This is a genomic window from Spirosoma gilvum (assembly GCF_054776815.1).
Genome location: NZ_BAAHBH010000003.1, coordinates 1 through 115343, shown reverse-complemented (window position 1 = coordinate 115343; position 115343 = coordinate 1). Strand labels below are relative to the sequence as shown.

The 115343-nt window shown below is 48.6% G+C and carries 68 protein-coding genes and 4 tRNA genes (1 of these 72 running past the window's edge); 44 read left to right on the top strand and 28 right to left on the bottom strand.

Translation table 11 applies throughout. The annotated features are described in order from the left end of the window. The 4 genes from ACYVFD_RS08820 to ACYVFD_RS08805 form a co-directional block, all read right to left on the bottom strand. Positions 1-1085, bottom strand: the 5' portion of a protein-coding gene (locus tag ACYVFD_RS08820; RefSeq protein ID WP_461089529.1) for a lytic transglycosylase domain-containing protein. Its footprint begins 490 nt before the window's first position; the window shows 1085 of its 1575 coding nt (coding positions 1-1085); it begins with the start codon at positions 1083-1085; the stop codon falls past the left edge of the window. 108 nt (positions 1086-1193) lie between these two features. Next, positions 1194-2636: an Asp-tRNA(Asn)/Glu-tRNA(Gln) amidotransferase subunit GatA gene (gene gatA / locus ACYVFD_RS08815; protein WP_461089528.1), complete on the bottom strand. Its 1443-nt coding sequence runs from the start codon at positions 2634-2636 to the stop codon at positions 1194-1196. A gap of 126 nt (positions 2637-2762) precedes the next feature. Further along, the gene (locus ACYVFD_RS08810) at positions 2763-2966 is read right to left on the bottom strand and encodes a Sec-independent protein translocase subunit TatA/TatB (RefSeq protein ID WP_020598166.1); all 204 of its coding nucleotides are present in this window, start codon (positions 2964-2966) and stop codon (positions 2763-2765) included. 133 nt (positions 2967-3099) lie between these two features. Beyond that, positions 3100-3561 carry a YkvA family protein gene (locus ACYVFD_RS08805; protein WP_461089527.1) on the bottom strand — a complete coding sequence of 154 codons (462 nt, stop codon included), beginning with the start codon at positions 3559-3561 and terminating at the stop codon, positions 3100-3102. A 187-nt stretch (positions 3562-3748) separates the two neighbouring features. Here ACYVFD_RS08805 and mdh point away from each other — a divergent pair, with 187 nt between their 5' ends. Next, positions 3749-4690, top strand: a complete 942-nt coding sequence (gene mdh / locus ACYVFD_RS08800; RefSeq protein ID WP_461089526.1) for a malate dehydrogenase — start codon at positions 3749-3751, stop codon at positions 4688-4690. A gap of 323 nt (positions 4691-5013) precedes the next feature. Next, positions 5014-5682 carry a hypothetical protein gene (locus tag ACYVFD_RS08795; protein WP_461089525.1) on the top strand — a complete coding sequence of 223 codons (669 nt, stop codon included), beginning with the start codon at positions 5014-5016 and terminating at the stop codon, positions 5680-5682. A gap of 138 nt (positions 5683-5820) precedes the next feature. On the opposite strand, the gene ACYVFD_RS08790 is transcribed toward ACYVFD_RS08795, so the two are convergent. The 4 genes from ACYVFD_RS08790 to ACYVFD_RS08775 all read right to left on the bottom strand — a co-directional run bounded on the left by ACYVFD_RS08790 (position 5821) and on the right by ACYVFD_RS08775 (position 14251). Next, the gene (locus ACYVFD_RS08790; protein WP_461089524.1) at positions 5821-7206 is read right to left on the bottom strand and encodes a hypothetical protein; all 1386 of its coding nucleotides are present in this window, start codon (positions 7204-7206) and stop codon (positions 5821-5823) included. Between the two features lie 186 nt (positions 7207-7392). Next, positions 7393-9888: a zinc-dependent metalloprotease gene (locus ACYVFD_RS08785; protein WP_461089523.1), complete on the bottom strand. Its 2496-nt coding sequence runs from the start codon at positions 9886-9888 to the stop codon at positions 7393-7395. 196 nt (positions 9889-10084) lie between these two features. Then, positions 10085-13384: a S41 family peptidase gene (locus ACYVFD_RS08780; protein WP_461089522.1), complete on the bottom strand. Its 3300-nt coding sequence runs from the start codon at positions 13382-13384 to the stop codon at positions 10085-10087. A 393-nt stretch (positions 13385-13777) separates the two neighbouring features. Next, positions 13778-14251, bottom strand: coding sequence for a DUF4293 domain-containing protein (locus ACYVFD_RS08775; RefSeq protein ID WP_461089521.1), 474 nt, complete (start codon positions 14249-14251; stop codon positions 13778-13780). Positions 14252-14497: 246 nt separating this feature from the next. On the opposite strand from ACYVFD_RS08775, the gene mnmC2 reads away from it, so the two are divergent. From mnmC2 to rpoC, 17 genes are all read left to right on the top strand, one after another. Beyond that, positions 14498-15172, top strand: coding sequence for a tRNA (5-methylaminomethyl-2-thiouridine)(34)-methyltransferase MnmC2 (gene mnmC2 / locus ACYVFD_RS08770; protein WP_461089520.1), 675 nt, complete (start codon positions 14498-14500; stop codon positions 15170-15172). An 80-nt stretch (positions 15173-15252) separates the two neighbouring features. Continuing rightward, entirely contained in the window at positions 15253-15843 is a 591-nt protein-coding gene (locus tag ACYVFD_RS08765) for a thioredoxin family protein (RefSeq protein WP_461089519.1), read from the top strand. A gap of 124 nt (positions 15844-15967) precedes the next feature. Further along, positions 15968-17992, top strand: coding sequence for a M13 family metallopeptidase (locus ACYVFD_RS08760; RefSeq protein WP_461089518.1), 2025 nt, complete (start codon positions 15968-15970; stop codon positions 17990-17992). Between the two features lie 97 nt (positions 17993-18089). After that, positions 18090-18638 (top strand): hypothetical protein, encoded by a 549-nt coding sequence (locus ACYVFD_RS08755; protein ID WP_461089517.1) that lies wholly within the window; start codon positions 18090-18092, stop codon positions 18636-18638. A 116-nt stretch (positions 18639-18754) separates the two neighbouring features. Continuing rightward, positions 18755-18837: transfer RNA gene (locus tag ACYVFD_RS08750), tRNA-Tyr, on the top strand. Positions 18838-18921: 84 nt separating this feature from the next. Further along, positions 18922-18997 (top strand) — tRNA-Gly (locus ACYVFD_RS08745). A gap of 81 nt (positions 18998-19078) precedes the next feature. Then, positions 19079-19150, top strand: a tRNA-Thr gene (locus tag ACYVFD_RS08740). Positions 19151-19308: 158 nt separating this feature from the next. Beyond that, on the top strand, positions 19309-20496 hold the full coding sequence (tuf, locus tag ACYVFD_RS08735; protein ID WP_020598178.1) for an elongation factor Tu: 1188 nt from the start codon (positions 19309-19311) through the stop codon (positions 20494-20496). 190 nt (positions 20497-20686) lie between these two features. Continuing rightward, positions 20687-20760 (top strand) — tRNA-Trp (locus ACYVFD_RS08730). A gap of 13 nt (positions 20761-20773) precedes the next feature. Then, positions 20774-20965 carry a preprotein translocase subunit SecE gene (gene secE / locus ACYVFD_RS08725; RefSeq protein ID WP_020598179.1) on the top strand — a complete coding sequence of 64 codons (192 nt, stop codon included), beginning with the start codon at positions 20774-20776 and terminating at the stop codon, positions 20963-20965. An 89-nt stretch (positions 20966-21054) separates the two neighbouring features. Next, positions 21055-21615 (top strand): transcription termination/antitermination protein NusG, encoded by a 561-nt coding sequence (gene nusG, locus ACYVFD_RS08720; protein WP_020598180.1) that lies wholly within the window; start codon positions 21055-21057, stop codon positions 21613-21615. 167 nt (positions 21616-21782) lie between these two features. Beyond that, complete coding sequence (rplK, locus tag ACYVFD_RS08715) at positions 21783-22226, top strand: 50S ribosomal protein L11 (protein WP_020598181.1); 444 nt, start codon at positions 21783-21785, stop codon at positions 22224-22226. Between the two features lie 26 nt (positions 22227-22252). Further along, positions 22253-22951, top strand: a complete 699-nt coding sequence (gene rplA, locus ACYVFD_RS08710; protein WP_461089516.1) for a 50S ribosomal protein L1 — start codon at positions 22253-22255, stop codon at positions 22949-22951. Positions 22952-22954: 3 nt separating this feature from the next. Beyond that, positions 22955-23488 (top strand): 50S ribosomal protein L10, encoded by a 534-nt coding sequence (gene rplJ, locus ACYVFD_RS08705; RefSeq protein ID WP_461089515.1) that lies wholly within the window; start codon positions 22955-22957, stop codon positions 23486-23488. A gap of 116 nt (positions 23489-23604) precedes the next feature. Then, positions 23605-23991 (top strand): 50S ribosomal protein L7/L12, encoded by a 387-nt coding sequence (gene rplL / locus ACYVFD_RS08700; protein ID WP_020598184.1) that lies wholly within the window; start codon positions 23605-23607, stop codon positions 23989-23991. A gap of 327 nt (positions 23992-24318) precedes the next feature. Next, complete coding sequence (rpoB, locus tag ACYVFD_RS08695) at positions 24319-28188, top strand: DNA-directed RNA polymerase subunit beta (protein ID WP_461089514.1); 3870 nt, start codon at positions 24319-24321, stop codon at positions 28186-28188. A gap of 120 nt (positions 28189-28308) precedes the next feature. Beyond that, entirely contained in the window at positions 28309-32658 is a 4350-nt protein-coding gene (gene rpoC, locus ACYVFD_RS08690) for a DNA-directed RNA polymerase subunit beta' (protein WP_461089513.1), read from the top strand. A gap of 282 nt (positions 32659-32940) precedes the next feature. Here the strand turns inward: rpoC and ACYVFD_RS08685 are convergent, their stop codons facing one another. From ACYVFD_RS08685 to ACYVFD_RS08655, 7 genes are all read right to left on the bottom strand, one after another. Next, positions 32941-33243: a helix-turn-helix domain-containing protein gene (locus ACYVFD_RS08685; protein WP_461089512.1), complete on the bottom strand. Its 303-nt coding sequence runs from the start codon at positions 33241-33243 to the stop codon at positions 32941-32943. Continuing rightward, positions 33221-33571: a type II toxin-antitoxin system RelE/ParE family toxin gene (locus ACYVFD_RS08680; RefSeq protein WP_461089511.1), complete on the bottom strand. Its 351-nt coding sequence runs from the start codon at positions 33569-33571 to the stop codon at positions 33221-33223. Before ACYVFD_RS08680 ends, ACYVFD_RS08685 begins: the two co-directional genes overlap by 23 nt. A 230-nt stretch (positions 33572-33801) precedes the next feature. After that, entirely contained in the window at positions 33802-34815 is a 1014-nt protein-coding gene (locus tag ACYVFD_RS08675) for a zinc-binding alcohol dehydrogenase family protein (RefSeq protein ID WP_461089510.1), read from the bottom strand. Positions 34816-35078: 263 nt separating this feature from the next. Continuing rightward, complete coding sequence (locus tag ACYVFD_RS08670) at positions 35079-36086, bottom strand: class I SAM-dependent methyltransferase (protein WP_461089509.1); 1008 nt, start codon at positions 36084-36086, stop codon at positions 35079-35081. A gap of 137 nt (positions 36087-36223) precedes the next feature. Beyond that, positions 36224-39085 (bottom strand): carboxypeptidase-like regulatory domain-containing protein, encoded by a 2862-nt coding sequence (locus ACYVFD_RS08665; RefSeq protein ID WP_461089508.1) that lies wholly within the window; start codon positions 39083-39085, stop codon positions 36224-36226. 354 nt (positions 39086-39439) lie between these two features. Beyond that, positions 39440-42007, bottom strand: coding sequence for a TonB-dependent receptor (locus ACYVFD_RS08660; RefSeq protein WP_461089507.1), 2568 nt, complete (start codon positions 42005-42007; stop codon positions 39440-39442). 530 nt (positions 42008-42537) lie between these two features. Next, positions 42538-43218 (bottom strand): hypothetical protein, encoded by a 681-nt coding sequence (locus ACYVFD_RS08655; protein WP_461089506.1) that lies wholly within the window; start codon positions 43216-43218, stop codon positions 42538-42540. 216 nt (positions 43219-43434) lie between these two features. On the opposite strand from ACYVFD_RS08655, the gene ACYVFD_RS08650 reads away from it, so the two are divergent. The 9 genes from ACYVFD_RS08650 (at position 43435) to ACYVFD_RS08610 (ending at position 57190) form a co-directional block, all read left to right on the top strand. Next, positions 43435-45447 carry a sensor histidine kinase gene (locus ACYVFD_RS08650; RefSeq protein ID WP_461089505.1) on the top strand — a complete coding sequence of 671 codons (2013 nt, stop codon included), beginning with the start codon at positions 43435-43437 and terminating at the stop codon, positions 45445-45447. A gap of 124 nt (positions 45448-45571) precedes the next feature. Beyond that, complete coding sequence (locus tag ACYVFD_RS08645; RefSeq protein ID WP_461089504.1) at positions 45572-47794, top strand: penicillin acylase family protein; 2223 nt, start codon at positions 45572-45574, stop codon at positions 47792-47794. A gap of 386 nt (positions 47795-48180) precedes the next feature. Further along, the gene (locus ACYVFD_RS08640) at positions 48181-48945 is read left to right on the top strand and encodes a hypothetical protein (RefSeq protein WP_461089503.1); all 765 of its coding nucleotides are present in this window, start codon (positions 48181-48183) and stop codon (positions 48943-48945) included. 360 nt (positions 48946-49305) lie between these two features. Beyond that, positions 49306-50334 carry a hypothetical protein gene (locus tag ACYVFD_RS08635; RefSeq protein WP_461089501.1) on the top strand — a complete coding sequence of 343 codons (1029 nt, stop codon included), beginning with the start codon at positions 49306-49308 and terminating at the stop codon, positions 50332-50334. Next, complete coding sequence (locus ACYVFD_RS08630; RefSeq protein WP_461089500.1) at positions 50288-50851, top strand: PD-(D/E)XK nuclease family transposase; 564 nt, start codon at positions 50288-50290, stop codon at positions 50849-50851. The genes ACYVFD_RS08635 and ACYVFD_RS08630 overlap by 47 nt, the downstream gene beginning before the upstream one ends. A 250-nt stretch (positions 50852-51101) precedes the next feature. Beyond that, complete coding sequence (locus tag ACYVFD_RS08625) at positions 51102-52091, top strand: lipid A deacylase LpxR family protein (protein ID WP_461089499.1); 990 nt, start codon at positions 51102-51104, stop codon at positions 52089-52091. Between the two features lie 129 nt (positions 52092-52220). Then, on the top strand, positions 52221-53180 hold the full coding sequence (locus tag ACYVFD_RS08620; protein WP_461089498.1) for a UTP--glucose-1-phosphate uridylyltransferase: 960 nt from the start codon (positions 52221-52223) through the stop codon (positions 53178-53180). A gap of 60 nt (positions 53181-53240) precedes the next feature. Then, complete coding sequence (locus ACYVFD_RS08615) at positions 53241-56582, top strand: UTP--glucose-1-phosphate uridylyltransferase (protein ID WP_461089497.1); 3342 nt, start codon at positions 53241-53243, stop codon at positions 56580-56582. A gap of 158 nt (positions 56583-56740) precedes the next feature. After that, positions 56741-57190, top strand: a complete 450-nt coding sequence (locus ACYVFD_RS08610; protein ID WP_461089496.1) for a hypothetical protein — start codon at positions 56741-56743, stop codon at positions 57188-57190. A gap of 8 nt (positions 57191-57198) precedes the next feature. On the opposite strand, the gene ACYVFD_RS08605 is transcribed toward ACYVFD_RS08610, so the two are convergent. From ACYVFD_RS08605 to ACYVFD_RS08595, 3 genes are all read right to left on the bottom strand, one after another. After that, positions 57199-58395, bottom strand: coding sequence for a DmpA family aminopeptidase (locus ACYVFD_RS08605; RefSeq protein ID WP_461089495.1), 1197 nt, complete (start codon positions 58393-58395; stop codon positions 57199-57201). Positions 58396-58547: 152 nt separating this feature from the next. Further along, on the bottom strand, positions 58548-60386 hold the full coding sequence (glmS, locus tag ACYVFD_RS08600) for a glutamine--fructose-6-phosphate transaminase (isomerizing) (protein WP_461089494.1): 1839 nt from the start codon (positions 60384-60386) through the stop codon (positions 58548-58550). A 167-nt stretch (positions 60387-60553) separates the two neighbouring features. Next, complete coding sequence (locus ACYVFD_RS08595; RefSeq protein ID WP_461089493.1) at positions 60554-61360, bottom strand: glycogen/starch synthase; 807 nt, start codon at positions 61358-61360, stop codon at positions 60554-60556. A gap of 155 nt (positions 61361-61515) precedes the next feature. Between ACYVFD_RS08595 and panC the strand changes: the two genes are divergently transcribed. Continuing rightward, a complete protein-coding gene (panC, locus tag ACYVFD_RS08590; protein WP_461089491.1) occupies positions 61516-62355 on the top strand; it encodes a pantoate--beta-alanine ligase in 840 nt (279 codons plus the stop codon). Between the two features lie 11 nt (positions 62356-62366). Here panC and ACYVFD_RS08585 read toward each other — a convergent pair whose 3' ends face one another. Both ACYVFD_RS08585 and ACYVFD_RS08580 read right to left on the bottom strand, forming a co-directional pair. After that, on the bottom strand, positions 62367-63518 hold the full coding sequence (locus ACYVFD_RS08585) for a M28 family peptidase (protein ID WP_461089490.1): 1152 nt from the start codon (positions 63516-63518) through the stop codon (positions 62367-62369). A 65-nt stretch (positions 63519-63583) separates the two neighbouring features. Continuing rightward, on the bottom strand, positions 63584-64267 hold the full coding sequence (locus tag ACYVFD_RS08580) for a M15 family metallopeptidase (protein WP_461089489.1): 684 nt from the start codon (positions 64265-64267) through the stop codon (positions 63584-63586). A 139-nt stretch (positions 64268-64406) separates the two neighbouring features. On the opposite strand from ACYVFD_RS08580, the gene ACYVFD_RS08575 reads away from it, so the two are divergent. From ACYVFD_RS08575 to ACYVFD_RS08545, 7 genes are all read left to right on the top strand, one after another. Beyond that, positions 64407-65642: a nucleoside recognition domain-containing protein gene (locus ACYVFD_RS08575; protein ID WP_461089488.1), complete on the top strand. Its 1236-nt coding sequence runs from the start codon at positions 64407-64409 to the stop codon at positions 65640-65642. 726 nt (positions 65643-66368) lie between these two features. Continuing rightward, entirely contained in the window at positions 66369-69557 is a 3189-nt protein-coding gene (locus ACYVFD_RS08570) for a SusC/RagA family TonB-linked outer membrane protein (protein ID WP_461089487.1), read from the top strand. Positions 69558-69575: 18 nt separating this feature from the next. Beyond that, positions 69576-71054 carry a RagB/SusD family nutrient uptake outer membrane protein gene (locus ACYVFD_RS08565; protein WP_461089486.1) on the top strand — a complete coding sequence of 493 codons (1479 nt, stop codon included), beginning with the start codon at positions 69576-69578 and terminating at the stop codon, positions 71052-71054. Between the two features lie 418 nt (positions 71055-71472). Beyond that, positions 71473-74622 carry a SusC/RagA family TonB-linked outer membrane protein gene (locus ACYVFD_RS08560; protein ID WP_461089485.1) on the top strand — a complete coding sequence of 1050 codons (3150 nt, stop codon included), beginning with the start codon at positions 71473-71475 and terminating at the stop codon, positions 74620-74622. Positions 74623-74645: 23 nt separating this feature from the next. After that, a complete protein-coding gene (locus ACYVFD_RS08555; RefSeq protein ID WP_461089484.1) occupies positions 74646-76109 on the top strand; it encodes a SusD/RagB family nutrient-binding outer membrane lipoprotein in 1464 nt (487 codons plus the stop codon). Between the two features lie 18 nt (positions 76110-76127). Then, positions 76128-76643, top strand: coding sequence for a hypothetical protein (locus tag ACYVFD_RS08550; RefSeq protein WP_461089483.1), 516 nt, complete (start codon positions 76128-76130; stop codon positions 76641-76643). A 120-nt stretch (positions 76644-76763) separates the two neighbouring features. Beyond that, the gene (locus ACYVFD_RS08545) at positions 76764-78725 is read left to right on the top strand and encodes a S8 family peptidase (RefSeq protein WP_461089482.1); all 1962 of its coding nucleotides are present in this window, start codon (positions 76764-76766) and stop codon (positions 78723-78725) included. 108 nt (positions 78726-78833) lie between these two features. Here the strand turns inward: ACYVFD_RS08545 and ACYVFD_RS08540 are convergent, their stop codons facing one another. Further along, a complete protein-coding gene (locus ACYVFD_RS08540; RefSeq protein WP_461089481.1) occupies positions 78834-79547 on the bottom strand; it encodes an SDR family oxidoreductase in 714 nt (237 codons plus the stop codon). Positions 79548-79730: 183 nt separating this feature from the next. Here ACYVFD_RS08540 and ACYVFD_RS08535 point away from each other — a divergent pair, with 183 nt between their 5' ends. Next, positions 79731-80600: a porin family protein gene (locus ACYVFD_RS08535; RefSeq protein ID WP_461089480.1), complete on the top strand. Its 870-nt coding sequence runs from the start codon at positions 79731-79733 to the stop codon at positions 80598-80600. 163 nt (positions 80601-80763) lie between these two features. Here the strand turns inward: ACYVFD_RS08535 and ACYVFD_RS08530 are convergent, their stop codons facing one another. The 4 genes from ACYVFD_RS08530 to ACYVFD_RS08515 form a co-directional block, all read right to left on the bottom strand. After that, complete coding sequence (locus tag ACYVFD_RS08530; RefSeq protein WP_461089479.1) at positions 80764-80985, bottom strand: hypothetical protein; 222 nt, start codon at positions 80983-80985, stop codon at positions 80764-80766. 45 nt (positions 80986-81030) lie between these two features. After that, positions 81031-81552, bottom strand: coding sequence for a MarR family winged helix-turn-helix transcriptional regulator (locus tag ACYVFD_RS08525; RefSeq protein ID WP_461089478.1), 522 nt, complete (start codon positions 81550-81552; stop codon positions 81031-81033). A 107-nt stretch (positions 81553-81659) separates the two neighbouring features. Beyond that, positions 81660-82589 carry a citrulline utilization hydrolase CtlX gene (ctlX, locus tag ACYVFD_RS08520; protein WP_461089476.1) on the bottom strand — a complete coding sequence of 310 codons (930 nt, stop codon included), beginning with the start codon at positions 82587-82589 and terminating at the stop codon, positions 81660-81662. A 129-nt stretch (positions 82590-82718) separates the two neighbouring features. Further along, on the bottom strand, positions 82719-84188 hold the full coding sequence (locus ACYVFD_RS08515; RefSeq protein WP_461089475.1) for an arginine deiminase family protein: 1470 nt from the start codon (positions 84186-84188) through the stop codon (positions 82719-82721). 428 nt (positions 84189-84616) lie between these two features. Here ACYVFD_RS08515 and ACYVFD_RS08510 point away from each other — a divergent pair, with 428 nt between their 5' ends. The 4 genes from ACYVFD_RS08510 (at position 84617) to sufD (ending at position 107124) form a co-directional block, all read left to right on the top strand. Further along, positions 84617-93778: an SdrD B-like domain-containing protein gene (locus ACYVFD_RS08510; RefSeq protein WP_461089474.1), complete on the top strand. Its 9162-nt coding sequence runs from the start codon at positions 84617-84619 to the stop codon at positions 93776-93778. A gap of 984 nt (positions 93779-94762) precedes the next feature. Then, positions 94763-104743: an SdrD B-like domain-containing protein gene (locus ACYVFD_RS08505; protein WP_461089473.1), complete on the top strand. Its 9981-nt coding sequence runs from the start codon at positions 94763-94765 to the stop codon at positions 104741-104743. Positions 104744-104967: 224 nt separating this feature from the next. Further along, positions 104968-105717, top strand: a complete 750-nt coding sequence (gene sufC / locus ACYVFD_RS08500; protein ID WP_461089472.1) for a Fe-S cluster assembly ATPase SufC — start codon at positions 104968-104970, stop codon at positions 105715-105717. An 81-nt stretch (positions 105718-105798) separates the two neighbouring features. Further along, a complete protein-coding gene (gene sufD, locus ACYVFD_RS08495) occupies positions 105799-107124 on the top strand; it encodes a Fe-S cluster assembly protein SufD (RefSeq protein WP_461089471.1) in 1326 nt (441 codons plus the stop codon). A 178-nt stretch (positions 107125-107302) separates the two neighbouring features. On the opposite strand, the gene ACYVFD_RS08490 is transcribed toward sufD, so the two are convergent. Both ACYVFD_RS08490 and ACYVFD_RS08485 read right to left on the bottom strand, forming a co-directional pair. Further along, positions 107303-108367, bottom strand: a complete 1065-nt coding sequence (locus tag ACYVFD_RS08490) for a cobalamin-independent methionine synthase II family protein (protein WP_461089470.1) — start codon at positions 108365-108367, stop codon at positions 107303-107305. 666 nt (positions 108368-109033) lie between these two features. Continuing rightward, positions 109034-109582: a hypothetical protein gene (locus ACYVFD_RS08485; protein ID WP_461089469.1), complete on the bottom strand. Its 549-nt coding sequence runs from the start codon at positions 109580-109582 to the stop codon at positions 109034-109036. 213 nt (positions 109583-109795) lie between these two features. Here ACYVFD_RS08485 and ACYVFD_RS08480 point away from each other — a divergent pair, with 213 nt between their 5' ends. After that, positions 109796-111226: a vanadium-dependent haloperoxidase gene (locus ACYVFD_RS08480; RefSeq protein ID WP_461089468.1), complete on the top strand. Its 1431-nt coding sequence runs from the start codon at positions 109796-109798 to the stop codon at positions 111224-111226. Between the two features lie 268 nt (positions 111227-111494). Beyond that, a complete protein-coding gene (locus tag ACYVFD_RS08475; protein WP_461089467.1) occupies positions 111495-111926 on the top strand; it encodes a hypothetical protein in 432 nt (143 codons plus the stop codon). Between the two features lie 51 nt (positions 111927-111977). Here ACYVFD_RS08475 and ACYVFD_RS08470 read toward each other — a convergent pair whose 3' ends face one another. Continuing rightward, complete coding sequence (locus ACYVFD_RS08470) at positions 111978-113969, bottom strand: tetratricopeptide repeat-containing sensor histidine kinase (protein ID WP_461089465.1); 1992 nt, start codon at positions 113967-113969, stop codon at positions 111978-111980. Positions 113970-114070: 101 nt separating this feature from the next. Here ACYVFD_RS08470 and ACYVFD_RS08465 point away from each other — a divergent pair, with 101 nt between their 5' ends. Beyond that, a complete protein-coding gene (locus ACYVFD_RS08465; protein ID WP_461089464.1) occupies positions 114071-115246 on the top strand; it encodes a hypothetical protein in 1176 nt (391 codons plus the stop codon). Positions 115247-115343 lie beyond the last annotated feature (97 nt).

The following is a 115343-nucleotide window of genomic DNA, read 5'->3' as shown; positions in this document are numbered from 1 at the left end:
GCCAAAGGATTATGATTACGGGCAGCCCAGGCACCCATTGAATCAGCCCCATACCGAATATCTTCAGCACTTGCCAACAGGATATGCTCCATCCGTCCCGGTATCCGACTGGACGAATCCATGATAGCCTGCCGACGACTGGCAAAATAACCATACTGCTGGTGAGGAATACGTAGTGGATACCGCTTTGTATAATCCGGTAGAATGGTCGTGGTAATGGCTGGATTCATCTTCTGCAAATCGGTCAGCGGCATCGTGCTGTGTTTCGCAAAGGTTTCAAGATTGAAGTATCCTGTAACCTGAATGGTATCGTGCGGAATGGGGTATTCAAAATTTTCGGCAACGATCCCGTGATCATTCGCATGGTTGATCAGGTACGTAAACGCTACAAATTGAGGAACATAACCGCGCGTTTCTTTAGGCAGGGCATCGTAGATAGAGTAAAACGAATCGCCCCCTGTCCGGCGCATGGCTCGTTTTACGGCTCCGGGGCCACAGTTATAAGCGGCCATTGCCAGCTCCCAATCGCCAAAAATGTTGTACAGATCGCGGAGATATTTACAAGCAGCTTCCGTCGCTTTGACCGGGTCCATTCGTTCATCTACATATTCGTCCTGGTAAAGTCGAAGATCACGGCCCGTACCCGGCATAATCTGCCAGAGTCCACCGGCACCCGCTCGCGAAATAGCTCGTGGATTCAGAGCCGATTCAACAATCGAGAGGTATTTTAATTCGTTCGGTAACCCATATTCGGCGAGCATCCGTTCGTAGAGCGGAAAGAACATGGGAATCCGCTCCAGCATGGTTTGCGTGTAACTCGCCCGACGGAAGGTGAAATAATCAATATAAGCCTGTACGGCTTTATGATAGTTCAGCGGAATGTCTTTCTGTAACCTTGCCAGCCGTTCGCGAATCAAACTGTCGGGTACGGTCGGTACATACGCGATCGTGTCTTTCTTAACAATCGTACTGTCCAATTGAATCGTAGTCTCGGCGTGGGCTATGCTTACCGACCCAACAAAGGCCGACCCCACTACCGCACTCAACAGCCCCAGTCTTAACAGGCTACGGTTCAGGTAGTTCATATAATTATTAATGAATAATGTAGAATGTATAATTGATAATGTAGGATGTTGAATGAATAATGGTCGAGGCCTTGATAGCTTTATGCATTATTCATTGTTCATTCTACATTATCCATTTTTTATCATCATTTTTCTTGCCAACCCGATCAACGCTCCTTCTGAAAAAGGCGGAGCCATTAGTTGTATACCTATTGGCAATCCTGTTTCATCGGTACCGTTCGGAATCGATATAGCTGGATAGCCCACTACGTTGGCCTGAACTGTGAATATGTCGGTCAGGTACATTTGTAATGGATCCTCGGTTTTTTCGCCCAACCGAAAGGCTGGTGTGGGTGTGGCGGGCGACAGTAAAAAATCGTATTGTTCAAACAGTTGCTCGGTTTCCTGCCGGATCAACCGCCGAACCTGTTGTGCTTTAGTATAATAAGCGTCGTAATAGCTGGCACTCAGTGCAAACGTACCCAGCAAAATTCGTCGGCGCACCTCAGCGCCGAACCCTTCTGTCCGACTTTTTTTGTACAACGTCAAAAGGTCCATTCCTGATGTACCCGTCGATAAACTTCTGTATCCGTAGCGAACCCCATCGAAACGGGAGAGGTTCGACGATGCTTCGGCCGTGGTCAGAATGTAATAGGTAGGCAGCAGGTATTTTAATAATGAGATCTCGACAGGCTCGACCGTATGGCCAGCCGCTTTCAGTTGGTTGATAGTGCGCTGGGTGGCCTCGCGAATGCTTTGGTCGACCCCTTCACTTTCGACACCATCACGCAGATAAGCGATTCGTAATGGGCGCGATTCATCAACCGATGCATCTGTATACGCTGGAACAGGCTTACTGGATACCGTACTGTCGAATTCGTCGGGGCCTGCCATAATTTCAAGAAGCAGTGCAGCATCGTCAGGATTGTTGGCAATTGGGCCAATACAATCGAAGGAAGAGGCATAGGCGATTAAGCCCCAGCGACTCACACGGCCATAGGTGGGTTTGAGGCCTACAACACCACAAAACGCAGCAGGTTGCCGAACCGAACCGCCTGTATCGGAACCTATACTGGCTAAACAAAGTCCAGCCTGCACCGCCACAGCCGACCCACCACTCGATCCACCGGGGACCCGACTGGTATCGGCGGCATTTCGAACGGGACCAAATGCCGAATTTTCGTTCGATGAGCCCATCGCAAACTCATCGCAGTTTTGCCGACCAATGATAATGACATCTTCATCGATCAATCGCTGCACGGCCGTGGCTGTAAACTGAGCCGTAAAATTGTCGAGGATTCGACTACCAGCCCGTACACTATGATTAGCATAGCTGAGCACATCTTTGATCCCAATCACCATACCGGCCAGGCGACCAGCCGTACCGTCGGCCAGTTTTTGGTCGACACGATCGGCCTGCTGACGAGCTTCGTCGGCATAAACTTCGGTAAATACGTTAAGGTGCTGAGCCTCCTGAATGCGAGTGAGGTACTGCTCTACCAACTGGCGGCAGGTAATCTGGCCTGTTGTAAGGTCGGCCTGTACAGAAGAAAAGCTACGGTATAGCGTCACACGAAATAAGTTGTGGTTTACGGCCCGGCGTAAACCGAATACTGTAAACCGTGAACTAATAAAAACAGACAATCAGACGGCTTCTGAATGAAACCGCCTGATTGTCTGTATGGATACAATACATGCTTAGTGTTTATCCGACTCTTTCAGACCTTCTTCGATATTCTCGCGAACGTCTTTGGTAGCGTCTTTAAATTCTTTGATGCCTTTACCGAGGCCCCGTGCGAGTTCGGGAATTTTTTTAGCGCCGAACAACAGGAGCAACGCCAGGAAGATAAAAATCATTTCCTGACCGCCCAAACCCATAATTGCAAAAATGCTTGAAACCATGATTCCTGGAATTTGAATGTATGCAAAATTAATGAATTACGAAGTACGATTTACGATTTACGATATAAAAGTTACGAACTAAGATTGGACGTTTGCCAAATCGTCAATCGCAAGCCATACATCGTCAATCAACTTATCCGATCTTAATCGTTTCGGTTCGGCGAGGGGACTCGCTTCGTTGACTAACAACCGGGTTTTCCCACTGTCTGAACTTTTCTATATCATCCTTTATGCCACTGAATAACCAGAGCATCAGCGCGATATCGTCGGTCAGACCAACAACAGGCAGAAAATCAGGTAAAAAATCAAGTGGAGATACAAAATAGACCAACACGGCAATCATTCTAAGCAGGGTTTTCCAGGGCACTTCCCGGTACTCGCCCGATGCATAGGCTTTCAGCAAACGGGTAACTACACCCAGTTGATCACGGAAAGCCGCAAAGTTGCCACCCGTCAGTCCACCGCTTTTTTCAATTGCCTCCCGAATCAATTCGACCAAACTACGGCTGTTCCGGGCATACCGGGCGGCTCCAGCATTGGCACGCTTGAAGAAGATAGAGGATAAAATTCTGGATATAAGACTACTATTTTTCATTGGCATGTGCATTCCGAAGAATGTCTGATTAACAAAGCAGATGGTAGTGAATGTCTAACAACTTTTTTCGAATAATGTATTAACGTTGGAACTGAACCATAAGTTTTATTCCCATTGCTATTGGTTTGTGTAGAACCGGAGACTTACTTTTGCGGTCGCGTGTTAACCCTTTAATTCCGAATACCGTATGAAAGTTACAGTAGTAGGTGCCGGGGCCGTTGGAGCCACCTGCGCCGATAACATTGCCCGCCGGGAGCTTGCCCATGAAGTTGTGCTGTTAGACATCAAAGAAGGGCTTAGCGAAGGTAAATCCCTCGACATGCTTCAGGCGTCTACGTTGCTCGACTGCGACGTTAAACTAACCGGTTCTACCAATAATTACGAAAAATCGGCAGGTTCGGATGTCGTCGTTATCACATCAGGTATTCCACGGAAACCAGGCATGACCCGCGAAGACCTTATCGGTATCAATGCGGGCATTGTGAAAGGCGTTACCGAAAACATCCTGAAACACTCGCCCGACGCTATTTTCATCATTATCTCGAACCCAATGGATACGATGACGTATCTGGCGCTGAAAGCTTCTGGTCTGCCCAAAAATCGGGTAATTGGCCTGGGTGGCGCGTTGGATTCGGCTCGTTTCAAAACCTATTTGTCGCTGGCGCTGAACTGCTCACCCAACGATTTGCAGGCTTCAGTGATCGGTGGCCACGGTGATACAACCATGATCCCACTAACCCGTCTGGCCACAAAAGCGGGCGTTCCGGTCAGTAATTTCCTGGATGAAGAAACTCTGAAAAAAGTAGCGGCTGACACCATGGTTGGCGGTGCTACATTGACGGGTCTGATCGGTACCTCCGCCTGGTATGCACCGGGTGCTGCTGGGGCTTATATGGTCGAAAGCATCCTGCGTGACCAGAAGCGGGTTATTCCATCCTGCGTACTGCTCGAAGGCGAATATGGTCAGTCGGATATCTGTATGGGTGTACCTGTGGTACTGGGCCGTAATGGTTGGGAAGAAATTATTGATTACAAACTGAACGAGGAAGAACAGGCTGCGTTCAACAAATCGGCCGATGCCGTTCGGAATATGAACAGCGTATTGAGCACGCTGAACATCGGTATCTAATTCCAACGCTTGATTCCGAACTCGTTTAACTCTTATTTCTTGACTGAAAATGGTGTGAACTTGTCATTCCGACGATAGGAGGTATCTTAGAGGTCCTGAATAGTCAAGCTTGAGATTCCTCCTATCGTCGGAATGACAAGTTCGTCATACAATCGATCTCAGTTATAAAAAGTTTAAACAGCTTCTTTAACTATAAAAACCGGTCCCAACGACCGGTTTTTTGTTTTCTCCACTTCATCCAGCGTTAATGCCGTTTCATCCAGTCCCCCGTTTCCAGCCTTTAAAGCTTTCTATAACTATGCAGTGTTTAACATCCTCTTTTTATGAAAGCCTTATTAACTACTGGACTGATTCTTGGCACTCTGATAACCGGTTTTGCCCAGACGCGTGAGATTTACACAAACCCAAATTTCAAAACTCTGGCGAAAGATCATAAAGTACTGGCCATTCTTCCCTTTAAAACCACCTTACAGCTTCGTCCTAAAGAAGTCGAAAAAAATGGCGGTCCCGCTGGTGTAGCGGCTCTTGAAAAACGGGAAGGACTGGGCGTACAAAGTGCTGTTCATTCGTATTTTCTGAAGCGCAGGGAAAGCAATGATGTTTTTGTCGACTTTCAGGACCCAGCCCGGACCAACGCGATTTTAGAACGTAATGCTGTAACCTATGAAACGCTATCGAGCTTCACACCCGAAGAACTGGCCAAAATTCTGAAAGTAGATGGTATTGTATCAGGTACATTTGAAAGTACTCAACCCATGTCGGACGGAGCAGCGATCGCGATGACATTGGCCGTTGGATTTGGCGGTGCGACTAACACAGGGAAAACGACCATCAGCATCAATGATGGCAAAACGGGCGAACTGCTTTGGAAATACGACAAGACCCTGTCGCGCGGTTTTGGCAGCAATACCAGCAGCATTATTACGACCATCATGCGCAAAGCCTCCCGACAATTCCCCTACGACAAAGACTTTAAAGAACAGAGTCTTTAGTTTGCCACTTGCTCCTTACGGTGGTGTCAGATGCTCACATCTGACACCGCGAGGTTTCTCAAAACCGAGTGTATCATTAGGTCCTGAGAAATCTCGCTGTATCGGTTTTGAAACCGACGTCACACGATCAAACGTATTCTAAATAAACACCTGGTATTGCAACGTCACCTGCCCTCGACGACCGCCAGGAGCGTATTGATTGCCTGAGGCCTGGTAAAAAGGTCGATTTTGATAGTCAAGGGTAAACTTGCCATTATGCCCTTTGATCAGGTAGTTGATACCAACGTTGTAAACGCCCAGCGTCTGGGTCACGCGCTGGTAATTCGCAATCTGCGCCTGTACATAGGGCATGAGCGTACCGTTGCCGGGGCCAAACAGATCACGCTTCATTAGATAGCCAAACTGTGTATAAATCACATTTCCCGTACCAAACATTGGAAATGCATTGCCCTGTGTACTAGCTGGATAACCGGCTGCAATGCCACTACCAGGGTTCATGATTCCATTAAAGCGCAAGTAATTGGCACCATAGTCGGTATGAAAATACCCAAGGTAAGCATTTACGGCCGTCCCTTTCTCTTTGTTGACGGGCATATCCAGAAACGACGCAATCGACCACAGATTCAGATTGTGATACGCGGTATCGCCAGCCGCCGGAACGCTCACCGTTGCGTTTTTCTGAGTAATAAACCCGGCTTCCAGGTTGAGGATTTTCTTCGATCCGAGGTAGGTTCCGGTATTATAGCCTGGTGTCTGGTGTGATTCCTTATCGAAGAACTGCCACATAAATAGACCCTGATATTGCTTGGTATGGCCTTTCAAAGAAAAAATGGCGTTCGATCCGTAAGCGGGCAGAGCAGCGCCGTTGGTTTGGATCGGGAACGGGTCACTCATAGCAATTCGGTAATCCAGATGGCCAATTTGACCACGAGCATACAGGCTTAACTTCCGCGAAAACTCGTCCGTCTGGTCCACTGTTGCCTGGGCAAACACGGGCACATCCATACTCATGATGTTACTCACACCCGGTGCTGAAAAGCGCGACAAGCCATTCACAATAGTCAGGCCATAGCCAATTTTCAGGTAATCTTTATTCTTCCAGACAATGTATTCACCCACTGCATCATGGAAGAAAGGCTGAATCTTCCGGTTTGATGAGGATGTTGGGCTGAATCCACCATTGAGGTAATTGAAGTTGTTCAGACCAAACTGGAGATACAAAAAGACATGATCACTGATCTGACCAAACAACTGGATGCGGGTCCGACGCAGGCCAATATCGAACGTATTGTCTTTGGGCTCACTAATAACCGTTGTACCTGGATTACTTTGATTAAACCGGAGCCAGCTTTGATTTAGAAATGTAACCTTAAAAAAATGGGAGCCGGATGCGTTCAGTTTATACTTGAGCTCATTCGTTTCCGGCGTTTTTGCGGAATCTGGTTTACTAGTTAATTGAGCAAACGAAAGCTGACTGAGTAGTAGAAAGGCAATTATCCAGGCAGTTTTTAGGACTGAACGCATAGCAATGTTGAGTTTTTGATTGAAAAGAAACGGGCGTGAGCAACAAAAATGAGAACCGCCTAAAGATTAAAATCGAATTAAAATTAGATGGTTCATTCCTACCAACAAAGCAGAACTCGCAGAAGTGGTACAAAAATAAGCCGCCTGCTTTTTTAAACAGGCGGCTTATACTAGAAGATTGAACAGTTATTTCCAGTCGCAGTCTGGAGCGAGCCATTCCTGTCCCGTGTCGATTGGCATACCGTCAGGAGGAATTTGTGCATTGGTTGGTTTCAGGTCGGCAATATTTCCTTCAGCACGGCGTATCTGATCCAGTGCCAGCAGGTGATGAGCAGCCGTTTTCGGATTAGCTGCCGGGGCCGAAATCTTCGTTTTTAACTGGCTAAGTTTCAATAAAGCAATGCCCCTTGCCTGTGAGGTTGCTTCCTGACCATTTGCCAAATCGAGTAACTTCTGTAAAAATAATTTATCGGTCAGTCTCTTTACTTCGGCCTGGTAGCTATCGGCTGGGTCTGCTTTGTACCAGGTAGCAGCCAACAACTGATCAAGTATTCCTTCCAGACTCAGTTGAGCCGGGTCGATTGCCGACTGAGCTACTAGCCGACTTACCCGCTCCGAATTGAACAGCATCTGAAGCGTCATACCAGCAGCGGCTTCGGGTGCGGCCAATGGGTCGAACGAAAGACCTGTACGACGTTTGAATACTTCGCGTGGGTTCGGATCATACCGGAACGGGTGCGGTGGAATCAGGGCAATAATCGATTTGGGAAGCGCCAAAAATGCGGGATCAATCGTAGCGAGTAGGGCGTCCAAAGCCCGTTTTTGTTCGGCCACAGCGACCGTTGATACCACCGGCTGTCCATCGCCCCGAAGTGCATTGGTGTACACCTGCCCAGCTACAACCTTAGCAGCCGCTTCAACCTGGTAGCGATGGAACATATACATAGGCACCAGCACTTCTTCGAGCGTTGCCATGGGCGTTCCGGCAGGAATTTTCTTCTCTGTAAAGTTGGTCAGCGCCACCCGTCGAACATCGCTCACCCGCTTCAGTTCATCGACAGCATTGCCACCATTGTCCCACAGGTGCGTGCCGGGGTGAACCGAGCCTTCCGGTCGCGCATCTTTATCGGTCAGGAAGGTCAGACCCGACTTATGCATGTCGTTCACGATCTTATCCAGTGCCTGTTTCTCGTCCGTTCCACTCGGAAACTGTTCGTATCCATAGCGAATGCTCCATTTATCGTACGAACCAATCCCTTTAGCATAGGCGTCCGACAGATCAATACTGGCTCCTTTCACTTTCGCAACCATCGTCGGATAATCCATCACCGACGCTCGGCCAAACGGGCCTCCGCCCTGCGTACTGGCAATGTAATTGTGAGGCAGGCCAAGCGTATGGCCTACTTCATGGGCCGCCAGTTGACGAAGCCGCTCAATGGACATTTTCATCATTGGGTCCGAATCGGGCGCTGTTGCTCCGGCATAATCACCCACCAGACCCTGAGCAATCAGGTAATCCTGTCGAACCCGCAGCGAGCCCAGCGTCACTTTTCCTTTGATAATTTCACCCGTTCGTGGGTCGCTGATGCTACCGCCATAACTCCAGCCACGCGTTGAGCGGTGCACCCATTGCACGAGATTATACCGAATATCCATCGGATCGGCATCGGCAGGCAGCAGTTTTACCTGGAACGCATCTTTGTAGCCAGCCGCTTCGAACGCCTGATTCCACCAGGCTGTTCCTTCCATCAGTGCCGAACGGATGGGTTCGGGCGTACCGGGGTCGACGTAATAAATGATAGGCTTAACCGCTTCACTAACAGCCGCCGATGGGTCTTTTTTCTCCAGTCGATGCCGCGAAATATAGCGTTTCATAATTGGCTGACTAACAGGCGTCGCATAATCGAAATACTCGATTCCTCCATACCCGATGCGTGGGTCAAAAACGCGCGGCTTGTAATTATTATCGGGTAGCTGTACAAACGAATAGTGCTGGTGGATGGTCACAGCCGTTGGAGTTGGGACCACTTCACGCAAGTAAGCCCCTGGGTTCTCGCCCGTCAGCGTGAGTATGGCCTCAAACTCGGTATTTTGTGGAAACGATTTTGTGTTGGGCAGATAGATAGCACAGCGGGCCGGATCTAGCCGAAAAGTACCCTGACGCGTACGGGCGATTGCCTGAATGGCGCCGACCATATCCTGCATCATAAACGGCGTCAGATCGACCAGGACTTTACCGCCTTCTTCGGCAGCCACATCGAAACCGGCATGTACCGATTTAGCAAACGATTCTTCAACCGCTCGGCGCTCCAGTGGATCATTGCTGATGGCCCGGTACGAATAGTTCGGCTCAATCATCAACACTTTCGGGCCACTCCGCTGAAACTTGACAACGTGCTCCTGGCCTAGACGGCCCCGATCCAAGCCAATGTCATTGGAACCAACGCCCTGCGCCAGCGAGGGATAAAACAAAAGCTCCGTATCGAACTTGTCGATTTCGAGCCAGATTTTGCCTTTTTTAGCATCCCAGTAATAGGTCAGGTAACCGGGGTGCTTTTCCATGCCGTTCGTAAAACTGGCAATGGTAGCCGAACCGCCTGAACCACTGGCGGGTGCCTGGGCAGCCAATTGATAAATGGGGATAAGTACAAGTGAGAGAAAGGTACCTAAGCGTTTTTTCATCTGTAAGCAGGTTGTCTTTTTTGTTGACGATAATTTAAAATGGTCATTAGATTGTCATTATTTATTTCTGTCTTTGTGGAGTCAGATTCTTTAATCTGACTCTGTGAGGTTTCTCAAAACCGAACGACGCAATAGGTTTTGAGAAACCTCGCTGGGCAGGTTTAAGAGCCTGCCCGCACTAAGAAATGACTATACTTTATTTACCTCCACTGACTTTACTGGATTTAGCGTCATCAAGCTGCCGGATAAGTTCTTTCACGGCTACATTGAGCTGGGTATTTTGGTCGGTATAGCTTTCGCCAATGGGTCTGGATATGGGAATATCGACAGGGCGGGGATTTAGCTCCATATTTTTGCCTGTATTATCCGTAATCCGAATGAAAGGCAAGCGGATGGATGAGCCGTCAATCAGTTGAGCGGCTGAGGTATATATAATCCAGCCACCCGTTGGTTCTCCTACTACTTTGCCCAGCTTGAGTGACCGATACCCTTCCGTGAAATCTTCGGCATCAGATAGCGAGTGCTGATTGGTGACCAGAATCGTTGGTTTTTCCAGCGACCGTTGCCCCAGTTGGGTGCGGGCTGGTGACGCTGGCAATCCACGGGGAGTCATGGTCATGTAGCCTTTACGGGCAAATACGTCCAGCGCATAGGCATTGACAAAGCCTCCATTATTATTACGCACATCGATCACTACGCCTTCTTTAGCATGGTTATCCGCATCCAGGTCGATATATAATTGATTCAGCGATTCAGCCGACATATCGAACATATGCACGTACCCTAGTCGGCCACCACTGGCTTTTGCTACGTATTCGCGCTGTTGCTCAACCCATTGCTTGTACAATAAGCCTTTTTCCGTTGCCAGATTGACCGGCAATACACTCACTTCGCGGGGAGTAGCATTGGGAGCTGATACAATTGAGAGGTTGACCCGCCGATTAATTTTATTGCTCAACAATTCATCCAGATTCGTGCTGGCATCAATCAGTTTGCCATCAATGGCCTGTACGTAATCTCCAGCCTTGACGGTACCTAACAACGCCACCGGTCCCTGAGCCACCACTTCGGTGATGAGCAGTTTACCCGTATTCTCATACGTAATCCGATCAAAACGAAGGCCCAACCGGCCGGTTGTTATATCGGTGGCTCCCTGTGGCCCTGATACCCCTGAGTGCGATGCATTCAGTTCGCCAACCATCAGACTTAACAGTCGGCGCAATTCGTCGGGGGTACGGGCTCCAGCCGCCAGTGGTTCATAATTCTTACGGACAGCTTGCCAGTCGACGCCATGAAACTCAGGGTCATAGAAACCTTTGTTCTGTACATCCCACGCCTGATGAAATACCTGAAGTTTTTCGCTAGAGAAATCAACGTCCATTTCAGCCGTTACAGCCAACGGTTTAGGCTCCCGTTTTTCCAGCGAAATGGATTGAATGCGCCCTTGCTCCAGGTAAAATACCTCCTTGCCATCGGCCGTAAACTGAACATTACTTTTCTGACCGGGGGTTGTGGTTAACTGACGGGCTACACTCCGCTCTCCACCCGTTTCATCAAGTGAGTACGTGTATAGATTCTGCCGACCGGCCACACTGGCCACCAGCAGAAGTGTTTTACCGTCCTTACTAATCGACTGCGCGTCGACTTCCATACCGATGGGCAGTAAACTTAGTCGCTGCCGAATTCCCTCAAATACTATGCTGGTTGTTTCTTTACCTGCGCTTTTCGCTTTTGTGCCAGGCAACGTACTGGCAACCGAATCACGAGATGCCGTTTTATCGGGTGCCGTTGGCGCTATAGGTGCCGTAGTCGGTCGAATGGTTCGGGGTACTTCTTCATTGAACAGGTCGCGAAACTGATCTTCCCGGAACTTGGGCAATCGCGGCACCAGATCGACACGGGCAATCTGCGCCATCTCCGTTCGCTGGTTAGTTCCAAACAGAATGTATTTCCCGTCGGGGCTCCAGTTTACGTTTCCCCCAAACGTGTTAGCCAGAAAACTCACGGCATGGCTTTCGCCACCCGTTGCCGGTACAACCGAAATATTCCGAAACGTTTTGGTACCATAGGCAGCAAACGCCAGCCATTTACTATCCGGCGACCAGGCCACTGACCCTGTACTGGCAAAAGGCGGACGACCCAAATAGCCTTTATACACGATCCGATCTTTCTTATTACCCAACTCCATTACATGTAACTCCTGCCCATTTCGCAGAAAGGCGACTGACTGACCATCGGGCGAAACAGTGGGAGCAGCATCGTCCTGTTGGGAATCGGTCAGGCGGGTTTCTTCACGGGTCGAAAAATCGTACTGGTAGAGATTGGCAAGTCCATTTCGCGTGCTTATATACAATAGGATTCGGCTGTTGGGGGTCCAGGTTAATTGTGACTCCAAAGCGGGTGTACTACTCACCCGAACAGCATCGCCCCCCTCTTTAGCCGAAGCAGCAAACACGTCGCCATGTGCGGTAAACGCAACCTTTTTGCCATCGGGCGAAATAGTCAGGTCCCGAAACTGGCTCGTCAGTTTAACATGATCGACGGCTGGCCCGGCGGCAGCCCCCCGCAAGCGGATGGCTACAGGTGCTGTTTGTTTAGTGGTCAGGTCGTATTTCCAGATTTGAAAATCCCGTTCAAACACGATAGCCTTTCCATCCTGGCCCATAGATGGCCAAATGGCCCGTCCATCTTTAAAGGATGTCAGCACTACAGGCTGGCCTTTCAGGGGCTTAGCCCATAAATTCTGACCACCGCCCTTATCCGACATATAATAGACGGTCTGTCCATCCGGGCTCCACATCGGCCAGAGTTCTTTGGCTCCGCCTTCGGTCAGTCGTTCGTAGGATGGCTTATCGCCTTTTTTCGTGCCGATCTTGCAGGTCCAGATTTCGGACTGATCCAGGTGGCTACTGCCTTTCCGCCACCACTGGGCCGCAGCAACACCTCGCGCCGAAAAGGCCAGCGTGCTACCATCTGGAGAAGGCACTCCAAAAAATTCACTGGCATACCGATCGGCCGTTACAGGCATAGGTGTTCCGCCAGTAATAGCCACCCGATAGATGTCGTTCATGCCCGAAATATCCCGGCTGGTCGACTGAAAATAGACCATCTTACTATCATTCGACCAGGCAGTCAGGCTTTCGGCTCCATCGTCAAACGTTAGTCGACGCAGCGCACCTGTTTCCAGGGTCAACAGGTAAATGTCGCCATTCCCTGAGCGAGTCGAGCCAAAAGCCAGGTATTTACCATCGGGCGAATAAAGTGGTCGGGTTTCGTTGTCGGTATGGGCCACCAACAGCCGGGCTTCGCCACCTATAGCCGGTACTGTCCAGATATCTCCACCCGAAACAAACGCTATTTCGCGGCCATCGGGTGATAAAGCAGGTTCCGCAAACGCAAATTTAGGTGTTGGGCTAGCCGTTTGTGCTACACTTATTCGGCTTAGTCCAATCAGAGACGCCAGCCCGATAAGGGTTACACCAATAGACGTGTTCATAAAAAAAGAGGGGTTTGTTGATTGTAATCAGAAGTCGGCGAAGTCGGCAAAATACTAGTCGATAAGTATAGCAGATTGAGTAGGAAGCGCCTATACGCTTAGCTATGAAAAACGTATCTGTACGTTTCTATATGATTTTGCCCTGTCATAGCTCGGAGTATAGTTGTTGCATTTACAGAATCGATCCCAATTCGATTTATCATTCTGATTACGAAAAAAAGCGAAATAAGATTAATGCTTTTTTGCAGAAAAGACAACATACTTCTGCATGTTACGGGAAAAAGAATAAAAAATCTCAAAACGATGCTGATTGTTGCCAATAAAAAAGCCTGCTGGCTGATGATAAATCTATCATCAGCCAGCAGGCTTTGACTGGCTCAACTTAACGTATGCCTAACGCAGCCGATCCGAATCGCGCACTAATTTCTCATCCCGACGAATGAAACGATTAGCCAGTGCGTTAAACACAAGAGCGGCAATGATGGCATAAAAACCGGTCAAAAAGGTACCCTGATCATTCGGATTTCCGTATGCCTTACCCAGGTAAAGAGTCCGATACAGGATAATTCCCATTATGGCCGTAAGCATCAGTGCATTAACAGCACATAAGGCCGTCTGTGTCAGGCGATTGCGGTACTGGAAAACAGCATAAAGCGACACTAGTCCAACTAGCGCAATCAATAAGGCTAAATACCAGATTGTATCGGCATAGGTAGTTACACCCTGTTGCTGGGTGTATTGCAGGGCTGATAAGTGCGCCATCTCGGGCAGTTTTGCACCGGTTTTTTCCCATAGTGGGGTGGCTAACGCTGTACCCATTGCTACGGCAATAAGAAATAAGAATATGGTTTGAACGCGTTGAATCATTGGAGTTACTGAATAATAGACTACGACTGGTTCATGCCGACTAACGAACGAATATCTCCATGATGTGCGTTGACCAGCCTACAGAAACCGGGCACAAAATTAGCCCAAAAACGAACAGATTAAGAATAGATTAAGGTTATTCTATAGATTCTTTGGATTGTACTACTTGTAGAGCGCTTGCCACATTACTGAAGATGGATGTTAGGCCAGAAGCCACCCCTCATCAATCGCTTTTTCTTTTTGCTTATGAACGCCGATGTTCGCTTATTGATTACAGCCGACGGTTCACATACCGCTGTTAATCAAACTCTTGACAAAACATACCATTCCATTCACGGAGCTTACCAGGAATCCCAGCGGGTTTACATCGAATTAGGACTGCTTGAAGCCTTCAACCGATTTCCTGATCAGGAATTATATGTTTTCGAAATGGGGTTTGGTACTGGTTTGAACGCACTACTAACCGCCCAGCAGGCGCTCAACCATCAACGTCGGGTAATTTATACGACTATCGAAGCCTATCCAATGTCGCTTGACGATGCGCAACGCCTAAACTATGATGAGCTGTTGGGAACAGACTATCTGGGTAAGCTCCATGGAGCTCCTTGGAATCAATTGACTTCCATTAATCCGTATTTCAGCCTGTTGAAATTCAATAGTACACTACAGGAATGGTCAACTTCGGAGGCATTCCATCTGATGTATTATGATGCCTTTGCGCCTACAGCCCAGCCTGAATTATGGGAGCCAGAGATTTTTGCCAAACTGGCGCACTTATTGCTCCCGAATGGACTATTGACAACATATTGTTCAAAGAGTTACGTACAGCGTAACCTTCGGTCGGCAGGTCTGACGGTTGAAAAGCATCCCGGCCCTCCGCATAAACGTGACATTTTAAGGGCAGTACGCTCCCTTTCGTAAGTTACTTTTTTAGTAAAACTCACTCTATTCCGCTAATTTTATTGCTCCCCCGTACGTTATTAACCAAAACAACAACTTGTATGAACCGCCTGCTTCTTTTCTTTGCGGCCTTCGTTTTGTTAACGATCAGCGCATTTCGAACCTCGCTCCCCACCGATTCATCGACTGTCAAACCCACTGATGAGCGCAAGCATATTAAATGGCTAACGATTCAGGAAGCATATGCACTGACGCAAAAGAAACCAAAGAAATTTGTCATTGATGTATACACCGACTGGTGTGGCTGGTGTAAGGTTATGGACCGGAAAACCTTCTCTGAACCCGCTATTGTCGATTACGTGAACGAAAACTTTTACCCAGTCCGGTTCAATGCCGAGCAAACTGCCGACATAACCCTGGGCAAACAGACGTTTAAGTATATCAGTGGCGGCAGTAATGGTGTTCATGAGCTAGCAGCTGCCCTGATGCGAAACCAGATGAGCTATCCAACAACAGTATTTATGGATGAGAAATTTAATCTGATCCAACCCATTGCCGGATACCTGGAGGCCCGTACGTTCCATCAGATTATCACCTATTTCGGAAAAAACTATCATCAGAAAGAGCCATTCGACCAATTCAAAGCAGGTACCTATACCCGTGAGTTCCAGGCTTTTCTGGCGGGTAAATAAATTGCTAATTATGTAACGCGGGTGGAAACCCGCGATTGGTATAGGCTATTGATGCCTCCAATCGCAGGTTTCCACCCGCGTTGCGTATTTTTGTATTCTTTCTGTTTACAACTCACTCTATAAAATGAATAAGCAATTTGCTTTTCTTTCAGCTACAGCTGTGGCTGTTAGCCTGTTAGCAATCGTAGCACCCCGTAAATTCATCGATCCGGCCAATATGGATTTATCGGTCAAACCGGGCGATAATTTCTACCAGTATGCCAATGGCAACTGGCTACGTCAGAATACGATTCCAGCCTCAAAAACATCGTGGGGGACCTTTCAGGAACTGCGTGAAAAAAGCCTGGACGCTATGAAAACGCTGCTGGAAGACGCCACCAAAACCACCACTAAAGGACGCCTGTATCAGATGGTTGGCGATTATTATGCCAGTGGCATGGATAGTCTTACTATCGAAAAACGCGGCTTCGATCCCATCAAAACTGACCTTGCCCGCATTGATAAAATCAATAATAAAGCAGCTTTTCTGGATGAGCTGGCTTACCAGCGTACCCAGAGCAACGGTATGCTCTTTGGGTTTAGTATCACGCAGGACCGCAAGAATGTAACGAAGTATCTACCGCAGTTTAGCCAGGGCGGCACTACCCTACCCGACCGGGATTATTACCTTAAAACGGATGCGCGTAGTCTAAAAATCCGGGATGTCTATCGGGACCACCTGACCAAAATACTGGCCCTTATTGGTGAAGAACCCACCCAGGCGTCACAGGAAGCCGATGCTATTATCCGGCTGGAAACAGCACTGGCAAAAGCCCAAATGCCACGCGTCGAACTTCGCGATCCCTATAAAACTTACAACAAACTGGCGGTTGCTAAATTCAATCAATTAACGCCAAACATTACCTGGACCGATCAATTAACAAAGATTGGCGCTATCGGTCAGGACACCGTACTGGTCCAAAGTCCGGCCTTTTTTCACTCACTCGACAGCCTGATAGCCGCTACGCCCATTGAGGACTGGCGTACCTACATGCGCTGGAATATTGTAAAAGGGGCGGCACCGTACCTGAGTGATGCGTTCGTCAAACAGAACTTTGCCTTTTCCAGAATCTTAACCGGCCAAAAAGAACAAACCCCTCGTTGGCAACGGGTTAGTAGCCTGATCGACGGCTCTTTAAGCGATCTGCTTGGGCAACTCTACGTACAGAAATACTTCAAGCCCGAAGCTAAGCAGCGGATGCTGACGCTGGTCGATAATCTGGAAGCGTCGTTCAAAGAACATATCAAAACCCTCGGCTGGATGAGCGAAGATACCAAAACCAAAGCCCTGGCTAAACTGGTTGCCTTCCGTCGAAAAATCGGCTATCCCGACAAGTGGAAAAGTTACGAAGGGATAGCCATCAACCGGGCCGATTTCTACGGCAATGTCCAGGCAGCCGACAAGTGGCAGTACAATTACATGATCAATCGACTAGGCAAACCCGTCGACAAAACCGAGTGGCGCATGACGCCCCCAACGATTAATGCCTCTTACAGCCCCGTCAACAATGAAATCACGTTCCCGGCGGCCATCCTTCAGTTCCCCTTCTTCGATTTTGAAGCCGACGATGCCATTAACTATGGTGGAATTGGCGCAGTGATCGGTCACGAAATGACCCACGGCTTTGACGACTCGGGTCGACAATACGATGCCGATGGAACCCTCCGGGATTGGTGGACCAAGACCGACGCCGACAATTTCAAAAAGCGGGCTGATCAGGTAAAAGAGCAATTTTTCGGCTTTAAGGTCCTGGATTCCATTAAAGTTAATGGTCAGTTGACGTTAGGCGAAAACCTGGCCGACCTTGGTGGTTTATCGATTGCATATGATGCCTTCAAAAAAACAGCACAGGGCAAATCGAACGGTAAGAAAAATATGATCGATGGCTTCACACCCGATCAACGGTTTTTCCTGTCCTGGGCTCAAATCTGGCGAACGAATGTCCTTCCTGAAACCCAGGCGCAACTGATCATGACCGATCCACACGCGCCCGGTCTGTACCGTTGCAACGGCCCGGTTTCAAATATCGATGCCTGGTATAACGCGTTTAACATTCAGCCGGGCGACAAAATGTACAAAAAGCCCGACGCCCGGATTAAGGTTTGGTAAGTAGATCGTGGAGTTAACGTTTCAGGTTTTATCCTAAGCAGGTAGGAACCTGAAACGTTAAACTTTAAGCAGCATGTTCTAAAAAACCATTTTAGTTATGCATAGCCTTCGATGGTGTATAGGCAGCTTGGTAGTCGTCATGCTAGCCTGCCAGACTAAGCCCAAACAGGAAAAAGAAACCGCCGTAACAACCGGAGCCGTTCAAGAAGATAGTATTCTGGCATTAGCCACCCGCCCCGGCCCCGAAGCGCCAAGGTCAGCCGCTGATCGACTGGTTCGGGCACTCTATTTTGAGCACAGTACCAAAGAAAATCCGTTTCGTGAAACCAAAGACCGCACCCTGATCGATCAGTTTTTTGCCAAACCCACCGCTGATCTGATCTGGACTGATGCGCAAAAAATATCCGGTAAAGTCAATCGGTCGAAAATAAATTTACTTTTCAAAGCCCCCGATGCCGCTGTCAAAAAGACCTGGGTTGAACCGGCAGCAGTAGGTGGTTCAAAATCAGTAGTCTATGTAACATTTCTGAACAATAATAAACCAGGCGACATCCGGGTTGAACTCACTCAAATCACTGGAAATCGCTGGCGAATCACCGAAATGACCTACCCCGATAGCACCCGATTGACCCAATTATTGAAGTAAGATTCCTGCTTCCCTAAATTATTTTTAAATCATCTGTTGACAACACCGCAAAAACATGTAATTTTGCAACTCCAAACCGGAAACGGGGCGGAAAATGTTCTTTAACAGAGATTTTTGGGGAGTTTCCAGAGTGGCCAAATGGATCAGACTGTAAATCTGCTGGCGTACGCCTTCGGAGGTTCGAATCCTCCACTCCCCACTCATTAGTTTACAGTTCGCTGTTTACTGCCTTCTGTTATTTACGTTGAGGATAACTGAAAACAGACGACTGAAAACTGAGATTGCGGAAGTAGCTCAATTGGTAGAGCGATAGCCTTCCAAGCTATAGGTTGCGGGTTCGAGACCCGTCTTCCGCTCCAGTAGTGAATAATGTATAATGAACAATGTGTAATTTCCGCAATTAATTATCCATTTTACATTAACCATTATTCTTTAAGTAGGCCGTTATAGCTCAGCGGTAGAGCACTTCCTTGGTAAGGAAGAGGTCCGGGGTTCAAGTCCCCGTAACGGCTCAAGGCTTCTCTCGAGAAGTCTTTTTGATGGGACCGCCCAAGCGGTTTTAAGCCCAAATGGCGTCAGACCTCAAACGGTATGATTTCGCTGGGTTTAATTTTGTTCAGCGAATTCATTCAATAACAAACAACAGTTCACAATAGCGTTTTAAAAAGACATGGCAAAAGAGAATTTTGACCGCTCGAAACCGCACGTAAACATCGGTACGATTGGTCACGTTGACCACGGTAAAACGACGCTGACGGCTGCCATTACGAAAGTGCTGGCCGAAAAGGGTCTGGCCGCAATTCGGGACTTCTCCTCGATTGACAACGCCCCAGAAGAAAAAGAGCGGGGTATCACCATTAATACATCGCACGTTGAGTACGCAACGGCAAATCGCCACTATGCGCACGTTGACTGCCCAGGCCACGCTGACTATGTGAAAAACATGGTAACGGGTGCTGCCCAAATGGATGGCGCTATCCTGGTGGTAGCTGCTACCGATGGTCCAATGCCACAAACTCGGGAGCACATCCTGCTTGCTCGTCAGGTAGGTGTACCTCAGTTGGTTGTGTTCATGAACAAAGTGGACATGGTTGACGACCCAGAACTGCTTGAACTCGTTGAGATGGAAATCCGCGAGCTGTTAAGCTTCTACCAATTCGACGGTGATAATATCCCAGTTATTCAAGGTTCGGCTCTTGGTGGTCTGAACGGCGATGCCAAATGGGTAAAAACCATCGAAGAACTGATGGATAACGTTGACAGCTGGATCCCACTTCCTCCTCGTCAGACGGATCTGCCGTTCCTGATGCCGGTCGAAGACGTATTCTCGATCACTGGTCGTGGTACAGTAGCAACGGGTCGTATCGAGCGGGGTGTTATCAACTCGGGTGATCCAGTTGAAATCCTCGGTATGGGTGCTGAAAACCTGAAATCAGTTGTAACGGGTGTTGAAATGTTCCGGAAAATTCTGGACCGTGGTGAAGCCGGTGACAACGTAGGTCTGCTGCTCCGTGGTATTGAAAAAACCGATATCCGTCGTGGTATGGTTATTTGCAAGCCAGGTTCGGTTAAGCCTCACTCGAAATTCAAAGCTGAAGTTTACGTACTGTCGAAAGAAGAAGGTGGTCGTCACACTCCATTCTTCAACAAGTATCGTCCTCAGTTCTATTTCCGTACCACCGACGTAACGGGCGAAATTACGCTGCCTGCTAACGTTGAGATGGTAATGCCAGGCGATAACATCACGATCGATGTAACGCTGATCAACAAAATCGCTATGGAAAAAGGTCTCCGTTTCGCTATCCGCGAAGGTGGTCGTACCGTAGGAGCTGGTCAGGTAACGGAAATCCTCGACTAGGATTCGAATAAGTTAAAACAAGTGCATTTCTTCACAGGAATGCACTTGTTTTTTAAGATTATTTCGTAGTTTTGCAGTCCGATTCGGCACGAGCGGATTTTCTTGTCAAGAATCGTCAAGCTTAGTCAAGTATTGTTTACTAAAAAAACAACTTCTGACAAATCCTGACCACTTCTGACCAACAACGAATACGGGTGTAGTTCAAGGGTAGAATAGCGGTCTCCAAAACCGTTGATGGGAGTTCGAATCTCTCCACCCGTGCCAATCCTTACATAAGATGGACAAGTTTATTTCGTTTCTGAAAGCCTCCTGGGAGGAAGTTCAGCATAACGTGACTTGGCCTAAATTCAGCGATCTACAGGGCAGTTCAACACTGGTACTGGTAGCCTCGCTGATTTTTGCGCTACTAGTCGGGTTAATTGATTTAGTGTTTGAGAACGGACTGAACGCATTTTATCAGTCATTCTAATATATGATTTTGGATTGCGGATTTCAGGTCTAGTGGACAACTGAACACTAAGCCGAAATCATAAATCCGAAATCCGAAATTTTATAAAGATGAGCGGCATACAATGGTACGTCATTCGGGCGGTGTCGGGTCAGGAGAAAAAGATTAAATCTTATCTCGACAACGAAATTATCCGGCAAAAACTCGATGAAGTGATTCCGCAGGTTCTTATTCCAGCGGAAAAGGTGTACGAAATGCGTAACGGTAAGAAACGCGTTCGGGAAAAGTCCTTCTTTCCTGGCTACATCCTCATTTCAGCGGATTTAAGCAATAACCGGGCGCTCGATATGATTTTGAATATGCCGGGCGTATTAGGCTTTCTGGGGAATTCCCAAGCGGGCACCACCTCTAAAGTTCCTGTTCCCCTTCGTCAGGCTGAGGTTAACCGAATTTTGGGTAAGGTCGATGAAGAAACGCAGGAAGTTGTTGCGCCAACCGCTACCTATCTGAAAGGCGAAAATGTAAAAGTAGTTGATGGACCTTTTGGTGGTTTCATCGGCACCGTAGAAGAAGTATTTGACGACCGGAAGAAACTGAACGTCGTCGTAAAAATATTTGGCCGGAATACTCCGGTAGAACTCAGTTACGCACAAGTAGAAAAGGAAAGCTGATTGATCTAATCAGTTTCCCTTGGTTTGGCATCCTATGCTTCCCTCAGAGGATGACCAGCCAAAACAGTTGATTTGTTACGAAAGGTGTGCGGATTGGTTATGTGGCTAACCAGTTAGAACCTAAGTAGTGACGGGGCCGCTCAGGCGGTCGTAACTCAATTACCACAATGGCAAAAGAAGTAGGTGGCTACGTTAAGCTGCAAGTCAAAGGCGGGCAGGCTAACCCCTCACCTCCGATCGGTCCAGCGCTTGGTTCCAAGGGTTTAAATATCATGGAATTCTGCAAGCAGTTCAATGGACGGACGCAGGATAAAATGGGGATGGTATTGCCAGTTTTGATTACGTATTATAAGGATAAGTCCTTTGATTTCGTCATCAAAACGCCACCCGCACCGATTCTGCTGATGGAAGCAGCGAAGCTGAAAGGCGGATCTGCTCAGCCAAACCGCAAAAAAGTCGGCTCGGTAACGTGGGATCAGGTTCGGACCATCGCAGAAACAAAGATGCCCGATCTGAACTCCTTCACCGTTGAGTCGGCAATGAAGCAGGTGGCTGGTACAGCTCGCAGTATGGGTATTACGGTGACGGGTACATCGCCGTTTGAGAATTAATCAGACTTGCCGAAGCAAAAAAAGACATGGCTAAGTTAACGAAAAAACAAAAAGAGGCTCAATCGAAATACGATGCTTCGAAGGAATACTCGCTCCAGCAGGCAGCCGAGATTCTGAAGGACATTTCGTATACGAAATTTGATGCTTCTGTGGATATTGACGTTCGGTTAGGCGTTGATCCGCGTAAAGCTGACCAGATGGTTCGTGGCGTTGCAACGCTGCCCCACGGTACGGGTAAAACGGTTCGCGTTCTGGTGCTCTGCACCCCGGACAAGGAAGCCGAAGCGAAAGAAGCAGGTGCTGACTTTGTAGGCCTGGATGATTACATCCAGAAGATCGAGCAAGGCTGGACGGACGTTGACGTGATTATCACGATGCCGAACGTTATGGCCAAAGTAGGTCGTCTGGGTAAAGTTCTTGGTCCACGCGGTTTGATGCCAAACCCAAAATCGGGTACGGTAACGCCAGAAGTTGGCAAAGCGGTTCGCGAAGTGAAAGCCGGTAAAATCGACTTTAAAGTTGATAAGCAAGGGGCTATTCATACCAGCATTGGTAAAGTATCGTTTACGCCAGAAAAACTGGCCGAAAACGCGCAGGAAATCATTAGCACGTTGTTGAAACTGAAGCCTTCGTCGGCTAAAGGAACCTACGTGAAAACGATCAATCTGTCGAGCACGATGAGTCCGGGAGTAACGATTGATAAAGGCACAGTAGCTGGAGTTTAAGCCATGAAACGCGAAGAAAAAGGAGCAATTATTGAGGAACTGGCTGAAAAGTTTCAGACCGTTCCCTTCTTCTACATCACGGAAGCGAATGGCATGACGGTTGCTGAAGTCAACACGTTACGTCGGATGTGTTTTGAGCGGGGGATTGAGTACAAAGTGGTGAAGAACAGCTTCATCAAAAAAGCGCTCGAACCCCTTGAAACGGATTATACGCCGTTCAACGAAACGGTGCTGCATGGTCAGTCGGCGGTGATGTTTCACCCAGACAATGGCAAAGCACCCGCACAGCTTATCAAAGAGTTCCGTAAAACGAGCAAAAAGCTGGAATTGAAGGCTGCTTCAATTGATTATAGTCTATTTATTGGTGCTGATCAACTTGACACGCTCATCGCACTGAAGAGCAAGCAAGAGCTTATCGGCGAAATCATCGGTCTGTTACAATCCCCTGCCAAAAACGTCATTTCGGCGCTTCAAGGTGGCGGCAACAAATTGGCCGGTATCCTCAAAACGCTGTCGGAGCGCGAGGAAGCAGCTTAGCTGTAACGCGGCCGAGCTGGCATACCAGCATCGTGTCCGCATCCGATAAATTATTGCGGACAAGATGTCCGCGTTACTAACAAATTGTATCACAATCAAATTAAGAAAATACTACAATGGCAGATTTGAAAGCGTTCGCTGAGCAGCTTGTAGGCCTAACGGTTAAAGAAGTTAACGAACTGGCTGCTATCCTGAAGGATGAATACGGAATTGAGCCGGCTGCTGCCGCTCCCGTAATGGTAGCTGGTGGTGCCGCAGGTGGTGGCGATGCTGCTCCGGCAGTGGCTGAGAAAACGTCGTTCGACGTAATTCTGAAGTCGGCTGGTGCTGCTAAACTAGCTGTCGTGAAACTGGTTAAAGACCTGACCGGTCTGGGCCTGAAAGAAGCTAAAGAACTGGTAGACGGTGCTCCGAAACCAGTGAAAGAAGGTGTTGCTAAAGACGAAGCTGAAGCACTCCGGAAGCAATTGGAAGAAGCAGGTGCTGAAGTAGAAGTTAAGTAAGCTACACGCTCTTTCGCATATCACTCCAGATAGGGGAGGCCAGACCAACGTCTGGTCTTTTCCTGTTTGGAGCTATTTTTGTCTAAAAGCACTTGCAAAAGACAAACTAATTTTTATTGCCTTATGTTATCTATTGACTCCCCAAGGGTTGGGTGACAGCCTGGGGAGTACTGATTGACGACTTACTGATTACGATTTACGAGTTTTTTACTAAAAAGCCTAATTAATAAATTGTAATCCATACGTCGTGAATCAGATTTTGTGCCATGGCAGCTCTACGCCATGCACCTATTTTAGAATCGGTTACGCACTAAACGAAGCACAATCTTGGCGACAAACGCGAAAATCAGTACCCGCAAAAATTTTGCGACGATTCAGCCAGTGATTGGGTACCCAGATTTTCTGGATATCCAGGTAAAATCCTTCAAAGATTTTTTCCAGCTTGATACACCTTCGAACCAACGCTCAGAAGAGGGTTTGTTTAAGGTATTTCAGGAAAACTTCCCTATTACCGACTCCCGCGAAAACTTTAAGCTGGAGTTTATTGATTACTCGGTCGATCCACCAAAATATTCTGTTGATGAATCGATTGACCGGGGATTGACGTATTCCGTGCCTCTGAAAGCCAAACTGCGTTTGTCGAACAGCGATCCTGACAACGAGGATTTCGAAACGATTGAGCAGGAGGTGTTCTTAGGCAACATCCCCTACATGACCGAGAAAGGCTCGTTTGTCATTAACGGGGCAGAGCGGGTCATTGTTTCGCAGTTGCACCGGTCACCGGGTGTGTTCTTCTCGATGAGTAAGCATACCAACGGCACAAAACTGTATTCGGCCCGGATCATTCCGTTCAAAGGTTCCTGGATCGAGTTCTCGACCGACGTGAACAACGTCATGTACGCGTACATCGACCGGAAAAAGAAATTCCCGGTTACGACGCTGCTACGGGCCATTGGTTTTGGTTCTGATAAAGACATCCTTGATCTGTTCGGCCTGTCGGAAGAAATTGCGGCAACACCAGCAAACCTGAAGAAGGCCATTGGTCGTCGGTTAGCGGCTCGGGTTTTACGGACCTGGACGGAAGACTTCGTGGATGAAGATACCGGTGAAGTAGTGTCGATTAGCCGGAACGAGGTGCTTATGGAGCGCGATTCGGTTGTGTCGGTCGATGATATTGACCTAATTATGGATTCGGGTCAGAGTTCGGTTATCCTGCATAAGGAAGACATGAACATGGCCGATTACAACATTATTTATAATACGCTGCAGAAAGATAGCTCAAACTCTGAAAAAGAAGCGGTTGAGCAAATCTATCGGCAGTTGCGTAACGCCGATGCACCGGATGAACAAACAGCTCGCGAAATTATCCAGAGCCTGTTCTTCTCGGATAAGCGCTACGATTTAGGTGACGTTGGCCGGTACCGGATCAACAAAAAACTGCAGCTCGACATTTCGTCAGAAATGCGGGTGCTGACCACCGAAGACATCGTTTCGATTGTGAAGTACCTGATCGGACTGATCAACTCGAAAGCCGTTGTCGATGATATTGACCACCTCAGCAACCGACGCGTTCGGACGGTAGGTGAGCAATTGTACGCTCAGTTCGGTGTTGGTCTGGCTCGTATGGCCCGGACCATCAAAGAACGGATGAACGTTCGGGACAACGAGGATTTCAAACCGGTTGACCTGATCAACGCTCGTACGCTCTCGTCGGTGATCAACTCGTTCTTCGGAACGAACCAGCTGTCGCAGTTCATGGACCAAACCAACCCATTGGCCGAGGTGACGCACAAGCGTCGGATGTCGGCACTGGGACCCGGTGGTCTGTCACGCGAACGGGCCGGTTTCGAGGTTCGTGACGTACACTACACGCACTATGGTCGTTTGTGTACCATCGAAACCCCGGAAGGTCCAAACATCGGTCTGATTTCGTCGCTGTGCGTTTACGCAAAAATCAACAGCATGGGCTTCATCGAAACGCCCTACCGGATTATCGAAAACGGTAAGGTAGCGATGGATAAACCCGTGATGTATCTGACGGCTGAAGAAGAAGATACCCATTACATTGCGCAGGCAAATGCCGGTATTGATGCCAAAGGAAACTTCCAGGTTGACCGCCTGAAAGCACGTTTCGAAGGTGACTTCCCAATGGCTGAACCAGCGAACGTAACCTTTATGGATATTGCTCCGAACCAGATTGTATCGGTGGCGGCTTCCATGATTCCGTTCCTGGAGCACGACGATGCTAACCGAGCCCTGATGGGTTCGAACATGCAACGTCAGGCGGTACCACTGCTTCGTCCCGAAGCGCCGATCGTGGGTACCGGTCTGGAAGGACGTGTAGCCGTTGATTCGCGGACGCTGGTTATTGCCGAAGCCGATGGTGTGATTGAGTTTGTTGACTCGACCAAAATTGTTGTTCGCTATGATCTGGCTGATGATGAATTAGCCGTTTCGTTCGACGATGATCGGAAAACATACAACCTCATTAAGTTCCGCCGGACCAACCAGGATACCTGCATCAACCTCAAACCAACTGTACTGAAAGGGCAGAAGGTGAAGAAAGGGGATGTGCTTTGCGAAGGCTATGCCACGCAGGCTGGTGAACTGGCGCTCGGACGTAATATGAAAGTGGCTTTCATGCCATGGCAGGGATACAACTTCGAGGATGCTATCGTGATTTCGGAGCGTGTGGTTCGTGAAGACATCTTCACCTCCATCCACATTGAAGAATTTGAACTGGAAGTTCGGGATACCAAGCGCGGGGAAGAAGAGTTGACCTCTGAAATCCCGAATGTATCGGAAGAAACGGTTCGGAATCTTGACGAAAACGGTATCGTTCGCGTAGGTACGGAAGTGAAGGAAGGCGATATCCTGATTGGTAAGATTACCCCGAAAGGAGAAAGCGATCCAACACCTGAAGAAAAACTGCTCCGTGCGATCTTCGGTGATAAAGCCGGTGACGTGAAAGATGCGTCGAAGAAAGCGCCACCGTCTCTGAAAGGGGTCGTTATCGATACCAAACTGTTTGCCCGTCCAGCGAAAGAAGAACGCGGTAAGCATAAGGACGAAGTGAAGGCTCTGATGAAAAAATACAGCCGTGAGTTGACCGACTTCCGTGCTCGTATGATCGAGAAAACAGTAACCTTACTAGAGGGCAAAACCAGTTCCGGCGTCAAGCACAAATTCGGCGACGAAATTGTAAGCAAAGGCGTGAAGTTTAGCCGGAAAAATATTGTCGATAATCTGTTCCCTGACAAGAACGCGTATCGGGATGAAAGCGGTTATGCCGTACCGGAAGAAGCCAACCTACTATCTGACCTAAATCTGAACGACTGGACAGACGACGAGAAGACCAACGAGCTGATTACGGCACTGGTGAAAAACTACAACACCCGTCGTAGTGAAATCACAGGCCGGTTCAAGCGCGAACGGTTTACGCTTGAAGTAGGTGACGAACTGCCAGCCGGCATCGTGAAACTGGCCAAAGTGTATATCGCCAAGAAGCGGAAGCTGAAAGTAGGTGATAAAATGGCTGGTCGTCACGGTAACAAAGGGGTTGTGGCTCGGATTGTTCGCGATGAAGATATGCCGTTCCTCGAAGATGGAACGAAGGTCGACATCGTACTGAACCCGCTGGGCGTACCATCCCGGATGAACCTCGGTCAGATTTACGAAACCGTACTAGCCTGGGCAGGTCAGAAACTGGATCGGAAATATGCAACGCCAATTTTCGACGGAGCCACTGAGCAACAGGTAGCTGACGAATTGAATGCAGCAGGTCTGCCATCATTTGGTCGTACCTATCTATACAACGGCCTGACGGGTGAGCGTTTCGACCAACCGGTTACTGTGGGTATCATCTACATGCTGAAACTGGGTCACCTGGTTGACGATAAGATGCACGCCCGTTCGATTGGACCCTACTCGCTCATTACGCAGCAACCGCTGGGCGGTAAAGCGCAATTCGGTGGTCAGCGATTCGGCGAAATGGAAGTATGGGCGCTGGAAGCCTTCGGTGCTTCGAACATCCTGCAGGAAATCCTGACCGTTAAATCGGATGACGTCGTTGGCCGGGCGAAGGCGTATGAAGCTATCGTGAAAGGTGAAAACCTACCGAAGCCAAATATTCCGGAGTCGTTCAACGTACTGGTGCACGAGTTACGTGGTCTGGCCCTTGAAATTACATTAGAGTAATAGGAGTGAGAAGCGAGGAGTTAGGAGTGAGAAGCCTCCGGTAGCATTTTTTGCGCCAGCCATTCTCACTCCTCGCTCCTAACTTCTAACTCCTCTTTTAAAACCTATAATCTCCAACCAATGTCGTTCAAAAAGAACAAAAAACTCAATAGCGACTTCCAGAGCGTGACCATCAGCCTGGCATCGCCGGAGTCTATTTTGGAGAGTTCCTACGGCGAAGTGACACAGCCGGAGACTATCAACTACCGGACCTACAAACCCGAAATGGGTGGCTTGTTCTGCGAGCGCATCTTCGGGCCTGTGAAGGACTGGGAGTGTCACTGTGGAAAGTACAAGCGGATTCGCTATAAAGGCATTATCTGCGATCGTTGCGGAGTGGAAGTAACCGAGAAAAAGGTTCGCCGGGAACGCATGGGGCACATCGAACTGGTGGTACCCGTTGCGCACATCTGGTATTTCCGCAGCTTACCCAACAAAATTGGCTATCTGTTAGGTCTTTCGACCAAAAAGCTTGATCAGGTGATCTACTACGAACGGTACGTAGTGGTTCAGCCCGGTGTGAAAGCCGAAGATGGCATCAACCAGCTCGACTTCCTCACCGAAGACGAGTACTTAGACATCATTGACAAACTGCCCAGCAGCAACCAGCACCTCGACGATAAAGACCCGAATAAATTCATCGCCAAGATGGGGGCCGAAGCGTTAGAAATGCTGTTGTCGCGTCTGGATTTGGACGAACTCTCGTACTCGCTGCGTCACTCGGCAGCTACGGATACATCGCAGCAACGGAAAGCGGAAGCACTGAAACGACTGAAAGTAGTTGAAGCATTCCGGGAAGCCAACGGCCATATCGAAAACCGCCCTGAGTGGATGGTGATCAAAATGGTACCGGTTATTCCACCCGAACTGCGTCCGCTTGTCCCTCTCGACGGTGGCCGGTTCGCTACCTCCGATTTGAATGACCTGTATCGTCGGGTAATCATTCGGAACAACCGTTTGAAGCGGCTTATCGAAATCAAAGCGCCTGAAGTGATTCTGCGTAACGAAAAGCGGATGCTTCAGGAAGCGGTCGATTCGCTGTTCGACAACTCGCGTAAAGTGAACGCCGTTCGTTCGGAAGGTAACCGGGCACTGAAGTCGCTGTCCGATATGCTGAAAGGTAAACAAGGGCGTTTCCGCCAAAACCTGCTCGGTAAGCGTGTTGACTACTCGGGTCGTTCGGTTATTGTGGTTGGTCCTGAACTGAAACTGCACGAGTGTGGTCTGCCGAAAGACATGGCGGCTGAATTGTTCAAGCCGTTTGTTATCCGCAAACTCATCGAGCGGGGTATTGTAAAAACGGTGAAGTCGGCAAAGAAAATCGTTGACCGGAAAGACCCTGTGATCTGGGATATTCTGGAAAACGTATTGAAAGGTCACCCTGTTCTGCTGAACCGGGCTCCAACGCTGCACCGTTTAGGTATCCAGGCATTCCAGCCCAAGCTGATCGAAGGAAAAGCTATCCAGTTGCACCCACTCGTTTGTACGGCCTTCAACGCTGACTTCGACGGTGACCAGATGGCCGTTCACGTACCACTGGGCCAGGAAGCTATCCTCGAAGCCTCGTTGCTGATGCTGGCATCGCACAACATTTTGAACCCTGCCAACGGTGCGCCAATTACCGTACCATCGCAGGACATGGTGTTGGGTCTGTACTATGTAACCAAAGGTCGTAAGAGTACGCCAGAGTATCCGATTGCGGGCGAAGGTATGACCTTCTATGGTGCCGAAGAAGTAATCATTGGTATTAACGAGGGCAGGATTTCCAAACACGCCAACATTAAGTGCCGGGTTAAAGTCCGGGACGAAAATGGGGAGACCGTGTCTAAAATAATTGACACCGTCGCTGGCCGGTTGTTGTTCAACCAGGCTGTACCTGAGGAGGTTGGATATATCAACGAACTGCTCACGAAGAAGAAACTGCAACAAATCATTGCGTTGATCTTCAAAATTTCGGGTGGTGCACGGACAGCTCAATTCCTTGATGAGATCAAAGAACTTGGTTTCCAGATGGCTTTCAAAGGCGGTCTGTCAATTGGTCTGAGTGACGTGATGATTCCAGAAGCCAAACAAGGTCTGGTTGAAGAAGCCAAGGCCGAAGTACAGGGCGTTTGGGACAACTACCTGATGGGTCTGATCACGGAGAACGAGCGTTATAACCAGGTTATCGACATCTGGACGCGCGTAAACTCTCGTCTGACCGAAACGCTGATGAAGCAGCTCGAAGCCGATCAGGGTGGTTTCAACTCGATCTTCATGATGATGCACTCGGGAGCCCGTGGTTCGCGCGAGCAGATTCGTCAGTTGGGTGGTATGCGGGGTCTGATGGCCAAGCCACAGAAAAACCTGCAAGGCTCGGTTGGTGAGATCATCGAAAACCCGATTCTGTCGAACTTCAAAGAAGGTCTCGACGTGTTGGAATACTTCATCTCGACGCACGGTGCTCGGAAAGGTCTGGCCGATACGGCTCTGAAAACGGCCGATGCCGGTTACCTGACCCGCCGTCTCCACGACGTAGCGCAGGATGTGATTATCAGCGAAGACGACTGTGGAACGCTGCGCGGTCTGCAAGTTTCGGCGCTAAAAGACAACGAAGATATTGTTGAGCCACTGTCTGAACGTATCCTCGGCCGTACTACAGTTCACGACATTTACGATCCGCTGTCGAAAGATCTGATCATCGGTGCTGGTGAACTGATTACGGAAGAAGTTGCCGCTCAGATCGATGAAACCAGCATCGAAACGGTTGAAATCCGTTCGGTACTGACCTGCGAATCGCGTCAGGGTGTTTGTGCCAAGTGTTATGGCCGTAACCTGGCATCGGGCCGTATGGTCGACATCGGTGAAGCAGTGGGCGTTATCGCGTCGCAATCCATCGGTGAGCCAGGTACGCAGCTTACTCTTCGTACCTTCCACGTGGGTGGTACGGCGTCGAACATTGCGGTTGATGCGTCGATCAAAGCGAAATTCGATGGTCTGATTGAGTTTGAAGAAATGCGGACGGTTGAGTCAGAAGACGCCGAAGGTAACCCACAAACGATCGTAATGGGTCGTTCGGGTGAAGTTCGGATCGTGAATCCTGACGACCGGAACCAGGTTCTGATCAGCAACAACGTACCCTACGGTGCATTCCTGCGCGTGAAAGAAGGCGATATTGTGAAGAAGGGCGATGACATCTGTGCATGGGACCCTTACAACGCCGTTATCCTTTCTGAACTGACGGGTACGCTGACCTTCGATGCGATTGAAGATGGGATCACTTACCGTGAAGAGTTCGACGAACAGACGGGCTTCCAGGAGATGGTGATCATCGAAAGCCGCGACAAAGCGAAGAACCCAGCCATCGTTGTACAAGGAACAACCACGTTGACACTGCACTTGCCTGATAATGACGGGGGTCCATTGCAGAAGAGCTACAACCTGCCGGTTGGTTCGCGTCTGGTGGTAAAAGCCGGGCAGAAAATCAAAGCGGGTCAGCCGCTGGCGAAAATTCCACGTAACGTTGGTAAAACCCGCGACATCACGGGTGGTCTACCACGGGTAACGGAATTGTTCGAAGCCCGGAACCCATCGAACCCGGCTGTAGTGAGTGAAATCGACGGTGTGGTAACCTATGGTACCATCAAACGGGGTAACCGCGAAATCTTCATCGAGTCGAAAGATGGCACGAAGAAGAAGTACCTTGTACCGCTGTCGAAGTTCATTCTTGTACAGGACAACGACTTTGTACGGGCTGGTGCTCCGCTGTCGGATGGTGCCATTACGCCAAGCGATATTCTGGCGATCAAAGGCCCAACGGCGGTTCAGGAGTATCTGGTGAATGAAATTCAGGAAGTATACCGCCTGCAAGGGGTGAAAATCAACGATAAGCACATCGAAGCCATCGTGCGGCAGATGATGCAGAAAGTTGAGATTATCGACTCAGGTGACACCAACTTCCTCGAAGGTCAGGTAGTCGATAAGTGGTCGTTCCGTGAGGAAAACGATAAAGTTCTTGATGCCAAAGTGGTTATGGACGCTGGCGATTCGCCAAACTTCAAGCCGGGTATGATTGTAACGAGCCGCCAGCTTCGTGATGAAAACTCCACCCTGAAACGTCGTGATATGGCCCTTGTGACCGTTCGTGACGCAATGGCTGCTGTTTCGCAACCAACGTTGATGGGTATTACGCAATCGTCGCTGGGTACCGACAGCTTCATTTCGGCGGCTTCCTTCCAGGAGACCACGAAAGTACTGAGCGAAGCGTCGATCCGTGGTAAGCGGGATACGCTTGAAGGCTTGAAAGAGAACGTGATTGTGGGTCACCTGATTCCAGCGGGTACCGGTCTTCGTCGTTACCAGAACGCGATTGTCGGCTCGAAGGAAGAACTGGAGACCATCACCGAATCGCGCGATCAGTTTGCCCGCAGCAAAAAACGGGCGACGGTATAAGCGTCAATATAAAGTCATCGAATTAACAAAAAGCCCTGCCAGAAATGAGCAGGGCTTTTTGTTAATTCGATGATTGGTTTTACCTTTCTGTTGTTATGATTCACTCCTTTTTACAACCAAATACAGACGAGTTTAATGCCTTATGCCAACGGCATAATGTTATTCGATTATATTCTTTTGGCTCCGTGACTTCTGCGGATTGAAATTCTCTGCTATCTCAAGGACAATTTCTGTTAGTTTACGTTGAATCGTCTTCCACGTATTATCATTATCCATCACAACTTATAAACTTACTGATAAATTCAGATGTCCACCTAAGCCTACTTCAACAATTCGCTGTAGTGTAGAAAGCCGCACCTCTTTTACATTGTTTTCAATCTTTGAAATGTAGGCTTTATTTGTCCCACAACGCTCGGCCAGTTGTTCCTGCGTCAGCCCTTTTTTCAGGCGGGCTTCTTGTAGCAACGCTCCTAGTTTAAAAGCCTCAAAGCCTTCTTCCAGCTTATCCCGTTTGGAAGTACCGCGCTTACCATAGTGTTCCTCTTTAAACTCTTCAAGCGTTTTAATTTTGCTCTTTGTCTGCATAGTAGTCATGTTTAAGCCGTTGGGCTCGTTCAATTTCACTTTTAGGAGTTTTCTGAGTTTTCTTTTGAAAGCCGTTTAACAGTATGACTAACTTACCTTCATCAAAAAAACAAAGGATACGAAAAATGTCGGAACCTTGCTGAACCCGAATCTCGTACAGACCATCCGTATTCTCCAGTTGCTTTAGGTATGTTTCAGGGACAATATCTAACTGCTCGATGAGATCAAATGTCCAAATAATTTTATCCTTTACTTTCTGCCGCTGTTGGACGAAAAATGCATTAAAGTAGTTTTCGTAAATGATAATAGTACGTTTCTTTTCAGGCATCGGCGGGTGAATTAGTTGCCCTAAAGTACAACATTTATTTTATAAAACGGTTCAGGTTACTTTCTGAATCGTCCATGAGAATCGGCTATAAACTTGAGGCAGTTATTAAGTTAGATTTACCTCATGTCCAATTTTTATTCTGCAAATGTCAACATAAAGCCACAAGCAAAGCCCTGCCAGAAATGAGCAGGGCTTTTTGTTACTGGTACTCAACAGCGTTATTATTATTATCAAAACGATATAACCCACTTCCCTATCGTTTTACCTGATTCCAACTGCGCATGAGCCTGTTTGAAATTATCGGCTGTCAGACCGTATAGCGTATGGGTATGCGTAGTTTCCAGAACGCCCTCGTCCAGCAATTCCGCTACCCGGCCGAGAATGAAGTGTTGCTCAATCATATCATCAGTCTGATAAGTAGATCGGGTGTACATAAACTCCCAGGAGAAACTAACGCTTTTATTTTTCAGCTTGTTAAGGAGCACCGGAACACCACTACCCGTAATGGATGCAATGTGTCCCTGCGGTTTGATAAGCTCAACCATAGCATCCCAATAAAGATTGGTATCGACAAAATCAACGATATAGTCCACGTACTGAAAACCAGCCTTTCGGACTTCGTCGACGAGATTTCGGTGGTTGATAACCAGATCAGCACCCATTTTTTGGCACCAGTCAACCGTTTCAGGACGCGAAGCAGTGGCAATAACCTTAAGGTTCAGCAACTTTTTAGCAAGTTGAATGGCAATCGATCCGACTCCTCCTGCCCCACCAATGATCAATAAAGTCTTATTACGATCCCGTTCAACAGAAAGGCGCATACGGTCGAAAAGAATTTCCCAGGCTGTTAAAGCCGTTAGTGGAATGGCTGCAGCGGCTTCAGGCGATAGAGAATACGGTTTACGTCCGACAATGCGTTCATCGATCAATTGGTATTCGGCATTGCTACCGGGTTTGGTTATATCTCCAGCATAGTACACTTCATCCCCTACTCTGAACAGACTAACCTGATCGCCAACAGCTTCTACGACGCCTACAGCATCCCACCCAATAATTTTGGGCTGTTCAAGCACTATATCTTTTGCCGAATTCTGTCTGATTTTAAAATCTACCGGGTTTACAGATACAGCTTTGACTTTTATTACCAATTGACGGCCTTCTGGCGCTGGTTTTTCCGTTTCAAATTCAATAAAACTGTCTGCATCTGTGATTGGAAGCGACGTTTTAAACCCTACTGCTTTCATCTTCAATAACGTTTTGTTAACTAATTATTTACCCTGTACCAACCAAAGGTGGTAAAACTAGCTAATCAACCAGCGCTGCTGATACCTTAGCGCAAAGTTGAGTGGCATACCGAACAAGTAGCTTATACAAAAATCGGCAGTTATGATACGAATTTACAGCTAGTTTAAACGGCAACAATAGTCAGCATGAAAAAGGCAAAGCCCTGGTCAAACTGAGCAGGGCTTTGCCTTTGAATTCGTCATGGATGCTAAGTCTTAACCGTCTAATGAACCTGATTTAACTCGACTAAATAAGTTAGGCCAGTCTTATCCTTCTGGATGTGAAAGTTATTGGCAGGCCATCCAGCCCCTTTAATCAGTTCAATGATATCCTCCTGACTACGTTCAATCAATTGCCAGTTGGAGAGGTACTCCATAAATACGCGGTATGGGTTACCATCGGCAATGTTTGTAAAGAAAATCTTCCCATTTCCGGCGATATTGGCCCTTAAGGAACGGAGTATGCTACTAATCGTCTTATCGTTCAGGTAGTCGAATACACCGCCGATCAGGATTAGATCATACTGTTGCTGTAGCTGCCGGGCAATTCGATAAATATTCCCGTTTAAACACGTAAGTTGATCGCTGATTGCAGCCAATCGTCCGCTTGAACAAGCCAATGCGTCACGATCAATATCAACCAGGGTAATAGAAGCCGGTTTACGTTTCAACAAGTCGATATGCATAGCTAAATCTTCAGACGTTCCGCAACCGATTGACATAATTCGCGGATGCCTATTACTTCGAATGGTTTCACCAACTAGTTCGCTCTGCACCCTGATTTTATTAACATGCTGTTTGCAGATGTCAGAATGGATAAAAAAATCTTCAAGCAAATAGCCCAATGAGTGCTTAACCGCTTTATTTTTTCCATCGATGATATGCTTTATCGTTTCAAAATCGCCCTGGTAACCGCGAGGCCATACTTGTGCTCTGGCGATAAATGGTGACTCGCAAACAAGCGCCCGAAGTGAAGCCAGCCGTTGAATGATCTCAGCTCGTGAATAGACATGCTCAAGCGCCAGAATTTCGAGTTTCAACGCATTCAACAACTCCCACACCTCCTGGCTGTCGATCACACTGGCCTTGATAGCCATTGTCTCTAATCGCTTCGTGATCATATCCAACTTTGCCATCAAATTGGGTTTCGCAGGCATTTTAACGGGATATGATTGGGTGTGTAACCCTGTTGGTTTATGAATTGTGGACTTGGCTGGAGCAAGGGTTTCCATGTCGATGGTCTATTTCGGTTTATCTGATTTGATGAAACCAAAATAGACCATACAGAAAGGCCAGTGCCATTCACTTTGTAAATGGCAGATTTAGAAGAGTATTTGGTAAGGCAGAATTTAAATGGAACCGCAGGTGCTTATCGCATCAATTCATCAAACGTCAGGCTAACGTAATACATCCCACCGATTCTGGCCAGTCCGTAGCCCTGTGTGTAATAGGTATTCAGCAGATTGGTCCCTCCTACTTTAACGACCGTTTTATAGGCAGGTACTTTATACGAGATTTGCGCATCCAGGCTCGACCAGGCGGGCAACCATACGTCTCCGGCTGTAATGCCCTGCTCCCACCATACACGATCAGTCCATCGATACGTCAGTGTAGCGCCAAGCCGGTCGGTAATGTGGGGGTTGTTTAAACTGATATTGTAGCGATTTTCGGGGGTATTGAAATAATTTCGTCCTTTTTGAGCCACTTCCGGCTTGCTCATTTTACGCTTAATGATCGGAACACCCGCGTTATCATTCACTAAATTACCCTGAGCATCCCGCAGGGTAATCAGCCCAACCTGATGAACATAATTACCCGTCAGCATAAAATTTCGACCCAGATTATATTCCAGTCCCGCTCCCCAGCCATCCACAATGATGTCGCTCAGCGTATTCAAATTGATCTGTACCATCTGATAAGCACCTTTAGCCAGGTCAGCGATTTGGCCAGTATTGGGCTGGTAAAAATTTTGTGTGGTGATAAAATCGGTGTATTTGCTGTGGAAATAGAAGGCATCAATGGCTACTTTACTCTGTAACAATGTTTTATAGCCGATCTCCCACGTCCTTAACTTCTCCGTCTTAAACTCGCTAGTCGTAAAAGCACGACTTTGAAGTTGCCCTTCTGAAATACGTCCAGCCGCAAAATCGGCCACATCGCTCTCCAAATAAGCAGGCTTCGATACCAGCCCAGCCAATTCAACGGTTGAGGCTAATCCACCCACCTCGCCAGAACGTCCCGCTACCGGAACCGAAAACAACTGGCCCGGTGTCGGATTGTGAAAGGCCATCTGCCAGGAAGCACGGAAGTTGTGAGGGCCAAGACTTGCCACTGCCGATGCGCGGGGCGATAACCCGCCTGTCAGGTACTGGTTCTTATCATATCGAATTGCCAGCGTAGGTTTAACGACCAGTTTATCACCTATTTCCAGTTCTTTTGAACCCTGAATATAGGCCCCGTATTCGTTGATGGTGTATTCTGAGCCATCGGGCTTTAGAGCAGCCAGTGTGCCACCTGTATTGAGTGCATAATGCCGAACGCTAGCCCCAACGATAATATCAGCAACATCAACCAACTCCTTGAAGTTGTACATACCTTCATAATGCCACAACGATGAATTGTCACGGAAACGAGTTCCTCTGGCTCCCCGATAACCCGGTATCGTATCGGTATTATAGGCATTCGCAAAGGCATCGCGTGCGGCATCGAACCGATCGGTACCCGGCAGAAAACGCCCCCGGTCGGCAGTAAGGCGGGACTGGCCAATGGTCACTTTATTTTCTACGTACGCCTGTCCAAACTCAGCCGCCCACTGCGCCAGTGATTTCCAGTTATTGTTGATACCGAGCGCCGTTTGGCCAAGATTCCAGGCTTCGGCCATTTGCTGAGTCGTGTATGCTCGAAGAAAAAAGTTATCGCCCTTTAGTTCAGCTTTGATCTGATGGCGTTGGTAATCAGGAAAATACTCCCGAAAATTGGCCGTACGCATGAAATTTCCACTGCCGTAATTCCAGCTTACCGAAGCCTCTACATCCTCAGTCAGTTTGTAATGCAGCGCCAGGTTGGCCCGGTTATTAACCACTTTCCCATTCGTGCCCAACAAGTCCAACTCGGTATAGCCCGTGCGCGTTACTAACTTATTCTGTAACAATATATTGGCATAATTTGCTGGGAAAGTATAGGCACTTCCGTTGCCACTTACTTCATCGCCATACACATTTACGCCATCGTACTGAAAATTGTTATCTGGATTATTGTTCGGTATATAGCCTACGCCTACAGCAATTCCTCCCTTGTTACGGTCGATTGTAAAGAAACCGGAACGGGAACGGGTCAATCGATCGCTATAGTCATCGGCAAGAAAGTCGGTACCCATAAACCGCTGAATATTCACCTTAAAGGCAAAGCGATCGCCTATTTGTTTGGCATACCGAATCGCCAGATCACCAAATCCCTTTGGTCCAAAATCTGACTTCCCAACATTATTGACGCCCCCTTTCAACTGAACGCTCAATCCCTGATACGTAAACGGATTTTTGCTGTTGGTGCTCATTAGTCCCTGCACGGCATCCGGGCCGTAAAGCGCCGACGAAGCGCCGGGCACCAGCTCAATACTTTCCACATCCAGATCGGGAATACCCGCCACATTGCCAAACCCGAACCCTAAGCCCGGTGACCGATTGTCCATACCATCATTCAGTTGCAAGAGCCGGTAGTTATTATTCGCTCCGAAACCACGTAGATTGACGGACTTAAACGTCAGGCTCTGGGTTATCAGATCGACCCCTTTTACGTTTTGAAGGGCATCGAATGGACTGAAAGCCGGCGACTGGCTAAACACCTTATCTTCGAGCCGTTCTACAGTAATCGAAGCCTTTTGAATATCTTCCGGAACGCGGCTGGCGGCCCGTACCAGTTCGTCGGTAATTACCGTTTCTTCAGCGAGTTTCACCTCAATACGCCGAAAATTACTTCCGCGTACCTGTACATCTTTGCGTTGATACCCAATGGACGACACACTGATAATCAATGGCAATTCCTGACTTGTTTGTAGTGAAAACCGGCCATTGGCCTGCGAGGTAGTGCCGCTCGTTGTTCCCCGAATAATAATGGTTACCCCTGCCAGGGGCTTCTCTTTTTCATCGGTGACGATACCGGCAAGGTTTAGCTGTGCATAAGCCGTAGCTATGCCCTGTAGCGTGAATCCCAGTAAAAGAAAGAGGTGTTTCATAAGCTACAATTTTCAAAGAATGGTCAGTTAGTAACTTACTCTTGAACTACTTGTATGGTTTGATGTTTGGCAATAGCCACTTTTTCAAGATCCTAGCTATCAACTTACCCGTGATATGCAGTTCGCAAACAAGTGATTTTAACCTTTGCCCTTCAATTACGTAAACCCATACACGTTATAAAGTATTTATCCCAGAAGTAACCGCAAATATCATAAAAATAGAAAAAAGCTGTTTGCGTTACATGATACATAACGCAAACAGCTTTCGTAAAGTGAAAAAATTTATGTTCTGGTCATTGGGAGCCTAAACTTTACGTTTATTTCTGGCTCTTCTACCTGTTTAATACACTGTAATTAGAATGTATAACGGAACGTAATGCCGTAGGTTCTGGGATCGCCAACAATACCGGCATAATGTCCGGCGCTACCAGGAGCGGCCAGTAACTGCTCGTAATAGTTGGTATTGAATAGGTTTCTCCCCCATACGAATACTGAAATACCCGTCGAAGCCCTGAAACCCAGTCGGCTATTGGTTAAGCTATACCCGTCGATATTCAGGTATTGAGAAGGCGATGGGCTCGATGAAAACGATGACCGATAGAACGCGTCAAGTCCAAAAAAGTAATTACCCTTCAGGCTAAAAAGCTCACCCCGTGCGGTAACTTCACCACCTACAGAGCCTGACCATTTGGAAATTCCGGGCAATACTCCTCCTGAAATATCTTTGAATGCCTGCTCACCGCCTGTTTCCTCAAGAGGTACGGGCGCATTCTTGAACGATACGTAAATACCATCGGTATAGGCTAGTGCCGTATTGAGCGTCAACTGATTACCTACCCGTAGGTTTCCATCTACTTCAACGCCCAGCACGCGAACCTTTTCGGCGTTGGCCAGATAGCCTCTGTTTACACCTGGTTCGGGCGTCTGGACCTGCGTTTGGTAATCTTTTATCTCAGTATCGTAAACGGTTATATTCAGAGTTGAGTTGGGCGATGGTTTTGTTTTTAGCCCAAATTCGAGGTGAGTCACGAACTCAGGCTTCACTTTAGCCAGATCGAGTAATACCTGACCATTGGCGGTTGGTAATCCACCAATATTAATCCCAACCGGTTTGTAGCTAATGGCATACGTTCCAAAGGCATTAACCGCTCTACCCGCTCTGTATTGTACCGTAGCCTGCCCGGAAAAATTATCCTCTGATACGTTCGTATCGAACGCCTGATTCGTATACACGGCATTCTTTAAGGCGATCAACGCAGGATCAGTTGTTTGAAGACCACCGTATGTCTCCCGTTTATAATTGGCAACTTTCTTGTCGTAATTATATCGAATTCCGGGCAACACGTGCAGCTTATCGGTTATTGCCCAGTCAAGTTGGCCAAAAACGGCTAAACCCGTACTCTTGATGCGGTTGGTTGTCCGAATACCGAAATTGTCAAATAGACCCGGTGTTTTCCAAAGTGCACTCGTAGAACTTTGAGCAAAACGCCACTGGGCCGAGCCAGCTTCTTCGGTTTGTACAGGGTCCGACTTCAAATCCTGCCAAAGACCGAAAAATCCAATCACCCCACTCAATCGGGACGATACCTTACCGGCATACCGTATTTCCTGCGACCACTGATCGTGAATCGAGTTGCCCGATGAAATCGTGAATACTGGCAAACCGATGTAATCGCGGTCGTTCAGGGGCGTCCACCGCCAGTGACGCCAGGCTGTAGTAGAGGTCAGGGTTCCATTACCTAGTTTTATATCGGCATTTAACGATACGCCACCCAGTTTATTATCCGCTTTTGAGGGCGTGTCAAGATCGACAATACGCTCAAATGCACTGGAATAAGGCAGCTTGTAATTCAAATCGGCGATGATCGCATCGAACTGACGATACGCAGCCCGTTTGGTAGGCACTACACCGGCTACCGGCCAACCGTAGCCGTTCGGTTTCTGCGTAGACGCATCGCCGATGAGGGTGATCTTCACATTGTCGGAAGGTGTGTATAGAAGTTGCCCGCGAAAACCGATATTGTTAATATCATTGATGTTCTGCTGGGTATGCACATTGTAGAACAGACCATCGCGTTGGGTACCAGTAAACGATACGCGTGCCGCCAGTTTCTTGCTCAATGGCCCTGTCAGCGAACCTTTTGCCTGAATGAAGCCATAATTACCATAACTTAGTTCAAAGCTTCCGCTGGGTACAAAGCTGGCCGGACGAGTTGTAATGTTAAAGGCACCAGCCGTTGTATTTTTTCCATATAAGGTTCCCTGAGGTCCTCTCAACACTTCAACCTGCTCAATGTCAATGAAATCAAGGGCGGTAGCCGCCGGACGTGCGTAGTATACGCCATCCACATAAAATCCGACGCCGGGGTCGATCCCATCGTTTGTCAGACCATAGGTCGAACCAAGTCCGCGAATGTTCAGGGTTGTGTTCCGGGCGTTGGACGCATATAATTGAACCGTTGGCACTAACTCCTTCAGCCGGTTCACGTTGAAAGCCCCCGCATCTTCGGCACGAGTACCACCCACGATCGAAATCGGAATAGGCACTTCCTGGGCTGATTCCTGACGACGTCGGGACGTAATGACCACATCGGCCAATTGATTAGCCCCCTCTTCCAACTGAATTTCTGTATTGTTATCGCTAACGATAACTTCTTTGGTCTGATAGCCCAGGAAGGATACGACAACGGTAAAAGGAAGCTTTTGTCCAGTAAGCAGCTTAAACTGCCCATCCGCATCTGTCGCGTTTCCATTTGTGGTTCCTTTAATGGTCACTGTAGCGCCCACCAGCACTTCTTTTGTGCGGGCATCAATAATCTTTCCTGTTACGGTCGAATTAATAACAGGAGCATTCTGTGCTGTTGCAATTAGAGATAACAATGTTAACCCTATAGATAAAATAGATTTTAAAGCTGTATTCATGTTACTTGTGTCAATTAATACGGTTGATTAGCAGACTGGCGAGTTGTGTCTACATCTGGCAAACTGCTTTAATCTGAAATCACGTTCGTAGTGTGTTATGTTGGTTCTTGGTTATCTATTCTCCCTATAATCCCGGTTGTAGGTAGACTATTAGTACTTATAGTCTATTGAATTAGTAGGAATTGCAAAACAGGCTTAGATTTTACTTTCTTCCAAATGTTTACATGAAAAAACTGCGAAATGCACCGATTTTCTTTATTAGGGATAACCAAAGCTTTAAATAAGTCAATTCGTATTTATTGACGCGTACTAATTTTACAGCCTGACTCGACGAATTTTAAACCGCTTATAGTAAGTTATTCGCATGGTTACTATGAAGTATGGCCTTTATCCGTTTTCATGGAAAGGTACAATTGACTTAGCCTTGTGGTAGCCACTATCCTGATACTGATTTTAGCAAAATCGGGCATAAAAAAACCGGTCAGTTTTTTAGAAACTGACCGGTTTTTACAATGTATACTCAATACTGGCTAGGCAGCGCGGCTGCTGTGCGGACGACGCAGAATGGGCGACCGAAGCGATTGGGCATTGGCTTCTTCGATTACCTGCTCCGACACCATACCCAGATGGTTTGCCCGTTTCAGCACATAATCGAAAGGCATGTTGAAATAATTGGCAACTTCACTACGGAAGCTATCCGGGAAACGGGTTAGCCGCAAGCCGAAAAACTTACGAACTTCTGCTTCAGGGAGCATGGCTGCTAACGCGACTCGCTCGGCTTCGGCCAGCAGTTCTTTCCGGACAGGATACAGGTGTTCCAGTCCTATAGAAGCCGCCAGAATATTCAGAAACAGGTTTTTATACATCATTGACAGCTCAGCGGGTAAAATCACCCACCCCTGTTCCCGAAACTTGGCCGAAAATCCGGTCAGGCCTTGTTCCCCGCGAATTTCACCCGCGATGAACTCATCTGGAAACTGGAGCCGATCGTCGGTTTTCTGAAGTCGGAACACGACCGCTTCGACCGGACTTTTTTGAAACAGTAAGTTTGCCGGAAGCGCCCGGGTTGCCTCCCACTGGTCGGTCATGCGCATAAACAGACTTTCATTTATGGGCAGATTGTCGGGGTTGCCGAGGCTAATGAGCATTCGACGGAAAGCGGCCAGAAAATCGATCTGGAGCTGGGCTGGATTCGAACGTCCTTTTTTCATGCGGATTGAGTTGCCAGGTGAGGTTTTATCATCAGTTGCTGGCTCATTAGGCTTGTTGTTGTTGAAAATTGGGGTTGTAAATATACACAATAACTCACTGAAAACAAAGGCATAAACCAGAGAAAGCACGGCCGTATTATTCATTCCGGCCAAGAGTTTGTAACTTGCTTCGGCTATATAATAATTTAACCCTACAAGGACCTACCGGACACACGCATGAATGCATTCGATCAGCCCTATTCCGCCCCATCTTCACATGGACAATTGGCTGACTCCATCGGTAGCAGTCATCTGGACAGTATTTTCGAGACAGCGCCTGTCAGTATCGTGTCGTATCGAGCCATCCGTAATCAGGGCAAAGAAGTTGTCGATTTCAAACCCTTGCGGGTGAACCAACGCGCCCTAATTGCCTGTGGGCACACGCGTGAAGCCATCATGTCGTCAACCCTGTTGGGATTGTTTCCGCTATTCCGGGGAAGTGCGCTATTTGACGATTATCTGGCGGTTGTACAATCGGGCGAAAACCGACGAAACGATCATTACATTCCAGACCTTGGCGGCTGGTTCGATATTTCGGTGTCCAGTATTGCTCCCGATGAGCTATCGGCTGTTTTCATCGACATTAACACCCGAAAAGAGGCTGAGTTGACCATGCAGCGACAAGCTGAACTGTTGACTCAAATTAGTAAGTCAACACAAATGGCCGTTTCAAGCCACCTACCCATTCGGGATGAACAGGGCCGAATCATTGATTTTCAATATATATTTTTCAACGAAAAAGCCAAGGAGTGGCTTCCCGTCGATTGGCGGAATGTTCTCGGAAAAACGGTACGAACGATGGGGTTTGCCAGCCATGTCGACCAAACGATTGCTCGTATGGCTCGTGTCGTTGAAACGGGCGAAGCCGATCATTTTGATGCTACCATTGCCGACGGACGCATATTTTACAACATCATTGCTCGCTCGGGCGAAGGGACGGTTTCAACCTTCATTGATGTAACAGAACAACGTAAGGCCGAACAGCGCATTCTGGAATTAAAGGCTATTTCGGATCAGCAAACCGCTTTATTACAAAGTATTCTGGATGCGTCGCTTACGGCCATTGCCTGTTACGAAGCAGTCCATACTGAACAGGGTTCAGTTGTCGACTTTCGCTTTATCCTGGCGAATCAAACTACCTTCGATATCCTGGGCACCACAGCTAATGAACTGTATGGTAAAACGATTATTGAGCTTAACCCTGCTCTGCTCGGCAGTGCTGTACTCGACAAATACATAAGCGTTTATGATACCGGGCAATCAATGGTTATGGAACGTCAGAGCCGGGGACGTTTCTATTATGTATCGATGGTAAAATTTGGTGATGGCATCCTCTCATCGGCCATTGATATAACCGAAAGTCGGAAATACCGCGAGCAGTTGGAATCGGCTAACCTGGCTCTTAGGCAAAGCAACGACAACCTCCAAAGTTTTGCTTACGTGGCCAGCCATGATCTGCAGGAACCACTCCGGAAAATCCGGTCATTTGGCGACCTGCTCCTGAATGAATACAGTGCATCGCTACCCGACAATGGGCAGGATATGCTTCGCCGGATGCAGGCGGCTGCCGAACGGATGAGTACGCTTATTCAGGACTTACTGAGCCTGTCGCGACTGACTACACAGCAATCATCGTTTGCGGCTGTAGACCTGAATAAACTTCTGAATGAAGTATTGACGGATCTAGAAACGGTGGTGGTGGATGCGGGAGCCATTGTTGAGCTAAGTGCCCTACCTGCTGTATCGGGTGATCAATTACAACTTCGGCAGTTGTTCCAGAACCTGCTTTCCAACGCGCTAAAGTTCCGCCAGTCAGATCGCTCTCCCCGGGTACTTATCCATACCCGACAATTGAGTGCCCAGGACGTACCAGCCAGTTTGTTAGCGTACATAGCTACCAGCGACCCTACGCCAGCTCGTTTATCAACTACCATTGTCCAGACGAGTGATTCGGCCAAAACGTACCATGCCATCTCCATCAGCGATAATGGAATTGGTTTTGATGCCGAACGCTATGGCGAGACGATTTTTGGCGCTTTTCAACGACTCCACGGACGAAAAGGCAATTTTATGGGTACGGGGATCGGGCTAGCCATTGCCAAGAAAGTGGTCGAAAATCATCATGGAGGCATCACAGCCCATAGCCGCGAAGGTGAAGGGGCTACGTTCACGATATATCTGCCTGCATAAACTGACCCTTAACTGATAGGTCGGAACGCCAAACCTAGCCCTTGGAAAATTGGTCTGCTGAGATTATCTTTTCAAGAATTTATCGCCCTTTCTTCATCAAAAGAGGTTTCTCCCTAAACGCTCTATGCATTGTCCAAAATACTCATCAGCACAACGAATTAGCTTATTTTCCCTCCTTTTCATTTTGTGGTCAGTTTCAGGATTTGGCCAACCGTTCACAAAAACTGAAATTACCCGCTGGCAACAGCAGGCCAAGCAGATCACGATTACCCGCGATACCTGGGGCGTTCCTCACATCAACGGCAAAACGGATGCCGATGCTGTTTTCGGTGTCCTCTATACCCAGTGTGAAGACGACTTCGCCCGTCTCGAGACCAATTACATCGACGCCATTGGCCGGATGGCTGAAGTAGAAGGCGAATCGGCGCTGTATCATGACCTACGAGCACGGCTCTTTCTGGATTCTACACAGGCTATTGCCATTTATAAGAAAAGCCCGGTCTGGATGAAAAAACTGCTGGACGCGTTTGCCGACGGCAGTAACTATTATCTCTATACGCACCCAGCAGTAAAACCGCGACTCCTCAAACGATTCCAGCCCTGGATGCCGCTGATGTTCAGCGAGGGAAGTATTGGGGGCAACATCAGTGGCGTTTCGACCGATCGATTGAAAGCATTTTACGAGCACAACAAATTCACCTCATCGATCAACGATTTTGATAAATACGAACGGGAACCCGTCGGCTCGAATGGATTTGCCATTGCTCCGTCTAAAAGTGCTACCAAGAATGCGATGCTGCTCATTAATCCGCATACGTCGTTCTATTTCCGGTCGGAGGTACATCTGACCAGTCAGGAAGGGCTAAATGCGTATGGTGCCGTCACCTGGGGACAGTTTTTTATTTATCAGGGCTTTAATGAATATTGCGGTTGGATGCATACGTCCAGCGGTGCCGATTCGATGGACGAATATCTGGAAACCATTGAGAAAAAAGGCGATACCTATTATTTCAAATCCGGTGCGACATTAAAGCCCGTTCGGACACAACGAGTACGGCTACCTTATAAATCCGGAAATGGTATTCAATACAAAGAATTTACCCTGTACTGGACCCAGCACGGGCCGGTAGTGGGCGAGGCTGATGGAAAGTGGATTTCGGTCGCCATGATGAATACACCCCTGAATGCGCTGGAGCAATCCTACCTACGAACCAAAGCGAAAGGGTATGCAAGCTACAAAGACGTGATGAAGCTCAACGGCAACGCATCGAACAACACCGTTTTTGCCGATCGTGATGGTAACATCGCTTACTGGCACGGTAACTTTATGCCCAAACGCGATCCCAAATTCGACTGGAGCCAGCCCGTCGATGGCAGCAATCCCGCTACCGACTGGAAAGGGATGCATGCGGTCGATGAACTGGTACAGGTTCACAATCCGGCGAGTGGCTGGATTCAGAACTGCAATTCGACGCCGTACACTGTTTCGGGGAACAGCAGTCCGGCTAAAAATGCGTATCCGGCCTATATGGCTCCCGATGCCGAAAACTACCGGGGTATCAATGCCGTTCGGGTACTGAGTCAGAAATCTATATTTACCCTCGACACGCTGATTGCAGCCGCCAACGATCCCCATCTAGCCGGATTCGATGAGCTGATTCCCGCGCTAGTAACGGCCTATGAAACAGTAAAGAATGACCCTGTCAGTTCATCAACCGACGTAACCGAAGCCATTCAGGTGCTCAAAGACTGGAACAAATGCTACGGCACTACTTCGGTGGGTACGACACTAGCCATTTACTGGGGTGAAAAAATTCAGCGACTGGCCCGCAATCGGGTTCCCGCCACCCAACGGCTCGGCTTCCTGAGCTTTACCGATTTCGTGATCAATAAGACAACGCCACAGGAAAAAATTACGGTTCTGAAAGAAACCCTTGCCGAACTAACCCGTGATTTTGGCACCTGGAAAACGCCTTGGGGCGACATCAACCGCTACCAACGGCTGACAGGCAATGTTCAGGAAACCTACGACGATCAGAAACCCAGTATTCCAGTTGCGTTTACGCCCTCCGTTTGGGGTTCGCTGGCGGCTTACGGAGCCCGTACCGCCCCCAATACGAAAAAACGCTACGGGTATGTTGGTAATAGTTTCGTAGCCGTCGTCGAATTTGGTAAACGAGTGAAAGCCCGCTCCGTTGTGACTGGTGGCCAAAGCAGCCGCCCTGGTGAAACCCACTTCACCGATCAGGCCGATTTATATTGCGCCGGCAAATTCAAAGACGTCTGGTTCTACCCCGAGGACATCAAGCAGCACGTCGAGAAAACCTATCACCCCGGCGACAAATAATATAAAACTCCGCCAAGATCATTATATGTCTTGGCTTTTTGCATCTTAAACTTGCTAATCTCAAGCATAAAGCATTCTTTTATCACAAATTGGCGACAAACAAGTAATGCGAAACTACTGTCTACTGATAACCAATATGATATAGTTCCGTTTATTCGCGTACAATACTATGTTGGGTGAACATAAACAGCTGAAAACAACGTAGTGGTCGGCTTCGGTCGACAGACCGTACGGCTCGGACAGCGAACTTTAGGAGTCAATTTAGAACTTCTGTGGACACGAGAAACGCCTTGGCTGGGCCAGTTTAGGCTTCCATGTCGATCGGGTGTGCGACAGAGTGAACACCCCTGTTCGGCTTTGTAATACAAAAATCGTTTTAAGGTTATATGAGAGTTTATTTATTAACTGCGCTTAGTTTAATCACCATTAGCTGCAAAAACCAGGTAGATAAAGAACTGACTAACAAAGAATTGCCGGTAAAAATTACTAGTGGAAGCTATGTAACTTCATTAGAATATGATGCTCAAGACAGACTAGCTAAACTTGATAAAGGAACTACTTATTACCTTATCGAGTATTCAAACGATAGTAAGGTAAGCAAAGTAAGCCGCGAACTGAAAGGACAATATATTGATCTAGTTTACAGCAACAATGAAGTAATTGGTAACCTTTACGTCTACGATAGCAACTCAAATAAGTTCTATTCCAAACCGGGTGTAATATTTCATTTGACAGTTGATGCAAAAGGACAACTTGTAAAAATTACCAGAGAGGCAGCCAACTCAAATACTACTTTGCAATATGATGTGAACAGAAATTTAACCGGTGCCAAAGCATTCATTGTTAACTATTCCAGAGCCATCCTCTTCAAAGGCTTTGATAGCCGCAACAACCCATACAAGGACATTCCTCAATATCAATTAATTTATTTTCTTATTGGCTGCATGGAAGGGGCATATGATGGAGATGCTTGGGAAGAAAGTCAATTTTTAAATAATCCCAGTTATATGGGATTTGCCTTTAGCGTGAACAGTGATACGCTCTGGCAAAAAATTATTAATGAATACAACAGCAAAGATTATGTAATCAAGCGAACATACCATGATGTATTTGGCAACGCAAGAGTAGTATACAATTATACATATAAATAAATTTTAAAGGCGAACAAAACTAAATCTTCGTGAGTGTCACCTGTCTGCGACAGGATGCTCGTCCCGAGGGCGGGTTTACAGCCCATCAAACAGGGGTGTAAAGGCTGACACTACGTTTGTTGTCTTAAGTGGTCTCCTCATCCATCAACCCTTGTGGGTTTGGGTGCAAGCCAAAAAGTAAAGTGTGTTTGCGGGCTTCGTGCGACAGGCGGCACGTCCCGACAGGACAGGTTTTTGCTTGTTCGGCAGGTTGAGAAACGCCTTGGTTGGGCAGGCTTAGGTTTCCATTTCTGAGTTTCAGATGACAAGGAAAAACGCCTGAGTCTGTATTTTTTGATTGAGAGAAGCAGATCATGTATTATGCCCGCCATTTATATCTATCTGGACTGGAATGTGTTTGATAGGCTGCAAAAGATTCAGCAGTTAAATGATTCTGATAAAGAAGCATTCACATTCATCAACAATTTAGTAACGCAGCAAAAAGTAATTGTACCTTACTCAAATGCTCACATTAATGACCTTATAAGAGGTTACACGAAGAATCCAACCTATACGCATGGAGATTTAAGCTTTATTGCTCAGATCACTGGCAATTTGGCGGTTGTTCAGTATTGGGGACATGACCAGGTCACTTGGCATCAACGAGATGTGTTTCAGTTTTTCGAGGACGCTCTTGAAGAAAAAAGTAATGATTTCGATTCACTTGAAAAACTTTGTGAAGGTAATGAGTTTGGCATGATGAAGGCAATGATGGAGTTATTTAAAAGCGTGCCTCTACCTGACAACTTTCCTAAATCGTTTGAGTTTGACCCAGTATTTAATAAAATTTTTGCTACGTCGAGAGAAAAGCTGACTATGTTTTCTCTGATGGACGATCTGCTGAAGATGTCAAGCCTACTCAGAACAGATTATTCAATATATAAGTCTCTGAGAGGGTTTACAAGTAAAATCATAAAGAAATACAAAAGTGACCCGAACCTCAGAGCGCAGCTCCAAACTTTTGACAATCAGGAGGCTCCTAATTTTCTGAAAGCATCTTCGGACGAAATGTATGGATGGGCAAAAAATAAGTCATCTTCAAAAACATCTGATAACAGTGATTACAGCAAGGTAATTGATACTTATCTTAAGATTGATTGGAGAGGCTATAAATCTGATGAAAGATTTGACAATATGATTGACGACGCTCTACATACATTTTATGCTGCTCACTGCCATTTTTTTTTAACCGAGGACGATAGATGCCATTACAAAGCAACAGAGACATTCAAAGAACTTGGCATTTTGACGCAAGTGTTCAAACCGAAAGATTTTCTGAGCTTCGCCAGGCAGATTCTTAAAGATGGTGATTCTGAGCAGATTTCAGGGACAGGAGCGGGGCGAGTTTGATTATGCTAATCTGCCCAAAATCTACGCTATCGCCATCTTAGCCAAGAGTATTTTACCAACCACTCATTTCCATACTATTGCCAATCTGCGGAGCGAAGCGGGTGAAATCATTGACACCCAACTGACGTTTATTACGGTAGAATTGGCTAAGTTTAACAAGCCAGTCGCTGAGATAGAGACTGATTTAGAGAAACTGGTTTATACTATGAAGACGCTGCACACAACCGAGCCTACTCAATATCCTGCTTTCTGGAACGAGGAATGGCTGAAACGGGCCATTGACGAGTTGGACACACGAAAGATGACTCCAGAGGAAAGAGCTTACTTTGCCCGTGTGACAGCAGCCAATGCAGAAGCAGTTAAAGCTGAGAAGCAACGGATTCAAGAAGCGGTAGAGCATAAGGAAATTGAGACAGTAAAGAACCTGTTGAACTTGGGGATTTTAACTCTCAGTCAGATAGCTCAAACCGTTGGCGTGAGTGAAAACTTTGTTCGCAATCTCTCTGGCGACAGGTAGCAGGCCGCGAGGTCAAGTCCACAGTCCAACCGGCCATGTGTGTAAAGGCTCCCTACGGTCGCCATCGAGCCCCCGTAGTCGTCGTATGTTCCACTAAGCTGAAAAGGAGTGTTTTTGAATCTCTTGCTACATAAAGAAACACAGAAAGTAGTGCCTCATCTAGCCCTTACTAGCCTATAAGACTCTTCTCCCTAGCACGGGGATTATGCCTATCAATCTATTCCCTCATGATAAGCGTAGATAGTTTATCATGCAGAAAACTACCATTTTCCTAGTTGCTTTGGGATGCTTACTCTCCATGTTGAGTGTCGCGCAACGAATCGACAATACGGCGTCGTTTCGGCAAATGGGCTCCGATACGTATTTTCGCTTTCACTACGACAATGACTATTTTACGGCGACGGACCGATATTATACGCAGGGCTACAACGTCGAAGTTGTCAATCCGGCACTCCGTAAAAACCCGCTGACGAAACTGCTCATTAAACCGAAACGCAGCCATATTCAGTATGGCCTTGCGCTGGAGCATTTTGGCTTTACGCCCACTACACTCGGAAGCGACGCTATACTGGTAGGCGACCGTCCGTTTGCGGCTTGTATTCTGCTCAAAACATTCAGTATATCGACCGATACGGTGCGTCGGGTTAGGGTGTCGTCATTGTTAAGTACGGGTATGGTGGGACCAATTGCGTTTGGCTATGAAATGCAGGCGGCCATTCATCGGCTCATAAACGGTGTTGAACCGCATGGCTGGCAGCACCAGATTCGCAACGATGTCATTTTGAATTATCATCTTACGTACGAAAACCAGCTCTATGCCTATCGCCATGCACTGTCGGTGAGCGCCAATGCTCAAGCTCAGGTGGGTACCTTTGTGGATCGATTGCAAACAGGATTTGTGGTCATGGCGGGTCGATTCGACTCACCATTTGGCAACCTTGCGATCAGCAAGCGGGTACAATTGTATGTGTATGCTCAGCCACTGGTTAGCCTTGTCGCCTACGATGCTACGCTACAGGGCGGATTATTCAATCGAAGCAGTCCGTATGTAATTCCAGCCGATCAACTGGCTCGGGCTACATTTCAGGCAAACTATGGAGCCGTGTTTCGCTACAAAAAACTATACCTGGAATATTACCAGTCGCTACTTACCCGCGAATTTGAAACGGGAATGCCTCATCGCTGGGGTGGCATAAAAATCGGTGTTGCTTTCAAGCCATCCGCTACGCCGGGAAAATGAGCCTAGTCCAAGTCTGTTCGGAAAACTACTGTTTTGAGTTGCTAAGGTTAGCGGATAATAAATCTATATATAGGCATCTTGGTTAAGTGATTCATGTTACTCTATCTTCGTTGGAAATACATCGAATACATGAAAATCAGAAAAGCAGTTATTACCGCAGCCGCACGCGGAGAACGTCTATACCCCGTCGCCGATACAATACAGAAAGCCATGCTCCCCATCATCGATACCGATGGACTGCATAAACCCGTCATTCAGGCGATTGCCGAGGAAGCTTTTCTGAGCGGTATTGAGGAAATCTGCGTGGTGTGTGCGCCCGGCGATGGTGATCGCTACATCAATGCCTTCACCTCCCTGCGCGACAACCTGATTAAATCATACAAAAACGTTGACTGGGCTCGGGAAGAAGCCGAAAAAATTGATACTCTCATTAGCCGGGTCCGCTTTGCCGAACAAGCCGAACCGCTGGGCTATGGCCATGCCGTTTACTGTGCCAAAGACTTCGTAGCCGACGAACCGTTCCTCCTCCTTCTTGGCGACTATCTGTATATTTCTAACCTGACCAGCAAACGATGCGCCACGCAGCTCATCGAACTAGCCGTGCAGGAAAACTGCTCGGTATCGGCCGTTAATCCGACCATTGAACATCAGATAGGGCGCTATGGCACACTCACCGGCAAACATATACCGGGCCTGAATGGGGTATATCAAATTGAACGGCTCATCGAAAAACCATCGTTGAGTGTGGCTGAGCTTGAACTGCAAACGCCCGGCATGCGGGTCGGCTACTACCTCTGCTTCTTCGGTATGCATGTATTTACCCCAATGGTATTCAGTCTGCTTGAGAAACAAATTGATCAGGGCAGCACCAATACACCCCTGACACCGGCTTTGCAAGAACTGGCTCATGTCGAAAAATACCTGGCGTTGGAGGTGAAGGGCAACCGGTATGATCTGAGTGGGCGGCAGGGACTTTTACGGGCTCAGATGGCGCTCGGTCTGGCGGGTATGGCACACGACGAAACACTGACATCGATGGTTGAACTGCTGGCGGAGGCCAATTCGAGGAAGGCACAACTCGCTCAGTAACTAGCCGATAGCCAACCCTTCTGACCAACTAAAGCGCTAGTCTGTTTAGCCAATCTCAACATGAATATTTTCATAGAAACAATTACGTCTACCGATCCCGCTATTCGTAATCGATCCTTTTTTGACCTTAGCCGAAATCTATCGGCTACTAGTCTGTTAAAGACCCTGCGAGAGCTGGATGGCTTCCGAAAGTCAACCCCGAACTTATACGACAAAGTCAGAGCGATTCTCTTCCTGTATGCCGGTTTCCGGTTCTTCCTGATGGAGACCAGGGAAATTCCGGCCATTGGCAAAATTCCCTATGCGGGTTTCGACGATTTACTGTCGCGCCGATTCGAGCAGGCGATTGCGCTGTTTTGGCAGGAATTGGATAAACAAGGCCCTAACGCCACCTTACTCAGCGCTCTGGCCGATAGCTACCACCAACTGTCGTTCCAGACATTGGCCGATCAGGTTCGCAAAAGCGTTCGTTCCAGCAAAGGCAATCAGTGGATGTTTCGGGTAGGCCACCAGACCGAACACCCGATTCGGATTCACCCACGCCTGCTCCAACGTCTGGATAATTCCCTCTTCTACCCGATTCTGCACGAGCAAACGTCCGTGCGGATGGACTTAACCCATAGCGGCTGGTCGGACATTTTCTTTCTGGGAATGGACTACCCGGAAGGCGCTCGTGTCATCAATATCTCCATCGACCTGGGCGTTTTCGGGCGCGACAAAGACATACGTCCCCCTCTGAACTGCTACATTCGGGTTATCTCCGAGCCCGTTCTACGCCTGACCAGCGTCGATTTGAACACGACCAAAGACGTTCATGACCTCGATGATCTGTTCAACTTTGGGAATGACTACCTGAGTCTGGTCAAAGCGGGGGTTATTGCTTCCGGCCTGATTCCGCCCTCATTCGAAGGCACGAATCAATCACTGGCCGACATCCTGGCGCGTATCGTTGCACCGGGTATGGGCATTGAACTGGTCACGAAAGTGAACGATATCCCCAAAGGTTCGCGATTTGCGGTATCGACCAATCTATTAGGGTCTATCATTAGTTTGCTGATGCGGGCTACATGCCAAACGCAAAGTCTGGAAAATGGCTTGCAGGAAAGCGAACGGCGACTGGTAGCATCCCGCGCTATTCTGGGCGAATGGATTGGGGGTTCGGGAGGTGGCTGGCAGGATTCGGGGGGCGTCTGGCCGGGTATTAAAGCCATTCAGGGTACGTTCGCGCAGGAGGGCGACCCCGAGTTCGGTATCAGTCGAGGCACGTTACTCCCTCGTCACCGGGTGTTAGAAGGCGAAGAAATCCATCCCGACATTCAGGAGAAGATTATGCATTCACTGGTGTTGATGCATGGCGGTATGGCCTCCAACGTTGGGCCTATTCTGGAGATGGTAACCGAAAAATACCTGCTTCGGGGTGATAACGAATGGAATGCCCGACAGCAAACCAACCAGATATTCGATAATATCCTGAGTGCCATCAAAGAAGGGGACATCAAAAAACTCGGTCAAAACACGGCGCGTAACTGGGAATATCCCATAAAAACCATCATTCCCTGGGCTTCCACTTACTTTACCGAACAGATTATTGCCAAGGCTAAGAAACAGATCGGCGATGATTATTACGGCTTCCTAATGCTAGGCGGTATGTCGGGTGGGGGTATGGGCATGTTTGTGAATCCAGCGCATTATGAAGATTACAAAATGCAGGTGCTGGAGATGCTTCGAAAAACCAAAAACGATCTCTCCGACATATTGCCCTTTGCTATGGAGCCGGTCGTGTACAATTGGAGCATCAATAACAAAGGCACCTGGGCTAATTTGCTGGAAGGTAATCAGGCGATGATGCCCGAACAATATTACGGCATTCAGGTATCGGAGCTGGTCCGAAAAGACCCAAGTTCGATTCCGTACGTCCGTCGGGCTGAGATCGATTACTTTACCACTTACTGCGATCAGAATAATCTGGCTTACCCCCTACTACGCACGATCGTCAGTAATCTATTTAAGGTTTCTGACCCTACGTCGCAGGGTAATCGAAGCGTAGAAAACGAAAAAGCTGACCGGATTAAGAAAGAAAACGGCTTCGACTACATTCAGCACAACGAAATTCGCGAGGAACTGCAAAAAGGTCGAATTGGCTTATCCCGCAACCGATTATCGGCCGAAACTACCATCGACGATGTGTTGCCGGGCGACCTGGTTTCGCTGGAATCGCTACCATCCGCTATTCAGACAGGCGAAGCGGCAATCCGAGCGGGTAAAGTTGGGATTATGGGGCTTGCCGCTGGCGTAGGTAGTCGATGGACAAAAGGTGCGGGGGTAATCAAGGCCATCAATCCATTCGTAGAGATCGACGGCGTTCACCGGAGTTTTCTGGAAATCCATCTGGCTAAAACCCGTAAGGTTGCGGAACGCTATAATGCCCCCATCCCATACATCGTAGCCACGAGCTACCTGACGCACGAACCCATTCGGAAAAAGCTGGAGCAAACCGGCAACTTCGGGTATCAGGGCCCAACGTTCCTGTCGCCAGGTCGTTCGATCGGGCAACGCTTTGTGCCGATGGAACGGGATTTGCGGTTTCTATGGGAAGATATGCCCCAGGAAACGCTGGATGAGAACAAGCAGAAAGTTCGGGATGCCGTACGCCAGTCGATGATTGCCTGGGCCAAATCGAAAGGCGAAGGCAGCGATTATGTCGACAATATAGCCGCCCAACGATTTTCGCCCCTGGGACACTGGTATGAAGTCTCGAACCTGCTGCGAAATGGTGTTCTGGCAAAGCTACTGGCTGAGCAGCCGCAGGTAGAAACGATCATGCTGCATAACATCGATACCCTCGGTGCCGACATCGATCCGGCAGCGTTGGGCTATCATCTTGAATCAGGTAATACGTTCACCTTTGAGGTAGTGCCCCGTCGCATCGAAGATAGAGGGGGTGGACTGGCTCGGGTAAATGGGCAGCTTCGGCTGTTGGAAGGACTGGCGCAACCCCGCGAAGAAGATGAATTGAATCTGAGCTATTACAGTACCAACACCACCTGGATTCAGGTCGATCTGTTGCTGCAACTCTTTGGCCTTACTCGTGCTGATCTGCAAACCAGCGACGACGCCCAACTGGCTAAAGCCGTACGGAGCGTAGCCCATCGGATGCCAACCTACGTGACCATTAAAGATGTAAAATACCGCTGGGGACACGGGCAGGAGGATATTTATCCGGTAGCTCAAATCGAAAAGCTCTGGAGCGATATGTCAGCGCTGGCCGATGTGAAGTGCGGGTATATCGAGGTTCCTCGTTCCCGTGGTCAGCAGATGAAAGACCCGGCTCAGCTAGATTCCTGGGTCACCGACGGCAGCAAAGCCCACGTAGCGTCGTTATGTACATTTGTACCTGCTTAATGAATGCTTTTTCCTTAAATAGAACACAGATTGTTATGATGATTATGATTTATTAAGATCTGTGTAAATCATAATCATCATAACAATCTGTGTTCTATTTGGGGTAAAATCGAGCCGCAATTGCTTTTACAAAAAAGCCCCGTATCGCACACATAATCATGAGATTAACCACTACCTGTTTCTTACTTGCATCCATTGCTATCTTATCCGCTTGTTCCACTAAACAGCCTGACGCACCGCTTATTGGAACCTGGGAGCTGGTGTCAGCTACATCGATCGAAAAAGACTCCAGCTTTTCTACGTTTGATCCGACCCACAAAATGATCAAGATTATCAATCCGACGCATTTTGCCTTTCTCAATCACGCTACCAACCCACCCAAAGATTCTACGAATCAGTTCTCGGCAGGTGGAGGAAGCTATACGCTCAAAGACAGTGTGTATACCGAAAACCTGGAATATTTTAGCGATAAGGCGTGGGAAAACCACAAATTCGAATTTGTCGTCAAAATTTCGAACGATACGCTGATTCAGAAGGGAGTCGAAAAAATAGAGAAACTCGGCATCGACCACATCATTATCGAGAAATATAAACGAGTCACGAAGTAGTAATGTAATCAATTCTTATTCAGTCGATTATATTGCTTCAAGACTTTACGAACCGTTTCGTGGGGTAGTGCTGGAATAAAGTTGTCATTGATACCTTTCATGTCTTTAGCACCTACCAACGCATTCAGAATGGCTTCTTCCGTGGCTTGGGCGGTGGCGGTAAACAAAGGGTCTATCTGATCGTTCGTTAGCATCTCGACTGCCTTCGTTTTCGCTTTCCGGTCAAAAACACCAGGGTTGGCCGTTGAGAACGTCAGAAAAATATCGCCCGAACTGTTGCCGCCAACGCCACCCATTTTGCCAATACCCAGCGAAACCCGTTGGGCAATGCGTTTCAACTGATGCGGCAGTAGTGGAGCGTCGGTCGCCACAATAGCAATAATCGACCCTCGCTCGTCGGATTGTTTCGGTTTCGGCTTGCCGTAGATTTGTTCGCCATTGAGTTGCCAAGATAAGGTATCCAGCAACGCTCGCCCAACCGGTACACCCGCAATGGTCAATTGTGCCCGGCTCCCAAAATTGGCCTGCACCAATACCCCAACTGTATAGCCATTGACCACCCTCGACGACGTGCCAGTACCACCTTTGAAGCCAAGGCAGATCATACCCGTTCCACCGCCAACAGCCCCTTCGGCAACTGGACCACTTTTAGCTCCATCAAGTGCCGCCATTACATGCTCTGCCTTAACATGAAAGCCGTTGATGTCATTCAGTACACCATCGTATGTTTCGGCGACAAGCGGGTATGAAAACCAGATGTCGTTGCCTAAATCTTTATAGAACTTGTTTTTGGCTTCCCAGGCCACAGCGGCATCGCGCACGATACCCACGCTATGTGTATTCGTAATCAGGATGGGCGTTTCCAGAAAACCAGATTCGGTGATCCAGGTAGTGCCGGTCATTTCGCCATTTCCGTTGAGCGTATGCCAGTTGGCAAAGACAGGATCGCAGGTTTTGCCACGAGGTAAAATGGCCGTCACACCCGTACGAACCGGTCCCTTACCTACGTCTAGCTTACCATTCCCCGAAATAAGCGTCGTCATACCCACTTCAACGCCTTTTACATCGGTGATGGCATTGTATCGCCCTGGCGTCCCGTCGAGCGGAATACCCAGATCACGGGCACGAGGAGTGGATTGAGCATGCACGAGTGACAGCGTTAAACCAACGATTAACAAGTAAGGCAGAGTGAGCTTTGTTTGCATAGAAACATATTGAAAGCATGCTTTACAAAATAGCCGATGTAACATTAAACATAGAGGCACAGAGATCACAGAGTTTTTAAGCAAATTTCTCTGCAATCTCAGTGTCTCCGCTTCGGCGGTCCGATGTGTTTAAATCAATTTTTCAGCCTGAATCACTCTACCGTTACCGACTTGGCCAGATTCCGTGGCTGGTCGACGTTACGACCACGCATAACGGCAATGTCGTACGCCAGCAGTTGCAGGGGTACAACCGATACCAGTGGCATCAGCACCTCATGAACTTTTGGGATTTCGATGGTAAAGTCGACCATGCCCGGCAGGTGTGTATCACCTTCGGTCGTGATGGCAATAACCCGCCCTTTGCGCGCTTTCACTTCCTGAATATTCGAAACGACTTTTTCGTACGACGAATCTTTAGTGGCAATGACCACGACGGGCATATCTTCATCGATCAGTGCAATAGGACCGTGCTTCATTTCGGCAGCTGGATAGCCTTCGGCGTGGATATAACTGATCTCCTTCAGCTTCAAAGCCCCTTCCAGAGCTACGGGGAAATTAAGCCCACGGCCCAGGTAGATGAAGTTGCGGGCGTAGGTGAAAATGTAGGCGATCTCTTTAATCTTATCGGCAGCCTGCAACACCTTCTCCACTTTAGCCGGAATACTTTCCATTTCGGCCAGTAATTGCCGGAACAAGGAGTCAGAAATAGTGCCCTTCCGTTTGGCAGCGGCCAGAGCCATCAACGTCAGGACAGTTACCTGCGCCGTGAATGCTTTCGTACTGGCTACACCGATTTCGGGCCCAGCGTGGGTGTAGGCACCCGCGTGCGTTGCCCGCGCGATAGACGAACCAACCACGTTGCACACGCCGAAAATCGTTGCTCCTTTCGATTTAGCCAGTTCAATAGCCGCCAGCGTATCGGCCGTTTCGCCCGATTGGGAGATGGCGATAACAATATCGCCTTCTTTGATGATCGGGTTTCGATACCGGAATTCTGATGCATATTCAACCTCTACCGGAATACGGGCTAATTCTTCAAAAATATATTCAGCTACCAGCCCTGCGTGCCACGATGTGCCGCAGCCAACGATCACGATCCGCTTCGACTTCGCCAGCTTGTCCAGATAATCGCGTAAACCGCCCAGTTGCAGCGTTCCGGCATCGACCTGTACGCGCCCCCGCATCGAGTCGGCAATAGAGCGGGGTTGCTCGAAGATTTCCTTGAGCATGAAATGATCGAAACCGCCTTTTTCGATGGCTTCGAGTTCCAGCTCTACTTTGTGGACGTAGGGGGTTGTGGTGGTGTTATCAAGCGTAACAACTTTCAATTCACCATTTTTGATGACCGCGATTTCGTAATCGTTCAGGTAAATTACGTCTTTGGTGTACTCCACAATGGGTGTAGCATCCGACGCCAGAAAGTACTCATTTTCGCCAACGCCAATCACCAATGGAGAACCTTTCCGGGCAGCAATCAACTGCGTAGGATCACTCTCGCTCATGATCACAATGGCATAGGCTCCTACCACTTCCTGTAACGCCAGCCGAACGGCATCTTCAAGCGTTCCCCCCTGATTTTCCCAAATATCCTCAATAAACTGGCCCAACACTTCGGTATCCGTTTCACTGCTGAAAGTATGCCCTTTTTTAAGCAACGCCTGCTTTATAGCCGCGTAGTTCTCAATAATTCCGTTATGGATAATAGCCAACTTCCGATGAAACGAGTAATGCGGATGCGCGTTTACATCGTTGGGTTCTCCATGCGTTGCCCAGCGCGTATGTCCCATGCCGATGGTTGCATGGGTTTCTTTCCCATCCAGTTCATGTTCCAGGGCGGCTACTTTCCCTTTTTTCTTATAAATTTTTAAACCGTGTCCATTCATCAGGGCAACACCGGCGCTGTCATAACCCCGATATTCCAGACGCTTCAACCCTTTTATGACGAGTGGGCACGCTTCCCGGTGCCCAACGTATGCTACAATGCCACACATAATTTCAAGTGTCGTTTTTGGTACACAACAGCTAATCACCTACCTGTGATCATCTGTTGTACAAGTTGAATTCAGAAAGTAAAGTAAATGCAAAAAGCCGGACGTTCCGGCTTTTTGTTTGATTGATTTAACAACCTCTCTAAAAATGACTCTGGTTATACCTACTGCTAACCAGCCAGTTGCGTGTATAAATTGTAGTAACGATCCGTCAGATCATCGGCTTCGGCCAGATCAAATTTATGCTCCGGCATATCGTCCAGAATCGCATTCAGGCTTTCGCTCGATTCTTCATCGGCCCGCACCACGGCATCCGCATAAGCACAACCAATCCGAATAAATCCTTGAAAATCGGCGGTTTTCAATTCGGCCAGCATTTCATCATCAATGTCCATCATCCGGGCTTTTTCGATAATGTCGCCCTCAAATCGATGCTCAAATGAATTGTTGTAGACCGTAAAAACTGACTTTGTGTCTTTAAACATCGGGTCGTTTTTGTAGGTCGTTTTCAGATACAGCGGAATCAGGGCTGTCATCCAGTCGTTGCAATGGACGATATCAGGCGCCCATCCCAGTTTTTTTACGGTTTCCAGAACCCCTTTGCAGAAGAAAATCGCCCGTTCGTCGTTATCATCATAGAATCGGTTTTCTTTATCATGAAACACGTATTTCCGTTGGAAATAATCTTCGTTATCGATAAAGTAAACCTGAAGCTTAGCCGTTGGGATCGATGCCACCTTGATAATCAGGGGCTTTTCATCGTCGCCAACCGCAATGTTAATACCAGACAACCGAACCACCTCGTGCAGCCTGTTTTTCCGCTCATTGATCAATCCAAACCGGGGCACCAGAATTCTGATTTCCATTCCCCGCTCCTGCATGGCTTGTGGCAGTTTGCGAACAAAGTCGGCAACGTCAGAAGTTTTTAAGAAAGGATTGATTTCACTAGCGACATAAAGGATGCGTAATTTGCTCATAATCGGGAAGCGTGTGTTGTCTTGAGAGAATCAAAAAACTTGCAAAATTAAACAAATTTTTCCCATATTTCAATACATTTTCCCCTAAAAAAGATACGTATTCGCGTAAAAAAGAGCTGAATCATGTATCATTGCAGGCTCAAAAAATTAGCCTCATGAAGCGTTTTGAAAAAGCCGATGCCATTCGTCAATACCTGCACACATTTCGCAATGAAAGTACCATTGGTTTCGTACCAACTATGGGCGCACTGCACGAAGGCCATCTGGCGTTGATCGAAACAGCCCGTCGCGAAAATGACGTCGTTGTCAGCAGCATTTTTGTCAATCCAGTTCAATTTAATAATCCCGACGACCTCGCCCGCTACCCCCGTACACTCGAAGAAGACTGTCAAAAACTCGAAGCGGCAGGATGCGATGTAGTCTTCGTTCCATCCGCAGACGAAATGTATCCGAAGCCGCCTACCCTTCGCCTGAATTTCGGCCCGTTGGAAACGGTTATGGAAGGTGCTTTCCGGCCTGGCCATTTCAACGGTGTCGGCATCGTAGTGGCTAAATTGTTCAACATTATCCAGCCCGACCGAGCGTATTTTGGCCAGAAAGACCTGCAACAGGTGGGCGTTATCCGGCAACTTATCCGCGACCTAAGCTTTCCGGTTGAACTGATTCGTTGCCCTATCATTCGTGAAACCGATGGACTGGCCATGTCGTCGCGTAACCGCAACCTTACCCCTGCCGAACGCGAACAGGCTACGGCTCTATTTCAGGCGCTGACGCTCGCTCATGATTTGTTATTTGATGGAAAAAGTATTGGACAGGCCAAGGAAGCCGTTACTAACTTTTTCAGTAAAAAGCCTGTTTTTCGATTGGAATACGTCGAAATCGTCAATGCGGATACCCTCCAGCCCACCGATCATGTTCTGGCACCGGGCCAAACGGCGATTTGCCTGGCCGCTCATCTGGGCAACGTTCGACTCATTGATAATCTGGTGTTTTAGGGACAGAGATTCTATTTAGCCCCTTCATTAGCAATCAGCCAGGCCGTTTGTAACACTAGAGTTGCTCGTTTTTGCAGTAAATCGTAATCGATTTTATCAGCCGTGTCGGACGTCTGGTGATAGTCGGAGTGTTCGCCATCTGAGAAAAACAGCGCTGGAACGCCCGCTTTAACGAAATTGTAATGGTCGGATCGGTAAAAATACTGATTAGGGTCGGACTGGGTATCGTAGCCACCTTCATTTAACCCCAAATGAACGGATTGTTCATTGGCCTGCTTTGCCATTCGCAGAAGTTCATTCGTTTGATTTCCATTGATCAGATAGCAATAGTTCGGCTTTTTATGGTGATAGTTATCTACACGTCCAACCATGTCTACGTTTAAGTCGCAAATCAGTTGATTCAGGGGAATAGGGCTATTGGTAACAAAATACTGAGACCCTAACAGGCCTCCCTCTTCACCCGAAAAAAGCAGAAATAAAATGCTTCGGCGGGGCCGAATTCCCTGCCGCGCCAAACTGTCGAATACAGAAGCTACACCCAGAATCGTAGCCGTACCTGATGCATTATCGTCGGCACCGTGGTAGACACGCTTTCCGACTTTCCCTAAGTGATCATAATGCGCTGATAGTACGACCACCTCCTGTTTCAAGTCTGTTCCTATCAATAGACCACCGACATTATGGCTAAGCGATACGTTGTTACTGTCTTTGGCTGTGATTGGTAGTGGAGCTAATTCAAGCGGCTTATACGTTGAAGGAATTGACCGGTAGGATGATCTGCTGAACGAACCGGGCGATTGGTAAGCCCGAACGCTGCCGGATGACATAGAACCGTACATTCGTCCCATCCCAAATGGCACAGCATTGCCAACAGTAAAAGCAAATGTCTGCCGGAAAGAGCCTTGAACAGAATCAATGCGAAACGGAGCTAATAAGCGGCTTTGCCGGAATGATCGGGCACAATAAATCGATGCCTGCTGCTGCCCAATCGTACCCGTTTCGCGGCCCTGTAAACTATCGGATGCCAGCATAAAAACGTGCTTTTTAAGCAATTCGACCGACACTACAGCCGCCGAAACGTCCGACTGAGCCAACATTGGGAATTTTACTCCTAATACAATGAGAAAGGAGAGATAAGCAGCCCTCAAGCTTAGTAAGCGCATAATTGAAACCATAACGATGTAGATATCGCCACTTAGACGTCTATATCTTCCCATCGTTACATTCTTCAATCAACAATCCGAAACGCCATTTTTGCTTTCTCGCGCGAAAGGGCGTTGAAATGCCACCATTCGTATTCTATGGACGAGAAGCCTCCCTCCCGCATTGCCGTACGTAGAATCAATCGATTGTCGATTTGCTTTTGCGTTAGCTTACCAGCTTTTAACAAACTAGCTTCGCGCGACGGATAGGCCAGTTCGCCAAAGAAATCGTATTTGGTACCCATATCCAACGGCTTACCATCTTCAGTAGCCACCGTCAGGTCGACCGCGCACCCGTAGTTATGAATTGACCCTTCGCGGGGATCAGCAACATATTTTCGTCGTTCGCGTTCCGGCAGGTCGGGCAGCGCATTCCAGAGATTCCACTGGGCCGAACGTGGCCGGGCGGCATCATACACCAGCAACCGTAGGTTGGGATGGTGATCCTGTAAATATTTACTGGCTAACGCCATTTTACGGGCGGCCATCGGCTGCATATACGCCCGCGTCAGGTCCCCGTACACGTCTTTTCCGACGAAATTATCCGTCGTTGAGTATTTCAATTCCACCAGAATAGTCGGATCAACCTTTTGAACATCGACCAGCCCCTGTTTGATCATAGCCGCTTCGAAGGGTTGCGAATGAGCTGGATAAAGAGCGAAAGAGTGAAAGAGTGAAAGAGCGATGGTACAGAAGGCAATTTTCGTCATGTTATCAGAACGGCAGACTTGATTTAAGCGGAATGTTCCTGTAAACTTACAGGATTTCCAGGCAGATGACTACCGGAGCAAATGAGGTTTCTTCACTATTCGCTCTATCACTCTTTTGCTCTTTCACTCTTTATCACAGATGGCGCTTAATTATATCTGGGTTGCTTTTTTTGTTATTGCCTTTCTGGTGGCACTCGCCAAGCTTATTTTTCTGGGTGATACCGAAATTTTCAAAATCATTGTTGAGGGGCTTTTCGATTCTTCCAAAGTGGCCGTTATGGACATTGCCCTTCCATTGGCGGGTGTCATGACGTTTTTCTTAGGGCTGCTGAACATTGGCGAGAAAGCCGGGGCTATCAACTTTATGGCCCGAATCATCGGGCCATTTTTCCATAAGCTGTTTCCCGAAGTACCAAAAGACCATCCGGCCAATGGGCAGATGATCATGAACTTTTCGGCCAATATGATCGGTCTGGACAATGCTGCTACCCCGTTCGGCCTGAAAGCGATGGCTAGTTTACAGGAACTCAATCCGAATAAAGATACGGCTTCCAATGCGCAAATCATGTTTCTGGTACTCCATACATCAGGGCTTCAGATTATTCCACTGAGCATTATGGCGCAACGGGCTATTCTGGGCGCCAAAGACCCATCGGATGTCTTTATTCCCTGTGTAATTGGCACCTATGTTACGACCGTAGTAGCCCTAGTAGCGGTGGCCATTAAGCAACGAATCAACTTACTCAATGCTACAGTACTGGGCTGGCTAGGTGGCATTACGGCTCTGATCGGATTAGCCTTATGGGCGTTGTCGGGCCGACCGAAAGAAGAAATCGAAACCATTTCTAAAGTATTTGGGAATATGGTCCTGCTTACGATTGTGGTTGCTTTTCTGTTGGGGGCTCTTTGGCGGAAGGTGCCCATCTTCGAAACCTTTATTGAAGGAGCCAAAGGGGGATTTGAGACGACCGTAAAAATTATCCCCTACCTGGTAGGTATGTTGGTTGCCATTGGCGCCTTCCGGAATGCTGGGGCTATGGAATACCTGGTTGGAGGTCTAAAGTATCTTTTCTCCCTTACAGGCTTAAATACCGATTTCTCGGATGCCCTACCGGTTGCGCTGATGAAGCCCCTCAGCGGGGCGGGTGCCCGCGCACTTATGATCGATGCGATGAAGCAATTTGGGCCGGATTCGTTTGTGGGTCGTCTAGTCTGTATTTTCCAGGGGTCAGCCGATACTACATTTTACATTGTGGCCCTGTATTTTGGTTCAGTAGGCATTCGTAACTCACGGCATGCCATTCCTTATGGTTTATTTGCCGATTTCGTAGGGGTAGTTGCAGGAATTGCACTGGGCTATTTCTTCTTTCATTAAAGCTCCGCGCCAGTGCCAACTCCAGTCGTGGGCTGTAGATTACTTCATCTTATACTATCCATTTGCAGCACAAGTTGTCAATATGACTTTTCATGGATAAACAACCAACTATGTTAACCCATGCTAATAGGCTGCTCAAATAGGTATTTCAACGTAAAATACAATAATAAATGTCAAGACACTTAATTTCAGCAGTATAATATTATTCAGAATTTTATATGGCTCAATAACAAAAAGTGTCGTTTATACAGACTACTACATAATTCATGGGCAAATATTATTCGAACAAAGTGCCTTAGGTATTACAGATAAACTTAGGTATTACTACTGCTACAATCCTTCGACATTTCGTTTTTAGCGATTCAAAAATTATACAAGTGCATTGACAATGAGCACCTTAAGCAGATATACTCAGGAAATAAAAGGTTTGTTTACGGATGGTTACAAAAAGGATTCTTCGCCAAACTGGGTGCTTATTTTGAATTAAAGCGTATAAAACCAATAAATAATTAACAGAATCACAACTGATTAGGGTACATTTTCCAAAATTTTCAACAATCAGCCATAATCGTTCTAAAATCAATATTCTTCAGTACACGCACCAAGACGCATTATTAGAATATTACAAAATTTCTTCACCAAACATTAGTAGCAATTTGCATTCTATACATTAAATTTGTTCTCCAATTTTTTGGACGTTTAATATTATTTAATCTCTACTAACAAATGCGGAAAATTTTATTTGGAAGTTGGATGCTTACGTTATTATTCTGTCTGCCCGGTTTTGCACAGGAAATAACCGTGAGTGGCCAAGTCACTTCATCAGACGACGGGTCGCTTCTGCCGGGAGTGACCGTACAGGTAAAAGGTACCAATCGAGGTACAAACACCGACGCTCAGGGCAACTACCGCCTGGCCGCTTCTGCCAATAGCACTTTAGTATTTAGCTTCATTGGTTATACGGCGCAGGAAGTGCCGGTTAATAATCGTTCTGTGGTCAACGTCTTACTGAAAGGCGACACGCAGCAACTTAGTGAAGTAGTCGTAATTGGATATGGTACGCAAACCCGTCAGGATGCGACCGGAAGCATTGCTTCGGTAAAAGGAGCGACGATTGCTCAAATGCCTATACAAAGCTTTGAGTCTGGCCTGGCAGGTCGGTCGGCAGGGGTACAGATTACAGTACCCAACGGCGTATTGAACAACCCGCCGGTCTTCCGAATTCGGGGAACAAACTCCATTTCGCTGAGTTCGTATCCGTTGATCGTTGTGGACGGCATTCCGACCTTCACGGGTGATCAGGGCAGTACCAATGCGCCATCGAACCCCTTGGCTAGTATCAACCCGAACGATATCGAAAGTATGGACGTAGCCAAAGATGCAGCCGCTACTGCTATTTATGGTAGCCGTGCCGCCAATGGTGTCGTTTTCATCACGACCAAACGGGGTAAGTCAGGCAAAGTTCGGGTAAGCTATGATGGCTGGTTAGGCTTTTCGAATACCTATCGGCTACCTGAGATGCTGAATGCCAGCCAATACATTTCGTTCAAATCACAGGCAGTTGCCAACAACCCAACTGCTTCGGCCGTAAAATTCACCCAGACGAATGACGCCAACGGGAATCCGATCGATACACGCTGGTACGATTACATCTATCGGCAGGGCGTATCGCATAGCCACAGTCTGAACGTTTCGGGGGGTAGCGAAAACACCAACTATTACTTCTCGGTGGGTTATACGAACCAGAAAGGTGTTCTGAACAAAAACGATTTTGGCCGTATGAACGCCCTGTTCAACGTAGACAGCAAGTTGAGCAAGTTATTTACGGTTGGCGGCAAAATTGCCATTTCGAATGAGAAGAACCTGGCGGCAGGTACGTCGGGCTCGCTGAACGGCGAAGCGTTTAACACTGCCGGTTTAGGTCGTGTTGGTTTGGTACTGCCTCCAATTCTGTCGCCTTATAATAACGATGGAACGTATAACCTGAACGGGTCCGCCATTGGTATTGCCAATAATATTGTGGGTACGTCGGTTTCGTATCCAAATCCGCTGCCAATGCTGGATCAGAACCGGTCCAACACCGAAAACAACCATATCCAGTCGAACGCTTATATTCAGTTCAAACCGCTTGACTGGATTACACTGAGAAGTACCTATGGCATTGACTATTTATTGGTTGACAACGACTTATTCCAGTCGCCCCAGTCGAGTGATGGGTATAGCTCAACCGGTAATGCCACCAGCAACTTCCGCAAACTGAAAACCTGGTTGTGGACCAACACAGCTCAGTTTGAAAAGTCATTTGGTGGAGCGCACAACTTCAACTTGCTGTTAGGCCAGGAGCAACAACGTACAACGACCCTGGGTTATGGTATAAACCGCCAGAACCTGTCTGATCCTAACTATACGGTCATTCAGGCTGGTTATACGGTCAATAACCCATCCAACATGGCTTATGGCGAAAACTACCTGCTGTCGGGCTTTGGCCGTTTGAACTATAACTACAAGGAGAAATATTTCCTGAGTGGTAACGTACGTCAGGACGAGTATTCGGCTCTGGGTGAGAAAAAAGGCGTTTTCTATGGCCTTTCGGCTGGCTGGGAAATTACCCAGGAAAACTTCTGGAAATCGGCTTCGCTGGACAATATCTTCAGCAGCTTCAAGATTCGTGGTAGCTATGGTAAAGTGGGGAACATCGGTGGTATTAACGATTATTCGCCTTATTCCCTCTATGCATCTGGCTTATACGGTGGTGCAGCTACACTGGCCTTCAACGTTGTTGGTAACCCAGCCCTTAAGTGGGAAACGAGTACCAAAACTGACATTGGCATTAACTTTGGCCTGCTGAACAACCGGATTTCAGGCGAGATTGCCTACTACAAGAATGACATCGACAACCTGATTCTGAACGTAGCTCAGGCACCATCTACAGGGATTCCAGGTACATTATCAAGCGTTGCCTTTCCTCCGCAGAACGTTGGTACGATGTACAACAAAGGATTAGAGATTTCGCTGAATGCGCGTGTTATCAACACCAAAGACTTCCAGTGGAGCTCGAACTTCAACATTACCTTCAACAAAAACGAAGTAACGGCATTGGCGCCGGGTCTGAGCGTTCTGCAAACCGGCACCTCGAGCCTGGAAACAGTCAACCAAACGCAACCAGGTTATTCGCTGGGTTATTTGTGGGTTGTGAAAACCAATGGAGTTGATCCAGCTACGGGTAAGCGAATCTTCGTCAATTCGGCTGGCCAGAACGTGTACTTCCAGTACTACGCTCCTAGTGGTGAGTTCAACTATTCGACGACTCCCGATGGCAAAACCAAATACGTAAGCCCAACGGGTGGCACATCGATCACCCAGGCTACCGATGGCGTGATGTATGCTAATGTAGTGCCTAAGCAGTATGGTGGCTGGGATAACAACTTCAAATACAAAAACTTCGATCTCGGCGTTCTGCTGACCTATCAGTTAGGCTTCTCGGTTTACTACGGTACCAACGCGGGTCTGCACGATCAACGGTTCTGGAACAATGCGACGGATGTGCTGACGGATGCCTGGCAGAAAGAAGGCGACACGGGCAAAAAATATGCGAAGCCTGTGTTCAACGACAACACATCGAACGGTTCGGCTTTCCCGCTTGACATCAACGTCTTCAAAGGTGACTTCCTGAAAGTTCGTTCGGTTACGTTCGGCTATACATTGCCAAACAGCCTATTGTCGAAAGTAAAAATGAGCAACCTCCGCCTGTATGTCAGCGGTCAGAACCTGGCGGTACTTACCAAATACCCAGGTCCAGATCCAGAAGTATCATCGAATGGATCGACCACTTCAGGAAATAGTGCTCAGGGAGTCGACAGAAACACAATCGGTAATGCTCGCACGATCACCTTTGGTATCAGAGCCGGATTCTAATTCAAGAATAAGAAACACATGAAACGTTATTTCAACTATATAGCCGTTGTTTGTCTGACGCTAGTGGGAGCCAGTTCCTGTAATCGGGATCTGCTCACCCCAATCCCGCAGACATCCGTATCAGACGCATCCGCTTTCAGCACCGCCACGCGGGTACAAACTCAGCTTCTGTCGCTCTACGGCGCCTTGAAAGATGGTAACTTCTACGGTGGCCGGTACGTAATCTACGGCGACATTCGCGGTGAAGAATTCATCAACGAAACCTCTAACCTCGTAACGGGTTCCGACGTTTGGGGCTTAAACGCTACCAACAGCGCTACGGCTGTAGTAAACCTATGGTACTTTGCGTATCTGACCATCAATAAGTGTAACATCTTCCTGGATGGTATGGCCGCCGGTGGTTCCAATGTAGTGGGTACCGATGTTGCAACCAAGTACATTGCTGAAGCCAAGTTAATCCGGGCACTGAGCTATTACAGCCTGCTTCAATATTATGCTCGTCCGTATGCAGATGGCAATGGCAGCAAACCAGGTGTACCCCTACGCCTGAATGGCATCAAGGGAGTAGGTCAGTCGGATCTGGCACGTAGCTCGGTCGCTGATGTCTATGCGCAGGTATTGAAAGACCTGAACGAAGCCGAAGCCGGGTTGCCTTCTACCTATACTGCGGCTTCCGACAACGTTACTCGTGCCCATAAGAATACAGCCATCGCGTTGAAAACACGGGTGTATCTGAGCATGCAGAACTACTCGTCAGTAATTACAGAGGCCAATAAGATTGTAAGCGCAACGGCTCCCTTTAAAGCGTCGACCGGCGTAGCCAATCAGCTTGTACCTGACGTTACTACCTTGTTCTCAACCTACGTGAACTCAGAATCGATCTTCTCGATGCCAATGACCTCGACATCGGGCGATTTCCCAGGTACGCAAAACCAGTTGGCATACTACTTCTCGCCAAACACAGCGAATGGCGGGGTAGGTAATGGCGAATACTCGCTCAACGCAAAGGGTATTATTGCTGAACCCACTTGGACAGCCACTGACAAACGGCGGACGTTTATTAAGCAATCAGGAACAGGCGCTAACACCAAAAACTGGTTGATTAAATACAAAGCGCCAAGCCCTTACACGGATTACGTTCCGGTTATTCGCTACGCAGAAGTTCTGTTGAACTTAGCTGAAGCTAAAGTTCGCAGCACCAATACCGTCGATGCGCAGGCCGTAGCCCTGCTGAATGCCGTTCGGAATCGCTCGGATGCGGCAACGACATTCACTGCTGCCAACTTTGCCACATCTACCGATCTGATCAATGGAATCTTACTGGAACGCCGGATTGAATTCCTGGGAGAAGGTTTGCGTAACAACGACCTGGTTCGCCTGCTGCAGACAATTCCTGCTAAAGGAACGGTACCTGCTAAAGCGGCAACTGAGCCTAACTACATCTGGCCTATTTCAGCTTCAGAATTAGCCCTGAATAAATTGGCTACTGACAACTAATAACGGGCTGTTCAATCATCTTAAAGGCGGTTAACCTGATCAGGTTAACCGCCTTTATTTGTCAGTTATAAACAGAAATAAGTATTCATTAGAATAAGTTATAGCCAAATCCATTCATCAATTCATCACCTCACTCTTTTTATTAATTGGCAGGTAGCCTATAAATCTGGTTTATAGAACGATTAGCAACTACTTTAAGCGAATTTTGTTTAATTTTTTAAGTGAAAAACAAAATAGATGCAACATCGCCATAAACAAAATTGTCTTTTAAGATTTTCCTAAAAAACAAGGCAAATAGTTGCCATTTGCCGACAAACTATCTAAAAAAAGCGATATTTTTTTTACAATTTGTTAATATATAGGTAGTACATTTGTTGCCATTTAAAATGATTTAATATCAGTTAATCTCTACTCACAAATGCGGAAAATTCTATTAGGAAGCTGGTTGCTTTCGTTACTGTTCTGCTTGCCGCTTATGGCACAGGACGTTACCGTGAGTGGCCGCGTCACTTCATCAGATGATGGTTCCACGTTACCGGGCGTGAGCGTTCAGGTAAAAGGAACTACCAAAGGGACTACTACCGATGCCAACGGACGTTATCAAATCAGCGTACCAACTGCAGCCCGACTTATTTTTAGTTTCATTGGCTACACCAGCCAGGATCTTGCAGTCGGCAATCAAACAACGCTCAATGTTGCTCTGGTGGCTGGCTCCCAATCGCTCGACGAGATCGTTGTAACGGCGCAGGGTATCGAACGTGACAAGCGTTCACTAGGCTACGCAACCCAGGAAGTAGGTGGCAATATTCTGTCACAGCGCTCAGAGCCCAACCTGCTAAATGCCCTTCAGGGTAAAGTATCAGGGGTTCAGATCAACACACAAAGTGGTGCACCGGGTGCTTCGACCAACATCAACATTCGGGGTATTACGTCGTTCAACGGATCAAACCAGCCACTGATCGTGGTAGATGGTATCATCTTCAGCAACGATGTAAACAACACGCAGAACACCCTGTTTGGATCGCAACCGTCGAACCGTCTGGCCGATGTTAACCCCGAAAGTATCGAATCGGTCAACATTCTGAAAGGGCCAGCCGCTGCCGTATTGTATGGTTCGCGTGCATCGGCTGGGGCTATTGTCATCACCACGAAGTCGGGCCGGAACAACAACAACAAGACGGAAGTGACGGTGAATTCGTCGTACAACGTGCAGAACGTATACGGTATTCCCAAATTCCAGAACGACTACGGTCAGGGCGCCAACAACCTGTTCAATTCGACATCGACCAACTCCTGGGGGCCACCTTTTGCCGGAGGGCCAACGTCAGTAACGAACACGCAGGGGGGTGTAGTTCCTTATCAGGCTTATCCCAATAACGTAAAAGATTTTTACCGGCAGGGGATGATTCTGCAAAACTCGGTCAACATTGCATCGGGGGATGCCAACCGCAATTACATCCTGGCCATTGGTAATACATTACAGAACGGGATTGTACAAAATACGAAGTTTAACCGGACCAATGTTCAGTTGGGTGGCGAGACAAAACTACAGAATGGCCTGCGCATCAGTGCACAGGGTAACTACGTACAAACCGTATCGGCAGGCATTCCGGGTGGTAATGGTGCCAGTGCGTTCGGGCAAATTACCCGTATCCCACGCAGCTATGACCTGGCGAATGAGCCTTATCAGGATGCTACCGGGCGAAGCATTTATCTCTTGCCAACACTTAACAACCCACAGTGGAGCGTAAATAACGAAAAGCTGGACGGACAGGTTGACCGCTTCTTCGGCAACTTCCAGGTTGGCTATGATATTACCAAATGGCTGAACGTAGCCTATCGGGTTACAGGCGATACCTACGCTGACCGCCGTAAGTTGACGCTGCCAATTGGGGCCGGACGTGCTCCCCTGGGTGAAATACAACAGGACAATTTCTTCCGCAGCGAACTCAATGGCGACCTGCTGATTTCGGCTCGTAAAGACAATCTGTTTATGGAAGGTCTGAATGCCAACCTGCTGTTGGGTAACAATATCAACCAGCGTAAATCGCAGGAACTTTATACCGATGCCGCTTCTCTGACGATTCCAGGCTTTTATAATGTCAGCAACGGTACAGTATTTACAGGTAGTGGCGAAACAAGCACCCTCCGTCGATTAGTCGGGTATTATGGTCAGTTGTCGTTGAACTACAACAACTACCTCTTTCTGGAATTGTCAGGCCGGGCCGACCAGTCGTCGACGCTGCCGAAAGCCAATAATACTTACTTCTACCCGTCGGCAGCCGTAAGCTTTGTTCCAACCGACGCGTTCAAACTGAATTCAGACATTTTATCGTACGCAAAAGTACGGGCCAGCCTTGCCCGGGTAGGACGTGATGCCGATCCATACCTGCTCAACTCGGTGTATGTTTCCCAATCGTATGGTAACAACGTAGCAAGCATCACATTCCCGCTGTCGATTGCCGGTGCCAACATTCCTGGCTTTGGCGTCAGCTCACGTATCGGTAACAACAACCTGACGCCTGAGTTTGTGACGTCCTGGGAAGTAGGAGCTAACCTGGGCTTCTTTAAAAACCGACTCAGCATCGATGCTACGTACTTCGAATCGCGCAGTACAGATCAGATCTTCAACGTAGCCATCTCCAACTCAACGGGATATAGCACCCGGACGACCAACGTTGGGGAACTGCTAAACAAGGGGGTTGAACTGGTTGTCAATGCAACGCCTGTGCGTGTAAGCGGTTTCAAATGGGATCTTACCCTGAACTACACCCTGATTCGGAATAAGGTAGTTTCTATTGCCCCAGGTGTGAAATCAGCCAATATTACCGGTAACTCATTTACAGGTATTGCGCCGTCTATCTACGAAGGATTTCCGTATGGTGTTGTTGTAGGGACTGCCAACGCCCGCGTGCAAACCACCGATCCCAATGGACAATATTATGACCAGACGGGCCAGTATGCTGGTCAGTATATAGTAAATGGAACAACAGGCGCTTTTGCTCCGGGTATTCCTAATTCGGTGATTTCGACACCGCAACCGAACTATACGGCTGGTCTGACGAATACCTTCTCGTATAAGGGTATTTCATTGTCGGTACTGGTCGATACGCGTCAGGGTGGACAACTGTACTCGTTCTCAATGGTAGACCTTAAGAGTAATGGTTCTCTCTACGTAACCGGCCTCGACCGCGATCAACCTCGTATTTTACCGGGTGTTATTCAAAACGCCGATGGTACGTTCCGGCCTAATAACATTCAAGTACCCGCTCAAACCTACTGGGGAAATCTAGGTGGTCTGGCTTCAGAAGCGGCTGTATTCGATGCCACGGTTTATCGTCTGCGCGAAGTAGCTCTCAATTACACGCTACCCAAGGTGTGGTTCAATAAAACACCTTTTGGAGCGGTATCGGTAGGTGTCAGTGGACGTAACTTATACTTCTACGCGCCCAACTACCCAGCCGACCCTGAAATCAACACGCAGGGAGCCGGTAACATCCAGGGGCTTGACCTGAACGGCCCGCCAAATACCCGCAACTTCGGTGGTAACATTCGGCTCACGTTCTAATCAACTTATTCTTCCTTTAAGTCATGAAATTCATCAATTATAAACGCTACCTCTTAATACCCTTTCTGCTGGGTATGGGAGCTTGTGGCAAGTACCTTGACGTCAACGTCACGCCCAACAACCCAACATCGGTTACACCCGCCGTATTATTACCGGGTGCTCAGGCCGGTACAGCTTTTGCTAATGCCAACGAGCTAAACCGATTTGCCGAAACGCTGGTGCAACATTTGGCAGGTGCGGGTAACAATCCGGCTACCTACGATATTTTCCAGACCAACGGAGCTGATTTTGGCAACCAATGGACTACGGAAATCTATGGTGGTGCGCTGGTCAACTACCAGAAATTAATTGAGTTAGGCGACGCAACCGGCTCAAAGGCGTACACTGGTATTGCCAAAATTCTGAAGGCATACACGTTCTCAATCGCAACCGACGTATGGGGTGATGTTCCTTATTCGCAGGCTTTATTGGGCGAAACGTTTATTAATCCTCGTCTCGACAAACAGGAGGATATCTACAAAGGAAACTCGTCGCAGGGCATTCAGAGCCTGTTCGATCTGGTACGTGAAGGGATCAAAGATCTTGATTCGCCTTCAGCCCTGAAGCCAGGAGCCGATGATGTTATTTATGGTGGTAATCTGGTCAAGTGGAAGCAGGCAGGTAATACGCTGTTGCTCAAATTCGCTACGACCATCAGCCGTAAAGAACCAGCGCTGGCAACCAGCGTCATTAATGAGGTACTGACTGGCAACAACTACATTACGGCCAACGCAAACGATATGAACTTTACGTTCGGAGCCAGCGTAGGTAGCCAGGACCCTCGATATACCTACTCGTTTATTAGTTCGTTCCAGAACGACATTATTCTGAGTACCCGGTATCTGAACCTGTTGAACAGTCTCAACGATCCACGTCTGCCGATCTTCTTCACCAAGCCTGGGGCCAATTATGTAACCATCGACAATGGGTTCCGGGGTACGCTGCCGACACCTGTTACCAACTGGTCACGGTATAACAAGTACGTAACGGGCAACTCGGGTGAAGGCCCCGTACGCTTAGTAACGAATTTCCAACGGGCATTTATCCTGGCCGAAGCGGCTCTACGGTTGGGCACTCCCGGCGATCCGCAGGCGCTGTACACCGAAGGTATCAAAGCCTCGATGACGCTGGCCGGACTTACTGCCGATCAGGTCAACGCTTATCTGGCTGCTAACCCAACGGTGGCTACACTCTCGGGGACTAATGAGCAGAAAATTGCTCAGATCATCACCCAGAAGTACATCGCCTGGACCGGCAACGGGCTGGAAGCCTGGAATGATTATCGCCGTACTGGCTACCCAGCTCTGCAACCTTCGCAGAACGCAGCCGGTATCGATGGCACCCGACCTGTTCGGGCCGTATATATCAATAACGAAATTCAACAGAATCCTAACTTCCCTAACCCGGCTCCCCAATCGAATGTACGGGTATGGTGGGATGTGGATTAATCGAACAGACTTACGAACATGAAAAAGATATTGATGAATCTGTTGTTACTAGCCATAGTGGCTGGTGGCAGTCTCTCCTGTAAAGATGACCTGGTGTACAGCGATCTGGTTCGGGACAATCGTCCGGCCATTCCGGTAACCTTCCCCGGAACGACTACCTATGGTTTTAACCCGTTTATTATCAGCTCGCTGGCAGCAGGTGGACCTATTGAGTTTACCTTGTCGATTCCAGCCAGTAGCGGTCGTACCATCAAGGAAATTACTAAGGTGTTGGGTGGCGCTACAGGTATCACGGTGGGTAACCTCAACTCGGCTACAGCAGCCACGTTGATGAATGCAGCTCCGATTGCAGGTAGTGGTACTACAGCGGTGTTTACATCAAACATCGCAGCCTTCAAAGCCAAGTACCCTAGTGTAGCCACGGCACCGATTGCTTTACCGAACTACACCGAGATTCAGTTTTTGTTCCTGGTGACACTAGACGATGGTACTCAACTTGTACCTGAGCCTGTTCGTGTTCGGATTGTCAATTAAGCTGACGATTTAATACGAATCAAAAGCCCTCCTATGGTTTGGAGGGCTTTTGATTTTTAGGGAGATGACACATTACGATTAGTAATTACGTATTTTAACCAAACTATTCATCAACCTGCTATGGATCTGCGAAAAGTCGCCTTGCTCTTAATTTCAGCCGTATTTTTTTTGGCAATGAGCGCACAGGCACAATTACCGCTTCGAAATTCCGTCTGGACAGGCACTGTCCGTACGCCCAACGAAGTTCGTGTGCAACTCGCTTTCCGAAACGACACAGTACTGGCGACCACCGAAGCGAATGCAGACATGCTCGAAACGATGTTTTATGAACTGGTTGGCGACACGCTTAGGTTACAAAAAATTACGGGTCAAAGTCCTTGTGGAACTGAAGCCATCGGTCTGTATCGCCTGATTTATACTAACAACGGCGAACTATTTTCTCTGAGGGCTATTCGTGATGAATGCAGTGACAGACGGAATGCCTTAAGCCAGATCACCTCATTCAGTCGAAAACGGCCCAACCCTAACCAACCACCCCGCAACTGGCCTTACCTCGACCCACAGCGCGACTCGATAGCCGGTATCAGCCTCTACCAGGCCTATGACTTGCTGAAAGGTCGCTCATCAGTACCTGTTATCGTTGGCATCATGGATTCTGGCGTTGACCTGACACATGAAGACCTGCGTGATGTGGCCTGGGTAAACCCGAAGGAGATTCCCGGCAACAATACCGACGACGATAAAAATGGCTATACCGACGACCTCAATGGCTGGAATTTTATGGGCGCCAAAGACGGTACGACCTATGAATCTGATCAGCCCGAGGTAACGCAGGTGTATGTTCTTTTTCGGGACAAATACGATAAAGCGAATCCTGACAATCTAAACCCTCTCGAGAAACGCCAGTATGCTACTTACCAAATCGCGAAAAAGCAGTTCCTGCAACGTTACCGAGCTATTCAGCCCAGACATATTGCCTTTGCCGACACGGCTCAATTCTGGAAAGTAGCCAGCCAAATCCGGTCGAAATTACCCGATACAATCACCACGCCAACGGCTATTCGCAGTATTGATTTTGGAACCGACTCGGTAGCTAACGCTGTCCGGACAGTTCTGGCCGATGCGTACATTCCACAGTACGGCACCTTCCGAACGTATCTTTCTCTGGTCCGCCTGAACTGGCCACGGTTTCGGCAAATAATGGGCAGCGAAGCCGATATAGCTTATAATCTCTCTTACAACCCACGGCAAGCGGTAGGCGACGATCCATCCAACCCAAACGAGCGTTATTATGGCAGTCCACGCATGCTAATTGGTCAGTCGCAGGAGTTGGCAATGCATGGAAGCCATGTGGCGGGGATTATTGGAGCCAAACGAGGTAACGGACGTGGTATAGATGGCGTGGCCGACAATGTTCGGATCATGCCCGTTTCGATGGTGCCATCGGGTGGCGATGAACGGGACAAAGATGTAGCCAATGGAATCCGGTATGCAGTTGAAAACGGCGCTAAGGTGATCAACATGAGCTTTGGAAAACGATTATCGCCTTACAAAGAGCAGGTCGATGCAGCTATCCGATTTGCCGAAGAGCATGATGTATTGATCGTTCATGCGGCTGGCAACAACGGCGAAAATTATGACTCGATACCGGCCTACCCAACGGCCCATTACGAAAATGGCAATCTTGCCAAAAATGTATTGGTCGTTGGCAATAGTACCTGGCGTCTTAGCGAAGATTTACCCAGCCGCTCATCAAATTACGGTATTCAAACGGTCGATCTGTTTGCTCCTGGTACCGCCATTCTGTCGACACTGCCCCATAATCATTACGCCAGCTTATCCGGCACTAGTATGGCATCGCCCATGACGGCTGGTGTAGCCGCTTTACTCCGCTCCTATTTCCCGAAACTCACGGCTGTTCAGGTCAAGGAAATTCTGATGAAAAGCAGCTATCATCCCAATATCGCTGTTCGTAAACCTGGCCGATCTATACAGAAAGTTCCCTTCAGCGACTTAAGCCGCTCAGGAGGTCTGCTCAATGCCCGCAACGCCGTTAAAATGGCAATGGAGCTAGGGAAATAGCGATTAGTGGATTAGTTAATTGGTTTATCAGTTGGTTAGATGGTTGATGACTACACCAAGGAACGGGCCAGCCAATCAACCAATTAACCAGCCAACTAATTAACTACCTCACCAATCAACTTCCTGCTTGTCGTGCCAGAATTTACCAGTTGCGGTCTGAGGGGCGTCAGTTGCTAGCCAAACGATGGTTTCGGCCCCTTTCTCAACTGGCCGATTGGCACTAGGCCCACCCATATCGGTACGTACCCATCCCGGATCAACACAGTTTACAGAAATATTATTGGATTTAAGCGCACCGGCAAACTGTTTGGTTACGGCATTCAGGGCAGCTTTTGAAATACTGTAGGCTGGAGCGTAGGTATTCATGTCTTTAATGACCCCTGCCCCACTCGATACGTTGATAATCCGGCCACCATTAGGGCTTTTTTGTAAATGCGTCAGAAAATCCTGAATCACCAGAATAGGCCCGGTCACATTGGCTTTGAACGTTCGTTCGAGCATTTCGGCATTTAGTTTCAGAATCGTCTCGCCATGATCTTCGAGTACACCGGCATTGTTGACCAGCACATCCAGGTGATCGGCTTTCTGCGAAAAGGTGCCACAGGCCGTACGAACACTAACGGGGTCAGTTACATCGATCTGAATAAATGTGGCTTCATAGCCCGCTTTGCAAAGCTCTTCGGAAGCTTCTCGTCCTTTGGCCATATCGCGGGCGCCAATAAATACCGCAAAGCCCTGCTGAGCGAGTTGTATGGCAATTTCTTTTCCAATACCTCGGTTGGCCCCGGTAATGAATGCTGTGCGTTGGTGGTGAGTTTTCATACGGTATTCGTGGATTTAGTAAAGCAGTGGGTACCCACTGCTTTACTAAATCCACGAAACGTGAAAATGTTTGTGAAAAAAACAACCGTATGCTCAAGCAACTGACCGTTTCCTCAGTGCTATGCAGGAATTTAGTAGTTTAGCGGCTAATCTTACATTATGGATTCGCTAATCCTGTGCCCCATGAAACTGTTGTATTACTTTTTTTCGATAGCCTTGCTGACTAGCCAGTTATCCTTTGCGCAATCGGGTACGACTAACCAGGCAACAACTCAACCCAATTCCCGAACGGTTGTAACGAACCGTCAACAGGAATTATATGATCAGTATCACGGCATTACAAAGAAACCGGCTACATCAGCACCTGTTGCAGTAACCACAGCAACCAACAATCGTAGAGTAACGGAGCAACAAGCAGCCAGTAGCTCGACGACACAACCTCCGGTAGCCGACGAACCCAGAAAGGCTATGACGCGGGAAACGATGACACGGCCAGAACGGATTGCGCTGGACGGTACTTCATCAGGCTTTCGAATTGGCTTTCGGGGAGGGGTTACGTATCCCTTTTATACCGAAAAGGTAATTGGCATTGACCCAGCTGTAGGATTTACAGGAGGAGTAGTTCTCAATTTTGGCAAAGGCTCTATTTCGTTTCAGCCTGAAGTCAACTACACGCGTTATAGCCAGAAAATCAAAGATTCTTTCTCAACAGATATTTATTCTATAGCCAGAGACTACCTGGAAGTACCGCTTTTCCTGAAAATTTCATCAGGCACCTATGCGGGAAGCCGCTTTTTTGTGAACATTGGCCCATATGGATCTTATCTGGCTAGTGCCAGCAGTGATGGCAAAAAAACAAATATTAGTAATTCATCAGGGCGCTTTGAGTTCGGTGGAGCCTTAGGAATTGGAGCTGCCTTAAAAGCCGGGCCAGGACATTTTACAATTGAAGCAAGAGGCCTTTACCCATTGGGAGATACCGATGGCGGCTTTAATACTGACTCAAAAATAGTTTGGGGACAGGGTGCTGTAGGCTATATTTTTCCGCTATAGATATAAACGTAAAATTTCTCATAGAGTGGGTTTTTGGAATGGCGGCAATCCCCTGGGTGCCGCCATTTTTGTAATGATTGAATGATAGAATTTTGAATGATAGAATAGACTAACGTAAGTGCTTTTCATTCATTCTATCATTCAAAATTCTATCATTCAATCATTAAAAGAGCAGCTTCCAGCCGTTAAAGAATAAATCCTTACCGGGTTGCCCTGACCACTGCTTATTGTCGGCGGCCAACGTTTCATCATCTACGTCGAGCGTCCGCCCTTCTTTTTGCACGACAATAGCTGAAATTCCCTTTTCAGCCAACGACCGGCAAATGGCTTTCGTGGTACTTGTGGGGTTCCCCGATACTAATCCTATGGTTTCGTTGGTTTTCATGGTTATTGAGTTGTTGTATGTGCAAACAAATTTTTCTAAAACGTATTAGGCAATGTCTCCTAAGACTTTAGAGGCCTTAAGGATCTGTTGCGTAAGCTGGCAAACGTTGGCTTCGCCCAGTACCTGCGAGTAACGCTCACTAACCCGGTCCCAGGCGGCAGAAATATCCGGCTGAATCGCTTCTCCTTCTTCTGTTGGGTAAATCAGTGTCTTTTTCCCTTCCGACTCCCGGCGAACCAGTCGCTTCAGTTCCAGTTTTTCAACCAGCCGCGTAATCGTAGACGGCGTCAGGCAGAGCGTTTCGCTCAATTCGGACGGTGTAACACCCGGCTGGGCAACCACTTCGCAGAGCATATAGGCGTGGGAATAACACAACCCAAAACGACCAAATTCTTCGTCACCAATGGCTGTAATGGCCCGCGCCAGCGCATTTGCTGAGAACAGCAGACAAGCACTGTACCGTGATGTCGATGAACGTTCGGCAGCAACAGCAATCGTTTTCTCTCCCTTCATCTTCTTCTGATACGAATGACCATACAAAGGTAGCAATGATATTTGTATGTGCAAACAATATTTTTAAAAAGTAGTAGGAGCGAGGAGTTAGAAGAGAGAATGGCTGACGCAAACTATTGCTTTCGCGTCAGCCATTCTCTCTTCTAACTCCTCGCTCCTAACTACTTCCTCGGAAGATGTACTTCGGCAATCATGCAGCGAGCGGATCCACCTCCGTTACCTTCAATCATCGATAGGTCGAAGTGGAACAGGGACGCGTAATCATCTAGCTGGTCAATTTGGCGAGCGGTTAGCGATTCAAAAGCGCGCGTCGACATGACCAGTACCTTCTGCCCTTTCTTTGTAAGAACCATGAGCATGTTACCGGCAAAGCTGGCCATTTGCTCCAGCGATATTTCAATGATACGCTTACCCAGTTTTTCCAATTCATGGCGTACCACCAGCCGTTCGTCGGGGTCAATGATTGCTGACAGGCATATCACGGCAAACGTATCAGCAATACACATAACCACATTCGTATGATAAACTGCTTTCCCGTTGGCATCAGCAGCCCGAAACGACACTGTCCGGTAGCCGGTCTGTCGGCCGAATTCAGCCAGCACATCAGGGTCTGTACGCGGAGACAGACTGGCAAAGGCCACTTTATTCATTCGGTCAAGTACCAGGCTCCCCGTCCCTTCCAGGAACTTACCCTCCTGCTCAAAATGCGTCAGATCGACCACGCGGGCTACATGAAACCGTTTGGCAAGATCATCGATAATATCCTGCCGCCGTTCGAGCCGACGATTTTCAGCCTGCATGGGATACAGAACAACCGTACCACTGGCATGGAAGGAAACCCAGTTGTTTGGAAAAATCGAATCGGGTGTATACGGGTCAGCCGTATCCTCATAGACCATCACCTCAACGCCAATTGCCTGCAACTGACGCACCATTTCATCAAATTCCTGTAAGGCATCTCCCTGAGCAGTATCCTTCGTTTGCGTAGCCAGCATACTATCCTGAAACGCGTTTGATTCGGCGGTTTGCTCATTGAACCCAAAGCGAACCGGGCGAATCATCAATATACGGGAGGTGGCCTGTGATTGCATGCACGTAGTCGATCAGTTGGAAAGCCATTATGGCCAAATCGGTTAGCAAATTACTATTGATGGCGCAATTGTTCAACAATTCAGCGAAAGAGTCCTACAAGGTTCGAGAAATCGACTCATTTTCAGTGATTATATCTCTTCGCGCCATAACGGCAAACTCATGCAGTGTGAACCGCCCCGCGCCCGGCTCAGTTCGGCTGATGGCAACATAATAAATGTATTTTCGATGGTTTCGGGTGAAGCTTCGTCCGTTTCGAACCGCTCCAGTAATTCTTTTGCCCCTACTACATCAAACCCTGCGGTTCGGAATGCTTCTGCGGTTTTCTCGTTTCGATCATAGCCAATCACCACGCCATCTTTCAAGGCCAGCAGGTTACACGAATCTGTCCATTGCTCACGAGCCCCGAACGGAAATTCGTTATTGCCCGAATAAATAAACTGTATGGGTTCAGTGGCGCCCAGGTCGTTTTTACTTATATCGGTCAGGAGGTCTTCAAGGTTTTCTATTTCGATTGGTTTATGTTCCAACCCTTTGATGAACTGCAGAATTTTTAGATCTTCCGAAACGTCTTTGGGTGCGAAAAAATGGATCACATCGCGTTTTTTAGCCTCTTCACCCGTGCGGGCCAGTGACCCCAGCAACACCCAAACGTTCCGTTTTACCTGCGTGAAAATGGTATCGATATGCATGTAATCCCGCTTTTTCGGAATTTGCAATATTGTTACCGTATCCACCAGATTTTTACTAAATACGATACGCATCACCTGCTGAGCAGCATATAGTGTTGTCCGTTCGCTAACCCCGATCAGCAAATGCCGTTTGGCAATCATCATTACATCCCCCCCCTCCAGCGTGGAGCGGGTCACATCACGATTGGTATCGATATCCGGCAATAAAAACGCGTATTCGTTGTCAGGAATTTCAATGATTTTATCCCGATAACCGGCAAACAAAGGATGGTGAAAGAAGATGTACTGCGTTAAAAGAGCCTCACGAGTTCGGGCTAGTTTAGCGGGTTTATTGAGCAGGATGTGATCATTGATAACAATCCCAATATCGCGGGTAAAAATAAAGTTGGGCAATGGTGCAAAGAGCATGGTTCGGTCGGGCAACGAGCCCGAAATCATAATCTTGGCCAGCTCCGCAGGATCGTACTGACTCAGTTGCTGCTGCGTACGGAAGGCAGCTCGTTCGATTCCACAGATGGTCGCAATAAGGCGGGTACGAATGCCATCATCCTGCAAAATATCAGCCAGAAGAGACTGAATATCAATCACTTTATCTGACTTAAAATACTCAACATGATCGGGTTTGAAGAATGAGCGATCAGCCCCAGGCCCCAGAGCGTCAATTTGTCCACGGACTTTATCCGGGTCCAGAAAATACAATAGAATCTTAATGTAATAGTCGTATTCATCCCGACGCATCATATCCAGATGCACGATGTCTTCAAAGAGCCAGTCCTGTGCTTTGGAAGGGATCACTTTACCCAGTCCACGGTCAGGGCTATGAATCAATAAGCGTCGGAGCGTACCTATTTCGGAAGCGACCTGAATATGAAACGGCTCAGTTTCAGACATAGTACCTCCTTTATTCATAGTATACGTATTTGTTTCATGCTCGTTTTTCATAATTCTTCTCTCGGCCATTGGGCTTGAGTGAATTGCAAGGTACGAGTTTGAAAACGGAAAAGAAACGCAAGTACTATCTCCAGATGATTTACGGCAACCTTATAATTTATATAATAATTTCAATATAACGTAATAATAAATAAATATAAAGGCAAATAATCAACTATTAATCAACATAACTACATGATTTATATAATCTTTTCTAAAAACAATGGCATACTATTTGAACAACAGCCCCAATTTATTATATCAAAAAATAAACATATATCAAACATAAATTTTGCACACATATTTGTAATCACTTACCGATATTTTATCAACAATTAGTCGTTACGGCATACTTTTTGACAACCGAGTACACGTGTTGTATTGATCTACTCGCAACCATAGAATATATGCCTACGTTTACTACAAAATCAACAAGTTGGCTTTTACTTTTTTTTATAATAAGTATAGCACCAGCTCTACCTGGTTTAAGCCAAACCATTACGGGTACCGTCTTCCGGGATTTCAACGCCGATGGTGTTTATACTGCCATGCCTGTTTCTGGCAGCTACACATTTGGTGAACCGGGGGTTGGCGGAATAACGGTTACTGCTTATGATGCCTCTGGCCTGGCTGTAGCAACGACAACCAGTAGCACCCTGACTTCCTCGCCCGGCAGTTACACGCTTACAGGATTGAGTAGTAGTACAGCTACGGCTTACCGGGTAGAATTTACGAATATCCCTTCGGGCAATTACGAAGCCTTTCGCGGAGCAGGAACTAGTAGTAGCCGATCATCGATTCGATTCGTCAATAGTGGGGCTACGGTCAACTTCGGTATAAGCTCCCCAACGGATTATTGCCAAAGTTCACCTCCATTAGCTGTTCCCTGTTATGTGAGTGGTGATCCGCTTTCGGCAACAGCAACAACCGCCCTTAAAGATGCTCACGTACTGGTTTCAGTCGCCTACGCATCCACAGGCACTTCGGTGACGGCTACTTCCTTAGCCAATGCTGATGAGATCGGTAGTGTATGGGGATCTGCTTATCAACGCGAAACCAAGAAATTATTTACGGCTGCCTTTCTGAAGCGGCACGTCGGTTTAGGGCCCGCAGGTCTGGGCGGCATTTATGTAACCACTACGACGGGCTCACCGACCACATCGCTTTTTGTTGATCTGGAAAATGCTCCATTTAGCCTTACTCTGGGCGCTTCTCAACTGGGCACTCGAAACTTACCGGGCAGCCCTACGACCTCCAGTACCGACCCAAATTCACTAAGTTTAATAGGCGCTGCGGGGTTAGGAGGTTTAGCTTTATCGACCGATGGTAAAACCTTATATGCAACCGACCTGTTCAACCGTCAGCTATTGGTTATGGATGTGGGCAATCCTGCATCAACGTCCTTAGCGGCTGGGGGCTTATCGTTTGTTGCGCTACCTAATCCAGGCTGTACTAACGGCGTTGCCCGTCCGTTTGCCTTGGACGTATATAATGGTAAATTATACATAGGCGTTGTCTGTACGGGGGAGAATGGCGGAACAAGCAGCGATCTTTATGCCTATGTCTATGCGATGGATGAAGGCAGTACATCAATACCAACAACGCCTGTATTCAATTTTCGCCTGAATTACGGCAAAGGGCGTGTTCACACGGGTGATGCGGCTATTGGAGGCCCCTGGGAAACCTGGGCCACGACATGGTCTCAAATCCATACAGGAACTTCATCGACGGCGGGGCTTCGGGCAGCTAGACCACAACCTATGCTTACGGATCTTGGCTTTACGGATAATGGCGACATGCTGCTCGGTTTTACGGACCGGGGAGGTCATCAGTTAGGGTATAAACAACGTGCCCCAACCGACAATGGTCCTACCGCTACGACCCTTATCAACGGCTACATTGGTGGAGACCTATTAAGGGCTCACTATGATGGTTCCAGTTGGGTTTTAGAAAAAAACGGTACAGTTGGCTCTTTAACTTCAGCAGGTGCCAATAATGGACAGGGACCGGGCACACCCACCAGCACGACCTATACGACTCCATCCGGTGAATTCTATTTCATGGAGAACTTCCAGCAGGTAGCCGGTACTGACACGCACCAGGAAACTTTTATGGGAAGCGCCCTGTCGATTCCGGGTTTAAACCAGACGATTGTTACCCTGATGGACCCTACAGATGTATTCACGGGTGGTTTTGGTTGGTTTAATAACACCACAGGCGATGATGATAAACGCGCTGAACTCTATAGCTCGGGCGATGATCTGATAACCTTCGGTAAGGCAAACGGGCTGGGGGTGATTAAAGCACTTTGTAACCCAGCCCCTATCCAGATCGGGAATCGGGTCTGGCTCGACTCGAACAATAATGGCATGCAGGATGCCGGTGAATCTGCCCTGGCAGGCGTAGTGGTTACCCTCCAGGGTACCGGTCTTGCTTCTCCCGTCAGCGTAACGACCAATGCAGCTGGAGAATATTATTTTTCGAATTCAACCAGTGGTACAACCACGACTGGCTTCTCCTACAGCTTAACAAACCTTACTTCTGGAGGTTCTTACACTCTCACATTCCCAACGAGTGTTAGCACTTCTACCCTGAGCAGTAAACCCAACTCAGCCACTGGCAGCAACGCTGACAATATCGATACCGATGCCAGCGCAGCAGGTATAATCACATTTACGCTAGGCTCATCAGGGCAGAATAATTTTTCGTATGATGCGGGCTTTATTCCCTGTTCATTCACAGCTACAGCTCAGGCTAATGGTAACTTGGGTAGTACGACCGTCTGTCAGGGAACTTCAGCAACGTTAACGGCGCAGGTCAGCCCAACCGACAGTTATACCTATGCCTGGAGTGCACCAGCTGGCGTTACACTAACGAATGGCACAACCGCTACAGCTACTACCTCAGGTTTACCTACAGGTACACATACGTTCACGCTTACCGTAAGCAGCAGTCCGGTTTGTTCGACAACAGCGACCGTTTCGGTGGTAGTCAATGCGCTGCCCACGCCTGCATTTACGTCAGCTACTATTTGTGCTGGTCAGCCCGTGACGCTAACCGCTAGTGGTGGTACTAGCTATACCTTTAGTAATGGCACAACGAACACAACAGGGCTACTGATAGTGAGTCCTACCAGTACCACGGCGTACTCCGTCACGGTAGCCAACGCCAGTGGCTGTATAAGCATTACGACCGCCACGGTGACCGTGAATCAATTGCCAACACCTGCCTTGACATCGGCGACTATTTGCGTCGGCCAGTCGGCGACTCTGACCGCTACCGGAGGTACCAGTTATACATTCAGTAACGGCACGACCAACACCACAGGCTTGTTGATCGTAAGTCCAACCAGTACTACGGCTTATTCAGTGACGGTGGCTAATGCCAGTGGCTGTATAAGCACCACGTCAGCCACTGCGACAGTTAACCAGTTGCCCACCCCGGCTCTCAGCTCGGCCACCATTTGCGCCGGTCAGTCGGTTACCTTAACTGCCACCGGAGGCACAAGCTATACCTTCAGTAATGGCACCACCAACACCACGGGTCTGCTGGTGGTGAGTCCAGTAAGCACGACGGCTTACTCCGTCACGGTCGCCAATGCTAGCGGCTGTAAGAGCACCACCACTGCTACAGTCACAGTAAATACCTTACCGAATCCAACCTTGACTTCGGGCACTATCTGTGCCGGTCAATCGGTAACCCTGACGGCAACGGGTGGCACCAGCTATACCTTTAGCAATGGCACCACCAACACTACTGGCTTACTGGTAGTGAGTCCAACTAGTACGACGGCCTACTCGGTGACGATGGCCAATGCCAGTGGCTGTATAAGCACAACTACCTCCACCGTAAACGTCAATCAACTGCCCGCAGCGACCTTATCGTCAGCTACCATTTGCGTTGGTTCGTCGGTGACGCTGACCGCTAGTGGTGGCACCAGCTACACATTCAGCAATGGAACAACCAATACGACAGGTTTATTGGTCGTGTCGCCTTCCAGCACTACAGCCTATAGTGTAACCGTCGCCAATGGTGCAGGTTGTCAGGCTACAGCAACAGGAGGAGTTACGGTAAACAACAACCCTATCGCTACGCTCTCCTCGGCTACCATTTGCATCGGCCAGTCTGTAACGCTAACAGCAACAGGAGGTACGAGTTATACATTCAGCAATGGTACTGTGAATTCAACTGGCCTATTGGTGGTGAGCCCAACAAGCACCACGGCGTACTCCGTAACAGCTAGTGGAGGGACCAACTGTTCAGCTTCAGCTACCGGAGCGGTAACGGTAAATTCGCTACCAACGCCTGCCCTTGGTTCGGCCACTATTTGTGTGGGCCAGTCCGTGACGCTAACCGCTAGTGGTGGCACTAGCTATACCTTTAGCAATGGCACAACGAACACAACGGGGCTACTGATAGTGAGTCCTACCAGTACCACGGCGTACTCCGTCACGGTAGCCAACGCCAGTGGCTGTATAAGCACTACGACCGCCACGGTGACCGTGAATCAATTGCCAACACCCGCCTTAACATCGGCCACGATCTGTGTAGGCCAGTCAGTAACCTTAACGGCGACGGGGGGCACCAGTTATACATTCAGTAACGGCACGACCAACACCACAGGCTTGTTGATCGTAAGTCCAACCAGTACCACGGCTTATTCAGTGACGGTGGCCAACGCCAGCGGCTGTAGGAGCACGACTACCGCTACGGTGAATGTCAACGCATTGCCCATCCCTGCCCTGAGTTCAGCCACGATCTGCGTGGGTCAATCGGTCACCTTAACAGCTAGTGGAGGTACCAGCTATACGTTCTCAAACGGCACGACTAATACAACGGGGCTACTTGTGGTGAGTCCCACCAGCACGACGGCCTATTCTGTAACGGTTGCCAATGCCAGCGGTTGTAAGAGCACCACGACCGCTACGGTGAATGTCAATTCGTTACCCACCCCCGCCCTCAACTCGGCCACCATTTGCGCTGGCCAGTCGGTAACCCTGACGGCAACGGGTGGCACTAGTTATACCTTTAGCAATGGCACCACCAATACCACGGGTCTGCTGGTAGTGAGTCCAGTCAGTACGACGGCTTACTCCGTCACGGTAGCCAATGCCAGTGGCTGTAAAAGTACTACTTCGGCTACGGTAACGGTAAATTCCCTACCAGCAGCCGCCTTAAGTTCAGCTACTATCTGCGCAGGTTCGTCGGCGACATTAACGGCTAGTGGAGGGGTTAGTTATACCTTTAATACTGGTGAGATAAACACCGACGGATTATTGATTGTGTCGCCTTCCAGCACTACGGCTTATAGCGTAACGGTAGTTAGCAGCGCAGGTTGCCAGGCTACTGCCACAGGTGGAGTTACGGTCAACAACAATCCTGTTGCAAGCCTTTCTTCTGCCACTATTTGTGAAGGCCAATCTGTCACCCTGGTCGCTTCTGGCGGCAGCAGTTTCACCTTTAGCAACGGTACAGTCAATACCACCGGTCTGTTAGTAGTGAGCCCAGCAAGCACTACGGCGTACTCGGTGACCGCTAGCGGAGGGGCCAACTGTTCAGCTTCAGCTACGGGTGACGTTACGGTTAATCCGCTACCAACGCTACAAACTAGCGTAAGCTGTAACGGGTTAGCGACTTATGATGTCAGCTTTACAGCTACCGCTGGAGCCTCGGTCAGTGCGTCTGTTGGATCAATCACCGGCTCAGTCATCAGCGGTATTCCTTCTGGCCAAACAGTTACTATTACGGTTACCCTGGACGGATGTAGCATTACTCAGCAGCTTACTCAAAACTGCTCGTCCAATGCAGCTAGTCTGGGTGACTTTGTGTGGCTCGACTCGAACAAAGATGGTATTCAGGACAGTGGTGAACCCGGTATTGAAGGGGTAACAGCTATCCTCTACATCAACGACGTGGCCTCCGCTACCACGGTCACTGATGCGACCGGCTTCTACTCTTTCACGGGCTTAACACCGGGCAACAGCACTTCCTACGTAGTGGGCTTCAGTGCCCCGACAGGTTACACGGCCACCACCCCTTACAGTGGTACGGATCGCACAGTAGACTCCAACGCGGATCTGATCACCGGCAAGACTGAATCAGTGACCCTGGCACCGGGTGAGTTCAATCCAACATTGGATGCAGGTTTCTATATCCCTTCGGCTGGGTTAGGCGACTTTGTGTGGCTCGACTCCGACAAGGATGGCATTCAGGACTCAGGTGAACCCGGTATTGCTGGGGTAACAGCTATCCTTTATGTTAATGGGGTGGCCTCAGCGACGACGGTCACTGATGCGACGGGCTTCTACTCTTTCACGGGCTTAACACCGGGCAACAGCACCTCCTACGTAGTAGGCTTCACCGCTCCAGCAGGCTACACCGCCACTACCCCTTACAGTGGCACGGACCGCACGGTAGACTCCAACGCTGACCTGATCACCGGTAAGACTGAGTCAGTAACCTTAGCCCCCGGTGAGTTCAACCCCACTCTGGACGCTGGCTTCTTCATCCCTTCGGCTGGTCTGGGTGACTTCGTCTGGCTGGACTTGAACAAAGATGGTACTCAGGACAGTGGTGAACCCGGTATTGAAGGAGTGACGGCAATACTATATGTCAACGGGGTCGCATCCGCTACCACGGTAACTGATGCGACCGGCTTCTACTCTTTCACGGGCTTAACACCGGGCAACAGCACTTCTTACGTAGTGGGCTTCAGTGCCCCGACAGGTTACACGGCCACCACCCCTTACAGTGGTACGGATCGCACAGTAGACTCCAACGCGGATCTGATCACCGGCAAGACTGAATCAGTGACCTTAGCACCGGGTGAGTTTAACCCCACCCTGGACGCTGGTTTCTTTATCCCTTCGGCTGGCCTGGGTGACTTTGTGTGGCTGGACTCGAACAAAGATGGCATTCAGGATAGTGGTGAACCCGGTATTGCTGGGGTAACAGCTATCCTTTATGTCAACGGTGTAGCATCCGCTACCACGGTAACTGACGCTACCGGCTTCTACTCCTTCACCGGCCTGACGCCCGGCAGCAGCACTTCCTACGTGGTAGGCTTCACCGCCCCAGCAGGCTACACGGCCACCACTCCTTACAGTGGTACCGACCGCACGGTGGACTCTAATGCTGACCTAATTACAGGCAAGACTGAGTCAGTCACGCTAGCCCCCGGTGAGTTCAACCCCACTCTGGACGCTGGATTCTATATTCCAAGTGCGGGTCTGGGTGACTTTGTGTGGCTGGACTTGAACAAAGATGGTATTCAGGATTCAGGCGAACCCGGTATCACCGGCGTGACCGCCGTGCTGTATGTCAACGGGGTAGCCTCGGCAACGACTGTTACCGATGCTACCGGCTTCTACTCCTTCACTGGACTGACGCCCGGTAACAGCACCTCCTACGTGGTGGGCTTCACCGCCCCATCGGGTTACACGGCTACCACCCCTTACAGTGGCACGGATCGGAGTATCGATTCCAATGCTGATCTGATCACCGGCAAGACCGAGTCAGTGACCTTAGCCCCCGGTGAGTTCAACCCCACTCTGGACGCTGGCTTCTTCATCCCTTCGGCTGGTCTGGGTGACTTTGTCTGGCTGGATACAAACAAAGATGGTATCCAAGACTCAGGTGAACCCGGTATTGAAGGAGTAACGGCCGTGCTGTATGTCAACGGGGTAGCCTCGGCTACTACCACTACAGACGCCACCGGCTTCTACTCTTTCACGGGCTTAACACCGGGCAACAGCACCTCCTACGTAGTGGGCTTCACCGCCCCAGCAGGCTACACCGCCACTACCCCTTACAGTGGCACGGACCGCACGGTAGACTCCAACGCTGACCTGATCACCGGTAAGACTGAGTCAGTAACCTTAGCCCCCGGTGAGTTCAACCCCACTCTGGACGCTGGCTTCTTCATCCCTTCGGCTGGTCTGGGTGACTTCGTCTGGCTGGACTTGAACAAAGATGGTACTCAGGACAGTGGTGAACCCGGTATTGAAGGAGTGACGGCAATACTATATGTCAACGGGGTCGCATCCGCTACCACGGTAACTGATGCGACCGGCTTCTACTCTTTCACGGGCTTAACACCGGGCAACAGCACTTCTTACGTAGTGGGCTTCACCGCCCCAGCAGGCTACACCGCCACTACGCCTTACAGTGGCACGGATCGGAGTATCGATTCCAACGCGGACCTAATCACCGGCAAGACCGAGTCAGTGACCCTGGCCCCCGGTGAGTTCAATCCAACATTGGATGCAGGCTTCTATATTCCAAGTGCTGGTCTGGGCGACTTTGTGTGGCTCGATTCCGACAAGGACGGCATTCAGGACAATGGTGAACCCGGTATTACTGGTGCAACGGCCGTGCTGTATGTCAACGGGGTAGCCTCGGCAACGACTGTTACCGATGCCAGTGGCTTCTACTCCTTCACCGGACTGACGCCGGGTAACAGCACCTCCTACGTGGTGGGCTTCACCGCCCCATCGGGTTACACGGCTACCACCCCTTACAGTGGCACGGATCGGAGTATCGATTCCAATGCTGATCTGATCACCGGCAAGACCGAGTCAGTCACGTTGGCCCCTGGTGAGTTTAATCCAACATTGGATGCTGGCTTCTATGCGCTGCCTACCCTGTTGACTCTCGACAAAGTAGTCGACAAGTCGAAAGCCCAAATCGGTGACGTCCTCAGCTATACTATCGTACTGACAAACGTGGGTTCCACTACCGCCACCAATGTGACTGTCCGCGACTCGACTACCACCGGGCTAAGTTATGTGGCCAACTCGGCCTCGGCCCCAACCGGCACTACCTTCACCCAGGGCTACCCCATCAGTCTCTGGCAAGTGACCAGCCTTAGTCCGGGACAAAGTCTGAGTCTGACATTCCAGGCCAAAGCCGATAGCAGTGGTATTCTCTACAACACGGCCACTATTCCTGGTGATACAGCCAAGGTATGTACCTCCATCCCGGTGCGTATGTGTGCCGGTGATGACTATGCCTTTGAACTGACGGCTCCTGCCGGGCGTAGCAACTACAAGTGGTTCAGGGATGGCGTCGAAATCGTGGGCGCTACGACGAATGTGCTGAGTGTAACGGCGGCTGGTACCTACTCGCTGGTGGTGGATGGCAACAGTGGCCAGTGTCCTGACTTCAGTTGCTGCCCCTTCATTGTCGAAGAGGACACGCTGCCCAACTATAAAGCCGTAGCGGTGCCGGTGAGTTGTGTAGGCAACACGCCACAAGCCAACGGACAAATCGTGCTGAGTGGATTCGGATCGGGTCTGACCTATCAGTACTCACTGGGGGCCAGCTTCAATGCAGGAGCATCCTTATCGGGGGCTGCTCAGGTGATCCCGGCCAATGGGTTGATCGCCAGCAATCTGGTCAACCCAGGGACGGCTCAGTCGTACACAGTGCGGGTGTATACGGCAAGTGGGTGTTATAAGGATGTGACGGTGTTGCTGATGCCAACGGTTTGTGGTTGTCCAGCCGACATCTGTGTGCCGTATGTGATCAGCCAGACCAAACGTCCACAACGCATTGGTGACCCTCGATAAGTACGAACTACATAAACAAAGAGGGGCACGACAACGGTCGTGCCCCTCTTTGTTTATACACAACATAGAAATATAAATGAGTATTTTGTAAGTAATTTTTAACTCAAGCAGATATTTAACACACTACAGTTAACCAATAATGCTTTATAATAAATCATATGTTTTACAATTGAACAATGACTTTTAACCTGCCAGGAACGAAAAATAGTGAAGCCGCCTGAAATGAGTTGAAAATCCAATTCCCTAGTGTACCAGAATCCATCCTATCCTATCTGATGAATTAATCATATTGAATCTTCAAGCTCAACAAACTATACAGGACAAGTTCACAGAGCAGAAGTGGTTATCAATACAGTATGTTGACAACCAAAATCATTTACAAAATGAATATAAAATACACTATATGCAACCATTTAATATAATTCGTAAATAATATTTTTATAGCATTCACATTGGCCTATCTAATTCAGGGATCGTAAGTAATAAATCAGATAAAACATAGTATAATCTGAGCAAAAACAATTAAACACAATCAACATTACAGTCACATTAAAGACCATATAATATAAACTATCAAACAATCAATGGTATTATTTAAATTATAATTAGCTAAACCTTAGCTACTGGCATAGCATTTGTACAACGGCTATTTGTCAAATGTAACCGAAGCGGGTATAGGAAATATTATTACTATATCATGTATCAGGTGCGACAGTTGAGTTGATTTTAAGAAAGCCTACAAACACAAATTAGAAAGCCTCTTTTGCTTGTGTTTTATCATGGTTCCTGCTAATCATGACCAGGCTTTGTCAAATGTAGCAACTCGATTAGACACCACATACCATCGGTTTCATCTGCCAAAGCCAACGGGCATTATCCAACTAGATCTAACAAAGACATCCAGGCGTCATTAACCCATCAACCGATGGATTGATATGCTATTACTTCAACGTTTCGCTGAAATCATTTTTAATTTTTTTCTCTATGCCTACCTGTACTATCGCGTCGACCACGCAAGTAATTCAGAAACGGCCTCTTTTCCCTGGCAGACTGGCGCTAATAGCCTGTCTTACACTGTCTTTGTTAGTTCTTTCACAGTTAACCTCTACGGTATTAGCTCAGTGTGTTTCCAACTCAACATTAACTGTATCCGAAGCCAACGCGAATGACGATGCGGTAGAAACTGTTGGCAGTTCGGTCTCAGTTATTACCAGTACAAATCTGGCATTTTTCAATCGGTATATAGGCGTCCGTTTCCCATCAGTATATATTCCGAAATCAGCTACGATTACCAACGCCTATATTCAATTTACCGGCAGCAACGCGACCCAGGCTACCGGTATATCCAATGTAAGCATTAAAGGGCATAGCGTTGCCAATTCAAGCTCATTCACAGCGGCTACGGGCTCTACCGACATTTCAACGCGGTACAACACGGCTCCAACATCGGCTTCCGTCAGTTGGTCAAATGCAGCCTCCTGGTCAAGTGGAGCACAGACAGCGAATCAACGGACACCTGACCTCAAAGCCATTGTTCAGGAAATTGTCAATCGCTCGGATTGGAAACCCAATAACGCCATCGCTCTTTTGTTTGATGCCACATCATCAGCTACTGGACCTACGGCCAATGCGTATGCCTCACTCAGTAGCGGAAATCCACAATTAATAATCACCTATCAGGCAGCTACTTCAGTAACTATAACCCCAACCGTATCAGGCTGCTACAACACAACAGCTGGTAGCCGGGCTACTGTCAGTGTAGAAGTAAACTGGACAGATGCCCCAGCAAATGATAACCTGGTCGTGACGTTGGGTGGGCAGAGTCGGCAGATTACGCCCGGTATCAATACCATTAGCTTTTTTGACCTGGACTCATACGAAATTCCCGTTGCGGTCGAAATTTCGTCTCCTCAGGTATTCACCTTTGAGATTCCTGCCGATGGATCAATGGGTACAGTAACCGCTTCCTTTGCCAGTAATACGGTCTGTACGACAACTGCCTCATTCACAGCTCCGGCAGCCTGCCAGCCTTTGACCTGTACGCCCGGAACCGACCTGAGTGGAACAGCCTTCAATGATTTTAACGGCGACGGTGTAAAAAATACAGGCGAAACCACAGGCATACCGGGCATTACGGTTACGGCTTACGATTGCGCTGGTACCGTCTATACAACCACTACCGACGTAAACGGCCAATATAAATTAACAATACCCGCTGCCAATTACCCTGTCCGGGTGGAGTTCACCAACCTGCCTGCCGCTTATTCGGCACAGGGAACGCCCAATGGTACGGATGGCCGCACCACGGTTCAATTCATCACGGCTCCCGATTGCGGAGTCGATTTAGGCATGTCGGACCCAACCGATTTTTGCCAGAATAATCCCAAGATTTTTGTTCCCTGCTATGTCAACGGCAACCCACTGGCTGGTGGAACAGCGGGCAGTATGGACGCTTTTGTATCGGTCAATTACACTGATTTTTCAACCTCAACGGGGTCTGGTAATTATACAAACTCCGCCAATCCGGCTCATATAGCGAATGCCTCACAGGTAGGAGCGCTTTGGGGTACTGTTTACAACAAGCAAACCAAAACTATTTTCACCTCGTCGGTGCTGCGTCGGCACGCGGGTGTGGGACCATTAGGTTTAGGTGGTATTTATGCCATTAACCCAACCACCAACGCCGTAAGCAATTTTCTGGACGTAACCACTATCGGGATCAACGTTGGATCAACGGCTGTAGGTAGTAACGTCAGTCGGGGCCTATCGGCTAGTGCTACGTCTTTTAGCCATGACTCGGCTGCCTTTGCTCAGATTGGTAAAGCCGGTATCGGCGGGTTAACAATTTCATCGGACGGCAATCAGCTTTATTTCGTCAACCTGTTCGACAAAAAAGTTTATCGGCTGGACATTTCGGCCTATAACGCCGGAGGAGCCGCACCTACCACGTTTACGTCATTCACCACGCCGAGTGGCTGTTCCGCTGGCAATGCCCGGCCCTGGGGTATTAAATATCAGAAAGGGAAAGTGTATGTCGGTGTTATCTGCGATGGATCAGCAACAGGCAGCCGATCCGATATGCGGGCATTTGTCTATGCGTTAGACCCCGTTGCTGGTACCTGGAGTACTATTTTTGACTTCCCGTTGACGTATCCGAAGGGCCCTGCTCTTCTGAACGACGATCCTGACGCGGCTGCAGCGTCGAACAACTGGCGTACCTGGACGGATGACTTTGATCAACTGGTGTACAGCGATGGTCATTACCTGCTTCGAAGTCAGCCTATTCTGTCGGGTATCGAATTCGACATCGACAATTCGATGGTACTGGCCTTTGCCGATCGAACCGGCCTTCAGGGGGCTGCCGACAATTACAGCCCACACGCTACCGACACCAAACTTTACTATGCCATTAATGGTGGCGATATACTTCGTGCGGCCAACATCAATGGTGTTTATATTCTTGAAAATAATGCAAAAGTAGCTGGCATTACCGGCGCTTTACCGAACAACAGCCAGGGCCCCGGCTCAGGCGAATTTTATAACGACGACTTTGTTCAAGGCCAAATTCTGGTCCATACCGAGAATGCAATGGGTGGTTTGGCCATCCGTCCGGGATCTGGCAACGTGATTGCTTCGGCAATGGACCCGCTGAACGAAGTTTCTTATGCGAATGGGTTCCGGCAGTTTTCAAACGCGAATGGTTCGGTACAGTCGGCCTATATCGTTTTTCAGAACGGTAGTTTTCAAAAATCAGTTGGACTAGGCGATTTCGAGCTAGGGTGTACGACGCCAACTTTCCTGGAAATCGGTAACCGGGTCTGGTTCGACAGCGATAACGACGGCATTCAGGACCCCTGTGAACAGAGTTTATCTGGCGTTAACGTCTCCCTGTATAAGTCAGGAACGGTCATTGCCACCACCACGACGAATGCTTCCGGCGAATATTATTTCTCCTCAAAAAGCAAGCTAACCAGTGGTACCTGGAGCGCAACAGGAGCCGATACCACACTGCTACCCAATACGGCCTATCAGGTGGTGTTCGGAACCGGAGGCCAGTTTGCCAGTGGTGCGCTGACGATTGGAGCTAATCGCTACCAGCTTACCCAAGCATTGAGCACAGCCCCAACGGCCAGTACACTGAACGATTCCAATGTTCAGTTGGCAACGATTGGCGGCAACAGCTTACCTGCTATCAGCTTTACTACTGGAGGAGCAGGTACAGTGAATCATACACTCGATGCAGGCTTTGCCTGTGCAGCGGCTGTTATTGCCAGTGTCAATGCCACTCCGGCAGTTTGTGTAGGCCCAACGGTAACCCCCAACAGCGGCCGGATCGATCTGACAGGTGTTCAGAACGCCGACAAAGCATTCCTGTACACAGCCGGACCAGCGCCCTCATACACGGCCGTAGGTGGTCAACCTGTATCTTCGTCAACCGTTTCATTTACGGGTCTGGCCGATCCAGCCAGTTCGGCAGGTCAGAGCTATTCGATTATTGTCTATAACGGTCCGACCTGTTCAACGGTCGTATCGGTAACACTTGCCAAAGCGGTTTGTGGTACTTGTGCCGTTGCGTTAACGGCAACTCCGAGCGCCTGTCAGGCTGCTACCAACAGTTATACCGTCACGGGCACCGTTAGTCTGACAAGTGCCACTGCCGGCATTGTTACGGTGACGGATGGGAGTAGCACAACGTCGTTCAGCGTTACGGTTGGTCAGATTTCTGCAGCTTACTCGTTAACGGGCCTGACGTCAGGCACAGGATCCCATACCGTAACGGTTACCTTGCCAGGATGCAGCACCGCCACGACGACCTATACAGCTCCCGCTTCCTGTACGGTGGCTCCAGCATGTGGGCTTGCCCTCACGGTTACGCCCGGACTCTGTAGCTCGGCAACGAATACTTATACCTTATCGGGCACTATTGCCTCAACCAATGTACCAGCCAGCGGCACACTGACCATCAACTCAGGAGCGTTCACGCCCAGAAGCCTGACTCTGCCAGCCGGTAATGCTTCTGGTACATTCAGCTATTCAGGATTAGTAAGTAATGGCCAAACCTATACGATTACTGCCAGCTACTCCAACTCAGCCTGCGCACCTGTCAGTCAGACCTTTACAGCACCGGTCTCCTGTTCAATCGCTCCCCCCTGCTCCATCAGCGCGGTAGCTACGGCCGGGCAATGCGCCACAGCTACCAATACCTACTCGGCTACGGTGGTGGTTAGCTTAGCCAATAGTCCAGCCAATACGGTAACTGTTAGTTTATCGGGTACAACACCGATCAGCCAGACGATTGCGGCAAACACGCCGACTTTTACAGCTGTGTTCAACGGACTGGTTTCGGATGGGCTCAGCCATACGGTCACCATTAGCCTGCCCGGTTGCGGATCAACCACGGCCAGCTTCACCGCTCCGACCTCCTGCTCAGTAGCGCCAGTTTGCTCTGTTAGTGCAGTGGCTACCGCCGGGCAATGTTCCACCGCAACCAACACCTACTCCGCTTCGGTGGTGATTACGGTGCAGAATCCCGTTACAGGAACGCTTAGTGTGAGCCTGGCTGGAGGGTCTCAGACCTTCACTACGACAGCCAATACGCAGAATACGTTTACGGCTATCTTTACTGGCTTGTCTTCGGATGGCCTGAGCCACACGGCTACTATCAGCCTACCAGGCTGCGGATCAACCACGGCAACGTACACCGCCCCCGCCAGTTGCTCAGCAACTCCGGTTTGTTCGATCAGTGCCGTGGCTACGGCCGGGGTGTGCGCAACAGCAACCAACACCTACTCGTCAACGGTAGTGGTTACAGTGGCCAATCCGGTGTCGGGCACGCTACTGATTACGGATGGCGCTCAAACGCAGCCTGTGGCGACTACTGCCGGGGCTTCCAACACCTTTACAGTAGTTTTCCCTGGTCTGACCTCCAATGGCAGCAGTCACACAGTGGTCGCCAGTCTACCCGGCTGTTCTACGACAACCACTACTTACACGGCTCCGGCAAGTTGCTCAGTAGCCCCTAGCTGTAACCTGAGTGTAACAGCCAGTGGTGCCAATTGTAACCCGGCTACGAACCAGTATGTACTGAGTGGTACAATAGCCATCGCCAACAGCCCCGCCAGTCAGACCCTAACTCTGACGGATGGAAGCTATGTTCGCTCCCTGACGGCTAATGCGGGCACATCCTCTATCGCTTTCAGCTATACAAGCCTGCAAAGTGACGGGGCCATACATACCGTAACCGTCACCAGTAGCGCATCGACTTGTGCAACAGCCAGCACAACGTATACCGCCCCGGTTAGTTGCTCTGTAGCGCCGGTCTGTTCGATCAGCGCCGTGGCTACGCCAGGCTTATGCAGCACGGCCACCAATACATTCTCCAATACGGTAGTGGTTACGATGACCAATCCAACGGCGGGGATTCTGACCGTAACGGATGGTGTCAATAGTGTAACCTTTGCGGTACCAGCTACTACAGGCACCACCACAGCCGTAGCAACGTTCAACGGCATTGTGTCCAATGGAGCTTCGCATACGGTAACGGCAAGCTTACCCGGTTGTGCCACAACAACGACAACCTATACGGCACCGGGTTCCTGTACGCAACCCACCGGCACACAACTGGCACTATCAAAATACGTCAGCAAAACAAAAGCGAAGCTTGGCGATGTACTGACCTATACGGTTGTGCTGACGAACTCCGGCAGTACAACGGCTACGAACGTTGCGGTACGTGACTCGGCATCGACCGGATTACGTTTTGTGAGTGGATCAGCTACGGCTCCGGCAGGCACAACTTTTAATCAGGGCACACCTGTCAGCATCTGGACGGTAGGCAGTATTACCCCTAATCAAAGCCTTAGCCTGACCTTCCAGTCCATTGCCGATAGTTCAGGAATTCTGTATAACAAAGCGACCATCCCCGGCGATACAGCTAAAGTATGTACGACCATTCCCGTACTGGTATGCACCGGTGATGTCTACCTTTTCCGATTGACGGCTCAACCGGGTCGTACAAGCTACAAGTGGTACAAAAATGGCGTATTACTAGCCGACCAGACGACCCATACACTTGACATCACGACACCAGGAAGTTATAGTCTGGCGGCTGATAGCCTGTCAGGTCTCTGCCCAGATTTTAGCTGTTGCTCCTTCATTGTCGAAGAAGATACCTTACCTACCTTCCAGGCAATGGCCATAGCGGCTACCTGTTCTGGTTCTGTAGCACAGGCAAACGGTCAGATTGTGCTGAGTAATTTCAGAACAGGCTACACGTATCAATATTCGTTAGGCACCGATTTTAACGAAACGGCTCCTTTGTCGGGAACGGCACAAGCTATTCCGGCTAACGGGATTATCGTCAGCAACTTATCGAATCCAGCTTCGGCACAGACTTATACCGTACGGGTTTACAATAGTAGTGGTTGCTATACAGATGTTACAGTCACATTAAACCCAACCTCCTGTACAGTAGCGCTACCCTGTTCGATCAGTGCCGTAGCTACCGCCGGACAGTGCGTGCCAGCCACCAACACCTATTCCGCTTTGGTCGTGGTCAGTCTAAGCAACTCCATCAACGGCACCGTAACGGTGAGTATTCCAGGCGCGGCTCCCGTGAGCCAGACAGTAGCTACCAACAGTTCGGTAGTAACCCTAGTTTTATCCGGTCTGCCTTCGGATGGGGGCATTCATACCGCGACAGTAACCCTACCCGGTTGCTCGACCACCACCTCAGTCTACACCGCTCCAGCTTCCTGCTCAGTAGCGCCAGTCTGTTCGATCAGTGCCGTGGCTACGGCTGGTCAGTGTGCAACGGCAACCAACACCTACTCGGCTTCGGTCGTGGTTAGTTTAGCCAATAGTCCGGCCGGTACAATCACGGTCAGTCTGCCCAATGCCACGCCAGTGAGCCAAACCATAGCCGCCAATACGACCTCGTTCACGGCCGTCTTTAACGGACTGGTCTCGGATGGGTCTAGTCAGACAGTCACCATCAGCCTACCCGGTTGCGGATCAACTACCGCCAGCTTCACCGCTCCAGCTAGTTGTTCAGTAGCGATTCCGGCCCTGGCCTTGACCGTCACACCCGGCACTTGCCAAAGCGCAACTAATCAGTATTCTATTTCGGGAAGCCTTTCGCTGACCAATGCGCAGGCAGGTATGGCCGTCTTCACCGATGGTCTGATAGCTACGACCGTATCGGTGAGCGCTGGAGCCACATCGGCCCCTTATACCTTAGCAGGCCTAACCAGTGGAACAGGTTCGCATACCATCACGGTCACTTACTTGGGTCAATCCGTCAGTGCTACCTATACTGCCCCCGCTAGCTGTTCAGTGGCTCCGGTTTGCTCCATGAGTGCCGTGGCTACGGCCGGTCAATGCAATCCAGCTACTAACACCTATTCGGCTGTGGTCGTCGTTAGCCTGAGCAATCCGATCAATGGTACGGTCACGGTCAATATACCAGGCGGGTCACCGGTTAGCCAGACAGTGACTACCGCCAGCTCTGTGGTAACCCTAGTTTTATCCGGTCTGCCTTCGGATGGGGGCATTCATACCGCGACAGTAACCCTACCCGGTTGCTCGACCACCACCTCAGTCTACACCGCTCCAGCTTCCTGCTCAGTAGCGCCAGTCTGTTCGATCAGTGCCGTGGCTACGGCTGGTCAGTGTGCAACGGCAACCAACACCTACTCGGCTTCGGTCGTGGTTAGTTTAGCCAATAGTCCGGCCGGTACAATCACGGTCAGTCTGCCCAATGCCACGCCAGTGAGCCAAACCATAGCCGCCAATACGACCTCGTTCACGGCCGTCTTTAACGGACTGGTCTCGGATGGGTCTAGTCAGACAGCCACCATCAGCCTACCGGGTTGCGGCTCTACTACGGCTAGCTTTACCGCTCCGGCTAGTTGTTCAGTAGCGATTCCGGCCCTGGCCTTGACCGTCACACCGGGTACTTGTCAGAGCGCAACTAATCAGTATTCTATTTCAGGAACACTCTCACTGACCAATGCGCAGGCAGGTATGGCCGTCTTCACCGACGGGCTAGTGGCCACTACAATTTCGGTGAGCGCAGGAGCTACCTCAGTCCCTTATACCTTAGCAGGTCTGACCAGTGGAACAGGGTCGCATACCGTTACGGTCACTTACCTGAGTCAATCCGTCAGTGCCACCTACACCGCTCCTGCCTCCTGCTCGGTAGCTCCAGTTTGCTCACTGACAGCCGTGGCCACCGCCGGGCAGTGCGTTCCAGCCACCAATACCTACTCAGCACTGGTCGTGGTTAATCTGAGCAATCCGATCAATGGTACGCTTACAGTTAATATTCCAGGCGCGGCTCCGGTTAGTCAGACAGTAGCGGCAACTAGTTCGGTTGTAACAGTGGTAGTGCCTGGTTTACCGTCTGATGGAACTATCCATACCGCTACGGTGACCTTACCCGGCTGTTCGACTACGACATCGGTATATGCTGCACCAGCTTCCTGTTCGGTAGCTACTCCTGCGCTGGCCTTGAGTGTGACACCTGGTAGCTGTCTGAGCGCCACCAATCAGTACTCTATTTCAGGAAGCCTCTCGCTCACCAATGCGCAGGAAGGTACCGCCGTCTTCACCGATGGATTAGTAGCTACGACTGTATCGGTGAGCGCTGGAGTCACGTCGGTTGACTATAGCTTGGCAGGTCTGACCAGTGGAACGGGCTCGCATACCGTTACGGTCACTTACCTAAGTCAATCTGTCAGTACGACTTACACCGCCCCCGCTAGCTGTTCAGTGGCTCCGGTCTGCTCATTGACTGCGGTAGCCACCGCCGGGCAGTGCGTTCCGGCTACCAATACCTACTCAGCTCTCGTGGTCGTTAGCCTAAGCAATCCGATCAATGGTACAATCACAGTCAGTATTCCAGGCGCGGCTCCCGTGAGCCAGACAGTGTCGACCAACAGTTCTGTTGCAACCATAGTAGTACCCGGTCTGCCGTCAGATGGTGGTATTCATACAGCAACGGTGACCCTGCCGGGCTGCTCGACCACGACCTCAGTGTACACCGCTCCGGCTTCCTGCTCGGTAGCGCCGGTCTGTTCCATTAGTGCCGTGGCTACGGCTGGTCAGTGTGCAACGGCGACCAACACCTACTCGGCTTCGGTCGTGGTTAGTTTAGCCAATAGCCCAGCCGGTACAATCACAGTCAGTCTGCCCAATGCCACGCCCGTGAGCCAGACCATTGCCGCCAATACGACTTCGTTTACGGCCGTCTTTAACGGACTGGTCTCGGATGGGTCTAGTCAGACAGCCACCATCAGCCTACCCAGTTGCGGCTCTACTACGGCCAGCTTCACCGCTCCGACCTCCTGTTCGGTGGCTCCGGCCTGCTCAACGAGTACAATCGTAACAGCAGGCATATGTCAGTCGGCGACGAATACGTTTACGACGACGGCGATTATCACGCTGGCCAACCCAATAACTGGAACGCTCACGGTAACGGATGGCCCCAACAGCATGACCTTCGCTACCGTATCAGGTGGTAGTACGTCGTTTACCGCTACGTTTACTAACTTGATTTCCAATGGTTCCAGCCATACGGTGGTTTCTTCGTTACCCGGTTGCTCTACGACCGTCAGCACCTACAGCGCTCCGGCTAGCTGTAGCCTTGGTATGAGTATTTCGGTAACTGACCCCGGTGTTTGTCAACCCAATACCAACACCTATACGACAACGGGTGTCATAAACCTGACGAATGCACCTAGCGGGATCATGACGATAACAGACGGCATTCTCAGCCTGACCGTTTCGGTTAGTGCCGGTACTACCTCAGTGCCTTATTCGATGTCGGGTCTGCTGAGTGGCTCTGGCCAGCATACCGTAACGGTTAGCTTTGCCGGACAAACGGCTCAAACAACCTACATGGCCCCTGTTCCCTGCTGCGTATCGCCAGTCTGTGTTCCGATACGAATCAAGCGGGTACGATAAAAATGTTCTGACTGGGCAACTCTGCCTGATCGCCATTCACAAAGCCCTCTGACTATCTGGTTGGAGGGCTTTGTGTTCTTCTGCGTAAAGAATACCAGAGGAATTTTGGATTAGCGGCCCGCACGTCAACTTTTAAGTAGCTGATTTTGTTACCCAAACAGAGAGATACTGATTCATCTGTTATCTTTGCGGCTCATTTGCCAGCGAGGGCATTACAACCTATTATGTTATCCATCAGTAATTTACAAGCCTCTATCGGCGACAAAGAAATATTACGAGGTCTCAATCTGGAAGTCAACTCCGGTGAGGTTCACGCGATTATGGGTCCTAACGGTGCCGGTAAAAGTACCCTGGCATCGGTATTGGCAGGTCGGGAAGACTATGACGTAACGGGCGGTAGCGTTACCTTCGACGGAAAAGATTTACTGGACATGGCCCCTGAAGTGCGGGCGGCAGAAGGTATTTTTCTTGCTTTTCAGTACCCGGTCGAAATTCCTGGCGTCAGCACGACGAACTTCCTCAAAACGGCGATGAACGAAATCCGAAAATATCGGGGTCTGGACCCGCTCGACGCTGTGCAGTTTCTGAAGTTGATGAAGGAAAAAATGAAACTTGTCAACATCGACCAGTCTCTGCTGAGCCGCTCACTGAACGAAGGCTTCTCGGGGGGCGAAAAGAAACGGAACGAAATTTTCCAGATGGCCATGCTTGAACCCAAACTAGCTATTCTGGATGAAACCGATTCAGGTCTGGATATCGATGCGTTGCGGATTGTGGCCGATGGCGTCAATAAACTTCGGTCGCCGGAGCGGGCTACAATTGTTGTTACGCACTATCAGCGTTTACTCGACTACATCATACCCGATTTCGTGCACGTTCTGTACAAAGGTCGTATTGTAAAATCAGGTCCGAAAGAGCTGGCCCTTGAACTGGAAGAAAAAGGCTACGACTGGATTAAAGCTGAAGCGGTATAATTTAATGATGAGTGATGAATGATGAATGATCTATTCTGAAATCATTCATCATTCATCATTCAATCATTCATCATTGACAATATGACTCCCTCTTACGCATCCTATAACGAATTTAAGGAGCAACTGCTGGCGGCTTTTCGCGACAACGAAGAGCGCATGAATGGTGAGCGAAAAAGTTCGGTGCACCAGATTCGGCGAGCTGCCCTTAAACAATTCGACCAACTTGGCTTTCCAACCATTCGGCATGAAGAATGGAAGTATTCCAGTGTAAATGGGCTCCTCAAACAATCGTTTGAGTTGGATGAGACCACCACGCTGACGATGGACGATCTGGCTCCACTGGAAATTCCAAACCTTGACGGAAACATCATTTACTTCGTCAATGGTCGTTACCATGCCGAACTATCCAAATTGGTTAGTCCGACCGATCAGGTTCAGATCATTAGTTTTGCCGATGCGATAAAAGCAGAGCCCGAGCTGATTGGCAACCACTTCGCTCACTATGCCGACTATCAGGAGAATGCCTTCACAGCCTTGAACACAGCGCTGGCCAGCGATGGCGTTGTTGTGCGTGTGCCAGCCAATACCACTGTAGAGCAACCGATTATCCTACGGTTTATTACCGACACTCGAACCAAAAACATTACCTCGCAACCCCGTAATCTGATTCTGGTGGGTAAAAACGCAGAAGTGATGATGGCCGAATCGTATCGGACGCTGGGAGAAGGTACTAGCTTTGTCAATGTCGTTACTGAGATTGTACTCGAGCGCGATGCCCGCATGCAATATTATAAAGTCCAGAATGAAACCGACAAGGCTTACCACGTTGGAACTATCCAGGTGAACCAGGCCGATAACAGTCATTTTTATTCGGCTACGGTCACGCTCAATGGTAGCTTTGTGCGCAACAACCTGAATATTGTCCTGAACGGTCAACAGGCCGAAGCGTTTATGTATGGTCTGTACATGCCAAACGGCCGTCAGCATGTCGATAATCACACGCTGGTAGATCATGCCATGCCGAATTCCTACAGCAACGAACTGTACAAAGGAATTCTGGACGACAACAGCACAGGCGTGTTCAATGGCAAGATTTTCGTTCGGCCCGATGCGCAGAAAACCAATGCGTACCAATCGTGTAAGAATGTAGTGCTTTCGCCGGGCGCGTCGATGAACACCAAGCCTCAGTTGGAAATTTTTGCTGACGATGTTAAGTGCTCTCACGGAACTACAACCGGCCAGCTCAACGACGAAGCCCTGTTTTACATGCGTTCAAGAGGGATTCCGAAAGATGAAGCCCGAACACTATTGCTGTATGCTTTCTCACAGGATGTGCTGAGTCAAATCAAAATACAACCTATTCGCGAGTATCTGGAGAAGGTTGTGACGCAGAAGCTGACGAAGTAAATCAATCCTTACGATATAAACATAAAAGGCTCATTGTGAGCCTTTTATGTTTATATAGGCACTGTAAATAGTAGCATATCCGATGCGCTTTTGGACAAATAACGTACATCAAATAGCCACGACATGCGAACGGGAACGCCAACCCAGGCCTAATAGGACCTGTCAAAAGGATAAACGCTTATTGGAGTTCCTGCTGTGCTAATCGAGTACCGTCAACCCGAGCTTTGATTTTGGCGAAAGCAATTTCCCGAGCTGTTGATACGTCATCAGCAAATGGAGAAAAACCGCAGTCGTCTGTCGTGCCAAGCTGACTAACAGGGATAACCTGAGCCGCTTCCAGAATCAAATTGCGAATTTCCTCAGCCGTTTCCACTCTTGGGTCCAATACGTTGGTAACTCCCAGGAACACGCGCTGATTCGGCTTGAGATTGGCTTTAATAGCGGCTAACACACCAGGTTTATTTTTCTCAGCCGCATATTCCAGATAAAAGTTACCAGCCTTTAGATCAAATAAAGAAGGCAGAAGATCATCATAACTAATATCGGCACTATGGGTCGAATCATGATCGCCACCTGGGCAGGAATGGACACCGATTCGAGTTTGCTCATCCGGTGTAAAGCGAGCCAAAACCTGATTATTTAAGTCAATAAAAGCGCTTAGCAGTTGTTTGCTGGGATCTAATTTGAGCGCTAGTCGCCCTTCGGTGAAGTCAATTTGAACATTGTAGGCCCCCGCATTCAGACAATTTCTGATTTCCTTTTCTGCTTCGTTGACCAGATCAGCTAAAAATGCATCCCGGCTGTACCCATCGATTCCGTTCTGTGGGTAAAGCAAACTAAGGGCGGAAATAGCGATCACAGCCTGTTTAATGGGGCGATCCGTAAAATGCCGAGCCCGTTTAAGGTAGGCGTCGGCAGATGTTGTATAACGGAATGGTCCTTTGGAAATGACTGGTAACTGCCGGGTATGACCATCGGCAAAGGGAATCACAACGCCATCAGGCAACAAGCCGTCCAGTCCCGCAATGGGGTACGTAGCAAAGCTGGGTTTGACCTGCTCGCCGTCGGTGATCACAGGCGATCCTGTCTGTTCCAAAGCGGAGATGGTTTCCTGAAGGGCTCTATCAGTCAGTTGATCCAGTTCCTGTTGAGTAATCTGGCCATTGGCAAAGGCTACCATAGCCTCCTGTAAATAGGCAGGACGGGGTACACTGCCAACGGGTTCAGTCGGTAAAATAGTCATAACAGTAGAGAGAAAAAAGAGAAAAAGTTAAACAACAGATCGACGCTGGAATCGAGCGAAATAGGCAAATAGGCCTAAATCGGTACGTAAGCAAACACAGCATCCATTGAGCAAGCACATCTTCTTGAGTTGCTATAGGTATTTAGTAGTTCGACTAGTATGTTTGTGAAGAAAGATGTCCTCACCAGCAACATCTGGTGAGGAACATGAACTACCAACCTATCTTTTAGTATTTTCGAGCCGGACCAATACACTGTATTGGTCCGTTTTGTTTTATCCAAGTGCGTGCAATTCAGGCTGCATAACACCCTTTGAGCCAGTGTCGGTCTGGCTTTCGCAGAAGTCATTAACTGATCGAATCTGGTTGATCGCTACCCGCTACATACTGATTATCGCTAGACAAGGTAATGCCTGGGCAAATGGCAATGTAGTGTCTATGGAAGCTGACAGCGAGCTCACGCAATGGCATGGTGCACATTTAAAATGCACGCCATATCAAGCTAAATGAATCACAAAGGCCCATATTCAGCATGGCCTATACGGAATCATCGGCTTTACGACTAACCAATAGTAAAAACGGATTGAACACGAATTGAATGACCCTAGATCTGGCTGATAACCGTACAAACGAGTACAGGCCAGGGTAGTCTACAGGGCACCAGTTCGTTAGATAGCCCATTCAGGCGGAGGGGAATGAATCGGCGCAGAACGCGTAACGAACGAAACGAGTTGATCAGGAATCCTGACGGATTGACTCCATAAGCGCTGCCGTAGCTGCAGCGTGACGGCAGAGCCTGGCGAATACTCTTTAAGCAGAAATTTCAGGAGTTGACCTGCTTTTTGATTAGTATCGGAAGAAGTACTCAGGTGGTCATTCAGAAAGGCCAGCAGATCGTCCTGCCACAATGAACGGCTTTTGGCCTCGATACCGGCAATCAGCAGCGTATCACCCTTGACCTCCAGGCTAACAACATTGTAGTAGTGTCCGCGATAGCGAAATCCATCTTCTGTGGTGCGAGCGATGGATTTTCCATCAGTCTGGTCTTTGAGCGGAATTTGAAACTCTACCAGACTATCAACCGAACGATACACCAGCAGTCGCCCGGAAAGATCATTCTCGGCTTGCCACCAACCCACAATTCCCACAATCGCACTCGACAGCGTGTGGCATAGCAGGAGGACAAATAAGCCAATAGAGACCTGTTTTGGTAGCATGATCATACCAGATTCTACGCAAAAGTAACATATGCCAGCAATAGTCAACACAGGTGTAGGATTAAATCCTGATTTTTTTGAGTCATTTTATTTTCTGGATCAGCTTACAAGTTGGATAAGTGCTCTGATTAAACCACGTGTAAGCTTTCTGTTAAAAGATATTACTACTGGCAAACTTTTTGTAACGCTGGTTCTAAGCACAAAATGAAGCTAATGACAATCCATCATTTACTGAAACGGCATACCTGGCAGGTCTGTTGGCTATTGGGGTTTAGCCACTCACTGCTTGCCCAATCCCAACCTGCTGCTATAACCGGTCAAGAGATTGCCAGTAACTGGGCCGATATGACCGTTCGCATCATGACTAAGGCCCCTAAAAATACACCCACCTACGGTTCGAGAGCCATTGGCTATTTGGGATTGACTATGTACGAAACCGTTGTGTATGCTTCTCCTAAACACCGGTCTGTAATCCGTAGCTTATCAGATACCTTGTTGTTACCCAAACCAGATAGTCATAAAACGTACTGTTGGGAACTTGCCCTAAATGCAGGACAGGCATACCTGCTTAGAGCGCTATATGATTATACACAAAAAACAGGGCCAATCGATTCCCTGGAACAGGCGATCCACCACTATTATGCTGCCCAGCTTGGTCAGGATGTAGTCGAACGTTCGGAGCAATTCGGCAAAACGATCGCGACCAAAATATATCAATGGTCGAAAAATGATGGTGGTCACGAAGGTTACCAACGTAACTTCCCTGTCGATTATGTACGGCCAGCCGGTAAAGGCATGTGGGTACCTCCCCTGGTTGGCCAATCCAACACGAAAATACCTATGCATCCAACCTGGGGGCAGAACCGTACCTTTTCTCCCCGTAATAGTCAGTTGCCCCTGCCCAAACCGCTGGTTTATTCGACGGATACAACCAGTCAATATTACCAGCAGTATAAAGAGGTGTTTGAACGTAAAAAGGCACTAACCCCAACCGACCAGGCTATTGTGATGTGGTGGGGCGACGACCCGACAGAAACCTGCTCTCCGCCCGGACACTCCTATAACCTGGCTACGATTGCTATCCGCAACAGTCACACCGATTTAGTCAAAGCGGCCGAAACTTACGCCCGGGTGGGTATGGCCGTGGCCGATGCCTTCATTTGCTGCTGGAAAACCAAATTTACATTCATGGTCGAACGGCCTTCTTCCTTCATCCATACGAGCCTCTCACCAAATAAAAACCAGAAACCCTGGCTACCATTCTTTCTGGAGCCCCCCTTTCCTTCGTTCTATTCGGGCCATGCGGTACAATCAGCCGCTACAGCTACTGTTTTAACCGAACTGTATGGGCCCAGCTTTTCCTTTACGGACAATACGCATACAAATCGGCAACCCTATACATACTACGCAGAAGAGGTCATGCTTATTAAGCCAGTATCGGCGCAAAAAGCCTATTACTATCCCAACTTAGTAAAGCATACGCTGCTTTATGAAACCCGGCATTATCGCTCATTTTGGGAGGCTGCTCAGGAGTGTGCCAACTCCCGATTGATGGGTGGTATCCATACCCGTCATGACAACGAAGTAGGCTTGTCGGAAGGCCGTAAGATCGGCCGAAACATCAACGCGCTCCGATGGCACTAAAGAAGTAACGGTCATTAGTTCTTTGCCAATAATTTAGAACTAAATCGAAACCATTCTAATACTTACCGTTACCAATCACAGCCTGTTTTGTAGGCTGTGATTCTTTATGTAAGGGCTTTTTACCATCCGGCATTAACTAGTTCGTACCCTTTTATCCACGTATAAAGCCGTTAATCATTTATTAGGCAATGCAAGCTACATGGTTTTGCATAGTACATCGTATCTATTTATGTTTGGTGGTGTTTTCAACGTTAAATCCTTTTGTAGTATGAAAAATCTAATTGTATTTACCGTTCTGTTTCTGATTGCCAGCCTAAGCTTTGGTCAGTGCGATAAGGAAGTAACTCTTGTTTCTGCCAAGACCGAGTATCTCGACGGCTCGGGAGTAGTACAACGGACCGTGGATGAGCAAAGTACTGTAGTGATTAGTCAATCACAGGTTATGATAACTCCCGGCAATGCAGATCATAAAATGGTTGGCACGATTCAATCCACTACATGTACCTGGGGAACGCCTTATCAGGAAGGAACAACTGTTCTTAAAGCCACCTTTGACGATCCATCTGGTACACAGCGACACGCAACCCTAACTATAGCCGGAAAAGCGGGCCTGGTAACCCTATTGATGGAAGTAGCAGAAATGCCAGATAGAAAAATTCGGGTAGCCGCCACTAGCTTTAAAGAAACCAAAAAGCAGTAGGCTTACTGGTTTGACTGATCCGTAATAACCTGACTGTAAAATGTCAGGCTATTATAGCGGCAGTTCAATGATAAAGGCGGCCCCCTCCCCTTCCTGACTCTCCACCAGTAGTGATCCACCATGCCCGTTAGTTACAATATCATAACTCAAGGACAAGCCTAGGCCCGTACCTTCGCCTGTCGGTTTGGTGGTAAAAAAGGGTTGAAAGATTTTCGTTTTCACTGAATCGGAAATACCCATACCGTTGTCCTGTACCCGAATCGCCACTTTGTCGTTAGTGCGAGTGGTAGTAACCTTAATAACAGGGCGGTAGGCAACTGGGGCCAGTTTCTGTTTTTGCTGAACGGCATAAAACCCGTTGTTATACAGGTTCAACAATACCCGTCCAATCTCCTGAGGAACCACATCAACTACGCCTAAAGTAGCATCGAACTCAGTAGTTAACTCACAATTGAACTGATCTGCCGAACCAGCTTTGTCCTTCGCCCGAAAGCCCTGATACGCCAGACGCAGATACTCGTCGGCCAAAGCGTTCAGGTTAGTAGCCTGATGTTCGCCCGTACTGGTGCGGGAATGTTCGAGCATCCCTTTTACAATAGCAGCAGCCCGATCTCCGTGATGCGTAATCTTTTGTAGATTCTGGGCCAGATCATCAGCGATGGCTAATACGTCGTTGGCATGCCCTGCCTGGGCTTCCTCCTTTAGTTCGTCGATCAGTTCCGTACTTACTTCCGAGAAGTTTTTGACGAAGTTTAATGGGTTCTGTATTTCATGAGCAATTCCGGTTGTGAGTTCGCCTAATGAGGCCATTTTCTCCCGCTGAATGAGTTGGGTTTGCGTAGCTTTCAGCTTCATTAGCGCCGTTTCGGCCTTCTGTCGTTCGGCATTAATTTCGTCACGCTGGTGCTGGAGCAGCCGATTAGCTTTTTGTTTATGGCGGTTGTTGCGAAGCAGAATCAAGGCAATGATCATAAAGGCTCCAACGCCACTGGCCAGCAAGTACATCAGAATGCGGGTCCGATAGGTTTCCTCCAGCCGTTTGGCATCCTCCTGGCGCATTTTCTGATTGAACTCAATGTTCTGGAAGTTTTTTATCTTCTCCGCATTTTCCAGACTGTCTTTGGCTGCTCCTGCTATTTTTAGATACGCCAGCGCCTGACGAGGTTCAGGCGTATCATACATCTCTGACAACAACGTACTGGCTTTCAGGATGGTATTGAGCATATTGGCCGACTGGGCCAGTTGCAGCGATTTTCGGGCATACACAATGGCAGAGTCGGCCTGGTGATCGGCTCGAAACACCTCCGCCATTTCCAGATAGGTTTGGCTCAGCGTACGATCGTTTTTAAGAGCCAAAGACGTAGGAATACTTTTTCGATAATAGGTCAGTGCCAGACCTGAACGGTTCATACGCTTATAAATATACGCCAGGATCATCAGTTCAATCTGAATATCCTGAGCTTTCAGTTGAAGCGCATCCCGATAAGCAATACGGGTATAGACCAGAGCCGAATCGAATTTATTAAGAACCGCATACTCCGATCCGATATTCGAGAGCGCAATCCGCTTTAGGTTCAGATTGGCCAACTGAGAAGCTAGTGCACTGGTTTTCTGATAATAGGCAATGGCTTTGGGCGAATTTTTCTGCTCGGAGTACAGATTACCCATGTTATTGTAGGTACGAGCCAGCGCATCGGCATCCCGATTAGTCTCGGCCACTTCTACCGAAGCCAGATGTGCTTCCAGCGAACGGTCGTAATTACCGGTAAGTCGAAAAATAGTCCCGATCCGGTTCAGGATACGCGCTTCTCCTCGTTTAAAGCCCACCTTACGGGCCAGGGTCAGCCCCTCCTGGGCATGCTGCATGGCCACAAATGGTTTCGAATACATCAGCGACCGACTCAATTGGTCAAGAACCTGAATGCGGGTGGTATCCGCAATGGGTTGCGTAAGCAGTCGTTGCAGACTATCGGACAGGCTCTGTTGGGCTAATAGGTCCCAGCACCAGAGACAAAGCAGACAAAGAAGTATTGGCCGTTTCATAGGGCGAGGAATTCGCGCCAAATATACATTTATCAATACGTTTTATATTGATTGTCAAATAGTTTATACTTGAGGAGCCTAAACTACCCGTCAATCATCCAATGAAAATCCTTACCATCCTTGCCCTTATTGTTGGCTGTTTTCCTCTTTTTGCTCAGTCGATATCGAAATCCCAGCCACCATCTCCCCAACTACACGTTATTTTCTGTACGGACCAACGCGACGTAGAGTTTGGACGGATCAATATGGAAAATGATACGCTGATGAATGGCTTCGTCAATAGTATACGCTGGACAGCAAATTACCCAATGCAAATCCGACGACTGGACCCAGCCAATTTTACCAGTAAAGCGTTACGCGACACGATTGCAGCCCTCAAAACCTCTCCTCAGGACATGATCATTCTGTATTACTCCGGCTATGGAATAGCGCCTGCCAATCCTGCTGAAACGTTTGCAAACTGGCGACTGGATAAGGAAAATAAAACCGGCTTAGCTGTCAATGAAGTCGAAAACTGGCTAAGGGCTAAAAACGTACGTCTTGGCTTGCTTATCGCCGATTGCAGTACGCAACGGATAGACCAAAAGCCGATTGTATTGTCAGCTTTAACAACACTTGGTATAAGTATGAGCACTCAGGTGATTCAAAAACTGTTCCTGCGTACAAAAGGTATCATTAAACTAGGAAGCTCTACTCCGTCAACCCCCGGCTATATCAATCTATTTGGATGGCCAAAACTTTATTCTGGCACAGTATTTACAAATGCACTTTGCCAGACACTCAATTCGCTGGTAATGACCGCAAGTCCTTCCTACTTACCCTACATATCTATTGAATCACTCTGGGGAGGAACAGAATACGCCATAAAGAATATGCTGGGAGATTCACCTTATTCCCAGACTACTGTTTTTGAAATTAAAAACTGGGATGGCTCTGTTTCTGTTCGAAAACGAGACTTTGCGAATGTTATCCCAGCAGGTGCACGCTGGCAGGGCCTCACGATCAACGAATACGACTACGAAACACTCCAGCAAAAATGGCTCCCTCAGCCAATCAAACGATTGCCAAACCGGACTGACCTATCCAAATATGCCCCTCCGGTTATCGATCAGGGCGATAAAGGTATCTGTGTAGCGGTTTCAGTCGGCTATTACATGCGGTCGATACTAGAAGCGAAACGACTCGGCATTACCAATAAAGATGAGATTTTAAAACACAGTTACTCTCCCTTCTACCTATACAACACACATACCTTCGCCTTTAGGTTTTGTTATTAAAAAAAGTGCAACTTCGGCAAAGCCATTGGTGAGTAGAAAAAGCGCGAACCCAACACAAATGCGTTCTGCTGGAACGACATAGCTTGTGTGGCTTGGC

Bases quoted from the DNA above. Each gene is read 5' to 3' on its own strand.
- ACYVFD_RS08760 (WP_461089518.1), top strand. From the start codon at position 15,968: ATGAATAAGCAATTTGCTTTTCTTTCAGCTACAGCTGTGGCTGTTAGC.
- ACYVFD_RS08805 (WP_461089527.1), bottom strand. From the start codon at position 3,561: ATGAAAAATAGTAGTCTTATATCCAGAATTTTATCCTCTATCTTCTTC.
- ACYVFD_RS08775 (WP_461089521.1), bottom strand. From the start codon at position 14,251: ATGATTCAACGCGTTCAAACCATATTCTTATTTCTTATTGCCGTAGCA.
- ACYVFD_RS08660 (WP_461089507.1), bottom strand. From the start codon at position 42,007: ATGAATACAGCTTTAAAATCTATTTTATCTATAGGGTTAACATTGTTA.
- rpoC (WP_461089513.1), top strand. From the start codon at position 28,309: ATGTCGTTCAAAAAGAACAAAAAACTCAATAGCGACTTCCAGAGCGTG.
- ACYVFD_RS08535 (WP_461089480.1), top strand. From the start codon at position 79,731: ATGAAACTGTTGTATTACTTTTTTTCGATAGCCTTGCTGACTAGCCAG.
- ACYVFD_RS08565 (WP_461089486.1), top strand. From the start codon at position 69,576: ATGAAACGTTATTTCAACTATATAGCCGTTGTTTGTCTGACGCTAGTG.
- mnmC2 (WP_461089520.1), top strand. From the start codon at position 14,498: ATGAACGCCGATGTTCGCTTATTGATTACAGCCGACGGTTCACATACC.
- rplJ (WP_461089515.1), top strand. From the start codon at position 22,955: ATGAAACGCGAAGAAAAAGGAGCAATTATTGAGGAACTGGCTGAAAAG.
- sufC (WP_461089472.1), top strand. From the start codon at position 104,968: ATGTTATCCATCAGTAATTTACAAGCCTCTATCGGCGACAAAGAAATA.
- ACYVFD_RS08595 (WP_461089493.1), bottom strand. From the start codon at position 61,360: ATGAGCAAATTACGCATCCTTTATGTCGCTAGTGAAATCAATCCTTTC.
- ACYVFD_RS08625 (WP_461089499.1), top strand. From the start codon at position 51,102: ATGCAGAAAACTACCATTTTCCTAGTTGCTTTGGGATGCTTACTCTCC.
- mdh (WP_461089526.1), top strand. From the start codon at position 3,749: ATGAAAGTTACAGTAGTAGGTGCCGGGGCCGTTGGAGCCACCTGCGCC.
- rplL (WP_020598184.1), top strand. From the start codon at position 23,605: ATGGCAGATTTGAAAGCGTTCGCTGAGCAGCTTGTAGGCCTAACGGTT.
- ACYVFD_RS08490 (WP_461089470.1), bottom strand. From the start codon at position 108,367: ATGACTATTTTACCGACTGAACCCGTTGGCAGTGTACCCCGTCCTGCC.
- ACYVFD_RS08640 (WP_461089503.1), top strand. From the start codon at position 48,181: ATGAGAGTTTATTTATTAACTGCGCTTAGTTTAATCACCATTAGCTGC.
- glmS (WP_461089494.1), bottom strand. From the start codon at position 60,386: ATGTGTGGCATTGTAGCATACGTTGGGCACCGGGAAGCGTGCCCACTC.
- sufD (WP_461089471.1), top strand. From the start codon at position 105,799: ATGACTCCCTCTTACGCATCCTATAACGAATTTAAGGAGCAACTGCTG.
- ACYVFD_RS08510 (WP_461089474.1), top strand. From the start codon at position 84,617: ATGCCTACGTTTACTACAAAATCAACAAGTTGGCTTTTACTTTTTTTT.
- ACYVFD_RS08635 (WP_461089501.1), top strand. From the start codon at position 49,306: ATGCCCGCCATTTATATCTATCTGGACTGGAATGTGTTTGATAGGCTG.
- ACYVFD_RS08505 (WP_461089473.1), top strand. From the start codon at position 94,763: ATGCCTACCTGTACTATCGCGTCGACCACGCAAGTAATTCAGAAACGG.
- ACYVFD_RS08515 (WP_461089475.1), bottom strand. From the start codon at position 84,188: ATGAATAAAGGAGGTACTATGTCTGAAACTGAGCCGTTTCATATTCAG.
- ACYVFD_RS08795 (WP_461089525.1), top strand. From the start codon at position 5,014: ATGAAAGCCTTATTAACTACTGGACTGATTCTTGGCACTCTGATAACC.
- ACYVFD_RS08475 (WP_461089467.1), top strand. From the start codon at position 111,495: ATGAAAAATCTAATTGTATTTACCGTTCTGTTTCTGATTGCCAGCCTA.
- tuf (WP_020598178.1), top strand. From the start codon at position 19,309: ATGGCAAAAGAGAATTTTGACCGCTCGAAACCGCACGTAAACATCGGT.
- ACYVFD_RS08540 (WP_461089481.1), bottom strand. From the start codon at position 79,547: ATGAAAACTCACCACCAACGCACAGCATTCATTACCGGGGCCAACCGA.
- ACYVFD_RS08765 (WP_461089519.1), top strand. From the start codon at position 15,253: ATGAACCGCCTGCTTCTTTTCTTTGCGGCCTTCGTTTTGTTAACGATC.
- ACYVFD_RS08575 (WP_461089488.1), top strand. From the start codon at position 64,407: ATGGCGCTTAATTATATCTGGGTTGCTTTTTTTGTTATTGCCTTTCTG.
- ctlX (WP_461089476.1), bottom strand. From the start codon at position 82,589: ATGCAATCACAGGCCACCTCCCGTATATTGATGATTCGCCCGGTTCGC.
- ACYVFD_RS08665 (WP_461089508.1), bottom strand. From the start codon at position 39,085: ATGAAACACCTCTTTCTTTTACTGGGATTCACGCTACAGGGCATAGCT.
- ACYVFD_RS08530 (WP_461089479.1), bottom strand. From the start codon at position 80,985: ATGAAAACCAACGAAACCATAGGATTAGTATCGGGGAACCCCACAAGT.
- ACYVFD_RS08585 (WP_461089490.1), bottom strand. From the start codon at position 63,518: ATGCGCTTACTAAGCTTGAGGGCTGCTTATCTCTCCTTTCTCATTGTA.
- rplK (WP_020598181.1), top strand. From the start codon at position 21,783: ATGGCAAAAGAAGTAGGTGGCTACGTTAAGCTGCAAGTCAAAGGCGGG.
- ACYVFD_RS08685 (WP_461089512.1), bottom strand. From the start codon at position 33,243: ATGCAGACAAAGAGCAAAATTAAAACGCTTGAAGAGTTTAAAGAGGAA.
- secE (WP_020598179.1), top strand. From the start codon at position 20,774: ATGGACAAGTTTATTTCGTTTCTGAAAGCCTCCTGGGAGGAAGTTCAG.
- ACYVFD_RS08785 (WP_461089523.1), bottom strand. From the start codon at position 9,888: ATGAAAAAACGCTTAGGTACCTTTCTCTCACTTGTACTTATCCCCATT.
- panC (WP_461089491.1), top strand. From the start codon at position 61,516: ATGAAGCGTTTTGAAAAAGCCGATGCCATTCGTCAATACCTGCACACA.
- ACYVFD_RS08680 (WP_461089511.1), bottom strand. From the start codon at position 33,571: ATGCCTGAAAAGAAACGTACTATTATCATTTACGAAAACTACTTTAAT.
- ACYVFD_RS08610 (WP_461089496.1), top strand. From the start codon at position 56,741: ATGAGATTAACCACTACCTGTTTCTTACTTGCATCCATTGCTATCTTA.
- ACYVFD_RS08470 (WP_461089465.1), bottom strand. From the start codon at position 113,969: ATGAAACGGCCAATACTTCTTTGTCTGCTTTGTCTCTGGTGCTGGGAC.
- rplA (WP_461089516.1), top strand. From the start codon at position 22,253: ATGGCTAAGTTAACGAAAAAACAAAAAGAGGCTCAATCGAAATACGAT.
- ACYVFD_RS08555 (WP_461089484.1), top strand. From the start codon at position 74,646: ATGAAATTCATCAATTATAAACGCTACCTCTTAATACCCTTTCTGCTG.
- ACYVFD_RS08550 (WP_461089483.1), top strand. From the start codon at position 76,128: ATGAAAAAGATATTGATGAATCTGTTGTTACTAGCCATAGTGGCTGGT.
- ACYVFD_RS08645 (WP_461089504.1), top strand. From the start codon at position 45,572: ATGCATTGTCCAAAATACTCATCAGCACAACGAATTAGCTTATTTTCC.
- ACYVFD_RS08615 (WP_461089497.1), top strand. From the start codon at position 53,241: ATGAATATTTTCATAGAAACAATTACGTCTACCGATCCCGCTATTCGT.
- ACYVFD_RS08545 (WP_461089482.1), top strand. From the start codon at position 76,764: ATGGATCTGCGAAAAGTCGCCTTGCTCTTAATTTCAGCCGTATTTTTT.
- ACYVFD_RS08790 (WP_461089524.1), bottom strand. From the start codon at position 7,206: ATGCGTTCAGTCCTAAAAACTGCCTGGATAATTGCCTTTCTACTACTC.
- ACYVFD_RS08675 (WP_461089510.1), bottom strand. From the start codon at position 34,815: ATGAAAGCAGTAGGGTTTAAAACGTCGCTTCCAATCACAGATGCAGAC.
- ACYVFD_RS08620 (WP_461089498.1), top strand. From the start codon at position 52,221: ATGAAAATCAGAAAAGCAGTTATTACCGCAGCCGCACGCGGAGAACGT.
- ACYVFD_RS08605 (WP_461089495.1), bottom strand. From the start codon at position 58,395: ATGCAAACAAAGCTCACTCTGCCTTACTTGTTAATCGTTGGTTTAACG.
- ACYVFD_RS08570 (WP_461089487.1), top strand. From the start codon at position 66,369: ATGCGGAAAATTTTATTTGGAAGTTGGATGCTTACGTTATTATTCTGT.
- ACYVFD_RS08560 (WP_461089485.1), top strand. From the start codon at position 71,473: ATGCGGAAAATTCTATTAGGAAGCTGGTTGCTTTCGTTACTGTTCTGC.
- ACYVFD_RS08630 (WP_461089500.1), top strand. From the start codon at position 50,288: ATGGTGATTCTGAGCAGATTTCAGGGACAGGAGCGGGGCGAGTTTGAT.
- ACYVFD_RS08480 (WP_461089468.1), top strand. From the start codon at position 109,796: ATGACAATCCATCATTTACTGAAACGGCATACCTGGCAGGTCTGTTGG.
- ACYVFD_RS08650 (WP_461089505.1), top strand. From the start codon at position 43,435: ATGAATGCATTCGATCAGCCCTATTCCGCCCCATCTTCACATGGACAA.
- ACYVFD_RS08755 (WP_461089517.1), top strand. From the start codon at position 18,090: ATGCATAGCCTTCGATGGTGTATAGGCAGCTTGGTAGTCGTCATGCTA.
- ACYVFD_RS08810 (WP_020598166.1), bottom strand. From the start codon at position 2,966: ATGGTTTCAAGCATTTTTGCAATTATGGGTTTGGGCGGTCAGGAAATG.
- nusG (WP_020598180.1), top strand. From the start codon at position 21,055: ATGAGCGGCATACAATGGTACGTCATTCGGGCGGTGTCGGGTCAGGAG.
- ACYVFD_RS08580 (WP_461089489.1), bottom strand. From the start codon at position 64,267: ATGACGAAAATTGCCTTCTGTACCATCGCTCTTTCACTCTTTCACTCT.
- ACYVFD_RS08485 (WP_461089469.1), bottom strand. From the start codon at position 109,582: ATGCTACCAAAACAGGTCTCTATTGGCTTATTTGTCCTCCTGCTATGC.
- ACYVFD_RS08780 (WP_461089522.1), bottom strand. From the start codon at position 13,384: ATGAACACGTCTATTGGTGTAACCCTTATCGGGCTGGCGTCTCTGATT.
- ACYVFD_RS08670 (WP_461089509.1), bottom strand. From the start codon at position 36,086: ATGGAAACCCTTGCTCCAGCCAAGTCCACAATTCATAAACCAACAGGG.
- ACYVFD_RS08465 (WP_461089464.1), top strand. From the start codon at position 114,071: ATGAAAATCCTTACCATCCTTGCCCTTATTGTTGGCTGTTTTCCTCTT.
- ACYVFD_RS08655 (WP_461089506.1), bottom strand. From the start codon at position 43,218: ATGAAAAAAGGACGTTCGAATCCAGCCCAGCTCCAGATCGATTTTCTG.